This is a genomic window from Trinickia diaoshuihuensis, assembly GCF_003390925.1.
GTDB lineage: Bacteria > Pseudomonadota > Gammaproteobacteria > Burkholderiales > Burkholderiaceae > Trinickia > Trinickia diaoshuihuensis.
This window is the reverse complement of record NZ_QUBS01000085.1, coordinates 1-113,536: the sequence shown is the minus strand read 5'-3', so window position 1 is coordinate 113,536 and position 113,536 is coordinate 1. Positions and strand designations below refer to the sequence as shown.

Below are 113,536 nucleotides of genomic sequence, written 5' to 3'. Positions count from 1 at the left end.
ATCCAGCATCCGACTCAGCACCATTGGCTCAAAGAGCGCGATGCCGTCGAATGCAAGAAACTCTTCGTTCAAAACTATCCCGGCGATCCGCGAGATGCCGAAACGTTTCTGGCCGGCGACCGAGGCCCGGAGTCCCATTTGGGGTGGGTGTTCGATGCCGACCGGGGCGTATACGGCCCCGAGGAGTTTTGGCCCGAACACGCGCGGCGCTGGGTGCAGGAAACGGTTGAACTGACGTCGGCGCAACGCTGACCGAGAGGCCCGCGCTTGCGCCGTCCGGCCCTTTCGTCGAGCGGAGGCGGTCGCCCGATGCACGGGCGTCTAGCCGTCCTCTCCGACTTCCGCCGGATTCGGTAGGTCGGGGAGCGGCTTATCGCTTGGCTTGGCGGGCTCACCTCGCGAATCGTGCTCCGGGCGCGTGTCCGGCGAGGCGGGCTCCGCTTGCGACGCATCGCCGCCGTTTGGGGTTTCCTGTGCGCGGATCAGCGCTTGCTGCTCGCCGGAATACGTCGATAGCCTCGTCATCGGAGCATCCTCGTCGGGTGTGGTACGGATGTCCGAAGCGCCGCAAGCCGCGTGCCGCGTTATCGCCGACGCGCCGTTGCGTTGCGTTGCGGCGCGGCCGGCGACCGAGCAAGGGGTAGTGCCGGGCGCGGCTAGTCCCAGCAGTTACGGAAGGCGACAGCCACGATCACGGGCACGCACAAGACGAGTGGAATGGCGAAGTAGGGTACTTCGAGATCGGTTTTCCAGCTATAGACGAGCCAGCCGATACCGGCTGCCAGCGTGCCGACGCCGACGAGCGCCGTCAGTACGTTCAACGTGCGCTTCGATGGTCCCTTACGCCGCGGCTTTTCGGGGGAGGGGGTATTCATCGTCAATCCTGCGTCGTGGGGCCGGGCCGGTTAGTCTCACTGCCGAAATTTTACGCCTACGCCGCGCGTCCGTGAGATGCCCTCGATCTGCCGCGTGCCGCGTCTGCCATTAATCCCGGTCGGTGCCTCGGACTTTGTCGGGGAAATGCGCGATCAGCCAGTCGAGGAAGACGCGTAGACGATGCGTGACATAACGGTTGCGCGGGTAGACGACATGAAATGGATACGCCGGAGGGCGCCACTGCGCGAGGATTTCCACCAGCGCACCATCCCGCAGCGCGGATCGGGCCGAATGCGCGAACGTTTGAACGATCCCCAGCCCCGCGAGCGCAGCCGCAAAGTGGGCATTGCTTTCGTTGACGCCGATTCGATGTTCGACCTTGATCTCGATTTTCTCGCCGTCGCGCTGAAAGCGAAAAGGCATCGCCCGACCGTTCTGCGTGGAGACGTAGCTGACTAGCCTGTGTCCGTTCTTGAGTTCTTCGGGATACGCGGGCACGCCGAATTGGCGCAGATAGGCCGGGGTTGCGCATGTGACCATCTCGGCATGGCCGATAGTGCGAGCGACGAGCGATGAGTTGTCCAGCGGCCCGCCCCGGATCACGCAGTCGACGCTCTCGCTGATGAGATCGACCGAGCGGTCGGCAACGCCCAGATCGATCCGGATGTCCGGATAAATCGCCATGAAATCCGGAAGCAGCGGGATCAATACGTCCTTTGCCGTCAACCCGCCCACGTCGATCCGTAGATTGCCGCGCGGTTTGCCCCGCGCGGCATTGAAGGACGCATCGATGTCCTGAAGATCTTCGAGAATGCGGGTGGCTTTGGCGTAATAGTCCTGGCCCTCGGCCGTTACGGTCACCTTGCGCGTCGTGCGCTGCAAAAGGCGGATCCCCAAGTGCGCCTCGAGTTCCTGTACGAGCTTGCTCATCGTGGCGTTCGGCACGTTCAACGACTCGGCGGCCCGCGTGAAGCTGCCCGCTTCCACGACGCGGGCGAAGGCTCGCATCGCCAATAACTGATCCATGTCGACGACCGGAGGAAAGGTGCGTCGATTGTACATGCGTGTGGATAGTTATTTCGTCTTTTCGCCGTTTATCAATAAAAGAAGCGTCTCTAAAGTGGCTTGCATGCACCGCGAAGACAGGCAGCCGACCGTCCTAGTCTCTGTCGAAGCGGGGCGCCTTCACCGTTTTTTAATCACAGAAAGGGAGTTGGAAATGAGCAAGCAACTGAGCGGAAAGATCGCATTGGTCACGGGTGCAAGCAGCGGGATCGGCCTTGCCACGGCGAAGGAATTGGCGGACCAGGGCGCACGCGTTTTCATCACCGGCCGCCGTCAGCCCGAACTCGACGCCGCGCTCGAGCAGATCGGCTCGGGCGCGACGGCGATTCGAGCCGACGCGTCCGTCTTATCGGACCTGGATGAGGTTTATGCGCAGATCGCCAGAACGGCCGGCAAGCTCGATATCTTGTTCGCCAACGCGGGCGGTGGCGACATGATGCCGCTCGGTGCGATTACGGAAGAGCACTTCGACCGGATCTTCGGAACCAACGTGCGCGGCGTGCTGTTCACCGTTCAAAAGGCTTTACCGTTGTTGACCGACGGGGCGTCCGTGATCCTCGCTTCGTCCGTTACGTCCATCACGGGCACCGCCAATTTCAGCGTCTACAGCGCGAGCAAAGCCGCGGTGCGAAACTTCGCGCGCTCGTGGGCGCTCGATCTGAAAGACCGCCGGATTCGCGTGAATGCGGTCAGTCCGGGGCCGATCCGCACGCCGGGGCTCGGCGACCTCGTTCCCGGCGACGCACGCCAAGGATTGTTCGACGCGCTGTCTTCGCAAGTGCCGCTGGGCCGCCTTGGGGAACCCGAGGAAATCGGAAACGTCGTGGCCTTCCTTGCTTCGGACGCAGCCGCGTATATCAACGGCACCGAATTGTTCGTCGACGGCGGTATGGCGCAGGTGTAAGGACGCGGGCGCACCGCGGCTGCTATCTCGCCGCAAATGCGAACCAACCCGCGCTGGCCAACAGGCGGCGCGGCCTGCGGTTCGCCGTCGCGGCGGCGCGCTGGGCGTTGGCGAGTGCGGCGCGGCGTGCTTTCGTGTGACGCAGTAGCCCGCGCAACAACAGACGGCGCGCGCGCGTTTTGCTGCGCAGCAGCGAGAACACCGCGTGCAACCAGGCGCGCAGCGAGCCGCCGGTTTCCGGAGCATGCGCCGGTACGGGCCCGCGGCGCGACAGCGCGACGGTCCGCGCGGCATGGTGCCGCAGCGCACGCGCGGGCGCACGCCGCAGCGGGCGCGCCGGGCTCAGCGACGAACGGTTTCGGGCGGGACGGGAGGCGAGACGTTTTTGCATGATTCGAACAAACCGGGAGGATGGCCCTCGCTGTGAGCGCGAGGCCGCCGTAACGACGCAGCAACCGTGCCATGCGCGCGTTGGCGCGGCGCGGGCCGACGGTGACTGCGAGTGCAAGCTTCGGGGAAAGCGGCAGCGGGGCGCGACGTAAAACAGGGCCGCAAGAAGCCGGTGAAAAAAATCGACATGCGGGCCACAGTACACGCGAATCGTGACGTGCGTAAGTCGTGCTCACCCTCGCACTGGGCCGGTGCGAAATACGCACCGCTCGCGCGCGCTTTAGAATGAAACGTTTTCCGCCCCGGCGGTCCTTCAACAAGGAACGTTTCATGTCAGCGCAATCGAAAATAGAACAAGTGCGGGAGCTGCGCGAGCGCGGCTTCGTCGTGGTCAAGGGGCTCGTTCCGAGCGAACGGTGCGAGGCGATCAAGGAGCTGGCGGTGCGCCAATTGAACGAGGCCGCCCAGCCGCTCGAATACGAAGCGGACTTGCGCTACCCGGGCGCGCCCGAGTCCAAGCATGCGCCCGGCGGCCATACGGTGCGACGCTTGCTCGACGCGTATGCGCGCGACCCGCTGCTGCGCGAATGGGCGACGGCGCCCGAAATCAAGGGCTGGATGGAGCTGTATTTCGGCGAATCGCCGCGGCTTTCGCGTGCGCACCACAATTGCATGATGACCAAGCATCCGGCCTATGGCAGCCTGACGGGCTGGCACCGCGACGCGCGTTACTGGTCGTTCGAACGCGACGATCTCGTATCGACTTGGCTCGCGGTCGGTACCGAAACGGTTCGCAACGGGGGCTTGTGGTTCGTGCCCGGTTCGCACGCGATGACGTTCACCTCGGAACGATTCGACGCGCAAAAGTTTTTCCGGGCCGACTTACCCGAGAACGAAGCGTTGCTGCGCACGGCGGTGTCGCCCGAACTCGCGCCTGGCGACATCGTTTTCTTCCATTGCAATACGCTGCACTCCGCGGGTCAAAACCTCTCGGACGAGGTGAAGTTCTCGCTCGTCTTCACATATCACGGGGCGAGCAACGTGCCGCTGCCGGGTACGCGCTCCGCGTCCAAGCCCGAGGTCGCGGTGTGATCCGGGGCGCTCGCGCGCAGGCGGGCGTCTCAGCGTTTGCCGGCCGACGAGGCGGTCAAGCCGATCAAGCCGGCGAGCGTCGCCACGACCCCGCCGGCGATGAGCCAAATGGTTTTATTCGTGGGCGTGCCGGTTACGACGCGCGACACGTCGTTTGCCAGCGAATGGAACGATTGGCCGCCAAAATACAGCAGCACGATGCCACCCGCGATCAACGCCACGGAAATCGCTTTGATCATGACTTTCCCATCGATGGTTCGAGCAGGCGGCAGTGTATGAAACTTGCCGCGCAAGTGTCCATCGCTTTGCACCCCTCGTCGCCGGGCTTGCATGCCGCCGACGCATTTTTTCACGCACTCATCGAGGACTCTCATGGCCTATGAAGCTGCATCCGCCCGCTATGCCGACATGCAATTCCGTACTTGCGGCCGTTCGGGGCTGAAGCTGCCGGCGCTCTCGCTCGGCTTGTGGCACAACTTCGGCGATACGACGCCGCTTTCGACGCAGCGCGACATTTTGCGGACGGCATTCGATCTCGGCATTACGCACTTCGATCTGGCGAACAACTACGGGCCGCCGTACGGCACCGCCGAAACGAACTTCGGCCGGCTGTTCAAAGACGACTTCCGCCCTTATCGCGACGAATTGCTGATTTCGACCAAAGCGGGCTGGGACATGTGGCCGGGGCCATATGGGCAGGGCGGGGGTTCGCGCAAATACGTGTTGGCGAGTCTCGACCAGAGTTTGAAGCGCATGGGGCTCGATTACGTCGACATTTTTTACTCGCACCGCTTCGACGCCGACACGCCGCTCGAGGAAACGGCCGCCGCGCTTGCCACGGCCGTGCATCAAGGCAAGGCCCTCTATGTGGGCATCTCGTCGTACTCGGGGGCCAAGACGCGCGAGATGGCGGCCTTGCTGCGCGAGCACAAAGTTCCTCTGCTCATTCATCAGCCGTCGTACAACATGCTCAACCGCTGGATCGAGCGCGAGTTGCTCGACGCACTCGATGAAGTCGGTACCGGCTGCATCGCTTTCACGCCGCTCGCGCAAGGGTTGCTCACGTCGAAGTATCTGAACGGCGTGCCGGACGACGCACGGATCAACAAGCCGGGCGGCGGCTCGCTGCAGCAAAGTCACTTGAGCCCCGAAAACATCGAGCACGTCCGGAAGCTCAACGAGATCGCGAAGCGACGCGGCCAGTCGCTCGCGCAAATGGCGCTGGCATGGGTGCTGCGCGACGCGCGCGTGACTTCGGCGCTCATCGGTGCCAGCCGTGCGGAGCAGGTCCGCGAGAACGTGGGCGCGCTCGCCAACCTCGCATTCTCGAGCGATGAGATTGCCGAGATCGATCGCTACGCGACCGAAGGCGGGATCAACCTCTGGGAGAAGCCCTCCACCGATCAGCGCATCTGAGCGGTCGCGCGCTCGGGTTCGAGCTTTTCGCCGTTGGGTTGGGCTCGCCGAGCTACATCAGCGCCGGCAGCCCTTCCACGAGCACCACCGCGAACACGACGCCGATCAGCACGCCGAGCACGCGCAACAAGTTATGCACGAAGCGCGAGGACGTGGGCAGCGCGCCGAGAAATAGCGCGCCCGCGAGCGCCATCGGAATGACGAGGATGAAATCGCTAATGGTGAAGTCCGTCGGCATGCTCATCTCCTCCCTCTTTTGTTGCGGTGCATTTGCGGCAAACGTGCACACGCGTTGATCGAGTATAGGAGACGCGGGACGATTTGCCTTAGGCGCCGCCGGCGCGTTCACGCGACCCGAGCCAGAAGGCCGTGACGATGCCGAGCATGAGCAGCGCGCCGACGAGCGCGGTGACGCCGCTCCATCCATAGGCGCCGAACGTATGCCCGCCATACCAGCCGACGAGGCTCGAGCCCAGATAGTAGGCGAGCAGATATAACGCGGCCGCTTGGCCTTTCGCGCGCTGCGCGAGTCGCCCGACCCAGCCGCTCGCCACCGCGTGCCCCGCGAAAAAGCCGAACGTGACACAAGCGATGCCTGCGACGATCGCCGCGATCGCGGCCAGTTGAGTCAAGGCGACGCCCGCCAGCATGAGAAGAAGGCTCGCGATCAAGACGCGGGAGCGGCCCATGAGATCGGCCATGCGGCCCGACAACGGCGACGCGACGACACCCGCCAAGTAGACGACGAAAATCGCGCCGATCTGCGTTTGATTGAGGTTGTACGGCGCGGCGAGCAGCCGGTAGCCGACGTAGTTGTACAGCGTAACGAAGCAGCCCATCAAGACGAACGCCATCGCAAACAGCGCTCTAAGCGCCGGCGTCGCAAGGTGCGCGCGCAGCGCTTCGCGATGGTGCGCAAGCGCAAGCCCGCGCCGCGGCGCGAAGTGCCGCGACGGCGGCAGCAACATGCGGAACGCGAGCATCGCGACAAGTCCGAGCACGCCGATGACGCCGATCGAGATGCGCCATGAGAATGCGTCCGCGAGTATGCCGGCCACCACGCGGCCGGCCATGCCGCCGATGGCCGTGCCGCCGACATAGAGTCCCATCGCTAGGCCAAGCCCATCGGGGTGGACCTCTTCCGCGAGATAGGCCATCGCGACGGCCGGCACGCCGCCGAGGGCCGCGCCTTCGAGCGCGCGCAGCACGAGCACCTCCGGCCACCGGGGAACGACCGAAACGGCGATCGTGAGCAAAGCCGATACGATCAAGGAGGCCGTCATCAAACGATGCCGGCTCAATGCTTCCGATGCGAACCCGGCCGCGAAGATGGCGCAGGCGAGCACGCCTGTCGTCAGCGAGATGGCTAAGCTGCTTTGCGCGGGCGTCGTGCCGAACGTCGACGAAAATGCGGGCAGCAACGGCTGCACGCAGTAGAGCAGCGAAAAGGTCGCGTAGCCGGCGAACAACAGCGCGAGGCTGGCGCGCCAATACGCGCGCGAACCGCGTTCCAGATACGGGGCGGGTGCCGGCACGTCACTCCCGCGTGGGCGCCGGCGCGGTGGACGGCGCAGGCTGCGGCGCGCCGGCCTCGCCCGAATGGTAGGCCGTGGTGGCGGTGGGTTTGACGTCGTCCACACCGCTGCGCGCGCAGGCGCCCAGCGCGAGTGCGAGACCCGCTGCGGTTGTCGCTGCGCCGAGCCATCTCGGCCAAGTTGTGGGACGCGTGCCGCCTTGCGATAAAGCCATCATGTTCGTTCCCTCGTCCATTGCGACGCCGCGCGGCGACCGTATCTAACGGTCCGGCGGCGCAATCGATGTGCCGCGCCGCGCGAGCCTGGGCTTCGCTCAGTCGATCACCGCGGCCAAGCGCCGCACGTTATGCTTGGACTATACCGCCTGGTACGCGTAACGTATTGCGAAGCGCTCCGCATCGGAGTGACGGATCGCATGAGCGGCGCGCACAAATGGGCGAGCGTGCGGGACTCTTGCTATTTGGATGGTCAGCTTTTTGTAAGGACGATCGCTGGAAATAGCGGTTAATCGGCCTCTACATTCGGCTTTCCTCATAGGCCGGTTCCGTGAACAATCGAGTCATCGTTCAACGCCCCAGAGGGGAGACATCATGCAAATCGGTTCTATCGTCAGGTCAGTGCATATGGCCGTGCCTTCCGGCGCGCGCGGGATCGTCATGCGCATACTCGGCGATATGGCGATGGTCGTTTGGTTCGCCGGGGAGCCCGGTGCCTCGCTGCAATTGAACACCGAGCCGTTTTTCCTGGAGGACCTCATCGATACCGGTGAACTCGTCGCACGTCCGGCCGGATCGCTCGTTCATTGAAATCGAAGTTCGGATCACGCAATCGTCAGAGGTAGTCATCCGCCGGGCCGCGCGCCGATGCGGCACAATGCCGGCATGAACGAGCCATTCTCCGATTCCCCCGGCGTGCCGTCTTCAACGGCCACGCACCCTTTCACCCGGCTCACGCCGGAATGCGTGCTCGACGCGCTCGACAGCGTGCTGGCTCAAACCGGCGTACGCACCGACGGACGTCTGCTGCCGCTCAACAGCTACGAAAACCGCGTCTACCAGGTCGGCGTCGAGGACGGACCGCCGGTCGTCGCGAAATTCTATCGGCCCAATAGATGGTCGGACGCCGCGATTCTCGAAGAACACGCTTTCGTCGCCGAACTCGTGCAGAGCGAAATCCCGGCCGTGCCCGCACGCGAAATCGAGGGTCGCACGCTCCATACGTTCGACGATTTCAGATTCGCCGTGTTCGAGCGGCGCGGCGGACGTTCGCCCGATCTCGATCGCCGCGATACGCTCGAATGGATGGGGCGTTTCATCGGCCGAATTCATGCGGTCGGCAAACGAGTCCCGTACGTGGCGCGTCCGACACTCGATATCGCCGCGTTCGGCTATGAGCCGCGCGAATTCTTGCTGGCGCACGATTTCATACCGGTCGAATTGCGTGCCTCGTACGAGGCGGCGGCCACGCTCGCGCTCGAAGGCGTCGAACGCGCGTTCGAGGCGGCCGGCGATATTGCCTATCTGCGGCTGCATGGCGATTGTCACGCGAGCAATGTGCTGTGGACCGAAGCGGGCCCTCACTTCGTCGATTTCGACGACAGCCGGATGGGTCCCGCGATCCAGGATCTCTGGCTGCTGCTGCCGGGCGGACGGCTCGAAGCCGCGAGCGCATTGTCGGATCTGCTCGCTGGATACGAGGATTTTTGCGAATTCGAGCCACGCGAGTTGCACTTGATCGAGGCGCTGCGCACGCTACGGCTGATGCACTACGCGGCGTGGCTGGCTAGGCGTTGGGACGATCCGGCTTTTCCGGCCGCCTTTCCCTGGTTCAACACGCAGCGATACTGGGAAGAGCGCGTACTCGAATTGCGCGAGCAAATCGGTGCGATGCAGGAAGGACCGCTTTGGCCGGTCTAAGCCTCGATGGCGAGACAGGCGCGGGCGGTCGTCCATCGTCCGCGCTTAGAACCTGAACATGAGTCGCATCAGTGCGTGAAAGCGCCGTCCGTACGGGGGCAGCAGCAGCGCACGCGCATTCCAGCGCGGTTGCACGAGAACGGGCTTCATCTTCGAGAAGGTCGTGAAGCCTTCGTAACCGTGGTAGGCACCGATGCCGCTTGCCCCTACCCCTCCGAACGGCAGACCTTCGCACGCGATGTGCAGCAGCGTTTCATTGACCGCTACCCCGCCGGAAACCGTTTCGTGCAAAACGCGCTCGACGGTTCGGCGGTCGTCGTCGAATAGATAGAGCGCCAGGGGCCGGGGCCGGGCGTTGACGTAGCGCAGCGCGTCGTCTAGCGTGTCGTAGGGGACTAGAGGCAGCAATGGTCCGAAGATTTCCTCTTGCATCAGCGCACAGGCACCGGGTGCGTTCGTTACGACGCATGGCGGGAAGAGCCGGCGCGCCGCGTCGGGTTGCACATCGGCGAGCGGATGCAGTTCGGCCCCTTGGGCGCGCGCGTCGCTGGCTAGCGCGCTCATGCGCTCGAAGTGACGCGCCGAGACGAGCGTGGTGTAGTCGCGATTGCGTGCGAAATCCGGATAAAGCCGTGCCAGGCGCGCGCGGGCGCGCTCGACGAACGCTTGCTCCGTCCCGCGGGGTAACAGGACGTAGTCGGGCGCGATGCAGGTCTGGCCCGCATTGAGCGTCTTGCCCGCGACGATGCTGTCGACGGCGTAGTCGAAACGGGCATGCGGCCCGATGATGGCGGGCGATTTGCCGCCAAGTTCGAGCGTCACGGGCGTCAGATTGGCCGCGGCGGCGCGCATGACTTCGCGCCCGACGGCGGTCGAGCCCGTGAAGATCAGGTGATCGAACGGCAACGCGCAAAAGGCCGCGCCGATCGACGCATCGCCCATGACGACGGCGACTTGCTCTGGCGCGAATGTGCGCTCGATCAATTGCCGAAAGAGGTCGGCGGTACGCGGCGTATATTCCGACATTTTAATGAGCGCGCGATTGCCGGCCGCGAGCGCGCCAATCAACGGGCCGACGGCAAGCAAGACCGGATAATTCCAAGGCGCGACGATGCCCACCACGCCGAGCGGCTGAGGCACGACCCTCGCCGTCGCGGGCCGCAGCCAGATGCCGGTGGCGCGGCGCTGCGGTTTCATCCATCGCTTGCCGTGCTTGAGCGCGGAATCGATCTCGTTCTTGGCGAGCCAAAGCTCGGATAGCATGAGCTCGGCTTTGGCGCGCTGGCCGAAGTCGGCGTCGAGTGCTTGCGCGAGCGCGTCGCCGTTTTCGAGCAGCATCGCGCGCAGCGCTTTCAGGTGCGCCGCGCGCGTCTCCCATGAAGGATAGGGTTCGCGGGCATGCGCTTCGCGCTGTATCCGCAGCAACTGATCGAGCGCCGCCGCGCCGGGCAAATCGTTCTTCATTCGATGTCCTCAGATATTCACGGCCGGGCGCTTGTTGCGTTGCATTGCCGCGCGATATGGGCTCCACGCTCACATGCGCAACGCGTGCGCGACGATGCCCGCATGATCGAACGAGGTGGGCAGCGTACCGTAGACGCGGCCGCCGCCGAGCCCCGCTCCGGCATCGGCCAATCGCGTCGCGATGAATGCGTGCGCGCGTTCCTCGGGTGCCGCGCGCAGCAGCAAGATTGCTTGCGCGCAGAGCACCAGTTGCTGGGCGATGCGGCGCGCGGCGGCCTCGCGCGCTTCGGGCTCCGCGCTCAATGAGGCCTCGAGTGCATCGAGCGCGCGGGTCAGCGCGCTCTCGCCTTGCGCATCGGCGCGCCAGTGGGCAAGCAAGGCGTGAAAGCCCTGCGGGTCGCGTTCGAGCGCGCGCAGCACGTCCAGACACATCACGTTGCCCGAGCCTTCCCAGATCGAGTTGACCGGTGCCTCTCGATAAAAGCGCGCCATCGGCCCCTCCTCGACATAGCCGTTGCCGCCCCAGACTTCCATCGCCTCGCCCGTGAATTCGAGCGCGCGCTTGCAGATCCAGAACTTAGCGGCGGGCGTGACGATGCGCCGCCAGGCGCGTTCGACATCGCTTTCGGCGGCGCCCGTGCGCTCGGTCGCGAGGTGCGCATCGAAGGCCCGCGCGAGACGCATGAACAAGACGGTCGCCGCCTCGCTTTCGAGCGCGAGGTCGGCCAATACGTTGCGCATCAGCGGCTGATCGGCCAGCCGCCGCGCAAACGCCATGCGATGACGGGCATGATGGATGGCGTGCACGAGCGCGGCGCGCATGAGCGCGGCGCTTCCGATCACGCAATCGAGCCGCGTGTAATTCGCCATCTCGATGATGGTCGGCACGCCGCGCCCCTCATCGCCGATCATGATGCCGTAGGCACCGAAGAACTCCACTTCGCTGCTCGCGTTCGAGCGGTTGCCGAGCTTATCTTTCAAGCGCTGCACGCGGATCGGATTGCGCGCGCCGTCGGGCGTATAGCGCGGTACGTAAAAGCACGAGATCGGCGCATCGGCGCTCGTGCGCGCCAGCACGAGATGCGCATCGCATTGCGGCGCGGAAAAGAACCATTTATGGCCGACGAGCCGGTATTCGGCGCCGCGTCCCGATCCCGCACCGAGTGCCGAGGCGCGCGTTTGATTCGTGCGTACGTCGGAGCCGCCTTGCTTTTCCGTCATGCCCATGCCGACCATCATCGAGCGCTTGTTCGCGAGCGGCGCATCGCTCGGATCGTGTTCCCGTGCGTACAGCTTCTCGGCGATCTGGGCGAACAGCGCCTGCTCCCGGCGCAGTACGGGGATGCTCGCAAACGTCATCGTCAGCGGGCAGAGCGATCCCGATTCGAGCTGAGCGTGCAAAAAGTAGCCGGCGCAGCGAGCGGCCATCGCGCCGGCGCGTGGCGTGTCGAACGGCAACGCGTGCAGGCCTTGTTCACGCAGAAGGGCGAGCAGCCGATGCCAGCTCGGATGAAACTCGAGCGTGTCGACGCGCTCCCCGCGTGGATTGAACGTGGTGAGTTCGGGTCCGTGCCGGTTCGCCGCGGCGGCGAGCGCGAGCACTTCGGGCGTGCCCAGCTTGGCGCCGTCGCTTGCCAGTTCGCTCGCACGCCATGCCGCGCCCTCGCGTTCGACCGCCGCGGTCAGCGTCGCGTCCGTCTCATAGAGGTTGTAGTTCTCGAGCGGTGGGACTTGATTCGTGACTTCATGCGTGGCCGAAGGGGCCTGGGGTTCCATAAAGCGTGTCTCCTGCTGGGCGTCCGGTCGCAGCCGGCGCGCGGTGCGACGGCTATGCCGGACATTTGTCCGAGGTCTTGCCGGGGTGGCCTGTTTGATATTTTCCGCGCAAGCCTCGAATGCGCTCGCGAACCAAGAGGCGTTACCGTTCGACCCGTACGCGCGAGGGCTTCGTTCGCTTGCGCGTCTTGCCTAATGATAGGTTCGCGCGGCTCGCCCGGTTTAGAGGAATCGCTCTGCGCCGGCGATCGCGCAGCGCGCGTCATGGTCCCTACAATGCGCCAAAACACGAGAATGCCGGTTGCCGGGACATGCCGTACGTTCCGACCATGGAGTGACGGAGGGACGCATGCAATACGACTATGTCATCGTCGGCGGCGGTTCGGGCGGCGCGGCGCTCGCGGGCAGACTCGCGCGGCAATGTCCCGATGCGACTATCGCGTTGATCGAAGCCGGAACGCATACGAACCGCAATTGGCTCGTGAATACGCCCCTCGGTATCGCGGCACTCGTGCCGTACAAGCTCACGACCAATTACGGCTATCGCACGGCGCCGCAGCCGGGGCTCTCCGGCAGGCGAGGCTATCAGCCGCGCGGACGCGGGCTCGGCGGCTCCAGTGCGATCAACGCGATGGTCTATACGCGCGGCCATCCGCTCGATTACGACGAATGGGAGAGCCTCGGTTGCACGGGCTGGGGCTGGTCCGACGTTTTGCCGTACTTCCGGCGCGCGGAAGACAACGCGCGCGGTGCGAACGAGTGGCACGGCGCGGGCGGACCGCTCGCCGTGTCCGACCTGCGGTTTCGCAATCCGATTTCCACGCGTTTCGTCGCCGCGGCCATCGAGGCGGGCTATCGCCCGAACGACGACTTCAACGGCGCCGATCAGGAAGGCGTGGGGTTTTATCAAGTGACGCAGCGCGACGGGCGGCGCTGCAGCGTCGCGCGCGCTTATTTGTATGAAATGGGCGAGGCGGGAACCGCGCGCTCGGGTTCCCTTGCGAATATCGATACGATCGTCGATGCATGCGCGCTGCGCGTGCTGTTCGATGGAGCACGTCGCGCGACCGGCGTGGAAATCATGCGCGGCGGCCGTATTGCCACGCTAACGGCGCGTGCCGAAGTGATTCTCGCGGCTGGTGCGTTCGGATCGCCGCAATTGCTGATGTGCTCGGGGATCGGTCCGGCCGAAACGTTGCGCGCGTTCGGCGTGCCGCCCGTGCACGAGGCGCCCGAGGTGGGCCGCAATCTGATCGACCATGTCGATTTCACGTTGAACGTGCGTGTGGCGAGCACCGACCCGGTCGGTTATTCGCTGCGTGGTTTGGCCAAGATGGCCGCGCAACTGCCGGCGTTTTTGCGCCGCGGCGAGGGTATGTGGTCGAGCAACGTTGCGGAGGCCGGAGGCTTCATCAAGACGCAGGCCTCGCTCGATCGTCCCGACCTGCAACTGCATTTTTGCGCGGCGCTCGTCGACGATCATAGCCGGCGTTTGCATTGGGGCCACGGCTACTCGGTTCATGTCTGCGTGTTGCGACCGAAGAGCCGCGGCACCGTTTCGCTCGCGAGCGCCGATGCGCGCGTGGCGCCGCGCATCGATCCGCGCTTTCTCTCCGATGAGCAAGACAGACAGACGCTGCTCGCCGGCGTGCGCATCGCGCAGCGCATCGTGGCCGCTCCGGCGCTCGCGGCCTATGGCGGACGTACGCTCTATGTTCCGCCGCATGCGAGCGACGCGGAGCTAGCCGAGGTCATCGCCCGTCATGCCGATACGATCTATCACCCGGTCGGCACATGCCGGATGGGCGCCGATGCGCGCGCCGTCGTCGATCCGTGGCTACGCGTGCGCGGCGTCACGGGCTTGCGCGTCGTCGACGCGTCGATCATGCCGACGTTGATCGGCGGCAACACGAACGCGCCGACCGTGATGATCGCCGAGCGCGCGGCCGACTTCATCGTGGCGGAGCGCGGCGCGGTTCATTTGGCGGCGGGCGCGGCGCCTGAATTATCGGAACGGGTATAGACGAAGTCGTCGCCGGGTTGTCCCGGCAGCGTTTCGCGTGCGACGTCGAGCCACGCTCGAGCGGCATGCGAGAGGTAGCCGCTCTTGCGCCATGCAATCGCCATTTCCCAGCGGATTTCCGGCTCGACGACGGGCCGGCACGTGAAATACTTGGGATCCAGCCGGCGGCAGTATGGGGCCGGCAGCAGCGCAATCCCGACGCCGGCCCGCACGAGCGCGGCCATGAAGTCCCAATGGCTGCTGCGCGATACGATCTGGGGCGTGAAGCCCGCGTCGCGGCAAGCACCGGTGACGACGTCGTTCAGCGCCAGGCTTTCGCCGTAGTAGACGAACGGTTCCGCGGCGAGCTCCGCCAGCCGAACTTCACGCACGCCATCGAACCGCGAGCCGTGCGGCGCCACGACCCAGAGCAATTGCAGCGACATCGGCAAGACGTCGAATACCTGCGGGTCGACGGGCAACAGCACGCCGCCGAACTCGAGTTCGCCCTCGAGCAGCGCCGCCTCGATCGCGCGTGAACCCTGTTCGAACAGCTTGAGTTCGATCTTCGGATAACGGCGGCGGAAGGCGGCGATGATCGGCGTGAAGAGCGAGCCGCCCATCGGCGGAATGCCGATCGTCAGCGCGCCGCGGCCCAGAGTACCGACATCGTCGAGCTCCGCCTGTAGCTGCGCGTAAGCCGCCAGCACGTCCTGCCCCCTTTGATAGACGATGCGGCCCTCGTCGGTCAACACCATCTGGCGGCCCTCGCGCAGCAGTAGAGGCGCCCCGATCTCTTCCTCGAGCGCCTTGACCATCTTGCTGATGGTGGGTTGGGTCACGAACATGTGCTCGGCCGCAACCGTGAAACTTTGCTGCCGGACCACCTCGATGAAATAGCGCAGCGCACGCAGCTCCATGACGACCCCTCGGTAGTTCCAAATTGGAATGGTAGCGATGAGTTTAAGTCATTTTATTTATGACGCCAGGCTTCTTACAATTTGGTCGTGGAGTCAATAGGGGGTTTTGCCATGAGCACGAAAACGATCGAGCGTCTGAGCGCTGTGTGCCGCATCGCGGGTCAGAGCACGTTCCTGGCCGTGCTGTGGCTTGCGGCCGATTACGCGGCGCGCCGTCTCGGGTTGCCCGTGCCGGGCGGTGTCATCGGTTTGGCGGCTTTGCTCCTGCTCCTCTTCACGGGTTCGATTGCGCCGCGGTGGGTGAAAGCCGGTGCCGATTGGCTGCTTTCCGACATGCTGCTGTTTTTCGTTCCGGCGGCTGTCGCCGTCGTCCAATACGGCGGGCTGTTCAAGTCAGACGGCTGGCGGCTCGCGCTTGTCGTAGTGGGCGGCACGCTCGCGGTGATGGTCGCGGTGGCGTTCACGGTCGACCAGGCCGCGCGGCTGGAGCGCGTCATTGCGATGCGCCGCGCCCGCGCCTTGCGCGTCGCATCGGCCGCTTAAGCGGCCGGCGAGGAGTCATCGATGTCCCTTTCATCCGTCTTGTCTTGGCCGGTGACCGAAATGCGGCCGCAATGGATGGCCGCCGCTTGCTTCGTGTTGACGATCGTTTTCTACGCGATGGGCAAGCGCTTGTATGCGCGCTTCAAGCAGCCGTGGCTGACCCCGCTCGTGGTCGTGCCCGCGATGCTCGCCGCGCTCGTGCTGGCCATGCATATTCCTTATTCGGTGTATTTCGCCGATACGCGCTGGCTCATGTGGCTGCTCGGGCCGGCCACCGTCGCTTTCGCCGTGCCCATCTACGAGTATCGCGATCTGATGCGCCGTCATTGGATCTCGCTCGCGGCCGGCGTCACCGTGGGGATCGCCGTGGCCGTGATCGGCTCGTTCGCGCTCGCCAAACTGCTGCATCTCGAACCCGATGTCGCGCGCAGCTTGATCACGCGTTCCGTATCGACTCCGTTCGCGCTGGCCGTGTCCGACCAAATCCATGCGCCGCGTCAGTTGACCGCGTTGTTCGTCATCGCGACGGGCGTATGCGGCATGCTGCTCGGCGAACTCGTGTTGGCGTTCCTTCCGCTGCGCAGCCGTCTCGCGCGCGGCGCGATGTTCGGCGCGGCCGCGCATGGCGTGGGGACGGCCAAGGCACGCGAACTCGGCAGCGAGGAAGGCGTCGTGGCGAGTCTCACTATGATGATCGCGGGCGTCGCAATGGTCCTGCTCGCGCCACTATTGGGCGCAACCTTCGGTTAGTGTCATCGCCTCCCCGGCGATTTTTGCTACAATCCATGCGTTTCCGAGGAGCGTTGCGACGGATCACTCCGCCAGGCTCGGAAACTTCAATCGGACGGCAAGCTTTTGCGCACATGAAAACGCAGGCGGGCCGGCTCCATCGAACGGCGCTCACGTCTATATTTTCTAGAACTCATTAGAAAAGGAGGGCGTGATGAACGCCGCAGTTATCGATTCGAAAGACACTCAAGATTTCATCGTTGCCGACCTGTCGCTGGCCGATTGGGGGCGCAAGGAACTGACGATCGCCGAGACGGAAATGCCCGGCCTCATGCAGATCCGTGAGGAATTCAAAGCCGCGCAGCCGCTCAAGGGCGCACGCATCGCCGGCTCGCTGCACATGACGATTCAAACGGGCGTGCTGATCGAGACGCTCAAGGCGCTCGGCGCCGACGTGCGCTGGGCCTCGTGCAACATCTTCTCGACGCAAGACCACGCCGCGGCGGCCATCGCCAAGTCGGGCACGCCCGTGTTCGCATTCAAGGGCGAGTCGCTCGACGAATACTGGGAGTATTCGCACCGCATCTTCGAATGGCCGAACGGCGAGTTCGCGAACATGATCCTCGATGACGGCGGCGATGCGACGCTGCTGTTGATCTTGGGCTCGAAGGCCGAGAAGGATCGCTCGGTCATCGCCAAGCCGACGAACGAGGAAGAAGTCGCGCTGTTCAAGTCGATCGAACGGCATCTCGAGATCGACGGCTCGTGGTACTCGAAGCGCCTCTCGCAGATCAAGGGCGTGACCGAGGAAACGACGACGGGCGTGCATCGCCTGTATCAAATGGAGAAGGACGGGCGCCTGCCGTTCCCGGCCATCAACGTCAATGACTCGGTGACGAAGTCCAAGTTCGACAACCTCTACGGTTGCCGCGAATCGCTCGTGGACGGCATCAAGCGCGCGACCGACGTCATGATCGCGGGCAAGGTCGCCGTCGTGGCCGGTTACGGCGACGTGGGCAAGGGTTGCGCGCAGTCGCTGCGCGGGCTCGGCGCGACGGTGTGGGTCACGGAAATCGATCCGATCTGCGCGTTGCAAGCCGCGATGGAAGGCTACCGCGTCGTCACGATGGAATACGCGGCCGATAAGGCCGATATCTTCGTCACGGCCACCGGCAACTACCACGTGATCAACCACGATCATATGAAGGCGATGCGTCATAACGCGATCGTCTGCAACATCGGCCACTTCGATTCGGAAATCGACGTTGCCTCGACGCGCCAATACACGTGGGAAAACATCAAGCCGCAAGTCGATCACATCATCTTCCCGGACGGCAAGCGCGTGATTCTGCTGGCTGAAGGGCGCCTCGTGAACCTGGGCTGCGCCACGGGCCACCCCTCGTTCGTCATGTCGAACTCGTTCGCCAACCAAACGCTCGCGCAAATCGAGTTGTTCACGCGCGGCGGTCAATACGAGAACAAGGTGTATGTGCTGCCGAAGCATCTCGACGAGAAGGTCGCGCGCTTGCACTTGGCACGCATCGGCGCGAATCTGACCGAGTTGACGGATGCGCAGGCGAACTACATCGGCGTCGAGAAAAACGGTCCGTTCAAGCCGAACCATTACCGTTATTGATCGAGCAAACGGCCGGGTAAGGCTCGCCTGGAACGAGCCGCCCGTGCCCGCCGGCGGGTATAGAGGCGGCGTGGCGATTGCCATCGCCGCCTTGTTCAACTGAAATACCGAGCTGTGCGGCTCAGCGATATCCTCGCGCCGCCCATCGTCCGACCATAGATCGACCGCAAATCGACCACTACGCCGAAGGAAACCCGCTATGACCGTGCTGCTGACTTGGATCATCAACGCGCTTGCGCTCTTGATCATCACGTACCTCGTGCCGTCGATTCACATCCGTAGTTTCGGCACCGCGTTGATCATCGCACTCGTGCTCGGCCTCATCAACGCCGTGATCCGGCCTGTGTTGATCATCCTGACGCTGCCCGTCACGATCGTCACGCTGGGGGTGTTCATCCTCGTCGTCAACGCGTTGTGCTTCTGGCTCGCGGCTTCGCTGCTCAAGGGCTTCGAGGTGTCGGGTTTCTGGTCGGCGTTCTTCGGCTCGATTCTGTACAGCATCGTGTCGTGGCTGCTTTCGGCGCTGATCTTCGGCAATCGCAGTTTGGGCTGAAGGCGGCTCGGCCTTATCGCGGCTCGGTCCCATACCGGATCACCGGATCATGAATCCCATCGAAATCTCGTTCGAATTTTTTCCGCCGAAGACGCCCGACGGCGTCGAGAAGTTGCGCGCCACGCGTGCGCAACTGGCGCTGCTCAAGCCGAAGTTCGTTTCGGTGACGTTCGGCGCGGGTGGCTCCACGCAGCAGGGCACGCTCGATACGGTGCTCGACATGGCCAAGGACGGCCTCGAGGCCGCGCCTCATTTGTCGTGCATCGGTTCGTCGAAGGAAAGCTTGCGCGCGATCTTGGAACGCTATCGCGCAAACGGCATTCGCCATATCGTCGCCCTGCGCGGCGACCTGCCCTCCGGCATGGGCGAAGTGGGGGAGTTGCGCTACGCGTCGGAGCTCGTCGCCTTCATCCGCGCCGAGTACGGCGACTGGTTCCATATCGAAGTGGCCGCTTATCCGGAGTATCACCCGCAGGCGCGTTCGCCGAAGCACGATCTCGAGAACTTCGCGCGCAAGGTCAAAGCAGGCGCGAATGCGGCGATCACGCAGTACTTTTATAACGCCGATGCCTATTTCCGATTCGTCGACGATGCGCGCAAGCTCGGCGTCGATGTACCGATCGTGCCCGGCATCATGCCGATTACGAACTACTCGCAGTTGATGCGTTTCTCGGAGATGTGCGGGGCCGAAGTGCCGCGCTGGGTGGCCAAGCGGCTCGAAAGCTTCGGTGATGACAAGGAAGCGATTCGCGCCTTCGGGCTCGACGTCGTCACGCAGCTATGCGAGCGGCTTGTGAAGGAAGGCGCGCCTGGGTTGCATTTCTATACGCTCAATGCGGCCACCGCGACCAAGGCGATTTGCGAGCGGTTGGCTTGATATCAAGGTGCCGCTCGGTTCGCGGCACCTGAACGTATTTCTATCTTCGGGCGCGCATTGCGCCTAAACCGCAAACCCGGGATCACCTGGGCTACAGCGGCACGATCACCGCAACGACCAACGATCGCCAGGTTCGCTCAATGTCACAACGGTGAGCGAACGATCCGAGTACACCGGAGCGACCGGAGAGGTCGACCCGTCATGCCGGGGCAAAACGCCACGCGGCCTAGCTCAATACCCCAACGCTTCTCCCGCCGGCCGCCGTTCGTCATTGGCGCCGTAGAAATACCCGACGCGTACCTTACCGCCGACCGACGAATCGTTGCCTGAACTTTGCGACGGATCGACCGCCAAGCCGGGCAACCCGACTTCGATCAATTCAGCCGCGCCCCAAGGCGTTTGCTGAACCATCTTGTAACCCTCGCTCGCGAGGATCTTCAACGTATCGGCCGACAGCCCATACGGCTCGTAATAGACGACGTCCGGCAGCCATTGCTCGTGAACCCGCGCCGCATCCACGGCTTCTTGCGGCTCCATGCCGTAATCGATGATGTCGATCGCCGTTTCAAGCGTCGTCGTGATAATGCGCGAGCCGCCCGGGGAGCCGATCACGAGGAATACCTTGCCGTCCTTGGTCACGATCGTCGGCGCCATCGACGACAGCGGCCGCTTGCCCGGTGCGATCGCATTGTTCGGGCCCTGTACGAGACCGAACATGTTTTGCGCGCCCACTTTCGATGTGAAGTCGTCCATCTCGTCGTTCAGGAAGAAGCCCGTGCCCGGCGCCATGACGACGGCGCCGAAGCGGCCGTTGACCGTGTACGTCGTCGAAACCGCATTGCCGGCCTTATCGACGATCGAATAATGCGTCGTCTCTTTCTTTTCGGGCAGGGAAGCGGCGTCGGCCAGGTCCATCGAGGGCGTCGCCTTGTCGGGCTGAATCGAAGCGCGGATCTGCGCCGCATACGACTTGCTCAGCAGTTGATCGAGTGGATTGTCGACGAAGGCCGGATCGCCGAGCTTCGTGTTTCGATCGGCGTAAGCGTGGCGCATCGCCTCCGTCATGTAGTGCACGGCCTGCGCCGAATGCCAACCGAAACCCTTCAAGTCGTAGCCTTCTAGCGTATTCAAGATCTCGCACATCGTGACGCCGCCCGAACTCGGCGGCGGTGCCGAGATAAACGTGTAGCGCCGATAGTCGCAGGTGACGGGTGTCATCTCGGTGGCGCGATAGTTCGCAAAATCGGCCGCCGTCAGCAGGCCGCCGCCTGCCTTCGACGCCGTCTCGATCGCCGCGGGAATTTTGCCTTTGTAAAACGCATCGGGGCCATGTTTTGCGATCGCTTCGAGCGTGTTGGCCAAGTCCTTCTGCACGAGTCGGTCGCCCGGCTGCAGCGGCGTGCCGTCTTTGCGCAGGAAGATTCGGGCGATGCCGGGGTCCTGTTTGAACCGTTGGACCGTGGTGTCGAGGATGTCGGTGTCGGCGCGCGTCAGCACGAATCCTTCGCGCGCGAGGCGGATCGCGGGCGCCATGACTTGTGCTCGCGTGAGCCGCCCGTATTTGCGCTCGGCGAGGTCCATCCCCATCACCGTGCCCGGCACGCCCACGGCGCCATATCCGTAAAGACTCGCGCCTTGCTTCACGTTGCCTTGGGCGTCGAGGTACATGTTCGCGGTGGCGGCGGCCGGCGCCGTTTCCCGGAAGTTGATGAACGTATCGCGGCCGTCGGCGAGGTGGATCGTCATGAAACCGCCGCCGCCGATATTGCCGCAGCACGGATTGACCACGGCCTGCGCGTAGCCCACGGCCACCGCCGCATCGATGGCGTTGCCGCCCATCTTCAAGATATCGACGCCGGCCTGAGAGGCCAGGTTCTGCGACGTGACCACCATGCCGTTGCGCGCTTCGACGGCGGGGCGCGAGGCGGCCATGGCGCCGGTGGCTAGCGTGCTCGTCGCGACGAGTGCCGCGGCAAGCGCGGCGATCAATGTGCGGTCTGTTTTCATCGGTTGGGTCTGCTCTCGTGGCTGAGTCGGTGATGGGATAGAAGGCCGCTTACGCGCCCTGCGCGCCGGTGCCCTCGGCGATGCGCCCGGCTCTCAGGGCTTCGATTCGCTTCAGTCGGTCCATGGCTTCGGCGGGCATGCGCGCAACGAGTGCGGCGACGATCGATTCGGTTTGGGCGACGACCGGTACTTTGGTATCGAACGGCGACGCGCTTTGCACGTACGAGACGAGCACGGCATCGGCGAAGGCGGCGATCGGCGAACGCCATTCGTCGGTGAACAGCACGATGCGCGCGCCGAGGTCGTGCGCCTCGCGCGCAAACTGAACGACGCTTTCCTGATAGCGCCGGTAGTCGTAGACCACGACCACGTCGCCCGGCGCGAGATCGGCCAACGCTTCGGAGCCGCGCTCGAGCGAGGGCTCCACGTGGCGCGCGTGCGGTCTGACTTGACTGAGCAGCACGGCGAGCCATGCCGCGATGAACCCGCTTGCACGCCCCCCGCAACAGAGTACGGTGCGGCCGCAATCGGTCAGCCACGATACCGTGCGTTCGAAGTCGTCGCATGAGGCGTGCTCCGCCGTCTTGCCGATGGCGAGCGTGAGCGAGCCGAGCATGGCCTGTTGCACGTCTTGCTCATGGCGTTCATCGGCCGACGACTCCAGCCGCGACAGCGGCGAGTTCATGCGGGCATCGACCTCGGCAAGCAGCGCGCGTTGGAATTCCGGATATCCCTCGAACCCGAGCTTCAAGACAAGTCGATGGACCGTCGGATCGCTCACGCCCGCAGCGCCCGCGAGCTGCGAGATCGAGGTCAAAGCCGCGCTCGGGTAATTGGCGAGCAGCACCGCGACGACGCGCCGCTCCGATACCGTAAAAGTAGCGTCGCGCTGTTTGAGCAGCATCCTCACGGAAGGGGGTGTCACGGTGCCTCGTTCGATGAAACCTTCGACTACGGGAGCGGGCCGCGGCCCGCGATGTAACGTTCGTTACGTACGAAGCATGCTATCAAGCCAAAAACCGTCGTCAATGGCGGTATGACTCGGTGTTTACCCGCTTCTTCGAGGTGCGAGCGTGTCGATTGGCGATTGTCATCGTGACGTTCATTACATCGCGGTGGGAGGGCGCGCGAGGAATGCCGTGCTACGCTTGCCCGGCCTGTCATTGGAGGAGCATCCATGCCGCTATGTCGTCCCCTTCTAGCCGTTTGCTCGTTCAAGTTTGCCGCCCCGGTCGTCGTAGCGGCCGCGGCGGCCGCCGTCCTATGCGGTGCCGGTCGCAGCGCCGCCGCCGAACTACCTGCGAGAACGCTCGTTTTTTGCTCGGACGCGAGTCCCGCCGGTTTCGATCCGGCGCAATACACGACGAGCGTCGAGTTCTCGGCCGCCGGTTATACGGTTTATAACCGCCTAGTCGAGTTCGAACACGGCGGCACCACGATCGAGCCGGGTCTTGCGCGGTCGTGGGAGGTGTCGAACGACGGACGCATCTATACGTTTCATTTGCGCCCCGGCGTGAAGTTTCATACCACGCCGTATTTCAAGCCCACGCGCGAGTTCGACGCGGACGACGTCGTGCTCACGTTCGAGCGGATGCTCGATCCGAAGGCGCCTTTGCGCCAAGCGTATCAGGTGCAGTTTCCGTACTTCGCCGATCTCGGGCTGGCCACGAACCTTCAAAGCGTGGAGGCGCTCGATCCGCTGACTGTCCGCATGACGCTGCGCAAGCCCAGCGCGCCTTTTTTGTCGGAATTGGCGATGCCGTTCGCCTCGATCCTATCGGCCGAGTACGCCGATCAGTTGCTTAAGCAGGGCAAGGCCGCCGATATCAATCAAAAACCGGTGGGCACAGGTCCGTTCGTGTTCCATAGCTATACGAAAGACGCCACGATTCGCTACGACGGCAATCCCGATTACTGGAAGAGCGGTGTCGTGCGCATCGCCAAGCTCGTGTTTCAGATCACGCCCGATCCCGCCGTGCGCGAGCAGAAGCTGAAAGACGGCGAATGCCAAGTGATGAACTATCCGCGTCCGGCCGATATCGCTTCGCTCGCGAGCGACCCGAATCTGCAAATGCCGCATCAGGTCGGCTTCAATCTCGGCTTTCTCGCCTACAACACGACGCACAAGCCGCTCGATAACGTCGACGTGCGCCGGGCGCTCGATATGGCCATCGACAAGCAAGCCATCGTCAAATCGGTCTACCAAGGCGCGGGCCAGGCCGCGGTGGCGCCGATGCCGCCGACGCAATGGTCGTACGACAAGGCCCTCAAAGACGCACCTTACGATCCGGCGCAAGCGAAAGCGCTGCTCGCGAAGGCCGGCTTGACCGACGGCTTCTCGTTGACGCTCTGGGCGATGCCGGTACAGCGCCCCTACAATCCCAACGCGCGTTTGATGGCCGAGATGATCCAGGCCGATTGGGCCAAGATCGGCGTGCACGCGCAAATCACGACGTATGAATGGGGCGAATACGTGAGGCGCGCGCATGCGGGCGAACACGACGCGATGTTGATCGGCTTGACGGGCGACAACGGCGACCCCGACAACTGGCTCGGCGTGCTGCTCGGGTGCGCGGCCGTGAACGGCAGCAACTTTGCGAAATGGTGCTATAAGCCGTTCGACGATCTCGTGGTCAAGGCCCGCGAGACGAACGACGTCGCGGAGCGTACGCGGCTATACACGCGCGCGCAGGAAATCTTCAAGCAGCAAGTGCCGTTCACGCCGATTGCGCACTCGATGGTGTACCAGCCGCTGCGCAAGAACGTCGTGGGCTTCAAGATCGATCCGTTCGGTCCGACGCAGTTCTGGGGCGTCGGGCTCGAATAGCGCAGCGCATCTTTGCAAGGCGCGCGGGCCTAGACGCCCGCGCGCCTTGCGGGTAAGCCCTCGTTGAAACATCCGACGAATCGGTTAAACCACGCTTAGACCGCGGTTACACATCGCCGCCCGAGAAAGGTTGACATGGAATTTTAGTGGCACTAAACATGCGCGAAGCGCAAAGTCAACGCGCACTCGTGCCGAGCGTTGCCTTTTCCCGACCGCTTGTTCGGGTAATCAAAGCTCAGTAATATCCGCGTACGCTGGCTGCGGCCGGCCTCAGAACTGGAGGAAACATGAAGCAAAACAAACTGTTGCGCGCTGTGCGGTTGAGCGCGATCGCGGCCGCCACCGTAACGGTATCGCTCGCGGCGACGAGCTCGCACGCGGCCGACATTCCGAACAAGACGCTCGTCTATTGCTCCGAGGGCAGTCCCGCCGGTTTCGATCCCGCGCAATACACGACGGGCACGGATTTCACCGCCAATACGTTCACCGTCTATAACCGTCTCGTCGAATTCAAGCGCGGCAGCACCGAGATCGAGCCGGGCCTGGCCGAGTCGTGGGACGTCTCGTCCGACGGTAAGGTCTATACCTTCCACCTTCGTCACGGTGTGAAATTCCAAACGGCGGAATACTTCAAGCCCACGCGCGAGTTCAACGCGGACGACGTCGTGTTCACGTTCGAGCGGATGCTCGATACGAACGAGCCGTTCCGCAAGGCCTATCCGGTGCAATTCCCGTACTTCACCGATATGGGCCTCGATAAGCTCATCACGAAGATCGACAAGATCGATCTGTACACGGTGCGCTTTACCTTGAAGGAAGTGAATGCCCCCTTCCTGCAAAACATGGCGATGGAGTTTGCGTCGATTCTCTCGAAGGAATACGCCGATCAGCTCCTGAAGGAAGGCAAGGCGGCCGACATCAATCAAAAGCCGCTCGGAACGGGCCCGTTCATCTTCAAGAGCTATACGAAGGATGCGACGATCCGCTTTACCGGCAATCCCGACTATTGGAAGCCGGGCGCCGTGAAGCTGAAAAACCTGATCTTCTCGATCACCACCGATGCGAGCGTGCGCGCGCAAAAGCTCAAGCGCAACGAATGTCAGGTGATGAGCTATCCGAAGCCGGCCGATATCGCCGATCTGAAGAAGGACCCCGATATTTCGATGCCGTCGCAGGCGGGTTTCAACCTCGGGTACCTGTCGTACAACGTGACGCATAAGCCGCTCGACAACGTCGACGTGCGTCGCGCGCTCGACATGGCCGTCAACAAAAAGGCGATCGTCGAATCCGTCTATCAAGGCGCGGGCCAACCGGCAAAGGCGCCGATGCCGCCGACGCAATGGTCGTATGACGGCAATCTGCCGATGGCCGCGTACGATACGGCCAAGGCGAAGGCGCTGCTCGCAAAGGCCGGTTTCCCGAACGGATTCGAGATCACGCTGTGGGCGATGCCCGTGCAACGCCCGTACAACCCGAACGCGAAGCTGATGGCGGAAATGATCCAGTCCGACTGGGCGAAGATCGGCGTAAAGGCGAAGATCGTCACCTATGAGTGGGGCGAATACATCAAGCGCGCGCACGCGGGTGAAGACGATACGATGCTGATCGGCTGGAACGGCGACAACGGCGATCCGGACAATTGGCTCGGCACGCTGCTCGGCTGCGAAGCCGTGCACGGCAACAACTTCTCGGAATGGTGCTACAAGCCGTTCGACGAGCAGATCCAGAAGGGCCGCACGACGAACGGGCAAGACGCACGCACGAAGATCTACATGCAAGCGCAGCAGATCTTCGCCGAGCAACTGCCGTTCTCGCCGATCGCCCACTCCACGCTCTATCAACCGACGACCAAGAACGTCGTCGACATGCGCATCGACCCGCTCGGCTATGCCCGCTTCGACGGCGTCAGCCTGAAGTAACGGCGATGCGGTACGCTCTCCGGGTTGCCCGGGGAGCACCCGCACGTTCTCCGGCGACAGGGATGCGAAAGCGTCTCTCGTCGCCGGTCGCATTTATTCTCCTGCAAGATAAAGGGACGAACCATGTTCCGATTCGTTTTACGCCGCATCGGAATGGTGATACCGACGTTCATCGGCATCACGATTCTCGCTTTCGCGCTCATCCATTTGATTCCCGGCGATCCGATCGAAGTCATGATGGGCGAACGCGGCGTCGATCCGGCGATGCACGCCGCGGCGCTGCACCGGCTCGGGCTCGACGAGCCCCTGCCGATGCAGTACGTCCACTACGTTTGGCGCGCGCTGCACGGCAATCTCGGCGAATCCATCATCACGAATACGAGCGTGATGAACGAATTTCTCGCGCGCTTTCCGGCGACCGTCGAACTCTCGATCTGCGCGATGTTGTTCGCGCTCCTCATCGGGCTGCCGGCCGGCGTCGTGGCGGCGCTCAAGCGCGGCACCGTCGTCGACCACGGCGTAATGGGCACGGCGCTCGCCGGTTATTCGATGCCGATTTTTTGGTGGGGGCTGATCCTGATCATGCTGTTCTCGGTCACGCTCGGCTGGACGCCCGTGTCGGGACGGATCGCCGTCGAATACGACATTCCCCACGTGACCGGCTTCATGCTGATCGACGCGCTGCTCGCGCCCGATGAAGGTTCGTTCAAATCGGCCGTGAGTCATTTGATCTTGCCCGCCGTTGTGCTCGGCACGATCCCGCTCGCCGTCGTGGCGCGCATGACGCGCTCGTCGATGCTCGAAGTGCTGCGCGAGGACTACATTCGCACGGCGCGGGCCAAGGGGCTTTCCCCCGTTCGCGTGATCGTCGTGCACGCGCTGCGCAATGCGCTGATTCCCGTCGTGACTGTGATCGGTCTTCAAGTGGGCACGCTGCTCGCGGGAGCGGTGTTGACCGAGACGCTGTTTTCCTGGCCCGGCATCGGCAAATGGCTCATCGATGCGATCAGCCGGCGCGACTACCCCGTCGTGCAAGGCGGCATCTTGCTGATCGCGACGCTGGTGATCGTCGTGAACCTGGTCGTCGATTTGCTGTACGGCGTGCTCAATCCACGCATTCGCCATACGCGCTAAAGGAGCCCGCAACCATGGCAGATATTCAAAACACGGTTCCGGGAAGCGTCACGCCGCGCAGCGGACGGGCGCTCGCGCTGCGCGAGTTCTGGAGCAACTTCTCGCGCAACCGCGGCGCCGTCGCGGCCGGCATTATCGTCCTCGTGCTCGTCATCGTCGCGATATTCGCGCCGCTGCTTGCTCCGCACAGTCCCGTCGAGCAGTACCGCGACTACGTCAAGATCCCCCCGGCCTGGCTCGAAGGCGGCAATTGGAAATTCGTGCTCGGCACCGACGAGGCCGGTCGCGACATCCTGTCCCGGCTCATGTTCGGCGCGCGCATGTCGTTTTGGATCGGCTGCGTGTCGGTCGTGCTCGCGCTGATTCCCGGCGTCGTGCTGGGCTTGTGCGCGGCGTTCTTCGGCTGGGCCGATACGCCGATCATGCGCGCGATGGACGTGTTGCTCGCGTTGCCTTCGCTGTTGCTCGCCGTCGCCGTCGTCGCGATTATCGGACCGGGCCTCACGAATACGATGTTCGCGATCGCGATCGTGGCGCTGCCCGGGTACGTGCGGCTGACACGCGCTTCGGCGCAGGGCGAGTTGCAGAAGGAATACGTCACCGCATCGCGCGTGGCGGGCGCCGGCACGTTGCGTCTGATGTTCTCGCAAGTGCTGCCCAACTGCACGGCGCCGCTGATCGTGCAGGCGACGCTCGGGTTTTCGTCCGCGATTCTCGATGCCGCGGCGCTGGGCTTCCTAGGCCTGGGCGTGCAGCCGCCCGCGGCCGAATGGGGCGCCATGCTGGCCTCGGCGCGCGACTATATCGACAACGCGTGGTGGATCGTGACGATGCCCGGCATGGCGATTCTTATTTCGGTGCTCGCGATCAACCTGCTTGGCGACGGGCTGCGCGATGCGCTCGATCCGAAACTGAAACGGATGGCATGACCATGAATACTCTTTTGACCATCCGCAATTTGGCGGTGACCTTCGGCGGGGCGCCGGCCGTGGACGGCGTGAGCCTGACGGTCGCCCCGGGCGAAGTCGTCGGCGTCGTCGGCGAATCGGGCTCGGGCAAGAGCGTGACGATGATGGCGCTGATGGGACTCATCGACGCGCCCGGCGTCGTGACGGCCGATGAGATCACCTTCGACGGCAAGGATCTGTTGAAAGCGTCGGCGAAGGCGCGCCGCAAGATCATCGGCAAGGACATCGCGATGGTGTTCCAGGATGCGCTCACGAGCTTGAATCCGAGCTACACGGTCGGCTATCAAATCAAGGAAGTGCTCAAGCTGCACGAAGGGCTGCGTGGCGCGGCACTCGAGAAGCGCGCGCTCGAATTGCTCGATCAGGTCGGCATTCCCGACGCCAAAAGCCGTATCGCGGCATTCCCGCATCAGCTTTCGGGCGGCATGAACCAGCGCGTGATGATCGCGATGGCCGTGGCGTGCAATCCGAAGCTCTTGATCGCGGACGAGCCGACGACCGCGCTCGATGTCACGATCCAAGCGCAGATCATGGATCTGCTCGTCAGGCTGCAAAAGGAGCGCGGCATGGCGCTCGTGCTGATTTCCCATGATTTGGCGGTCGTGTCGCAAGTCGCCCAGCGCGTGGCGGTCATGTACGCGGGCGAAGTCATCGAGACGAACCGCGTACCGGACATCTTCGCGCGGCCGCATCATCCCTACACGGAAGCGCTGCTCGCCGCGATCCCCGAGCACAACCGCGGCGCGAAGCGCCTGTCGGCGCTGCCCGGGATGGTGCCGGGGCGCGACGATCGCCCGAGCGGCTGCTTGTTCGCACCGCGTTGCAAGTATGTCGTCGACGGTTGCCGCAAGGGACGCCCGGCGCTCGATCCGGTCGATCCGAACGTGCGCGAGGCTTGCGCCCGCTGCATCAAACCCTTGAACCTCGATGCGATCCGCTCGCACACGTCCCAGCACGGAGGCGCCCGATGAATGCAGTCCCGGAAGTTACGCGCGCGCCGCGGCATGACGACGATCTCGTTTTGGTCGCGGACGGCCTGACCAAGCACTACTCGGTGCGGCGCGGCATGTTCGGCCATGGCACGGTCAAGGCGCTGAACGGCGTATCGTTTTCGCTCGCGCGCGGCAAGACGCTGGCGGTGGTAGGCGAGTCGGGTTGCGGCAAATCGACGCTGGCACGGCAACTGACGATGATCGAGGCGCCCACCTCCGGGCGCTTGCTGGTCGAAGGCGAGGACGTGGCCGGGGCGAACGCGGACCGGTTGGCCGCGTTCCGGCGGCGCGTGCAGATGGTCTTCCAAAACCCGTTCGCCTCGCTCAATCCGCGCAAGACCGTGGAGCAGACGCTTGCCGAGCCGCTTCTCATCAACGCTCAAATGAGCGCGGACGAACGCGCCGCGCGCGTCGCCCAGATGATGCGCACGGTCGGGTTGCGTCCGGAACACGCCAAACGCTATCCGCATATGTTTTCCGGCGGACAAAGGCAGCGGATTGCGATCGCTCGTGCGATGATTCTGGATCCGCGCATCGTGGTGGCCGACGAGCCCGTTTCGGCGCTCGACGTCTCCATCCAGGCGCAGATCCTGAATCTGTTTATGGACTTGCAAGAACAGTTCAAGACGAGCTACGTCTTCATCTCGCACAACTTGGCCGTCGTCGAGCATATCGCCGACGACGTCATGGTCATGTACTTCGGCGGCGTGGCGGAGCTGGGCGATAAGAAAACGATTTTCGCCAAGCCTCGTCACCCGTACACGCGCTCGTTGATGTCGGCCACGCCGGCCATCTTCGAAGCCGATCGCCGCACGCAGATCAAGCTGCAAGGCGAAATGCCCTCGCCGCTGAACCCGCCTTCGGGCTGTACCTTTCATCAGCGCTGCCCGTATGCGATCGAACGCTGCAAGGTGGAAGAGCCGAAGCTGCGCGAAGTCGATGGGCGATGGGTATCGTGTCACCGCGCCGAGGAGGTAGGGGACGCGGATGGCTGAAGCAAGGGCGGCGCGGCGCCGCCCGCGCGAGGGCGCCTTCGCGGATGCCCTCGCGCGGCGGGCGCGCGCCTGCCTGCGGCGGATAGGTTCGCTCGTACTCACGTTCGTTTTCACGCTGGCAATCGATACCCGCTCCGGCGGGCCGGTCGCGCCGGCGTTCGCGGGGCCCGCGCCCATGCCCGCGGCTCAGGCGGTCCCTAGCGCGCCGGCCCCCACACCATCGCCGGCCGCGGCGATTCCGGGTTTCCACGGGCCGCCGCCCGGGTTCGACGGCACGAGCGCGAGCGGTCCCGTGCGGGCCGAACCGGCCCACATGCCGTTTTACGTCGCGACAAAGGGTGCGACGACGATCTACCTGCTGGGAACGCTGCACGTCGGCGACCCTTACGACTACCCCAAGAGCCAGCCGTTTCGCCGGCCGATTATGGCGGCGCTCGCCGCTTCCCCCACGCTCGCGCTCGAGATTTCGCCCGACGATTTGCTGAAATCGCAAGACGACGTGTCGAAGTACGGCGTGTGCAACTACGCGTGCTTGCCGCGCTTGCTGTCGGAACCCATCATGCGCAAGCTCGCCATGCGCTTGCGCGGCAATCCGACGGCGCTCGAGGAAATCAAAAAGACGCGCCCTTGGCTCGCCGCGCTGCTCGTCGAGACGTACGATTCGCTGGCCGCGGGCTTGCAAACGGAGTACGGCACGGAAGCCCAGCTCGAAAACGTCTACCTGCCCACGAAAGGCAAGATCGTGGGCCTCGAGACGCTCGCAGAACAGATGCGCGCGTTCACGAACCTCTCGTTTGCCGAGCAACGCGAGATGCTGGCGCAAGATCTCGCGCAGACGCCCGCGCAGAACATGGACGACGTCAAAACGTTGCATCGTCTGTGGCGAATCGGCGATGCGGATGCGATCGCTGCCTGGGCGACGGCCAAATCCGAGCGGCTCGCGCGCACCCCTGCCGCGGCTCGCGCGCTGGACAACCGGATCGTCTTCGAGCGGAACCGAAGGTTCGCGTTGCGCATGGTTGCCATCGCCGCGCCGAACCGGCCGGTTTTCGTCGCAATCGGCGCACTTCATCTGGGCGGGCCTAGGGGCGTGTTGACCTTGTTGCGTCAGCGCGGCTTTACCGTCGAAGCCGGCTGATCGGACAAACACGCTCAATCGACGAGTTCGATCGCGTTGATTGCGATCACCGCCCGATGCCGCAGGGCTATCTTGCCCGGCACGACGTGGGCGAGCGGGACATTGCGCGAGGCGGCGTAATTGCGCCGCGCGCGTTCCGTGAAGCGCCGCAAGTCCTGCTCCGACGGCTGCTTGCCGTCGTTGTGGCCGATATATTGGACCTCGGTCAATGGACCGCAAGACATCGTCTGCACCATGTAGAACGACATGAGGCTCCCGGGTCGAAAGCAGGCGTTTCCTTTTGCGCGCGGGCATCAAGGCTGCTCCTCGGATAGGTCGAGCCAGCCGGAGACGATCGAGACGAACAGCAGTTCGCACACGTTGGACGCATTGGCTTTTTTCAACAGATTGGCCCTGTGCTTGCGGGCGGTTAGGTCGCTGATGCCGAGGCGGCGCGCGATCTGCTTGTCGCTTTTGCCGTCGCTGAGCAAGGCGAGCACTTGGTGCTCGCGTGTGGAGAACGGCGCCGTACTCGGCTTTTTTTTATTGAGTTCGGACAGCTAACGAAATATCGACGCACGAGTTGCGCTGACTTCGTCGCGCCGAACTTAGCCAGCAGCGCTTCCCGATGCTTCCTGGCCGTCGAGATGGAAAAGGCCAGTCGCGCGGCGATCTCGCGGTCCGTCAGCCCTTCGGCGATCAAGGCGAGTACGGTGCCCTCTCGGGTCGTTGGCGTCATGCCGCTCTCCAAGATAAGTTTCAGATGCATTCGAGTGATGCGGGGCGCCGTCGCGGGCGCGCGAGCAAGGCGGCTCGTTTCGATACGGATCGGTCGTTATCGCTCTCGACGCAATACATTTCGTAAGCGGACGATGATCGAGGGATGCGGCACGCTCGCGCTTTTGGAGGACGCGGGGTAATTCGGTCTTGAAGCGCGTCGCAATAAACGATATTTCGTAGGCGATCGATTTCGATGTGAGTTGCGGCAGTGCTTCGATTTTGAGAAGTTATGTCGATTTACCCAATTGATGGGATTTTCGATGAAACGGCGCGGATAGCATCCTATGAGCTGTGACATGAGAGGCTCTAGCAAGGAAACGTGAGGTGTTGAAACGATTCTCTGCATCGGCGCGAAAGGCATCCATTAGGCAAATGATGTAGTGTCGCAAATCCTTAAAAAGTATGAATTACGGCTGCGCATGACACAGAATCGATGTTGATGGATAAAAAGTCTTCGTTTTCGCCGTATTCGATAAGCCGAATATTTTTATGAAAATACGAGTCGATAAATTCGCGCGGTTTTTTGCGTCGTTTGTTCATCGTGGCTACTCCATTTGCCGAATGGCGAGCGCCAAGTCGAGGACCGAGAATCCGTTCACCGCGTATCGACGAAGCCGGCCGCGTGCGTAGCCGGCCGCGTCGCGAGGACGCGGGACGTGCCGGCGGTCGCGATGGGGCCCCGGGCGTTGCGCGGCGAGGTTCTGCCGACCGCCATCGGACATGGGGAGAATGGCTATGGATGGATTGATGGAGCATGCTCAGGGCGCGCGCGAGCACGAATCGGACGAGACAGATGGAGACGTTCAGGCGAGCGGGCTCGGATCGCGGCGCGTGCTGGCGGGCAGCTTGCTCGACCGGCTCGTGCTGTTGAACAGCGCGCGACGAGCCCTGCGCGATATGGGGCTGCGCGTGGCGCGGGTCATTTGGTGCGACGCGCGTCCTTTCATCGAGATCGAGCGCGCGCCGAACATATCGCTCGCGCCCTTGCTCGATCGCATGGGACGCCGCGTGTTTCGCTGTGTGAACGGACGCACGCGGATCGCCGGCGAGTTCATGGGCGTGACCGTGTGCTGGTTCGAATGGGCAAGCGACGGGACAGCGGGCGGTGCGCGAGGCAACGCCGACGTGACGACGATGCAGGAGGGCATGGAGCGATGACGCCGCACCGCTTTTGTCCGCGCCGCGCGGCACGGTCTCGTGGGAAATGTGAGCTTTGCCCGGTTCGTTGTTTGTCCCGCGCGCCTGCGGTGCGGGCCCGCCGTGGGCCGGACCCGGAGCAGCCGGTGATATGGCCGTTGGCGATTTTTCGTCGCTCATCCGTGAGTGAATCGACCATCTTGCTGAGCATGCATGAACTGACCGCGCTGATGTTGCTGCAGCGCTCGCCCGGCAACTGCGAGCTCGATCGCGACGATCTTGAAAGCTTGTCGGTGCGGAACTTGGTGGCGTTCGACACGTTGCCGGGGGGCAAGCGGCGCCCCCGAATCACGGCGCACGGCGCCGATTGGCTTGCGCAGGTGATGCGTGGGCGCTGAGCGGCTGCGGCGTTTATGGTGCTCGCGGCGAGGTGGTCCGCCGCGAGGTTTTTACGGAGTTTTCCTAACTAACCGAATAAGTAGGAGTTAATATGAACTGGGTGTCTCCGAAGCAGGTAGTCGCGACTCAAAGAGCCGGCATTGATACGGTACTCGGTGTGACGCAGACGCTTCTCGACGGTTGCGAGCGGTTGACCGATCTGAATTGGCAAACGGCCGGGTCCTTGATCGGCGAGTCGCACGAGCGTGCATGGCGGGGGGCTTTGCCGAAGACGCCGCTCCAATGGATGATGCCGGCTTCGGCTTGGCCAATGCCGGTCGTGGAGAAAGCGCAGGGTTATTATCGGAAGGCGTACGAGATTGCCGTGTCGACGCAGGCGGATATCGCGGGCATTTCGCGGGAGGGGAGCGACGCGTATACGCGATTGTTCGCGGACGATGGCGCCAAGCCGGCCTCGTCGGAGTGGGATGCGGGTATGTCCGCTTGGGGGGCGGTTTTCGACGCGGCGTTTGCGCTGTACGAGACGTGGCAAAAGGCGAACCTGCAGGCGGTGCAGTTGACGGCGGGCAGTTTGGACCCGGCGATGATCGTGGCCGGCAAGAGCGCGAAGCGTACGTCGGAGCATGCGCGGCATTGAGGTGGCCAAACGTTGCTGGTTTAAGTGCGTGGCTGGATGGCGCCCGAAGGGGGGCATTGCGTCTTAATTTTTGAGGCCGATGCGGCGCGGGCTTTAGGTCTGGATATAGTCCGGTCAATTCATGCCCTGAGGGTCCCGAGCATGGATACCTGGCGGTGGCAAATAATTTTCATGCCGATTAGCTGCCGCTCTTCGCACCTTGCTGAAAATCTATCGACACAATGGAAGCCGGCGATATCACGGAAAATAGTGACCTTTTGCTTTGTATTCCCGCGGGATGGGACGCCTATATCTCGCGGGAGTTCTATGAGATACATCAGCGGCTCGCAACGCTGGGATGGAAGGTAATGGTAGTCGGCGAGGACGAGGATAACTGCATACTGGCAGCAGCTCGCGAGGCTCGCGTCGTGCTGTTATGGGAATGCTATGAAATCATGGAGCGTCACGCCGAGCGTTTTGCTGCGCTTCCGACGCAAGTGAAACGTATTGCGTTCTGCGACGATGTTCATTACTTCAGCGAGTATCGACGTGCGCAGCGCCAAAGAGCATTTCGCTGGGCCGACTTGATCCTAGCGACCTATCCACACAAACTTATTGAATGGTTTCCAGAAATAAAGAAAGACATTAGGTGGGTTCCACACTCGGCTGCATCGTATTTCAGTCCTATATTCGCACCGGCATCTGATCGTGTCTTGCTGTCGGGGGCGCGGACGTGGCCATACCCATTTCGGCAGTTTTGTGCAGAAAAACTGTCTTGTGATGTCTGTGATGTCGTAGACCATCCCGGCTACCCGGGGTACCCGGGCGATAAGAACAATAAGATGAAGGTCAATGCGAGCGCGTTTTCTACCGTCGGTGCAGAAAGGTATGCTTCCTTGCTGCGTCGTTATCCGGCGATGCTCGTTTGCGGCTCAGTCTTTAGCTATCTGGTAGCCAAGGTATTCGAGGGGATGGCTTCCGGCTGTTTGATAGTTGCAGATCGCACATCGCTCGGCGCACATCTCTCGGCACTCGGTTTGCAAGAAGGTCAGCACTATCTTGGGACAGACGTCCTTCATGTCGCGAAAGATGCTGCCGAGGTCCAGCAGATATATCGCAACGACAATGACCGTTGGGCCATGCTGACCATGAATGCCGCACATGAAGTGGCACGCCGACATACGACCACGATTCGAGCCCGCGAAATTCACGAGCTCTGCACCAGCGAGACGAGAAATTGAATACCGACTATTTGGTGAAAGCTTATCGAGAGACTGGTGCGCTCTACCCTCTTCCTGCGCTAACGAGTTCAGAAGTTAAGCAGGTGCAGGAAAATTACTATGCGATGTGCGGTCCAAGTATGACGGTGAAAGGAGAGCACCGATTATTCGGACATTTGTTGCATCCTTGGATTGCACATCTTGTCGCGCATCCGGCAGTGCTCAAGGTGGTACGCGCGTTGATAGGCCCAGATGTTCTCGTATGGGTAAGTGAGTTCAACGCCAAGCCTCCAAGGACAGACGGATTCTTTTCGTGGCACCAGGATCTTTATTACTGGAAGCATCGGTACGCAGATCTGTCGACCATCCCGATGGTGACAGTGTGGCTCGCGTTATCCGATGCTAATGCTTTGAATGGCGGAATGCGCATTTTGCCTGGCAGCCACTCGATGCTGGTCGAGCATGCAGAAAATCCTAATGCTGACAATATGCTGTCGAGGGCTCAGCATGTATGCCATCCGATTGACGAGAGCCGTGCGGTGCATATCGACCTCAACGCAGGCGACTTTTCGATCCATCACCCGCTCCTGTTCCACGCATCGGGACCGAATTCGAGCGATTCTTCCCGCATTGGTCTTGTGACACGATACGTTTCACCTCGCGTTGTACCTATCGTCAGGCCCGCGTATACGTGGCTCGTTAGCGGCGAAGACTCGCTAGGAAATTGGGATCACGTCGCGCCGCTGGATCCGTGCACAGGTACCGCGCTGAAAGAACGATGCATCAGGGCTGTGCAGGCCGCGACGGGCGCACGATTCAAGTGAGCGCGTGAGATCAAAGATATGGGTGGGCTGTCTTGGTGCGCTTTGCTCGATCGGCCCTATTTCGATCGACATGTATCTGCCTGCCGCCGCGACGTTGACGGTAGCCTTCGGATCAGCGCCGAGCCATATTGCTTTGTCGATTCCGAGCTATTTAGTGGGGGTCTTGATCGGACAGTTGACCCACGGTTTCGTGAGTGATCTATATGGTAGGAAGCGCCCGCTATATGCCGGGTTGGTCATCTATGCGGGTTCATCGTTTGCATGTAGTTGCACGCAGACCGTCGATTGGTTTATCGCACTACGCTTCCTGCAAGGTATCGGCGGAAGCGCGGGGATGGTGCTGGCGAGAGCGATGGTTCACGACCGGACTGACCTGCAAGAGAGGGCTCGGACATTTTCCACGTTGATGTTGGCCGCGAGCGTCGCACCGCTTGTCGCTCCACTAGTCGGTGCCGGGTTGCTCGAGGTGGGCGGATGGCGCGCGATATTTTGGTCGATGGGCACGGTTGGATTGGCTTTGCTCGCACTTAGCGTCGCCATGCCGGAGACGTTGCCCATTGACAGGCGGGCGCTGACTGGTAGCGATCGTGCGCCCTACGGATGGCGTGAAATCCTCTATGACCGCCAGTTCATTACTTGGGCATGCACCAGCGGATTTTTGCAAGGTGGGATGTTCGCCTACTTTGCCATGTCGGCGAGGGTCTTCGTTGACGCTTACGGTTTATCGTCCGGTCTGTTTAGCGCAACATTCGCAGCCAATTCGCTTGGGATGGTCATCGCAGCGCACGTCAATGGCTTATTGGTACTCCGACTCGCGTTGAAACGCGTCGCCAAATCGGCACTATGGGTTTCATTGGTTCCTGTCTTAGCGCTGCTTGCTCTTTACGAGAGACCGCCGACCTTTCTCTTGCTTGGCAGCGTCTTTGTCTACCTATCAATGATTGGATTCGTCGCCCCTAACTCCGCGGCGATTGCCCTAGCGCGGCACGCTGAGCGCGCCGGTTTCGCGTCGGCCCTATTAGGTACTCTGCTTTTCGGCATCGGGGCGGCGAGCGCCGCAATCGCCGCCCATGTTATGCCCTGGGCGCCGGAAAGGTCTTTGATGCTCGCGATGTTGGGTTGCAGTGCACTTGCAATACTCTGCACCTATATGACTCCGCGGTAGGCGTCCTGTACGGGGGGAGTGGCTTCTAATGCCGCCGCGTCGTTTGCTTGTTCGTGTGCGGGCGACCCACCCGCGACAAGCGGATGGGTCACCCGTCATTCACCGAAACATCAACGCATTGAGCAGCAAGATATTGACGACGAGCAGCAACGCGCCGGTCGGCGCTTGCGCCTTGATGACCGCGTTCTTATCGGGTAATTCCAGCAACGCGGCGGGCACCATGTTGAAGTTTGCCGCCATCGGCGTCATCAGCGTCCCGCAGTAGCCCGAGAACATGCCGATCGCCACCATCACGGCCGGGTTGCCATGAAACACGTTCACGAGGATCGGCACGCCGATACCGCCCGTCATCACAGGGAAGGCGGCGAAGCCGTTGCCCATCACCATCGTGAAGAGCGCCATGCCGACGCAGTAAACCGCCACCGCGACGAACCGGTAGTCGAGATTCACATAGGCGGTGGCCACGTGCGCGACGGCCTTGCCCACACCCGCGTCGGCGAAGACGAGCCCGAGCATGCCGAGCAATTGCGGCAGTACCGCGGCCCACGACAGCGCATCGATCAAGCGCCGAGCCTCCTTCGCCGATTGCCCGACGGAATCGCGCGTAACGAAGCACGCGACGGCCAACGCCACGACGCAGCCAATGCCGAAGCCGACGAGCGTCGCGTTCTTCGGCTCGATGAGCGGCGTGCCGCCAACCGTGAGCCGTCCGACGAGCAGCGTCACGGCCACCGTTACGACCGGAATCGTCAACGCGGGCACGAATAGAAGATTGCCGAGCCGCTTGGCGCTGGCCCGGCGCGCCGCGTCGCTAGGCATGTTCGGCTTGGCCCCCAACACCCCGCCGAACCCGGCGATCAGTGCCATCGCGATGACGAGCACGCCGACCAGTTCAGCCGGCAACCAGTCGCCGACGAGAAAAATCACCGCATAGATGATCCAAAAGCCGCCCGCCGCGAAACGCCGCGGATGGGCCTTGTCCGTGACGATCATCGCACCTACGACGAGCAGCACGAGACCGACGAGCCAGAACAAATGAACGAGCTTGAGCGTCATGGTTATTCTCCCGCGGCGCGAGCCGACGGTTGCGTGGGCATGCCCGCCGCAAGCGAGGCGCGTTGTTCGAGATCGCCGGCAGGCGCTTGCGCGGCTCGCTTCAGCTCCCGATCGAGACGCCGATCGAGCAAATACAACCGTACGCTGTGAATGACGAATGCGGCCAACGCGGTCGGCATGCCCCATACGGCCACTTGCATCGGCGCGACGACAATGCCCGCCTCCTTCAAGAACGTGACCATCAATACGATGGCGCCGAAGGCCACGAAGATGTCCTCGCCGAAAAACAAGCCGACGTTGTCGGTCGCGGCGGAAAACGCGCGCAGCTTGTAGCGCACCGCATCGGAAATCGTGCCGTAGCGCGCTTCGGTCGCGCCTTCGGCCATCGGCGCGAGCAACGGCCGCACCATCTGCGGATGCCCCCCGAGGCCGGTCAAGCCCACGGCGGCGGTCAACTCGCGTACGAGCAAATAGACGATCAACAGCCGCCCGGCGGTTGCCGCCTTGATACCGGCAATCCATATTTGCGCCCGCTCGCGCAATCCGTGCCGCTCCAATAGGCCGATGACGGCCAGCGGCAACAAAATAATGAGCGGGATATTACGGGTTTTCAAAAATCCGGTGCCGATAGCCGCGAGAATTTTGTCGGGCGGGAAATGCGCGCATATCGGTGTGACGATCGCCGCGCAAGCGACGATCAACATCGGATTGAATCGCAAGAGAAAGCCGACGACGATGACGGCTACCCCCAGCAAGGGCCATAGGTTGGTCTGCATCTATAAGTCTCCAAGTGACGAACGTCGAACCGTCATACGCACCGCGTCGCGCCGTTTTATTGATCGATTGCGTGCCGGCACGTCGCGGCAATACAGGCGAGCTTGTTATTTGTCTTCCTCGCCTTTTCCTTCTAAAACGCGGCTCTACGGCCGCTTTCAAAGCGCTATCGGCTGCTCTCTCAATGAGCCAGCGAAGACGCGGCCATTACGTCGACGCCCTGTTCATCGAGGGTGCGGCGCAGCTTTTGCGCGAACGCGAGCGCATGCGGGCCATCGCCGTGCAGGCATAGCGTGCGCACGTCGAGCGGGACCCAGTCGCCGGTCACCGTGCGCACGCGTTTGTCGCGCACCATCGAGAGCACGTGCGCGAGCATTTCGTCGTCGTCCTCGATCAGCGCACCGGGTTCGTTGCGCGGCACCAGCGAGCCGTCGGCACGATAGCCCCGATCGGCGAATCCTTCTTCGACGGCCACGAGCCCGGCCTCGCGCGCCATCGAGATAAAGCGGCTCCCGGCAAGGCCGAAAACCGCGACCGACGGATCGAAGTCGTGCACCGCCGAGATGATCGCCTTCGCAATGGACGAATCTCGCGCCGCCTGGTTATAGAGCGCGCCGTGCGGCTTCAAGTGGGCGACACGCACGCCTTCGGCCTGCGCGATCGCCGAGAGCGCGCCGAGTTGATAGAGTATCCCGGCATAAATATCGTCGGGCGGCAAATGCATTTCCTTGCGCCCGAAATTGTCAGGGTCGTGAAAACTCGGGTGCGCGCCGATCGCCACCCCTTGCTTGACGGCGAGCCGTACGCAGTCGCGCATCGCATTGGCGCCGCCGGCGTGCCAGCCGCAGGCGATATTCGCCGAACTGACGAGACCGAGCAGCGCTTCATCGGCGTCGCCGCCTTCGCCGAGATCGGCGTTCAAATCGATATTCATGACTACCTCGTTACAAAACCTTCAAGCGGCGCGCGAGACGCGTTGCAGCCGCTCTTCATGCATGGCGATCGCGGCGTCGATTTGCCGCAAGTACGCGTGTTCCTCCGCGAGTGCGTGGCGCGCCTCCTCGCGGGTCGTGCGCACGAAGCGCACGGCCGAGCCCAGCCGCACTTGGGCAAGCTTCCACAAGTCGGCGGCGATGACCACGCCGATTCGGGGGTAGCCGCCCGTCGTGTGGGCGTCGCCCATCAAAACGATCGGTTGGCCGTTGCCGGGGACTTGGATCGTGCCGGGCAACACGGCATGCGACAGCAGCTCGGATGCTTCGTCGCGGCTCAAGGCGCTGCCCTCGAGCCGGTAGCCCATCCGATTGCTGTTCGGCGTGACTCGCCAGCGGTCCGACCAGAACGCGGTGCGCGCCGCTTCGCCGAACGAATCATATTCGGGGCCGCGCAGCACGCGGATGACATCGCCGCGTTCCGTGCTCCCCACGTACTTGCCGTGCCGCGCCGGTTCCCGCGCGGCCTCGGCGAAGCGGCACCACTCGGGGGCCTTCACGCCGAACGCCGGAGCATCGACGCCCGTCGCTTTATCTTGCCGCCGTATGTTTTGCCCGATCGGCAGACGGTCGCCGTCGCGTAGCTTGCGTCCGCCCAGCCCGCCGAAACCGGCGGCCAAATCGGTGCTGCGCGAGCCGAGGACCGCGATGACGTCGATGCCGCCCCGCACGCAAATATAGCCGCGCATGCCGCGCACGGGTCCGTGCAAGACCAATTCTTGGCCGGCTCGCACCGGCAAGCTCCACCACGTGTGGACGCTCTTGCCGTCGAGCGTCGCGTTAAATTGCGCACCGGTCAGCGCGAGGCGAGTGGCTCGTGTGAAGCGCAGCACGACCGGGCCGACGGTCGCTTCGATCGCCGCGGCCTGCGGTTCGTTGCCCACGAGGCGATTGCCGACTTCGAGCGCAAGCGTATCGAGCGCGCCGGCTTTCGCGATTCCGAGGTGCCGATAGCCCGCCCGGCCTAGATCCTGCACCGAAGAGAGCATGCCGGCGCGCAGTACGTCGATCATTGCACGATCTCCAAAACGGTGAAACGGACGCGATCGCCGGGTTCGAGCAACGTCGGCCGCTCTCGGCTCGGATCGAACAGCGGCAATGGCGTACGTCCGATCAATTGCCAGCCGCCGGGCGAGGCGGCCGGATAAATGCCTGTTTGCGACCCGCCGATACCGACCGAACCGGCGGGTACCGCCACGCGCGGCACGGCTCGGCGGGGCATGTGCAGCGAGGGATCGAGGCCGCCGAGATAGGCGAAGCCGGGCTGAAAACCGACAAAAAAGACGACGTACTCGGCACTCGAGTGGCGCCGGACGACTTCTTCGACCGTCAGCCCGGCGTGTTCGGCCACCGCGCGCAGATCGGGCCCGTCCTCGCCGCCGTAGCGCACGCCGATCTCGATCTCGCGCGTGGGCGCTGCGACGCCGACGGCCCGCTCCCATGCCGCCGCGAGATCGACCGCGCGCGCCTCCAGATCGGCCGATAGCGGATCGAAAACGATCGTCAGATTGTTCATGCCCGGCACGATTTCGACGACGTCGGGCCAGGCGCGCACCGCTTGGGCCAGTGCCCAGATGCGCTGCTGGCATGCGAGCGTCGCCGGGGCGGGCGCCTCGCATACGAGGGCGCTGTCGCCGAACGGGTAGATCCGGGCTGCGATCGTCTCGGGCGGCGCCGCGTTTCCGGAACCGGCTCGAGCGAGCTCGTCGGAGCCAGCGGGCGCCGCTGGGCTTGAGGATGGTTTCATGTGGGCCTTGGCCGGCGCCGCGCCCTTTGCCGGTGGGCGCGCTCGCTCGGTCCTCTGGTTCTGGTCAAGTCGTATTATCGATAAATTGTCGATATTTTACCCATAAGCGTTTTTGCTAGTGCTGGCCCGATGAGGGGCGGCGTACACTTCGCACACTCCTTTTTCTACCCCAGCTTGTTAGCCGCCTCTATGTCGCGCCATCCGACCAAGATCGTGTCTTCGGAACATCTCGTCTCCGAGACGAGCGTCGAGCTCTCGGAATTCGAATACGGTCTGATCATGGCGAGCAATGCGTTCAACCGCTGGATGGTGCGATGCATGTCGGCGGCCGGAGCCAAGGACATGACGGCGATCGAAGTGTCGCTCCTGCACCACGTCAGTCATCGGGAACGCAAGAAAAAGCTCGCCGATATCTGTTTCGTTCTCAATATCGAGGACACCCACGTCGCCACGTATGCATTGAAGAAGCTCGTGAGTAGAGGGTATGTAAAAAGCGAAAAGACCGGCAAGGAAGTATTTTTTTCGGCGACGCCGGCCGGGCGCGAACTGTGCAACAAATACCGTGAAGTGAGGGAAAGCTGCCTGATCGCGGCACTCAAGGAAAGCGGCCTCGCCAATGAGCAGATCGGCGAGGCCGCGCAACTGATGCGCAACGCCTCGGGGTTGTACGACACGGCGGCGCGCGCCGCGGCGTCGCTGTGATGGATTGGCGTCCCGCGCTTGTTCGCCGTTCGTTACGCCGTTTGCGGCGCGCGGGGACGCCGGAACACGCCGGCGTTCGTGACGAGTGCGTCGAGCGGGATGTCGTGCGGCTCGCGCGGCAGCGTCGCGCGGCAGGCTTCGTAGCCGATCCCCACGGTCACCGGGCGCACAACGTCCGGCCAAGCGGCGAGCGTGCGGTCGTAATAGCCGCCGCCGTAGCCTAGCCGATAGCCGTCGTCATCGAAACCGACGCAGGGCACGAGCAGCAGGTCGGGCAACACCGCGAGCGTCTGCTCGGGCTCCGGGATGCGGTGCGCGCCGATGCGCATCGGGGTGGCCGGCGTCCACGCATGAAACCGAAGCGCGTGCCCCTTCATGGCGACGACCGGCAGCGCGGCCTGCCGCCGCGCGTCGCCTTCGAGCCATCTCTCGATAATCTCCCGCGCATCGAACTCCCCCTCGAGCGGCCAATAAAAGCCCACCGTGTGGGGCGCGAAGCTCGCCAGCGCCTCGTCCAAATGAGCGGCGAGCGAAGGGTCGGCACGCCCCTCCCGCTGCGTGGTCAAACGCGCTTGGAGCAAGCGTTTGCGCAACTCGGCTTTCGATTCCGCCGAGGGGTTGCGTGCTATGCTTTCGCTCAATTTTTGCTCCACAGACCACGATGTCAAAACGCTTTGCCCGAGTATATCGCGCGGCCGCTTGCGCACTCGCCGCCGCGGCGCTCGTCGCCTGCGGCACGGCTTCCGCGGGCCGCCACGCGCGACCCAGCGCCGCGCCTACCGACGACCAGATTTTCGTGCGTCTGCGCCAAGCCGCGCTCGGCAACGACCCGGCGCGCGCGGCGCAACTCGCCGCGATGATTCCGAACTACCCCGCGCCTTCGTACCTCGAGTACTACCAGTTGCGGCCGCAATTGTTCGACGGCGGCGGTCACGCGCGCATCGACGCGCCGGACGAGCCCGTCCTTTCGTTCTTGCAGCGCCACGACGGCGAAGCCATCGCCGACCGGCTGCGCAACGATTACCTCGTCGTATTGGGCGCCCGCCACGCCTGGAAGGATTTCGACGCGCAGTATGCGCGCTTCGTCCTGAACGACGATACGCAGGTGAAGTGCTACGCGCTCGAATCGCGCGCGGCCCATGGCGAGAATGTCGCCGAAGCCGCGCGGGCGCTGCTGGTGGAGCCGCGGTTCTACGGCGACGGGTGCGTCGATCTCGTCACCGCGCTCGCGTCGAGCCACCAATTCAACGATGACGACGTTTGGCAACAGATTCGCCTGGCCTACGAGCAGAACGCGACGAACGTGGGTAGCCGGCTGTTCGATGCGCTCGGCCCGCTGCGCCCCGATCAAAAGCTGATCGATCAAGCGACCAGTGCTCCGCCGCTCGTGCTCGCGCGCGGGGTGGGGCCCGATTCGGCGTCGCACGCCCTCGCGCTGCTCGCGATCACGGCGATGGCGCGCAACGACGTGGTCACGGCCGCGGCGACCTTCGCGACCGTCGCCCCCTCGCTCTCGCTCGCCGAGCGCGCGATCGGATGGGGCACGATCGGTTATCAAGGCGCGGTCCGGCAAGTGCCGGGGGCGGTGGATTGGTACCGGCTTTCATCGAACGCGCCGCTTTCCTATCCGGCATATATGTGGCGCACGCGCAGCGCGCTCGCCGCGGGCGATTGGACGATGGTGCGCTGGTCGATCGAACAAATGCCGAGCGCGCTTCGCAATCAACCGGCCTGGGTCTATTGGCACGCCCGCGCATTGCTGAAGGGCGGCAGCCCGGAAGATAAGGCGCTCGCGACGCAGGAGCTCGAACGCATTGCGACCGGCTTCGATTTCTATGGGCAGCTTGCCACCGAGGAGCTCGGCCGCAAGATCACGGTTCCGCCGAAGACGGCCGTGACCGATGCCGAAGTCGACGCCGCGAGCCGCACGCCGGGTTTCGAACTCGCGCGCCGCTTCTACGCGCTGAACTTACGGCTCGAAGGCAACCGCGAGTGGAATTGGCCGCTGCGCTCGATGAGCGATCGCCAACTGTTGGCCGCGGCCGAGTACGCGCGCCGCATCGAGTTATACGACCGCACGGTCAACTCGGCCGATCGCACCCAAAGCGAGCACGACTTTTCGCTGCGCTATCTTGCGCCGTTTCGGGACATCGTCGAGCGCGATTCGAAATCGACGGGCTTGGACGTCGAATGGGCTTATGGCCTGATTCGTCAGGAATCGCGCTTCATCATCAACGCGCGATCGGACGTGGGCGCCGGCGGCTTGATGCAATTGATGCCGGGTACGGCGCAGATGGTCGCGCGCAAAATCGGGCTCGGACCGCTTTCGCGTGAGCAAATGAACGACATGGATACGAACATCTTGCTCGGCACGACGTATCTGTCGATGATCTACAATCAATTCGACGGTTCGGCCGTACTGGCCACGGCAGGCTACAACGCCGGGCCCGGCCGCCCGCGTCAATGGCAGGCGGCGTTGCAGCGCCCCGTCGAAGGCGCGATTTTTGCGGAAACGATCCCGTTCAACGAAACGCGCGACTACGTCAAAAACGTGCTGTCGAACACGGTCTATTATGCGGCGCTATTCGAAGGCCGCCCGCAATCGCTGAAGGCGCGGCTCGGCGTGATCCTGCCTCAAACGCAATGAGGCGGCGCGTGTGCGCCGGTTGGCGCGCACGCGATGAGCGCGCGTCGGCGCAACCGTGGCGATGGCCGCCCGCAGGGAGTCGAAAATGCGACATCAATCCATTGCATTGATCGGCGGTTCCGGCTTTATCGGCACGCATTTGTCCAATGCGCTCGTCGCCGCCGGCAAGAATGTCCGCATCGCCACACGCAGGCGCAGTCATGCGGCCCACTTGACGTTGCTTCCGCTCGACGTCATCGAACTGGACGTTTTCGATGCGGTCGAGCTTGCGCGCTTCGTCGAGGGCGTCGATGCGGTCATCAATCTTGCCGGTACGTTGCATGGCGGGCGCGGTGACCCCTACGGCGCGGAATTTGCCAAATTGCATGTCGAGTTGCCTTCGAAGATCGTAGCGGCGTGCGAGGGCAAGGGCGTGCATCGGTTCATTCATTTGAGCGCATTGAATGCGGATTCAAACGGGCCCAGCATGTATCTGCGTTCGAAAGGCGACGGCGAGAAAGCCGCACTTGCGGGAGCCCAGCTTGCCACGACGGTCTTTCGGCCATCGGTCGTGTTCGGTCCGGAAGACAGGTTCCTGAATACGTTCGCGGCCCTGGCTCGAGTCTTTCCCGTGCTGCCGCTCGCCAAGCCCGACGCGAAGTTCCAACCGGTCTATATCGGCGACGTGGTTAAAGCGATCCTCGCCACGCTCGATCTCGACGCGGCCCACGGACGCACCTACGAGCTCGGTGGCCCCGCAACCTATACCCTCGAGGCGCTCGTGCGGATATGCGCCGAAATGATCGGCCGGCATCCGCGGATCGTCCGATTGCCCGATGCGCTCGCCTATATGCAGGCGCTGACGTTCGAGACATTGCCGGGCGAACCGTTGATCACGCGCGACAACCTCGATTCGATGTCGCGCGATGCAATCATGAGCGGGCCGCTCGCCCCGGAATTGAATCTCGAGCCGGTGGCCATCGAGGCGATCGCGCCCACGTATTTGAGCAACGCCTCGCTGCGTTCCCGCTTCAGCGCATTTCGGGCGACGGCGGGCCGCTAAAGCGCCGGTACGCGGCGGTGCGATGCGAGTGCCGATCGCTTGCTATGGCAACATTGAGTCGTCCCTATCCATCAACGCTTCTTTACGTCGCGCATGAAACTCGTCATCGGTGATAAGAACTACTCGTCCTGGTCGATGCGGCCTTGGGTCATGATGAAACATACGGGCATCCCATTCGACGAGGTGCTGATACACCTGCGGGCGCCCGACACGCAAGCGCGCATCCGCGAATACTCGCCTTCGGGCAGGATTCCGTGCCTCGTCACCGACGACGGGCAATCGATTTGGGAAACGCTGGCGATCCTAGAGACGCTGGCGGAGCGTTACCCCCAGCATGAGATCTGGCCGCGCGACGCGGCGGCACGCGCACACGCCCGGGCGATCTCGAGCGAGATGCATGCGGGATTCGTGGACTTGCGAACGAACATGTCGATGAACGTGCGCGCGCAACGGCCCGGCCAAGGCGCGACGCCGGGTACGCTTGCCGATATCGCCCGCATCGATGCGATCTGGTGCGAGTGCCTCGCGCGTTACGGTGGTCCATTCCTGTTCGGTCGAACATTCTGTGCGGCGGATGCGATGTATGCGCCGGTCGTGTCGCGCTTCATGACGTACGGGCCGGCCCTGTCCGATGCGGCGCGTGGTTACGTCGAGCATATGCAGACGGTACCCGCCGTGCGCCAATGGTTCGACGACGCGCGCGCCGAAACGCACCGTCTCGCCGAACTCGACGACGACGTATGAAGATCTACGCGGTAGGCGGGGCGATACGCGATGCGCTGCTCGGGGTGCCGGTATCCGATCGGGACTATGTCGTCGTCGGCGCCACGCCCGAGCAGATGGTCGCGCAAGGGTATCGCCCGGTCGGCAAGGACTTTCCTGTCTTCCTGCATCCCCAAACGCATGAGGAGTACGCGCTCGCGCGGACCGAGCGCAAGACGGCGGCGGGCTACCATGGGTTTCAGTTCTATTACGCGCCCGATGTAACGCTAGAAGAGGACTTGGCCCGGCGCGATCTGACGATCAACGCGATGGCGCGCGAGGTGCGGCCGGACGGCGAGTTGACGGGGCCTGTCATCGATCCGTTCGGCGGGCAGGGCGATCTCGTGGCGCGCTGCTTTCGCCACGTGAGCGAGGCGTTCGTCGAGGATCCTGTGCGAATCTTGCGCGTGGCGCGCTTCGCGGCGCGCTTTCACGACTTCTCGCTCGCGCCCGAAACGCTGGCGTTGATGCGCGCGATGACCGAGGCGGGGGAGGTCGACGCTCTCGTGCCCGAGCGCGTTTGGCAAGAACTTTCCCGGGGGCTCATGGAGCGCAAGCCGTCGCGAATGTTCGCGGCGCTGCGCGAGTGCGGCGCGCTCGTGCGCGTGCTGCCCGAAATCGAGGCGCTGTTCGGCGTGCCGCAGCGCGCCGATTATCACCCCGAGGTCGATACCGGCGTGCACGTGATGATGGTCGTCGATCATGCGGCGGCGCGCGGCTACGCGTTGCCGGTGCGGTTTGCGGCGCTTACGCACGATCTCGGCAAGGCGACGACGCCCGATGACGTATTGCCACGCCACATCGGGCACGAGATGCGCAGCGTCGATTTACTGCGGCCGCTGTGCGAGCGTTTGCGCGTGCCGAACGAGTGCCGCGACTTGGCGCTGCTGGTCGCCCGCGAGCACGGCAACATCCATCGCGTGATGGAGATGGGGGCGCAGGCGCTCGTGCGGTTGTTCGAGCGGTGCGATGCCTTACGCAAGCCGGCGCGCTTCGCCGAGGCCTTGCAGGCATGCGAAGCCGATGCGCGCGGGCGGCTCGGCTTCGAGACGCGCGAGTATCCGCAAGCCGACCGCCTGCGCGTCGCCCTGACGGCCGCTCGGGCCGTGGACGCCGGCGCGGTGGCCCAGGCACTGGCGGGCGAGCCTTCGAAAATCAAGGAAGCCGTGCACCGCGCGAGGGCCAAAGCGGTGGCCGAGGCGCTCGGTGGTCCGAACGGATAAGCGCAGGAACGTACGACGAGATGTTTGGGCGACAAGGAGACGAGGCGGGATCGAACGTACCGTCCAATAATAAACTGGGTATTCTTGTAATAATAAGATGGGCTACAATGTGGAATGTAGGCTTCCGCGGGAGACACTCACTTGACGACAGATACCATTGATCAGAAAACGCTCTCACAACTTGTGCGAAGCGGCGCGGTAAACGCAGCGCACGTTGAGGCGCATGGCAGCGGCTGGACTGTCGCGGCGAAATGCGGTCTCACGCAATTTCTGCTTTTGGCTAAGCGAGGTGATGTTCGGGTCTTCGCTAAGCTGGAAACGCTCGTCGGCTTCTTGCACGAGATCGGCATCGACCGATTCGATGTCGACGCATCGGCGTTCGACAGAGGTGCCGGGGTTACCCGCGCCAGGCCGGACCGCGCGGTGGCGCTCAAAGAGGCCCACGCGGCGCACGCTTACGACAAGTGGTTTCGCGACCAGGTACAAGAGTCGCTAGACGATCCGCGGCCCAACGTCTCGCAAGCGCGGGTTACTCAAGAGATGAGCGAGAAGAAAGCAGCGCTTCGAAGGAAGCGCGAGGCTCATTCCTGATGATCGAATGGAGGCCGAAAGCGTTCGAGGACCGAAACAAGATTTTTGACTACATCGCGCAAGACAACGCCGATGCGGCGCTCGAACTGGATGACCTTATCGAGGAGCGGACGCAGGCGTTGCCGAGTCATCCCGAACTCTATCGGGCCGGGCGCGTCCGCGGAACCCGAGAAATGGTCTTGTCCACGAATTACGTGCTCGTGTACAGGGTGAAGCAACGGACCGGCGTAATCGAAATCGTTCGTATCGTAGGAGCGCGGCAAAACTATCCGGGGGGTGGTCGACGGATAAGCGAGCGCACCGAACCGGTCGACAATTGAAACCGGCCAAGCCCGCGGCCCCACGGTTAGCCGCTCAAAGCGTATGCGACCGATCTCCGCGCGAGAAGGCGTCGAGGGTCCCCTCGATGCCGCGCGAGAACGCGATCACCTTGAATAGCTCCCCCATTTCCGCTTCGGACAACAGCTTTTGCACGGCGTTGGCCGCCGGCAGAAAGTTCGCGGCGTCGGACGGATCGATTTCGGACAAGACGTCCGTGATCCCCGCATTCATCAAGAAGCGGGCCTGCGACGTATAGCCGAGCAGATCCACCCCCGTTTCCACGCCCGCTTCGGCGATGCGGGTGAATTCCACGTGGGCCGTGATGTCCTGCAAGCCTGGGTAAAGAAACGGGTCGCCGTGAGCATGGTGCCGGTAGTGGCACATCAACGTGCCCTCGGTGCGTTGCGGATGGTAGTACTCGGCGCGCGGGAAACCATAGTCGATGAAAAACGCCGCCCCGCGCGTGAGCATCGAACACACGGTGCGCGTGAATCCCGCACCCGCGCCGTGCGTTTCGGCCACGTAATCGACGTCCGGATCGATTTCCGCGTCGAGCTGCGCGAGCACCGCCGCGTCCTCGTTCGACAACTGCACTCCGGGCGCCCCGAGCGCGCGCGCTTCGAAACGCAGCGCGCCCGCCTCGCTCAAACCCACGCCGCGCGCGCGCCAGACGCCGCCCGTGCGCGCGTACAGTTGAACCGGCATCGCGTCGAGCACCTCATTGCCGAGCACGACGCCCTCGAACTGCGCCGGCAGCGCATCGAGCCAGCGCACGCGGGAGGCCAGCGGGCCCCCGAACGCTTCGATCGTCTGCCGCTGACGTTCGCGCAGCTCGCCGGAAAGATCGACGATGGCGTAAGTGTCGATCGAGACGCCGAGCGCATCGAGGGCCGCCAAGATCCCGGCGGCAAGACGCCCCGTTCCGGCACCGAATTCCATCAACTGACACGTGCCGCTTGTCTCCAGCGCTTGGGCCAATGCGCGAGCGAGCGTGCGTGCAAAGAGCGGCGAGAGTTCGGGCGCCGTGATGAAATCGCTGCCGTCCTCGGCCCGGCGGCCGAATTTACGCGCCCCGCCGCTGTAGTACCCAAGCCCCGGCGTGTAAAGGGCAAGTTCCATGTAGCGGTCGAACGGGAGCCAACCTGCGCCGGCCGCGATCGCATCGCGGATGTGCGCGACGAGTTGGGCGCTGGCTTGCCGTGCATCGGCGGCCGGAACGGGTAAACTAGCGGGTTCGTGAGCGTTTTGATTCATCCCGGCATTGTAAATGACCGTCTCCGTCGATTCCCGTTCTGACGCCGGTGTACCGGCTTCGCCTTCGCGCGTCGTGCTCGTCACCGGGGCGGCGCGGCGTATCGGGCGTGCGCTCGCGCTCGGCTTCGCGGCGGACGGATGGGATGTCGCCGTCCACTACGGTACATCCCGGGCCGAGGCCGATACGCTGGTCGAGGAGATTCGCGCGCTCAACCGCCGCGCCGTCGCGCTGGCCGCCGATTTGGCGCTCGAGCACGAGGCCGCCGGACTCGTCGCGGCTTGCACGCATGCGCTCGGCAGGCCGCAGTGCATCGTCAACAACGCGTCGCGTTTTGTCGAAGACACCGCGCGCGACGCGGGCTATGCATCGCTGCTCGCGCATATGGCGGTGAACGTCGGCGCGCCGCTCCTGCTGGCGCGCGCGCTGTTCGAGGCGACGCCCGATGCCGCGAGGCAAGACGAGACGCTGCGCGGCGTTGTCATCAACGTGTTGGATCAGAAGCTGTACAACTTGAACCCCGACTATTTGTCGTACACGCTGTCGAAGGCCGCGCTGCAAACCGCCACGGTCACGCTGGCGCAGGCGCTGGCGCCGAAGGTGCGTGTCGTCGGGCTCGCGCCGGGCTTGACGTTGCGCTCGGCCGACCAAACGCCCGAGGAGTTCGTGCGCGCTCATCAAGTGACGCCGCTTCACCGGGCCTCGACATCGGACGATATCGTCGCAGCGGCTTGCTATTTGGCACGCGCGGGCGGGGTGACGGGTACGACGCTCGTCGTGGACGGCGGCCAGCATTTGGTGCCGCTTTCGCGTGATGTAATGTTTTTGACGCGTTAAGACGCGCCGGCCCCGGCCCGGGCCGCATCGGGCCCCTTGCGCCGTGGCGCATATTTTGATTGGAACGAACATGGTTGCCGCTCTTTTGCATCCCCGGCTCGCCGACTGCCGCAGGCTGTTCCTGCGCAATTACGAAGTCTTTATCAACATCGGCGTGCACGAGTTCGAAAAGCGCGGAGAGCAGCGCGTCGTGATCAATGTCGAACTGTTCGTGCCGCTGGCGCAAACGACGCCGGTCGAAGACAAACTGCACGAAGTGCTCGACTACGACTTTATGCGCGCGACGATCGCCGCGCGCGTCGGTCGCGGGCATATTCATCTGCAAGAGACGCTGTGCGACGACATCGCGGCGGCCATCCTCGAGCATCCGCGCGTGCGGGCCGTTTCCGTCTCGACGGAAAAGCCCGACGTCTATCCCGATTGCGACGCCGTGGGCGTCGAAGTATTTCGCATCAAAGAGGAATCCCGATGAACGCGCCCGAATCGATCGCGTCCGCCGCGCAAACGCGCCCCGAGGGGGCGGCCGAAACCGATCAAGACAGCGTGCGCCGCGCGCTGACCCGGCGCGAGCAGAAGGAAGCGTACGAAAACAACAAGCTGTTCAAGCGGCTTGCCCGCCTCGTGGGCCAGGCGATCGGCGACTTCAACATGATCGAGGATGGCGATAAGGTCATGGTGTGCATGTCGGGCGGCAAGGACAGCTATGCGATGCTCGACATCCTTTTGCGCTTGCGGGAGCGGGCGCCGATCCATTTCGATCTCGTCGCCGTCAACCTCGACCAAAAGCAACCAGGCTTTCCCGAGCACGTGCTGCCCGAGTACTTGAAGCAAGTGGGCGTGCCGTTTCATATCGAGAATCAGGACACCTACAGCATCGTCAAGCGCCTCGTGCCCGAGGGCAAGACCACCTGTTCGCTCTGTTCGCGGCTGCGGCGCGGCATTCTTTATCGCGTGGCGGGCGAACTCGGCGCGACGAAAATCGCGCTCGGCCATCACCGCGACGACATCTTGCAGACGATGCTGCTGAATCTGTTCTACGGCGGCAAGCTCAAGGGTATGCCACCCAAGCTGCAATCGGACGACGGCAAGAATATCGTGATCCGCCCGCTTGCCTATGTGAAGGAAGTCGATCTCGAAAAATACGCGCAATTGCGTGCGTTCCCGATCATTCCTTGCAATTTGTGCGGTAGTCAGCCCAACCTGAAACGTGCGGAAATGAAGGCGCTGATTCGCGATTGGGACAAGCGTTTTCCGGGGCGCGTCGACAATATGTTCAACGCGCTGTCGAACGTGGTGCCCTCGCATCTGATGGACGCGTCGCTGTTTCCGTTCGCGGGCCTGCGCGCGACGGGGCATGCCGATCCGCTCGGGGACATCGCCTTCGACGACGAACCGTGCGCGACCGATGGGAACGGCGCATCCGGCAACGGACAGGCTATTTCGTTCGTGCCGTTCGACGAACTTTGACGCGGGCCGGCACCGTGGGAGGCGGCGCTGGAGCCTTGTGTCGCGCAGCCTTTACGGGAAGGGCCGCATGCTAAAATCGTCCACTTTGTCTCTTTGTTTTTCGCCGATGCCATGAACATCGTCATATTGGCTGCAGGCACCGGCAAGCGCATGCGCTCCGCGCTGCCGAAGGTGCTTCACCGGCTGGCCGGCCGGCCGCTTCTCGCGCATGTCGTCGATACCGCGCGCACGCTTGCGCCTGCGCGGATCGTCGTGGTCGTCGGGCACGGCGCCGATGCGGTGCGCGAAGCCGTCGCGGCACCCGATATCGCGTTCGCGCTGCAAGCCGAACAGCTCGGTACGGGCCATGCCGTGCAGCAGGCGTTGCCGCTGCTCGATCCGGCGCTGCCCACGCTCGTGCTCTATGGCGACGTGCCGCTTACGAAAGCCTCGACGCTCAAGCGTTTGGCCGACGCGGCCGTCGAAGGGCGCTACGGCATCCTCACGGTCACGCTGGACGATCCGAGCGGCTATGGCCGCATCGTGCGCGACGCGGGCGGTTATGTGACGCGCATCGTCGAACAAAAGGACGCCACGGCCGACGAACTGCGCATCGCCGAAATCAACACGGGCATCGTCGTTACGCCCACGGCGCAGTTGGCGATGTGGCTCGGCGCGCTGCGCAACGACAACGCCCAGGGCGAGTTCTATTTGACCGACGTCGTCGAGCACGCGATCGAAGCGGGCTTCGATGTGGTGACGACGCAGCCGGACGAAATCTGGGAAACGCTCGGCGTGAACAGCAAAGCTCAGTTGGCGGAACTCGAACGGATCCATCAGCGCAATGTGGCGGACGCATTGCTCGACGGCGGCGTGACGGTGATCGATCCGGCACGCTTGGACGTGCGCGGCTCGCTGACATGCGGACGTGACGTCTCCATCGACGTGAACTGCGTGTTCGAGGGCAACGTCACGCTGGGCGACGGTGTGACCGTCGGCGCCAATTGCGTGTTGCGCGATGCGGCCATCGGCGCGAACACGCGTATCGAACCGTTCACGCATATCGAGGGTGCCCAGGTAGGCGCGAACGCCGTACTCGGACCGTATGCGCGGCTGCGTCCCGGCGCCGTGCTCGGCGATCAGTCGCATGTGGGCAATTTCGTCGAAGTGAAGAATGCGACGCTCGGCGAAGGGGCGAAAGCGAACCATCTGACCTATATCGGCGACGCCGACATCGGTGCGCGAGTCAACGTCGGCGCTGGGACGATCACCTGTAACTACGATGGCGCGAACAAGTTCCGCACCGTGATCGAGGACGACGTATTCGTCGGTTCCGACACGCAACTCGTGGCGCCCGTGCGCGTGGGTCGCGGCGTCACGATCGCGGCCGGCACGACGGTATGGAAAGACGTCCCCGAAGGCACGCTCGTGCTCAACGAGAAGACGCAGGTGACGCGCGACGGTTACGTGCGCCCCGTCAAGAAAAAGAGCTGAGCGCCGCGCGATTGTCACGACGCATGCGTTTGCGCACCGACGCGCGCGCCATTGCGCCGAATGATTAAAGAACCCAGCAAGATCGGTTTTTGCTAAAGGAATATCCCCATGTGTGGCATCGTCGGCGCTTGTGCGCAGCGTAATATCGTTCCGATCCTCGTCGAAGGGCTGCGCCGCCTCGAATATCGAGGCTACGATTCGTGCGGCGTGGCCGTGCTTGCAGGCGGCGAGCCGCGCCGCGCGCGCAGCGTGGCGCGCGTGGCCGACCTCGACGCACAGGTGCGCGACGGCCATCTCGAAGGCGTGACCGGCATTGCGCACACGCGTTGGGCGACGCATGGCGCACCCGTCACCAACAATGCGCATCCGATTTTTTCCCGCGATACCGTCGCGCTCGTCCATAACGGCATCATCGAGAACTTCGAATCGTTGCGCGAGATGCTGCGGGCCAAGGGATACGAATTCGTCTCGCAGACGGACACCGAAGTCATCGCCCACCTGATTCACAGTCTTTATCGCGGCAGCTTGTACGAGACCGTCTGCGAAGCAGTGAAGCAATTGCACGGCGCTTACGCGATCGCGGTCATGCACAAGGACGAGCCGCATACGGTAGTGGGCGCGCGCCAAGGCTCGCCGCTCGTCGTCGGCGTGGGGCAGGGCGAGAACTTCCTGGCATCGGATGCGTTGGCGCTGGCGGGCAGCACCGAGCGGTTCATGTTCCTCGAAGAAGGCGACGTGTGCCAACTCACGCTCGACGGCGTGCGCATCAGCGATCGCGACGGCAAGACCGTCGAGCGCGAGATCCGTACCGTGCAGGCCTATGGCGGCGCGGTGGAGCTCGGGCCGTATCGCCACTTCATGCAAAAGGAGATCTTCGAGCAACCGCGTGCGATCTCCGACACGATCCCGGCCGGAGAAGCGTTCGCTCCCGAACTGTTCGGCGAGAAGGCGGGAGCGGCCTTCGACGAGATCGACAGCATCTTGATTCTCGCCTGCGGCACGAGTTACTACTCGGGATCGACGGCGAAATACTGGCTCGAATCGATTGCCAAGATCCCGACCCAGGTCGAGATCGCGAGCGAGTATCGCTATCGCGAGTCGGTACCGAATCCGAAGGCGCTGGTCGTCGTCATTTCCCAATCGGGCGAGACGGCCGATACCCTGGCTGCGTTAAAGCACGCCCAGGAACTGGGTCATCGTCATACGCTGGCGGTGTGCAACGTCAGCACGAGTGCGATGGTGCGTTTGACCGAGATGCAATTTTTGACGCATGCGGGGCGTGAGATCGGCGTTGCGTCGACGAAGGCGTTTACGACGCAACTCGTGGGGCTGTTCACGCTAGCGGTTACGCTTGCGAAGATGCGCGGGTATGTGGATGCGGCGAAGGAAGCCGATTATTTGAAGCAACTGCGCCATCTGCCGGCCGCGTTGAATAGCGTGCTCGCGCTCGAGCCGCAGATCATCGCGTGGGCGGAGGAGTTTTCGCGCAAGGAAAACGCGCTGTTTTTGGGGCGTGGGCTGCATTACCCGATCGCGCTGGAAGGCGCGCTCAAGCTCAAGGAAATTTCGTACATCCATGCCGAGGCTTATCCTGCCGGCGAGTTGAAGCACGGGCCCCTCGCGCTCGTGACGGAAGCGATGCCGGTCGTAACGGTGGCGCCGAACGATGCGCTACTGGAGAAGCTCAAGTCGAACATGCAGGAAGTGCGCGCGCGGGGTGGCCAGCTTTATGTGTTCGCCGATGCCGATACGAAGATCGTCAACGAAGAAGGCATGCACGTGATTCGAATGCCGGAGCATTACGGCATGCTCTCGCCGATCCTGCACGTCGTGCCGCTGCAGTTGCTCGCTTATCACACGGCGTGCGCGCGTGGGACCGATGTCGATAAGCCGCGGAATTTGGCGAAGTCGGTGACGGTGGAGTGAGGAAGGGTTACAGCAACGACGGATCTGCGTAACGGAAGTAGAAGCGTTTAGACATAAACGCTTCTCACTGATTACGGAAAGTTTTTTGCGAGTACAGACGCCTCAACTCAATCGTCGTCATGACGATGGTGTTCCCATCCACGATGCCGACCGTGGTCATGCCATCGGTGCTCGTCGTCCTCGCCTTCATAGCGGTATCCGTAGCCATAGACCGGCGCCGGCGCGTAGACCACCTGAGGCGGCGCCTCGTACACCACCGGAGGTGGCGCGGCATAGACCGGACCGGGAACGCCTAGAAAAACGCCGATGTCCGTGTGAGCGAATGCAGCGCTGGACGCGCAGGCAGCGGAAATTCCCACTGCGAGAAAAAGGGTGGCGCGCTTCATACAATTCTCCAGTCCTGCCCGGTTCTGGCGGATGCCAGACTACGACGAACGACGCAGATTGTAGGAGGACGAAGTCGCGGCAGGTACGGTCGGAGTGTCACTTGTGTAACCGGCCGTAACCGCGAAAGCTCCGACGATTTCTACCTTGCCCCGCTATCACGTCGTTCGATCAAGACGATGAGTCGTTTCCGGAACTGCCGATCAGCTACGACGCCAACGCTTCCGTAATCGCCGCGCACAACTCCTGCGGCGCGAACTTGGCGACATACCCGTTCGCCCCCGCGTTGCGGACGTGCGCTTCGTTGGCCGAACCCGTCAGCGACGAATGAATGATGACGGGAATATGCTTGAGCCGCTCGTCCGCTTTGATCCGGCGCGTCAGCATGAAGCCGTCCATCTCCGGCATTTCCAAATCGGTGATGACGAGTGCGATCTTCTCGCGTGCCTGCACCTTTTCCTTCTCGGCCTCATCCGCGTAACGCAGCAGCATTTGCCACGCTTCCTCGCCCGTGTTGGCGATGACGTGCGGTGCCCCAATGGCGGTGAGCGCCTGATCGAGCAACGAACGCGCGAAAGCGGAGTCGTCGGCGGCCAGGATCTTGCCGCCGCCGGCCGCGTACTTCACCTCCGCGCTGAGCTCGGCCTTGTTCACGTCGCGATGCTGCTCGGGGAACACGTCGCGCATGACTTGCTCGACGTCGAGCACCTGGGCCAGGCGCAGCTCGCCCGAATCGCCGTTAAAGCGCGCCATGCTCGTGATGTACCCGGTGCCACCCGCGCATTCCGCGGGATGCACTTGGCTCCATTCGAGCCGCACGATGTCATCGACGTCTTCGACCGCGAACGCCTGCGTCGTGCGCGCGAATTCGGTAATCAGCAAGATGTTCGGCTCGCGCGACGGCGTGTTGCCCGTCAAGCGGCACAAGTCGATCACGGGAATGATCTGCCCGCGAATGTCGATCGCACCGCTCACGGCCTCCGGGGCCCCGGCGATCGGCGTGATCTCGCGGTTGGTGATGATTTCGCGAACCTTGAATACGTTGATGCCGTACAGCGCCGGCGCCATCCCGGGGCGTGCGGTGCCCAGACGGAATAGAAGAAGTTCGAACTTGTTCTTGCTCGTGAGCTGCGTACGCTCATCGTGCATGATGTCGTGGCTAGACATGCGTGCCCTCAATATGAAATCCGACCGGCATCCCCGAATGCGTGCAGCTAAGGATGCGCCATCAATCTGGTTGTCGGCGGCACGCGAGAAAAGCTAAGGGCTCGTTACATTTTTCGCGATGCGGGAAAAACAGGGTTGAATCCGCGGAAGATTTAGGCGGTGGGGTGTCGTAAGCGGGGGAGAGATCGACCTACAGGCCCGCTTATTGCGTCGGAGCTTAGGACCATCCAACGACCGTGGGGGCGAATATGAACCGCAATAGCAACGAAGCGCAACACATGGCCGACCAACCCAAGCCGGCTCATCATAGCGATGACGCACGCAGCCGCATGCCCGAGCGCGATGACAAGTCGCGCCGCCAATCCCCGGCCGACAAGCCGGGGCAGCGGCCCGGCGAAGGCGAGCCGAGCGTCGGTTAATCGCGTTCGGGTTCGGCCAAGGCGCCTTGGCGAACGCACCGCGTCGCCGCGAGGGCGGCGCCGGCGCGTTCGACACCCATAAGGGGTGTTCCCTTATTTAGCTGCGTCGGCCTCGCACTTCTTCACAAACGACGACTTAGCCGCGCCCGCGAGCGGCTTGCCGTTCGAGCCGACAGCTTTCGCTTCGCAACCGGCTTTGGCCGCTTTCATCGCATCGGCCTGGCACTTCTTGACAAACGACGACTTCGCGGCGCCGGCGAGCGGTTTGCCGTTCTTGCCGACCGCCTTGGCTTCGCAGCCGCCGCTCGGGGCCGATGCCGACGCAGCGGCAGGGGCCGCCGCCGTGCTCGCCGAAGCCTGGGCGTGCGCCACGCCCACCGCGAACATACCGGCAATCGCAGCCAAAACAAATTTATTCAACATAACCATCCCCTCCTGAAGTGGCGTGAAGCGAAGTGCTTCATCCCGTTAACGGTGCCCGAACGCGATGGTTGACGCGGTCGGCGGCGGTTCGGCGAAGATTCCCGGAGGGCATTCCACGGAAAGCGCCCGCAAAGCGCGCTCAGCGGTCCTGACTCGCGTCGCGCGCCTCCACCAGACGTTCGACGCGACGGTCCGGGATCAGCCAGAGCAGCGCCGTCCCCGCGAAGAAGGCGAGCCCGATGCTCGGATAGCCGATCCACGCGGCCGCGATGCCCGATAGGTATAAGAATGGCGAGACCTTGCTCTTGGCGCCTTTACCGATGGCCCGCGCGAGCAGGCTGTCGGGTCCGTGATGGCGGACGAGGCCGGTCTGCAACAACGTCCACGCCAATGCGCAAGTGAGCAGATTCAAGCCGTAGAGCACGGTGGGCCAGCGCGCGAAGTGGTTTTCGCCCATCCATCCCGTGCTGAACGGGAGCAACGACAGCCAGAACAGCAAATGCAAATTCCACCAGAGGATCGCGCCGTTCACACGCCGCGTGGCCTGCAACATGTGATGGTGGTTGTTCCAGTAGATGCCGACGTAAATAAAGCTCAGCACGTAACTCAGCGCAATCGGCCATAGCTGCGCAAGCGCCGCCAAGTCTTCGCCGTGCGGCACTTTCAAATCGAGCACCATGATCGTGATGATGACGGCCATTACGCCGTCGCTAAACGCTTCCAGCCGATTCTTTTCCATTGTTCCGTCGTTAAGGCAAAGGGCGCGCCCATTCTCGCGCCGATCCCGCGTGCATGGCAAAGGCTCGTCATGACGGCATCCGTGTGGCGTTGACTCCTCTTCAGTCGGGCGCATAGAATGGCGCGGCCCTATTTTTCGCGAGGCTCGCCTCTTGGACACCTGTAGTAGTCGCTCTTCGAGTTCGACCGCCTGAGGGCGGGACCTTCGCGCCAGCTTTGCCTGCCGCCGTCCCGCTTTCAGCGGGGCGGTGCGCGTCTTCGTCATATTCCACGTGCACCCTTTCAGCGTTTCGGCGCGTGCGCTCTTGCGCATGCGCCGAGGCTTCGTTGCGGGCCCCGGCTCGCATGGACGCATGCCGCCTCCGGTTCGTCGAGCCTGGACGCGCGCAACATCTCATTGAAGTGGTGCATATGATTTCCGATTTCGTTTGGCGGCTATTGGCCGCATTCGGCTGCGGCGTGGCCATCGGCTTGGAGCGTCAGATTCGTCAGCGTACGGCGGGGTTGCGCACGATTACGCTGGTCGCGAGCGGCGCGGCGCTATTCGTCACGCTTGGGATGCTCGCCGGCAACGGCGCGGACGGTGTGACTCGGATCGCGTCTTATGTCGTCTCGGGAGTGGGGTTTCTCGGCGGCGGCGTCATCATGCGCGAGAAGGGCTCCGTGCAAGGTATCAATACCGCTGCGACGCTCTGGTGTTCGGCCGCCGTCGGCGTGCTGTGCGGCTCGGGTTTTTACGCGCCCGCCGTGGCCGGAACGGTCATCGTGCTCATCACCAATACGGTGCTGCGCGAAGTCAGCCGGACGATCAACGCGACGCCCGTTTCGGCGGCCGACCTCGTGCGGCAATACGTGCTGACCGTGGTCTGCCGCGAGGAAGATGAGATCCACGTGCGCGCGATCCTGTGCAATCCGATGTCGTCAGCGCCGCTCTCGTTTCAGAGTCTCCTGAGTCGCGACGTGCCGGAGCAGCCGCACCGTATCGAGGTGACGGCGACCCTGCGCATCCATCCCAAAGACCAATCGAAGCTCGAACAGTTGGCCAGCCGGTTGAGCATGGAGAAAGGGGTCTCGAGCGTGAGCTGGGCAGGGCTCGAGACCGAGCCGGCGCTCGAGTGATAGAGTGCACGCTTTGCCGCCGTCCCGTGCTCACACGCCTTGCCCGGTGAGCGCCCCTGTCTAGCCATGCCGCAACTGTCGCCACTTGCCGCCAGCTTTCGCAAGACCTGCCGCACGCTCGCGGGATGGGGCCCCGGTTTGCTCGTCATGCTCGCGGACTGCGACGCCGGCAACGTCGTTGCCGCCGCCCAAAGCGGCGCGCAGTGGGGCATCCGCTTCTTGCCCTTGTTGCTTGTGCTGGCGGTTCCGCTCTACATGGTGCAAGCGCTGTGCGTGCGGCTCGGCATCGCAAGCGGCCGGGGATACGGCGCGCTCGTTCGTGAGCGCTTCGGACGGGGGTGGGCCGCCTTGGCGGCGATCGCGCTCGTCGTAGCCGTGCTGAGCTCGCTCGTGACGGAGTTCACGGGTATCGCCGGCATCGGCGAGATGTACGGCGTGCCGCGCGCGGCTTCGCTTTCCTTGGCCGCGGCATTGCTCTTGGCGCTCGTATGCACCGGATCGCACGAGCGCGTCGATCGCGTCGCCATGCTGATCGGCTTGGCCGAACTCGCCTTCTTCGCCGTTGCTTGGCACGCGCGGCCGGACTGGCCACGGCTTGCACGCGAAGCCCGCGACTGGCCGCTCGGTCATCCGCAACTCGTCTATCTCGCCGCGGCGCTGATCGGGGCCTCGTTCAATCCTTGGATGATCTTCTATCAGCAAGCGGCGATCGCCGACGAGCAGCGGACCTTGTCCGACGAGCGTTCCGCACGCATCGAAACCGCGCTTGGCGCCGTCTTGACCCAGGCCCTGACGGGCGCCGTTCTAGTCGCGGCGGCGTCGTCGTTGTCCGCGCGCGCCGGATCCCTAGGCTTGCGCAACGTCGGCGAAATCGCCGTCGCGTTTTTCGGCGTCGCGGGAGAGGAGGCCGGCCGGTTCATCTTCAGCGTCGGCGTACTCGGGGCTTCCCTGGTGGCGGCGATCGTCTGTTCGCTGGCGCTGGCGTGGGGCTTGAGCGAAGTGACCGGTCATCGGGCTTCGCTCCAAGCGCGGCCGCATCGCGCGCCGTGGTTTTACGGCGTCTACGCGGCGGCGGTCGCCGTCAGCGCCGGCCTCGTCTGGCTCGAACCCGATCTCGTATCGGTCAACGTGGCCGCGCAAGTCGTCAACGCGCTGCTCTTGCCTTTCGTCGTCGGTCCGCTGATCGTGCTGGCGATCGTCGCCCTGCCGGCCGCCTATCGTCTGCGCGGCGCCTATCGAGTGACGGTATGCCTGTGCGTGGCCTGCGTCTGCGTTGCGGGTGTTGCCGGTGCGGTCGCCGGGTGGTTCGCCTAGTCCCCGATCGCCGATCGAACGCGACAGGCCCCGGCGGGCGAGGGTCCGTCGCTGATTAAAAAAGACGCGTACGACACTAAGGCAAACCGGCAATGTAGCCGATAAGAAGTCCGTGAAGCACTTGTTTCACGTCAATACACGCGGACTTTTTGGATCTATGAACGCTCTTTCTCAGGTGTCTGTAGCACGCAAGCTGCAGATCGTGCTCGCCGTCGCATTGGCCAGCCTATTGCTGGTCGGCGCTTTCGGCGCCGCGCAGATCGCGCGCATTGCCTCGCAAAGCGGTGCGATCAGCGGCAAGTGGATGCCCACGGCCGTGCAGGCGCAACGGATGGCGCAACTCGCGGCCACCGTGCGCAACGAAGAATTCGCCTACATCCTCGTGCGCTGGGACCAACGCGACCAAGTCGCGCCCGGGCTCAAGCGCAGCATCGAAGCGATGTCGGCGCAGCTCAAGGCCTTTGGCGAGCTGCAACTCGGCGACGCCGACCGCGCGACCTATGAACACGCAAGCGCCGAGTGGCGCAATTACCTGTCGCTCGATGCGAACCTGCAAAACGAGGTCGACAATGCTTCGCCCAATGCGGCGCGCGCGATCATCATGCAAGACAGCGCGAAGAGCTTCGAGCGGTTCACGGCCGATCTGTCGCAACTCGCCAACGCGAGCCAGGACGCGGCAACGCAAGCGGGCAACGATGCTACCGGTGCCGCGCACCGATCGCTCGTATTGATCGCAATCGCGGTGATGGTGGCCGTGGCGATCGCGGCGCTGCTGATGACGCTCGTCGCGCGCGCGATCAGCGTGCCGCTGCATGCGGCCGTGAAGTTCGCGCAGACGGTCGCGGGCGGCGACCTGACGGTCAACATTCGGCCTCAAGGCAACGATGAAGTCGCGCTCGTCATTCGTTCGTTGTCCGAAATGTCGGATCGGTTGCGCAAGCTGATCGCCGAAGTGCGCGACGGCGTCGAATCGGTGAATACCGCATCGAGCGAGATCGCGGCCGGTAATCTGGACTTGAGCTCGCGTACCGAAAAGGTCGCGCTCAGCGTGCAGCAAACGGCTACGTATATGGATCAACTGGGCAGCTCGGCCTCGCAATCGACCGAGACCGCGCTGCAAGTCAACGAGTTGGCGCAGCAAGCGTTCAACGCGGCGGAGCGCGGCGGCAATATCGTGTCGGGCGTCGTGACGAGCATGAACGAAATCACGGCTTCCTCGAGCAAGATCAACGACATCATCGGCGTGATCGACGGCATCGCGTTCCAAACGAACATCCTCGCGCTGAACGCCGCGGTCGAGGCGGCACGCGCGGGCGAGCAGGGCCGCGGCTTCGCCGTGGTGGCGAGCGAAGTGCGCGCCCTGGCGCAACGTTCGGCCGCCGCGGCCAAGGAAATCAAGGAGTTGATCGAATCGTCGGTCGGCATCGTCGATGCGGGCGGTCAGCTCGTGAGCGAGGCGGGCGGGGCGATGAACGACATCATCGAAGCGGTACGGCACGTGAGCGCGCTGATCGGCGAGATCGCCGACGCGTCGCAAGCGCAGCAACGCGACCTCGTGCAAGTGCGCGAAGCGGTCGTCCATATCGACGAAACGACGCAGCAAAATGCCGCGCTCGTGGAAGAGTCGGCCTCGGCTGCCTCGTCGCTGCGCGATCAAGCCGACCGCCTCGCTTCGCTGGTCGCGGTGTTCCGGGTGAATGCAGCATGAAATCGATCCGCCGCCTTAGCGCGGGCATGATGGCGCTTACCGTCTGGGCCGCTTGCGGGGCCCTCCCCGTCCGGGCCGAGACGAACGAAAGCGCGAAGCCGAGAATCGGCATCGCGATGGCCGAATTCGACGACAACTTTCCCACGCTGCTACGCGAGGCGATGTCGAAAGAGGCGCGCAAACAAGGTTGGAAGCCGGTTTTCGCAGACGGTCATTCGGACCAGAAGCGGCAAGATAGCGAAGTCGCCTCGATGATCGCGAACGAGCATCTCGATGCGATCGTGATCTTGCCCGTGGATTCGAAGGCCACGGCGACGATGACCAAGACCGTGCGCGATGCCGGCGTGCCGCTGGTCTACGTCAACCGGAAGCCGGGCGAGCCGCTGACCGACAACATGGGTTACGTGGGGTCGCAGGACATCTTGGCGGGCCGTATCGAGGGCGACTACGCGGCGCAACAATTGAACGGCAAAGGCGATGTGGCCGTGCTGGTCGGACAGTTGAGCACCGACGCGGCCGTGGCCCGTACCGCTGGGGTGAAGGAAGTCCTCGCGCGCAATCCGGGCATGCATCTCGTCGCCGAGGAAGTGGGTGATTGGTCGCGCGAGAAGGCCATCGCGATTACGTCGGGTTGGCTCGCGCAGGGCAAAAAGTTCGATGCGATCATCTCCAATAACGACGAGATGGCGATCGGCGCGGTCATCGCGCTGCAAAAGGCGGGGCGCGCGGCGAACAGTATCTTCATCATGGGCGTGGATGCCACACCCGATGCGCTCGCACAGATGGACCGCGGTGCGATGAAGGCAACCGTCTATCAGGATGCCAAGGGCCAAGGCATCGCCGCCGTGGATCTCGCGATCTCGATGAAGAAGGGGCAACCCAATGCCCCCCGCTCGGTCGATATCCCGTTCAAGCTCATCACGCCGCAAAACTACAAAGACCTGATGGCGTATTGATTCCGAAGCCGGCGCGCAATGCGCCGGCCGCGCGCATCGGCATCCAACTTGCTGCACGGCTGCATCGAGGCGGCCGCGGGCGCGCATGCTGCCCGCACCGCTCGTTCTTCACTGTGTTGGCTCAGAAGGAGGAATGTCGCATGTATCGCGCAAGCAAGATCGGATCTTCATTGGCCGTCATGGCCGTTGCCGCGCTGATCGCGGTGCCGCTGCCGGCCTCGGCCCAGCAAGCGGCGTCGATGGCCCGCCCGAGCAGCATGGCCGAGGCGCAGTCGGCGCCGGCAGGCAGTCAAGGCGCCGCCGGCGATTCCACGGCCGCCTTCAAGGCCGCCGACGAGCGCATGATGAAATCGATGCAGGGCCAAGCCTACACAGGCAACGCGGACGAGGACTTCGTCTCGCACATGATTCCTCACCATCAAGGCGCCGTCGATATGGCCGAGGTCGAGGCGAAGTACGGCAAAGATCCTCAACTGAAACGCCTGGCCGCGCGCATCGTCGCGAGCCAGCGTCGCGAGATCGAATTCATGAAAGACTGGCAAGCCAAGCACGGGCAACGTTAAGCGATAGCCGCGCCCGCACCCTTGCGGGCGCCATCGGCCGGCGCGCCGAATTTCGCGCTGCCCCATCTCCCATGCCGGACCGGACGATCGTTCCGCTTCGCGCTTCTTCCGAATATCCGACCGCCTCCCCATCTCATTGCCTGTGCGCAAGCTAGCAGGCTCGATGGGTTCGCCGCATCCACCGGCTCGATTAAATTATCTCGGACAAGATAAATCTCTCTTTTTGGGAGCGGGGCGCGAATTCTTCGTCTCGTTCCCGTTACCGCTTTCGCGGCTGTAACGCTCGCTGCCGCGTAACCGAATGCCGGCGTTCGTGCCTGCATCCCGCAGGAGGTTTCCTGCACCTCGACAATTAGGACTCCAAATGGAAGACATCTTGGTCTACTTCGAAGCTCCCGCCACCGCGCTCCTACCGGTCAAAATGGGCGGCTGGTAATCCGATCGATCAGCGTAGATAAGAAGAAGGGGGGCAACCCCCTTCGAAACGGAGAACCGCATGCAACTGCTGTCAGGCCGGTCGCTTGTCAAATTCGATCGCCAATTTCCGATCTACAACTTCTTTTTTCCGAACCAAGGCAAGGCGCGCGCGCACGATACGGTGCCGCGCGTTTGGGCCGAGGCGGCGCGCCACGTGCGCTCGCGTGCCCTGTATTTCCACATTCCGTTTTGCGACACCATTTGCAACTTTTGTCCCTTCACGCGGGGGCGTTATACGAACCGGGCAGTCATCGACGAATACGTCGAGACGCTGCTCGCCGAAATTCGCCTGAAAGCGGATTTGATCGATCTGAAGCAAGTGCCCGTGGCGGCGATTTTCTTCGGCGGCGGCACGCCGAGCTTGCTCGATCCCGAGCAGATCGCGCGCATCGGCGCGTCGATTCGGGAAACGTTCGACCTGTCGCGTCTGCGCGAATTTTCATTCGAGGTGGAGGTGAAGAGTCTGACGGCGGAACGCGCCGACGCCATGCGCGAGATCGGCGTCACGCATCCGCGCTTCGGCCTGCAGACCTTCTCCCCGAAATGGCGCGATATGTTCGATCTGACGGCCACGCTCGATCAAATCGGCGCCGCCGCCGCGCTGCTCAAGCAGCGTTTCCCGTATCAAACGTTCGACATCCTCTACGGCATGAGCGGGCAGGACGAAGACGAACTGATGGCCGACTTGCAAGCGGCCATCGCCCTCGAAACGACGAACGTGGACATCTATCCGATCGACAACGTCGTCACGCAAGTCGGGCTGCACGAAAAGCTCGCCCGGGCCGGCGCCGCACCCACCTCCGCGATGCGCAAGTTCGCCATGAACCTTCTCGTCGATCAAACCATGCGTCACGCGGGCTTCGCACCGCACAACGGTCATGGGTATTTCCGGACCGGCGAAAGAGAGCAAGTCGTCAGCGAGGCGTATTCCTTCGTCTACCACGAGCATGTCTACGGCTATCACGACTACGACCTGATGGGCTTCGGCGTCAATGCGATCAGCTCGACGATGGGCCACGTCATGACCCAGACCCACAGCAAGAAGGTCTACCGCGACGCAATCTCGCAAGGCCGCATTCCGTGCGAAACGAGCATGCACGAGCGCGCCCTCGACTATGCCCGCCCGCTCGTGCTGCGCTTGCCCTATCACGGCCGCGTCGAAAAGCGGCACGTGCGATGGGACGAGGTGCATCCTGAGGTATTGGAAAAATTGGAACGCGTCAAGCAAGAGGCGCTCGTGGTCGAGGACGAGACGAGTCTGTCGCTCACCAAGCTCGGCTGGTACTGGTACGTCAACCTGATGTATTTCTTGATGCCGCACGCCGACCAACTGCTGATGAACGGCATGGTCATCGACAAACTCAAAGATCGCGGGCGCCGTTTCTCGAAGCGCGAGCTTCTGTTTCCGATCGTCCCCGTTGCCGCGGCCTAGGAGTGACGATGCTCGCCATGCTGCGCAAGGAGCACCGGTTTTCCGTCTTGTTGACAGGCCATTTCCTGTCGCAAGCCGGCGACGGCATTCACGAGTTCGTCTTCATCATCACGGTTCTGCACGTCACGCACGCGAACGTGGCCGCGTCGGGGGCGATCTATTTCTTTCGATTCATCCCCTATGTGGTTCTAGGACCTCTCGGCGGGGCATTATCGGACCGCTGGCCGCGTCGATCGCTCATGGTCTTCGCCGATCTCGCGCGGATGGCCATAACGTTAGGGTTGTGCTGGCTACTGTCGGCCGGGCGCTTGGGGCCTGTCTCGCTCGCGCTCATCGGCATGGCGATGACCGCGCTCCGTACGGTATTCCAACCCGCGTTTCAAGGGGCGATCCCGTCGCTCGTGCGCGCCGAGCATTTGCCGGCGGCCAACGCGGCCACGCAAACCGTGGTCGAAGCAGGCGGATTTCTCGGACCGGCGCTCGGCGGCACGTTGCTTTACGTCGTGGCCGGTCCCGGCAACATCCTCGTCATCGATGCGGCGACGTATCTGATATCCGCGTTCTGTATCCGGCATGCGATCGATGCGCCGCCAAACAGTGGAGCCGCCGTTTCGGCAGGCGGTATGGGCTCGATCGCGTTGCGCGCGTTGTATCGCGACTTCGCGGCTAACCTCAGGGCGGCGCTGACTCGGCGCGATCTGTTCGTGACGATCGGTTACTCCGCGCTTTGCATTTTGTTCGTCGGCGCTGCGCTCCGAGTGCTCATTCCGACGATGCTCAAAGCCGAGGGTTTCGCGGATAGCGTGATCGGCTATGCGATGAGCTTTCTCGCGCTCGGCGCGGTGGCCGGCGCGTTCCTCTGCGGTGCGCTCTCGCGCGATTTCAGCACGTCGAGCTTGATGAACTATTGGCGCTGCTACGGGTTCGTGCTGGCGCTTTTGCCGCTATGCGCCGTGAGCGCCGTTGCAACGCTCGCGGGATGCTTCGCACTCGGCGCGATCGGCGCGTTCGTCGACGTTGTCTTGCCGACGAACATCCAGCGCCTCTCCACGCAAGAGAACGTCGGCAAAAACTTCAGCCTCTTTTCGACGCTCGCCAATACCGGCGAAGCGATGTCGGGCGCGTTCGCCGGCGCGCTTTCGGTCGTCGCGCCCGTTGGCATCGGCATCTCGGTGATCGGCGTCATCGTCGTCGCGGTGGGCTACCTCGGATCAGCGAATACGGCGGTCAAGCATGGATGACCTCGAATCGGTCCATCTCGCGTATGGGCGTCATGTGCTCGTCGACATTGCCGATACGAGGGCAGATGTGCTGAACGACGCCAGCGCGCTGGTTCGCGCCTTGACGCGGGCTGCGCGCGCCGAGGGCACGACGGTGCTGGGCACGATCCAGCACGCGTTCGAGCCAATGGGTGTAACGGTATTGCTGCTGCTGTCGGAGTCGCATGTGTCGCTGCATACCTATCCACGCGAAGGCCGCGCGTTCTTCGACGCATTCACATGCGGGGTGCGGTGCGAGCCCATGAACATCTTCCGGCGATTCGCCGACGAAAGCGAGATTGGCCGCTATCGCGTCATCCGGTGCGAACGGGGCGAATGGGGCGCGCCGTACCGCGACGGTAGGGCCATTGGGTATGACCCTTAGTCCCATGCGTCCGTTTATCCGGACTTCGGCCGCGGTGCGCCTCTCTCTAGTGTTGGACAGGCTTGTCACCGCTTATTGCCCTCCTTAAACTCGCGCGTGATTCCAATGCGCCGCCCGAATGAGGCGGTGCGATATTTCCACCCCGCGAGAAGGAGCCCAACCAGCATGGCCGAATCCTACTTTCCGCGCTGGCGCGTCGCGCCGCGCGCCGCCGAGGGACGCGTCGTCGCGCCCGACGAGCGCTTGCCGTGGCCGCAGACGTTCGCCATGGGCGTGCAGCACGTCGTCGCGATGTTCGGTTCGACCGTGCTTGCTCCGCTGCTCATGGGTTTCGATCCGAACCTGTGCATCTTGATGTCCGGCATCGGCACGCTGCTGTTCTTCGTCCTGGTGGGCGGGCGCGTACCGAGCTATCTCGGCTCAAGCTTCTCGTTCATCGGGCTCGTGATCGCCGTGACCGGCTATGCGGGACATGGCGTCAACGCGAACATCCCGGTCGCGCTCGGGGGCATCGTCGCGTGCGGCGTCGTCTACGCCGTCATCGGTCTCATCGTGGCCGCAGTCGGCACGAAATGGATCGAGGCGCTCATGCCGCCGGCCGTCACCGGTTCGATCGTCGCCGTCATCGGCCTAAACCTCGCGCCGATCGCGGTCAAAAGCGTGAGCGGTTCGACCTTCGACTCGTGGATGGCGGTCGTCACGGTGCTGTGCGTCGGCATCGTCGCGGTGTTCGCGCGCGGGATGATGCAGCGCCTGCTGATTCTGGTCGGCCTCGTCATCGCCTACGCGATCTACGCCGTCGCCAGCAACGGCATGGGCCTCGGCAAGCCGATCGATTTTTCGATCGTCGCCAATGCCGCCTGGTTCGGTCTGCCGCGTTTTTCGGCGCCGGTGTTCGATCCGCACGCCATGTTGTTGCTGGCTCCCGTGTCCGTGATTCTCGTCGCCGAAAACCTCGGGCACATCAAAGCCGTCAGCGCGATGACGGGGCAAAACCTCGATCGGTATATCGGCCGGGCGTTCGTCGGCGACGGTCTCGCCACGATCGTTTCGGGTTTTGCGGGCGGCACCGGCGTGACGACCTACGCCGAGAACATCGGCGTGATGGCGGTGACCAAAATCTATTCGACCCTGGTGTTCGTGGTCGCTGCCGTCATTGCGCTCGTGCTCGGGTTCTCCCCCAAGTTCGGAGCACTGATTCAAACGATCCCGGGCCCTGTTCTGGGCGGCGTATCGATCGTCGTCTTCGGTCTGATCGCCGTGACGGGCGCGCGCATTTGGGTTGTCAACAAAGTCGACTTCTCCGACAACCGCAATCTGATCGTCGCGGCAGTCACGCTCGTGATCGGTGCGGGCAATTTCTCGTTGCAGATCGGCGGCTTCGCGCTTGGCGGCATCGGCACCGCCACCTTCGGCGCGATCATCCTCTATGCCCTGCTGCGGCGCGAACTCGCGCGCGGTCCCGTGCTCTGATGCTCGCGCGCCGCGGGCACCGTGCGGTGCGATGCACCGCGCTGGTGCGCGCTGCCCTGCGTGGCGGCGCGCCCGCCCCGCGGTGTCCGAACGAACGGTCCGGCCTGGCGCACCATCGCCCGCTCAGCCGCTTGGATACTGGGATCGCGCCCAAGCATGGAGCTTGCTTTAGTGACGGCTGCCACTACTCTGATAAAGAAAACGAGGGAGCCGTCGATCATGCCTTTTGCCTTTCGCACTTGGAGCCGCTTCAGCAGTCGTTTGGATAGAGACGTTCGCGACGTTCTCAACGGTTGTACCGGGAGGTCGCCATGGTGACCCCCGTTCGCGAGGAGTCCGTCGCCGGGCTGGCCCTCGAATCGGACGTGACATCGGGCCAGCAGCGCTACGCGCTGCGCCATCGCGACCTCACGCTCACGAGTGTCTTTCAGCCTATTTTCAGTTTGTCGCACCTGCGGGCCGTGGGCTACGAAGGTTTGCTGCGCGCGCACGATATCTTCGATCGGCCGGTGCCGCCGCTCGACGTATTCGGCGATGCCGCCCGGCAAGGCGAGTTGCACTATGTCGATCGCCTCGCGCAGTCCCTGCACTTGGAGAACTTCAAGTCGCTCAAAGCCGAGCGCGAGTGGCTGTTCCTGAACGTCCATTCCGGCGCATTGGCGGACTCGTATCACGCGGCGGCATTTCGGGCGCATCTCGAGCGCTTGAACTTGTCGCCGCGGCGCATCGTGATCGAGTTGCAGGCCGTGCGCGCCGAAGAGTTCGATAAGCTGGCCGAGGAGGCGCGGCTCTTTCGGGAGCAAGGCTTTTTGATCGCGCTCGACGATTTCGGCGCGGGCGATTCGAACCTCGAGCGCATTTGGCAGCTCGATCCCGATATCGTCAAAGTCGATCGCATGATGCTGTCGCAAGCGGCGCATCGCACGCAGGCGGCCGCGATTCTGCCCGGGTTCGTATCGATGCTGCACGAAGCGGGCAAGCTCGTGCTCGTCGAAGGCGTCGAGACGGAGTACGAGGCGCAGCTCGCGTTTTCGTGCGACACCGATTTCGTCCAGGGCTTTTACTTCGGACGTCCGAGTCCCGGCCCGGCGGATAGCGCGTATGCGGGCGACCGGATCGCGGCCCTCGCGCAGCGGCACCGCGATGAGAGCGCGGCGCGCGAGCGGGGACGCGCAAATCGGCTCGCGCCGTACCTGCATGCGTTCGGGCGGGCGGGTGAGCGCCTCGCGCAAGGCGAGCCGCTCGAGGAGGTCTGTTGGAATTTCCTCGCCCTCGATCATGCGGCGCGCTGCTTCTTGCTCGACGAGAACGGGCGGCAAGCGGGCCGCAACGTCGTCTTGCGCGCCGACAGGGCGGGCCATGAAGCGCGCTTTGCACCGGTGGCCGACGCGCAAGGGGCCAACTGGATGCGCCGGCCGTATTTCAACGCGGCCATCGAGGCACCCGATCGCATTCATGCCACGAAGCCGTACCTGTCGATCAACGAAGCGCTACCTTGCGTGACGCTGTCGATGGCCGTGCGGATCGGCGAACGCCTTTGCGTGCTCTGCGGCGATATCGACTGGCTCGACGACTCCGTGCGCTGAACGCGTTCCTGGTTTTCCGACCGCCGCCGCGCTCGCGCGAACGGCGGCTTGATCTGTCCGTTGCGCCGCCTATCATCTGGGTAGGCGCGACCGGCGCAATCGTCTTTCGGTGCCTGCGGCGCGCGTATTGCTACCGGCTATGGCTTGGGTAGCTGCGATACGCGCGCCGCGACCACATCTTCATATTCGCTGCAACGCTGGCCGAGTGCGCGCTCTCATTTATAAGAAGCAAAAGGAGCTCAGAACATGAAGGTTCGGCATCCGCCGCTGGCGGCGGTCATTCTTGCCGTATCGACGGCGGTCGTACCGGGCGCGGCGCACGCTCAAACGCAAGACACCATCAAGATCGGGGTGCCCGTGCCGCTGTCGGGCAGCTATTCCCGAGCCGGCAAGGACATCTTGAACGGCGCTCAACTCGCGGCTGACGATATCAATGCGAAAGGCGGCGTGCTCGGCAAGAAGATCGAACTCGTGAGCGAAGACGATAAATGCGATGCCGATGCCGCCGCCACGGCCGCGCAGGCGCTCGTTCAGAAGGGCGTCGTGGCGGTGGCGGGCGGCTACTGTTCGAGCGCCGCGCTACCCGAGTTGCGGGTGTTCCACGGAGCGGGTCTGGCCTTCGTGATGGATGCCTCGACCAATCCGGAACTCACCGAGAAAGGCTGGAGCGAGGCGTTCAGAACGATCGGCAGGGACGACGAGCAAGGCCCGTTCGCGGCGAAGTTCATGAAGGAGGTCTTGCATGCCAAGTCCGTGGCCGTCGTCAACGACAACACCACCTACTCGAAGGGTTTGGCCGAGAATACCGTTCAGGCGTTGAAGAAGGAAGGCCTCGAAGTGGTTTATGACGACGCGGTGACGCCGGGCCAAATGGATTACGCCGAGGTCGCGAAGAACGTCGGCGCGCTCAAACCCGACGTCGTCTACTACACGGGCTATTACCCCGAGGCCGCGCTGATCGCGCGAGACGTACGGCAATTGAAATTGCCCGTCAAATACATGATGGGCGGCGACGGGACGACGGACCTCACGTTGATCCGGTCGGCCGGCGCGGCAGCCAAGGGCATGATTTGCACGACGGCGCCGCTGCCTCAATTCTTGACGAGCGCGAAAGCGCGGCGCTTCATTGCCGATTACAAGAAGGCCTTCGGCTCGGATCCCGGACCCTACTCGATCTACGAATACGACGCGGTGGCGGTGACGGCCAAGGCGATCGCCGCGGCGGGCTCGACCAAGCGCGCGGACATCGTCGCGGCCTTGCACAAGGTGTCGGATTTCAAGGGCGCGACGGGGGATATCGCGTTCAACGAGAAGGGCGACCGCAGCAAGGCAGTGTATATGGCGGTGATCGCCGAGGGTGACAACTTCAAGGCTTATCGCCAACTCGACGCCAACGGAAACTGGGTCGCGCCGAAATAGTTCGCGGCAAGTTGCGTGGGTCGCGCCATACCGGCACGACCCGTACTCGATGGCGAGCCCCTGACCCGCTTACTTCGCGAGGACCACGGGAATGCCTCGCAGTGAACCGGCGCCTTTCATTTCGTCGAGCGCTTGCTGCACGGCTGCGCTCGTGCTCGCTTCCAAGCCCAGGCGAGCGGCCAACTCGCGCTCGGCGCGTTTGACGCTTGCGAGATTGCGTAGTTTGACGTGCCCGTAGCCGCGAACCTTCTCGTGCAGGGCCGCGAGCGCGGCGACGTCGCCGGCATTGACGGCATCGAGCATGGCGAAGGCGCGCCGCATCGTCGTCTCGTAGTCGTTCGCGAGGGCGCGCTCCATGCGGCGCTCGACGGTGCGGCCAAACGGATCGAGCGCCGTGCCGCGCAGGCGGCGCCATTTCGCAAGCTGGCCGAGGACCGGCCACATCCACGTGCCGAACGTCTTCTTGCTCGGGACTTGCCCCGGTTTGGCTTTCGAAAGCGAGGGCGGAGCGAGGTTGAACTTCACGGCGAAGTCCTTCCCGGCCGTACCTTCGAACTGCGCCTCCAATGCCGCGCGCAAGGTGCCGTCCGTATGCAGCCGCGCCACCTCGTATTCGTCCTTGACGGCCAGTAACCGATAGAAGGTCGTCGCCACGGCGCGCGCGATACGGGCGCCGGGCACGCGGTGCTCCGCCTCGCGCGCCGCGGTGACGAGCGCGCGATAGCGCTCGACATAGCTTGAACCGCCGTATGCCGCGAGGCGCTTCTCGCGATCGGCAATCAACGCGTCGAGATCGAGGGCGGCGTCCGCGCGCTCGCCCGCGGCTTGCGGGGCGCGCGCGGCATGGCGCTCGGCCCACAACGCTTCGAGCGCCTCCGGGGCGCCGGCCGCGAGACGCCCCACGGCGAAGGCCAGCTTGTTCATCGGTACGGCCACGTTGTTCAGTTCGATCGCGCGCATGAGCGCTGCGTGCGAAACGGGTACGAGGCCGAGTTGCCAAGCGAAACCGAGCATGAGAATGTTGGCGCCGATAGTGTCGCCGAGGAACTTGGCGGCCAGCGCTTGCGCGTCGCAACTCGACATACGTTCGGCGCCCGCGGCATGGCGCATCTTGTCGACGAGCGCATCGGCGTGCAGGTCGGCGTCGGGGTTGCCGACGAACGAGGCATTCGGAATGGGATGCGTGTTGACGACGATGCGCGTGCGCCCATGGCGTACGGTTTGCAGCGCATCGGCGCTCGCGCCGACGACCATGTCGCATGCGAGCAGAACGTCGGCTTGCTGCGTGTCGATACGCACTTGGTTGAGCCACTCGTCGCGCGCGGCGAACCGCACGAAGGAGAGCACCGAGCCGCCCTTTTGCGCGAAGCCCATGAAGTCGAGCACCGAGGCGCTCTTGCCTTCCAGATGCGCGGCCATGCTGATCAAGGCGCCCACCGTGACCACGCCCGTGCCGCCCACGCCCGTGACTAGGATGTCGTACGGGGCGGCGTCCAGGCCCGTTTGCGGCAGCGGCAAGGCCCCGACGCGCGCATCGAGCGCGGCTTCGTCGAAGGCCGCGCCGGCCGCCTTCTTCAGCTTGCCGCCTTCGATCGTGACGAAGCTCGGGCAAAAGCCGTTGACGCAGGAGAAGTCCTTGTTGCACGACGATTGGTCGATGCGGCGCTTGCGTCCGAGTGCCGTTTCGATCGGCTCCACGGAGAGGCAGTTCGATTGCACGCCGCAATCGCCGCAGCCTTCGCAGACTTCCTCGTTGATGAAAAGATGCTTGTCGGGATCGGGGAATTCGCCTTTCTTGCGGCGGCGGCGTTTCTCGGCGGCGCAGGTCTGATCGTAAATGAGCACCGTCACGCCCGGCGTTTCGCGCAACTCGCGCTGCACCGCGTCGAGTTCGCGCCGGTGATGGAACGTCGTGCCGGCCGGGAACAGCCCATGATGGCCGTCGTACTTCTCCGGTTCGTCCGAGACGACGACGAAGCGCGAGACGCCTTCGGCTTCGACCTGCCTCGCGATTTGCGGCACGGAGATGCTGCCGTCGACAGGTTGGCCGCCTGTCATCGCAACGGCATCGTTATAAAGGATCTTGTAGGTGATGTTCGTTTTTGCGGCTACGGCTTGGCGGATCGCGAGGATGCCCGAGTGGAAGTAGGTGCCGTCGCCGAGGTTTTGGAAAACGTGCTTCGTCTTCGTAAACATCGAATGCGATGCCCAGTCCACGCCTTCGCCGCCCATTTGAATGAGGCCCGTCGTGTCCCGCTCCATCCAAGACGCCATGAAGTGGCAGCCGATGCCGGCGTGCGCGATCGAGCCTTCGGGCACCTTCGTGGAAGTGTTGTGCGGGCAGCCCGAGCAGAAGTAGGGCGTGCGGCGCACGCTGTCGGCCGCGTTCGAGAGAATCTTCGGGGCGACGAGATCGACGACGCGCTCGCGCCGGTCGAGCGTGCTCTTGTGCCGCGCGAGCCAATCGGCGAACACGGGCAAGACGCGCGAGGGGCGCAGCTCGCCGAGCGCGGACAGGAGCGGGGCGCCTTGCGCATCGTGCTTGCCGATCACGGCCGGGCGCGCTTGTGCGGAGCGGTTATACAAATGGTCCTTGATCTGCTGCTCGATCACGGGGCCCTTTTCCTCGATGACGAGCACCTCTTTGAGGCCGTCGACGAAGGTATCGAGGCGCGTCGTCTCGAGCGGGAACGAGAGCCCGACCTTATAGATGCGGATGCCGGCCGCGTCGAGATCGGCGACGGTGAGGTCGAGCCGCCGCAACGCTTCCATCAGATCGAGGTGGGCCTTGCCGCACGTGACGATGCCGACGTCGGCTTGCGGGCTGGGCGCAATCCATTTATCGATGCTGTTGGTACGCGCGAAGGCGCGCACGGCGTCGAGCTTGGCCGCGAGCCGAGCTTCGATCGTGAGGCTCGGCAGATCGGGCCAGCGGTTGTGCAGGCCACCGGCCGGCGGCGTGAAATCGGCCGGGGCGGGCCAGTGCGTCGTCAGTGCGTCGAGATCGACGGTGGATCCCGATTCCACCGTCTCCGAGATTGCCTTGAAACCGACCCAAGCGCCCGAAAAGCGCGAGAGCGCGTAGCCGTAGGCGCCGAACTCGAGCATATCGGCGATATGCGACGGGTTCACGATCGGCATATGCCAGGCCATCATCGCGAAATCGCTTTGATGGGGCATCGACGAGGACACGCAACCGTGGTCGTCGCCGGCTACGACGAGGACGCCGCCATGGGGCGACGAGCCATAGGCGTTGCCGTGTTTAAGGGCATCGCCGGCTCGATCGACGCCCGGGCCTTTGCCGTACCACATGGCGAAGACGCCATCGACGGTCCTTTCCGGATCGGATTCGACGCGCTGCGTGCCGAGCACGGCGGTTCCGCCGAGTTCCTCGTTGATCGCCGGGAGAAAGCGCACGTCGGCCGCGTCGAGCAGCTTTTTCGCTTTCCACATTTGTTGATCGACCATGCCGAGCGGTGAACCGCGGTATCCGCTGACGAAGCCGGCCGTGTTCAGCCCTTGGTCCCGATCGAGCTGGCGTTGCGTGAGCAAGATGCGCACGAGCGCTTGCGTGCCCGTGAGAAAAATGCGGCCGCGCGTGGCGCTGAGGTTGTCGGTGAGCTTGTACTCGGATAGAGCGGGCGTGCCGTCGATCGGCAGGCGGGCGGTCATGGTCGTGTCTCCTTCATCCCTTTTGTGCCCCGTGCGCTATCGACGGCGGGCCGATAACGAAATGACGCGGGTTTGGCTCGGGGCTGCGAAGGATCTATTCTTTCGCGGCAAAAGGGGAGGATTTTTGCTATCTCGCCTGCGCGGGCGCTTTGATGAGGTGATTTGTGCGCGGAAGGGCGGGGATTGGAGGGAAACGTTTCGGGGGGCGGGGGAGATCCTTAGCGAACCGGTGCCGAGGATATTCGATCCATACGCATTGCAAAGCTAGCTTCGGCGAATTTCCAATCACTCCATGTTGTATGCACTCTAGTGAGGTTGACCAGCCACGCTTCCACGGGCCCGTGAATCCAGGACACTAGTTTGAGGCCGTCCTCATAGACAGTTCCGACGTCCGGTGACAGCCAAAGGACCGGTTCGTGGTGGAACGCCCGGTTACGCATGTCTCGGAGCGTGTTCACCAAGGCCGCAACGGTCTTTCGCTGCCGTTGTAGTTTGGGGCAATTGGGAAATGCCTTGCGAAGCGGCGACCACAGCGTGTGTTGGAATTCGACGTTGAACAGCGTCGCCCAAAAGCCGAACGTTAGTTCTGCGACGACCTTGTCAGGCGTGGTCGGCTCTCGGCGGCGCAGCAGCTTCGAGTAGGCTGCCTGAATGCGATCGACTTGTCCTCGATAGGCTCGGTTCCCGGCCCAGGTCTCCCACCAATCGATGCGTCCGAAGTAAGCGCCGAGTTGCTTGTGCATCGAATTTCTCAGCGCAATTTCGACTGTCGAAAAAAAGGGTGTCAAAGACTCGCTGATGCGTAGGTTGTGGAGATACGCAGTCATGGCTTGCACCTCGTTACCGTGATACCTGGACTTATAGCGGCCTACACGGGCCTGCGAAAACACGGTCTCGAAATCATTCCAGTTCATACTCATTGTCGCCGCGTGGGTAGCTCGCCGAAGGAATCCGATCTTATCGGTCGATAACCGCATCGAGCGCTTTGGCGCGTGTTTTTCAGCTATACTGCCCCCGCAGCCCTACCTGTCCCTCTCCCGGACCGCCGTGCCGGTGTATGGAAGTAGGTCAGTTTGTGGCCCGGCTTTCGCGGGCCACGCATATCTCGAAAAGGACGCCGCTCAGTCGCGCGCGTCCTTTTCTTTTTGTGTCCTAAGCTTCGCTCTTGCCTGCCGATCCAATTCCTGCGAACAATGGCGGCAATTTACCGCGGAGGATCCGAATGGAACGCCCAAGCTTCATCCGGCACTGGACCGAACTCGAGGGCGAGGACAACGCCCATTACAGGAACGACACCGAATTGATGGCGATCGGCGCGCCGCTCGCGGCCAAGCTCGGCCTCACGCGGATCGGTATTCACCACGTTCGGCTGCCGCCGGGACGGCGCACCTCGTATCCTCACGCCGAAAGCGCGGAAGAAGAGTTCGTCTTCGTGCTCGAAGGTGCGCCCGACGCTTGGATCGACGGGCACCTGCACCGCCTGGCCCCCGGCGACGCCGTCGGCTTCCCCGCCGGGACGGGGATCTGCCATACGTTCATCAACAATACGGACACGGAGGTGCGGCTCATCGTCGTGGGCGAGCCCCCAAAAGCCGAAAACCGCATTCGTTACCCGCGCAACGAGGCCCACGAGGCGACGCGGCCCGATCGCTGGGTCGATTGGCCGCAGCGCGAGCTAGGCTCGCACGACGGCTTGCCCGATCTCGTGCGGCGGGCGCGCTCGGCGCGCAGCGACGGGGAGTAGCCGCAGCCGCCGCGCGCGGGGAAGGCTAGCCCGGCTAACCCAGATCGCTCGACGCGCCGCCGCGTTCGTCGAGCGGTTGCAGCGTGTCGAACTTCGAATAGTCGATGTGCGTCACGCCCTCGTCATCGTCGCGCAGCAGATCGGCGAACCGATGCCGCCAGCGGATGTCTTCATGTCCCCACGTGTGGCGCCCGTACATGGTTTGCGTCGTCCATTCGTCCGCACCCTCGATCATCAGCATCAGCGACGCTTCGCAGGCGGCGAGGCTTTCGGGCGTTTCGCCGAATAGCGGGCTCGATTCGTCGATCACGTGCATGAGGTTCCAGCCGAGCATGAAGATCGGGTGCTGCTCGCGCACGAGCTTCAAATCGATGATGCGCCATAGTGCGTAGCCTTCGGGCTTCGTCTCGTGGCGCATGAGCCGCAGTCGCGCTTTGGCTTCGACGATGACGTTTTGCCGCGCATTGGCAGCGCGCAGCATCAGCGTCGGCCGGCCGTCGAGCGGACATACCACGGCGTTGCGCGAGAAGATGATGCGCGCCCGCGGCCGCGAGAAGCGCACGAAGATTAGCCCCGTCGCCAACGCGATGCTCGACATGCCGGTAAAGATCTCGAGCGAGGCGACCGCATGCGCGTAGACGGTCTGCGGATGCATGTCCCCGTAGCCGACCGTAGCCAGCGTTTCAACGCTGAAAAAGAACGCGCCGAGAAAGCCCTCGGGCGATTGATTCGCAATGGATCCATGACCCAGCGAATACAGCGCGGCAAAGAAACCGTTCAGCAAGACGAAGAAGGCGGCCAGGGAGGCGAAGAACGTCGGCCAACGCGCCGTCAGCGCACGATGGTAAAGATCGAGCCGGGTGCGATCGGGCATCCCATGCGTGACGATCGTGCCCGAGCCCGTGCGCAGCAAACGCCCGCCCTTGCCCCCGGGCGCGCGGCGCTTCGGGGCAAGCCGCCGATGCGGCGAACGGGGGACGCGCGGAGCCGCGTCGCTCGTCGCGGCGGCGTCGTCTAGATCCGGCAGGTCGGAAAATGGAGGCGTCTTGGTCTGCATGGGGGCGGCGCATCGTCATGAACGGCGCAGCGTAGCACGCACCGACGCGACACGCAGCTACGGGAACGCTTTGGGCTTCGGCACGCCCGCGCCGCGCTCCAAGTCGGCCACGGCTTGCCGATGCGCACGCTCCACCGCCTCGGCGGCGTCCGCGTAACCGGTATCGCCGCCTACGGTGGTCCAGCGTTGTACGGCCTTGTCCTGCTGGCGTATCTCATACTCGGCATCCCAGCGCGAACCTTCGAGTTCGATTGGCCGCACATGGATCGAATAGACGCCGTAGACGAATTGCTCTTCGGCCATCTTGAACCTCCCTCGGAGAGCGTTGTTCCGAATGGGCTTGGAGGGCGCCGTCAGGCTATAGCTCGATTTCGCCGAGGATCTGGTGTGCGAGCGCTTTCGCTTCCTCCAAGGCTTCCGTCACGGTGGCACTGACGCCTTTGACTTCGTAGACCATCGTTTCGGGCTCGGTTGCATCGTCGCGCGCAAGCTGGACGACGCCCTGAAACCGGCCGTCGTCGAGCGCTTGCACGCCGGGCTTGGCCGTATAGATCCCTTTGGTGTAAGTGACCTCTTCCATGTTGCCGCTCCCGTTCGGACGCATGATTTCATGCTAGCACGCCGTTGGCTCGCAAGCGGCGGCCATTCGCGCCCCCGGGCGATTTGGCGCACCAAGGGACACTCACGGAGCATGAACCGCGTCTATGGCAACAGTGCGACGACCTCGTCGAGCGTCGGCGAATGGGCACCCGCGTGACGGCAAGCCGCCGCGCCCGCCGCCAGCGCGAACGTCAAATGGTCGCGCCAGGCACGTTCGGGCCGCTGCATGAGGCTAAAGAGCAGGCCGCCGATCGACGCGTCTCCCGCGCCCACGGTATCGACGACCTCGATCCGCGGCGGCATCGCCGCAATCGTCTCGCCGGGCGCGATCAACGTGGCGGGCCCCGCGCCGCGCGTCACGAGCACCGTGGCGTCGCGGTTCATGGCGCGCAATTGCTCGAGCGCCGTGTCTTCGTCGGTACCGAACAGGCACCGCAGATCCTCGTCCGATACCTTGATCAAATGCGCGAGCGCGGCCATCGTTTCGAGCATCGGCCGGTAGCCGTTTTGCATCAAATTGCGGTAATTCGGATCGAAGCTGATCCGCACGCCTTGGGCGCGCAAATCGGCCGCCAAAGTGGCGAGCGTCGAGCTGAGCGGGGCGCGGGCGAGACTGATACCGCCGAAATGCGCCCAACGCGCGGCGCCCATCCAGCCCTCGGGCAGCGATTCGGGATCGAAGGCCAGATCGGCGCTCGCGTTGCCGATGAAAAAGTAGGCGGGTGGATGCGTTTCGTGAACGATCGCCAGCAAGGGTGCGCGGTCCACGCGCTGCAAGAACCGCAGGTCCAAACCCGCGGCTTCGCTCGCGCGCCATAGCTCGTCGGAAAAACAATCGGTGCCGATGGAGCCGGCAAAGGCGGTGGGCAAGCCCAAGCGCGCCACGGCGCGCGCGACGTTCCAGCCGGCGCCGCCGGGATGCGCGATCCAGTGAGCGCCATCCGTGCGCACGAGATCGGTCAAGATGTCGCCGGCGCTGACGAATTGCGGAAAGGCTACTTGCGCCGTGCGCGCGGCGCCGCCGGCGGCTAAGTCCTGGGGCAATGGGGTTCTTGTTTGCATAGGTGATCCGTTCAAGCGCGGTGCGGGAGATGGCCGCCGTTGCCGTTCGCTCGCGTGCCGTTGCCGTTGCCCGCGGTGCCGGCCGCCGGTGGCGCCGCCGAAGCCTTGGCCGAGTCCCCGGCGCCGGGCGATGCGCTCGCGTCCCCGTTTCGCTCGGTCAGCGCGTTGAGCACTTCGTAACAGGCGCCCATCGTGTGATAGTCGGTCTTGCCGGCGGGGCTCTTCTCGTCGCTGTACTTGCGATTGTCGCAGGTGAGGATCCGGTACCAGGCGCCGTAGCGATGATCGACGAAATGGGTCCAGCTATAGCTCCAGATCTCGTCGTACCAGTCCCAGAAACGTTCGCTGCCGGTACGGTGACCGAGCAGCGCGGCCGTGGCCAGCGTTTCCGCCTGCACCCAAAAGTATTTGTCGTGGTCGCAGATCTTGCCGTCCGGGCCGAAGCCGTAGCAAAGGCCGCCGTGTTCGTCGTCCCAGGCGTGCGTGAGCGCCGCGTCGAACAGTTCGACGGCGCGCGGCAACAGCCACGGCAGCGGCCGATGCCGCTCCAAGATCAAGAGCAGCTTGGCCCACTCCGTTTGATGGCCCGGCTGGAAGCCCCACGGACGGAAGATGTTCGAGCTGTCTTCCTCGTTGTAGTGCCAATCGACGGACCAGTCGGCGTGGAAGTGCTCCCAGACGAGCCCGTGCGAGAGTTTCGCCTGACGCTCGGTGATATTGGTCGCCACGCGCTCGGCGCGGTCGAGGTAGACGAGATGCCCAGTCGCCTCGTAGGCGGCGAGCAGCGCCTCCGTCGTATGCATGTTTGCGTTCTGCCCGCGATAGGTCGAGACATGCCAGTCGGGCGTCGCTTCATCGGCATACAGGCCCGCGGCGGGATCCCAGAAACGGCGCTCCATGAGCTCGAACGTTTCGGCGATCTGCAGCCGCGCCTCTTCGATCCCCGCCATTGCCGCATGCGCCTGGGCGAGCAGAACGAACGCCAGGCCGTAGCAATGGCGCGTGCCGTCGGTCGTGCGCTTCTCGCCGCCCCGCCATTCGATCTCCCAGTCGTACCCGCGATGCTCCGGATCCCAATGGCCGTCGCGCAGGAACGCGAGCCCATGGCGGGCGTACTCCAGGTATTGGGGATCGCGGAAGTGGCGATACGCCATCGCATAGTTGAAGACGAAACGGCAACTGCTGACGAGGTGGCGCGAGGTGCGGTTATAGACGCTGCCGTCGTCCTTGAAGTAGTGGAAGAAACCGCCCGACGGATCGTGCACCGTGGGCGCGTAGAAGGCCAACGTATCGGCCACGTGCTCGAGCAGGAACGCGCGATCGCGGAAGTCGTCGACAGGCGGCACCATCGCATTCGTGTGAACGGTGCCGGGAGCCGGTTTGGCGCTTCGAGAGGCGTTGGGGAGCTTCGTCATGATGTGGTTTCCGATTCAATACTGGCCGTGCCGAGCGAGTCATGGGCGCCCGCGGTGCTGGCGCGCACGACGAGCCGAACGGGCAGGCGCACCGTCAATTCTCCGGGCGTGTCGTCGAGCAGCATTTGAACCCCGCGCGCGCCCAGTGCCTCTTTATCGATCGCGATCGTCGTGAGCGCCGGAGTGGCATGCGAGGCGGCGGGGATGTCGTCGAAGCCGACGAAAGCGATGTCCTCGGGCACGCGCAAGCCGCGTGCGAGCGCGACGCGCATGGCGGCCAGCGCCGCGACGTCGTTATAGGCGAATACGGCATTGGGCATGTGCTCGGGCCCCTGTGCGTCGAGCAGCCGCTGCATCGCGAGCGCCGCGCCGTCGTCTGGCGGCAAATGCGCATCGATCGACGTCTCGAGCGAGGGATCGAACAGCAGGCCCGCCTCGAAAAAGGCGCGCCGGTAGCCGAGCGCGCGCTGCGCGATGCTGTAGTGCGCGAGCGACCCGCCGATGAACGCGACGCGCCGGCGGCCCAGCGCGAAAAGGTGCCGCATCGCGAGCGCCGCTCCCTCGGCATTGTCTAGGTTGACCGAGCGCATGTTCGGCGCCCACAGATCGATGAGCACGAGCGGGCGTTGCATCGCGGCGACGGCGGCGAGCGTTTCCGGCTCGACGAAGCCCGCCACCGCGATCGCATCGGGGGCATGCAGTCGCAATTGCTCCGTGACGTCCTCGGTGGGGCCCGCCGTGAGCAGCGACGGCACAATGCCGTGCGCGCGGCAAGCGTCCTCGACGCCGTGCAGGACGTGCGAGAAGAACGGACTCGCGCCGAAGTTGTTGTGCTGGCGGTGCAGCAAGAACGTAAGGCGGCGAATGCGCGGACGCAATTGCGCCGCGTCATAGCCGAGCCGTTGCGCCGTTTCCACGACCCGCAGCCGCGTGGCTTCGGACAATCCCGGCTGATTTTTCAGCGCGCGCGACACCGTGCCGATCGACACGTTCGCCGCTCGGGCAATGTCTCGAATCGTGGTCGCCATCGTCGCTCGCATTCAAGGGAAAGAATGCGGCCAATTGTATAGTAAAAATGGCACACGACCGCTCGAGCAACGCCTAGGAATTCACCTTAAGCGTTGAAGCGGCAAGGGATGCCGAACGAATATATGTTTAGTAAAAAATACTAAACGCGTTTTCCATCCCCGCGTCAGCCGAGCAGGCTTACCGGCTGCAGCCTGGCCGCGCCGGTGGCCTCGTGCAGATGTAGCTGCGCCGCACCCTCGTCGAGGTCGATCACGAAAAAGCCGCTCGGCTGTTGTTTGGCGCGATGTTTGGCGAGCGCGGCCACCGACGCGATTTCCTCGCTGCCGTAATGCACCGCGTTGCGCGCGTGAGGCGTCACGCGCACGCAGCCGATCGCCATCGTGACGAAGCCGAAGAAGGTCGGGTTGCCGCGCCGGTCCTCGCCGTGGATCCCGCCCGCGGCGCGATCGTCGTCGGCATAAAAGCGCAGTGCGCCCGTATTGAAGTCGTGCACCGCCCGCGCCGCGCGCTCGGCCCAATCGTCGCTCTGAAAGAGGACGAGGAAGTCGTCGCCGCCCACGTGGCCCAGGAAGTCGCGTGTGGGATCGCAGACGTCGGCGAGCACGGCGGCCGCGAATTTGAGTACTTCGTCGCCTTGCCAGTAGCCGTAGCGATCGTTGAACGGTTTGAAGTGGTTCAGATCGACATAGCAGGCATAGAACTCGGCGCGATGTTCGACGAGCCGTGCGATATGCGAGCTGATCGGAATATTGCCGGGCAAGAAGGTGAGCGGATTCGCGTAGCGAGCCGCCTCGATACGCACCTCGGTGACGGCGCGCACGAGCGATTCGCCCGTGCCGAGGCCCACGTAGCGATCTTCGTCGGTGATGACGAAGCCGTCGGCCAGGTAGCGCTGGTCGTCGCTCGCGAGCAATTTGGCCATTTGCTCGACGGTCATCGATTTTTCGATGACGACGGGCGAGGCGTTGGCGAACAGCATGCAAGGGCGCTTGCCGAACAGCTCTCGGTGATAGGGCAGCGCGTAGCGGTCCATGAAACTGCGCCGGTTGATCAGCGCGACGGGGCGCTCGTTCTCCACCACGGCAACCGCGTGCAGGGCCGGCAGACGATTGAACAGTTCGAGCACGTCGTTGTTGGTCGCGCTCATCGGCAGGGCCGGCGCGGTCACGATCATCTTCGCGGCCGCCATGCCGCCCGAGGGGGACGCGGCCACCGGCGTGCGCGTCGCGCCGGGGAAGACGGCGATATGACCCGCGCCGAGCGCCTCGCGCGCCCCTTGCGCGAATTCGCGCGGCGCCTGCGCGGCGGGGCGGCCGATAAAGAAGCCCTGGCCCAGCGCGATGCCCATGTCGCGCACGACGATCAGATCGGCCGCGTTCTCGATGCCCTCGGCGACGAGCCGCGCGCCGCTCGAGCCGGCGAAATGCTGCATGGCGCGCACGGCCTCGAACTTGAGCGGATCGTTCGCGATGTCGTGGATGAAAAAACGGTCGATTTTGACGACGTCGGGCTGCAAGCGCACCCACAAGTTCATGCTTGCGTTGGCCGTACCGTAATCGTCGAGCGCGAATTGGACGCCCGTCTCGCGCAACGCGTGAACGGCGGGCACAAAGGTCGCCACGTCGGCGATCGCGCATTGCTCGGTCAACTCCAGCACGATCCGATCGACGCCGAGCCCGCGCCGCTGCAGCCAGGCGAGCGTCCGCTCGCGGGTCCGCACGAGCGCGACCAGCGCTTCCGCGCTGAAATTCAAGAAGAGTTTGCCCTCGCACCCGAGGCCCGCGAACGCGTCGATGCATCGACGGGCGGCCGCATGCTCGAGCGCCACCGATAAACCCTCGCTAGCGGCGCGAGCGAACAGGGCGCCGGGCGATTCGAGCCCCGAACCGGCGGGGCCGCGGATAAGCCCCTCGTAGCCCAGGATGGTGCCGCCGTCGAAATCGACGATCGGCTGGAAAACGGCATCGAGCGTGCGCCGGGCGATCAACTGGGCAACGGACGGCTGGCCGGGTTGCGATGAGTGACTCAAAGACATGACGGGACAACGAGCCGAAATGGTTGGACATTCGGCTTATCGACCGCGATGCTTGAGAATTGAATGAATTTTCGGTGAAGCGATGCACCGGCATGGTGCGTTCGCGGCCCGGCGGCCGTGTCCTCAATCGGCCACCGGCTCGCGGCCGGGCTTGGCCAACGAATCGTTGGCCGCATCGGTCCGCGCGTGCTCGCGTACGCGCTCGGCCATGCCCATGGTCTGCCCGTCCTGACGCGGCGTCAGCGCGTCCAGCGGACGCTGGGCGATGACCACGCGATTGCGGCCGCTGCCTTTTGCGTCGAGCAGCGCGGTGTCGGCGCGCCGGATCACGCGTTCGATCGCTTCGCCGCGCACATGCTGCGCGACCCCCACGCTGATCGTCAACGCCACCTCGAACTGACGCCAGTCTTCGATCCGGCGCCGCAAGCGTTCGGCGACGCGAGCAGCATCTTGCTCATCGGTGCCGGGCAACAGCACGACGAACTCCTCCCCGCCGAAGCGCCCCGCAACGTCGCTCGGCCTCATGCTGTGCTGGATGTGCTGCGCGATCAACTGCAATGCGCGATCACCGGCGTCGTGCCCGAAACGGTCGTTGACGGCCTTGAAATGGTCGGCGTCGATATAGAGCACCGAAAATGGCTGTGAGACGCGTTCGGCCCGCAGCAAGATACGGCGCCCGAGTTCGAACACGCGGCGGCGGCGCGGGAGTTGCGTGAGTTCGTCGATGTCGGCGAACGCGCGCAGTTGACGCTCCAGCCGGAAGCTCTTTTTCTGCGAACGCAGCGCGAACAGGTTCGTGACGAGGCTCGTGGAGATGGCGATGAACATCGAAAGCACGACGCCGAATTGTTCGACCGCGGCCGGCCGGCCGATGGCCACGAGCGTGAGCGGGCCCGCCAACGCGAGCGCTGCCGCGGCCGGGAAATCCCATCCGCGCAGCAGCACCGGACTAAACGTGAGCGGAATCAAGACGAAGGCCGGCAGCACGATGAGCAGGCCGTCGCCCCATTGCAGCGCGTGCAGGACGATGCCGGCTTCGAGCGAAGCGATAAAGGCGAGTGCCGCCAGGCTCGCGCGCAATCCGCTGCCCTTGCTCCAGGCGACGACGAGCGAGAGCGTCATCGGCAGCGCCGGCAGGGCGCTTGCGAGCGCGGCTGGGGCCATGCGCTGCTTGTCGAGCCAGGCGTCGCCGGCGACGAGCACGATGTAGCCGACGAGCGCCGTGGCGAGTTGCGCACACAGGAACGACCAGAGGCGATGCGCGGCATAGTCTTCGAACGAGTGCGTGTCTTCGGGCGCCTCGATGGTCTTGGCGCGCCGTCCCCGGATGCGCCGCATGCGGCGCGACACGCCCTCCTGGCGAACATCGTTTGGTCTATCCTCGCTGTTCATTATTGTCTCGCTTGGACGTGCTATTTCGGCATTCACGGAAAAAGCTCGTGGCACCCCGTTTGGTCGCGCCATTCTAATAGCGCTAAAAGCCCAGTGGGTTGATTTTAAGAAGATTTATGAGTGATGGACGGACGCCTGCGGGCTGTTGGCGTTTTTTGCCGCGTCGAACCAGGGTGGGACGGATGTCGAGGAGTGTGTCGGACCGTTTTTGCGAACCGCGGGCATGCGCTATTTTCGGCCATTTATTGCATGCAAACGTTTGCGCTTTTCCTTTCGGATTTCTAGATCGGAAAATGCCCGGTCGGTAATTGATTTTCTATGCTCGTCGCAAAGTTTTCGATGCGGTGCAATCAGCCGGCGGCGACCGAGGCGACGCCGCCGGGCTCGCTCAGTGCCGCTGGGCGGCGGCGGTCTGCGAGCGCTCGGCGTGCGTCTCGCGGGTGGCCCAGCGCTGGGCGAGGGCCGCGCAAACCATCAACTGCATCTGGTGAAACAGCATGAGCGGCAGGACGACGGCGCCCACCGCATGGGATGCGAAAATCACCTTGGCCATGGGGATGCCCGATGCGAGGCTCTTCTTCGATCCGCAAAAGATGATGGTGATTTGATCTTCGCGATTGAATCCGAGGCGCTTGCTCGCGAACGCCGTGATGCCGAGCGCGAGCGCAAGCAGCAGCGCATTGACGAAGACGAGGCCGGCGAGCGCGGCGGGCGGCAGGTGGCGCCACAGCCCTTCGTTGACGGCCTCGCTGAACGCGGTGTACACGACGAGTAGGATCGAGCCCTGATCGACGAAGCGCAATACCGCCCGGTTGCGATCGATCCACGGGCCGATCACGGGCCGCAGCAATTGACCGGCGACGAACGGGACGAGCAGTTGCATGACGATGGCGCCGACCGTGTGCCAGCCCGAGCCGGTCGTGGCCGCGTGGTTCGTGACCACCACACTCACGAGCGCCGGGGTCAGGAAGATGCCCAGCAGGCTCGATGCCGACGCACTGCAAACGGCGGCCGGCACGTTGCCCCGTGCGATCGAGGTGAAGGCGATCGACGATTGCACGGTCGAGGGCAAGGTGCACAGAAATAAAATGCCCGTGTAGAGCGCGGGCGTGACGATAGGCGCGACGAGCGGCTTCATCGCCAGCCCAAGCAGCGGGAACATGACGAAGGTGCTGATCAGTACGACGCCATGCAGCCGCCAATGCGTCGCGCCCGCCACGACCGCCTCGCGCGAGAGCTTGGCGCCGTGCAGGAAGAACAACAGCCCGATCGCGATATTGGTGACCCAATCGACGGCGACCGCCGTCTCGCCTTTGCAGGGTAAGAGGCTCGCGAGCACAACCGTCCCAACGAGCGCGAGCGTGAAATTGTCGGGAACCAGAAAGGGAGGACGACGCATGAGCTACTTCTCGTTATCGCGAAACGAATGCGCGCCGGGCGCGCGAATATAAAAAGGGAAAATGGGAAGCAAATCGAAATTTGCGGCACTGCGCAATAGTCGCATGAATGCGGGCAACCAGCCAAAAGCGCCACGGTAACACCGAGTTACAACGGCGTCGCTCGCCTAACACTTTTTGCCTCGACACCTCGTGGGGCGGCCCATAAATTACACCTCAAGATCCCCCGGAGCCCGCTTTGATCTGACGAGCGCTCGGTAAAGAAGGCGCATCGTGCCCGGGCAGCATTCCGTGGGGGCCAGGCGAGTGCATCGAAAATGACGGATTGCGCGTTGAAATTCATTGGGCGGTGGGTGGCGGTCGTGCTTTGCACGTTCGCGGCTTCGCTCGCCCTCGCGCAGCCTCCGCACGGGCATGAGGGATGGTTCGCGCCCTCGCGCGGCGCCTCGCTGTGGCGGGCACCGAGTCGTGCCGCGGGGCCCGTTATCCGGCCCTCCGCCCGTCGCGCCTTCATGATGTCGGGCAACCCTTACGGGCATGGCGCCGCACGAATGGTACCCGCGCCCGTCGCCCTGCCCGCGGCGATGCCGTTGCGGCCGGTCAGCGACGAAGCGCGCACGCTCGCGCGCGAGGGCGGTGCCGCGTATCTGCGTGCAGGATCGATTCGTGCCGACATCGCCCGCTACAACGAGGAGCGCGAAGCCACGCGGCCGCCGCCCCCGCCGAACGGCCATGTGCCGCGACCGCCGCAGCCGCCGTCGGCCTACCGCAACTGACGCCTCACCTTCGTGGGGCATCGCACCGCCTCATCGTCCCGCCTCCGCGGCGCCGGCCAATGATGCAAATTCGCCACACTTTCAAGCCCTAAACCCCGCTTCCACTCGTCTACGAGGCACTCCTCGGACGAAAACATTTTGTCGTCCGCCACTCGTGCGTCATATTCCCTCCTGTTTCCGAATTTACGGCTGAGAGCGAGCGCCCGTGCGCCTGTCCGGCCATTCGCGACGCGCTATTCGCGTGCACCGGTTCACCCCGGCGCACCGGGTATGGGCAAGCGCGCCTTCGCATGCGGCACGATTAAGCGAATCGCTATACCGGCCATAAGAGGACGTAATTTTGTCCGCAAATATGGTCCGTAAAGATGGGCTCGCCCCGAAACAAAATAAGGCGACCCACAGCGCCAGGAGCGGTTCACACGTATCACTTTTCTGACAAATGACAGGAGAACCTATGAAAGCCACCGTCAGCCGCGCGCTGAAAACGAGTCTTCGCATGGCCGCCGTCGCCGCCTTCGCTTGTGCGGCGGGTACAGCCGTCCATGCCCAATCGAGCGTGCAGCTCTACGGACAGGTCGACACGTGGGTGGGGATGCAGCAATTCCCGGGTGGGCAGCGCTCATGGGTCGTCGGTGGCGGCGGCATGTCGACGTCGTACTGGGGGATGAAGGGCTCGGAAGATCTCGGCGGCGGATATAAGGCCGTCTTCACGTTGGAAGACTTTTTCCTGCCCCAAAACGGCAACTACGGCCGCTTCACGGGCGACAGCTTCTTCTCGCGCAACGCCTACGTCGGCATCGAATCGCCCTACGGCACGGTAACGGCCGGCCGTTTGACGACGCACCTGTTCGTCTCGACGATTCTGTTCAACCCGTTCATCGACTCGTACACATTCTCGCCGATGGTCTATCACGTCTTCCTCGGCAATACGGCGACGCCGACGGGTGCGACGTATGGCACGGACATGGGCGTGGTCGGCGATTCGGGCTGGAACAACGCGATTCAGTATTCCACGCCCGATTACAACGGGCTGTCGGCCAGCGTCATGTACGGCCTCGGCAACCAAGCCGGCAACAACGGCGCGAAAAAATGGAGCGCGCAGTTCCTGTACTTCCATGGTCCGTTCGCGGCGACCGGTGTCTATCAGTACGTGAACTTCAACAACAGCCCTGGCGATCTCGTGAACGTGCCGCCGTTTGGGACGATCGTTCCGTTCAAGAGCCAGAGCGTCGCTCAGCTCGGCGCGAGCTACGACCTGAAAGTTGCCAAGTTCTACGGCCAGTATATGTACACGAAGAACGACAACCTGACGGGCGGCAGTTGGCACGTGAATACGGGGCAAGGCGGCGTGACGGTGCCCGTCGGCCCGGGCTCGGTCATGGCTTCGTTCGCTTACTCGCGCGATGCGGGCGGACTCGACCAGACGCGCCGCACTTGGGCGCTCGGCTACGACTATCCGCTCTCCAAGCGTACCGATCTGTACGCCGCGTATATGAACGACAAGCTGAGCAGCCTTTCGACGGGGCAAACGATCGGCGCGGGCATGCGCGCGAAGTTCTAAGCACCGCGTTTCGATTCGCTGGGAGCGCGCAAGGCCGGGAGGCGCCCGGCCTTGCATCACGCGTGAGGGCGCGCGCACGGAGCCTCGCCGCCCGTTGCCTATACTGCAAGCATCGGCTTCGCAGCCGGCAAGCGTGCAACGGGCTCAGTCATGACCGATCTTTCCGCGCCGCAACAGCGCCGCGCCCCCGGTCCGGCGCCGGCTCGACGCTTGCGTTTCGTCACGGCCGCCGCGCTGTTCGACGGCCACGACGCAACGATCAATATCATTCGCCGCATCTTGCAGGCCAACGGCGTCGAAGTCGTCCATCTCGGTCATAACCGGTCCGTCGCGGAGGTCGCGCGCGCGGCCCTGGACGAGGATGCCGATGCCGTGGCTGTCTCCAGCTACCAAGGCGGACACCTCGAATACTTCACCTATCTCGTCGATGCGCTGCGCGAGGGCGGCGGCGAGCATATCGCCGTGTTCGGCGGCGGGGGCGGCGTCATTCTTCCCGACGAAATCGACGCGTTGATGCGCTACGGCGTGCGATGTCTGTACTCGCCGCAGGCGGGGCAGCGGCTTGGCCTGCAAGGCATGATCGACGATATGATCGCCCGCTGCCGACAGGTGCGGGAGCGAGCCGATCCCTCCAGCGAGCCCGATGCGGCGGCATGGCTGGCGGCCGTCGCCGGCGATGGACCGGCGGCTCGGCGCGCGCTGGCGAGGCTCATCAGCGCGCTCGAAAACGGGCACGCGGACGCCGCGATGCTCGCGGCCTTGGCCGAACGCGCCGACGCCCGAACGCCAGTGCCCGTGCTTGGCGTGACGGGGACGGGCGGCGCAGGCAAGTCATCGTTGACGGACGAGCTCGTGCGGCGGTTTCGCCTCGATTACGGCGATGCGCTGTCGATCGCGATCCTAGCCGTCGATCCGTCGCGCCGCAAATCGGGCGGCGCGCTGCTGGGCGACCGTATTCGCATGAACGCGATCGCACAGTGGAGTCATGGGCCGCGCGTTTTCATGCGCTCGCTTGCCACGCGCGCGGCGGCCAGCGAATTGCCCGACGTCATCCCCGATGCGATCGCCGCCTGCAAAGCGGCCGGCTTCGATCTCGTGATCGTCGAAACATCGGGCATCGGGCAGGGTGATGCCGCGATCGCCCAAGTCGCCGATCGCTCGCTTTATGTGATGACCCCTGAGTTCGGCGCCGCGAGTCAGCTCGAAAAGATCGACATGCTCGACTTCGCCGATTTCGTTGCGATCAATAAGTTCGATCGCGCCGGTGCGCTCGATGCGTTGCGCGACGTGGCCAAACAGATGCAGCGCAACCGCGGCGCGTTCGGCGAGGCACCCGATGAAATGCCGGTCGTCGGCACGATCGCCTCGCGTTTCAACGACGATGGCGTGACCGCGCTATACGGCCGCATTGCCGATGCGCTGCGCGAATTCGGCTTGCCGGCGCCTGCTCCTAGCGCTCGTTTGCCTCGCGTAGCGACTCGCCATTCGCATGCGGACGGCGCCATCGTGCCCATCGCACGCACGCGCTATCTATCCGAAATCGCCGATACGATCCGGGCCTATCGCACGAGGGCAACGGAGCAGGCGCGGTATGCGCGCGAGCGTTGGCAGCTTGCCGAGGCTAGACGCATGGCCATGGAAGAAGCGGGGGCCGCCATGGCGAGCGACGCCGCCACCGCGGCCTCGCTAGTCGCGCGGCTCGATAGTTTGACGGCGGCGCGCGAGGCCTGTCTTGGCCCGCGCGAGCGCGCGTTGCTCGATGCGTGGCCGCGCACGGTCGCCGACTATTCGGGCGACGAACGCGTCGTGACGATTCGTGGCCGGGAGCTTCGCATACAACTTTCGGCGACGACGCTCGCGGGCACCTCGATCCGCAAGGTGGCCTTACCGGCATTCGCCGATCCCGGCGAAACGCTACGCTGGCTCATGCTCGAAAACTTGCCCGGTTGTTTTCCCTTCACGGCGGGCGTGTTCCCGTTCAAACGAGAGAACGAAGACCCGACACGCATGTTCGCGGGCGAGGGCGATCCGGCGCGCACGAATCGCCGCTTCAAATTGCTCTCCGAAGGTATGCCGGCGCGGCGTCTTTCGACGGCCTTCGACTCGGTGACGCTTTATGGCGAAGACCCCGGCGAACGGCCGGACGTATACGGCAAGATCGGCAATTCGGGCGTCTCGGTCGCCACGCTCGACGATATGAAGACGCTCTACCACGGATTCGACTTGTGCGATCCGGCGACGTCGGTCTCGATGACGATCAACGGTCCGGCGCCGACCCTATTGGCGATGTTCTTCAACGCCGCGATCGATCAGCAACTCGAACGATTGCGCGCGCGGTGCGCGGCGCAAGGGCGCGAGCCTAGCGCGGCCGAGATGGCGGAGACGCGCGCACAGGCGTTGAGCGCGGTACGCGGGACCGTGCAAGCCGACATCTTGAAGGAGGACCAGGGCCAAAACACCTGCATCTTCTCGACGGAGTTCAGCCTAAAGGTGATGGGAGACATACAGGCCTATTTCATCGAACACGACATACGCAACTTCTATTCGGTGTCGATCTCGGGCTATCACATCGCGGAGGCGGGCGCGAATCCGATCACGCAGCTCGCCTATACGCTCGCGAACGGCTTCACTTATGTGGAGGCCTACTTGGCGCGCGGCATGCCGATCGACGATTTCGCGCCGAACCTATCGTTCTTCTTTTCGAACGGCATGGAGGCCGAGTACGCGGTGCTCGGCCGCGTGGCGCGCCGCATTTGGGCGGTGGCGATGCGCGAGAGGTACGGTGCGAACGAGCGCAGCCAAAAGCTCAAGTATCACGTGCAGACGTCGGGCCGCAGCCTGCACGCGCAAGAGGTCGCGTTCAACGATATCCGCACGACGCTGCAAGCGCTGATCGCCGTCTACGACAATTGCAATTCGCTGCATACGAATGCATTCGACGAAGCGATTACGACGCCGACGGAGTCGTCCGTGCGACGAGCGATGGCCATCCAGCTCATCATCAATCGCGAATGGGGTTTGGCGAAGAACGAGAACTCGAATCAAGGCAGCTTCGTCATCGAGCAATTGACCGATCTCGTCGAAGCGGCCGTGCTCGACGAATTCGATCGCCTCACCGCGCGCGGCGGCGTGCTCGGCGCGATGGAAACCGGCTACCAGCGCGGACGTATCCAGGACGAATCGATGCGCTACGAGCAACGCAAGCACGACGGCTCGTATCCGATCGTCGGCGTGAATACGTTCGTCGACGAATCCGCCCCGCAAACACTCGGGCCGCTCGCGCTGGCGCGCTCGACCCTCGAGGAAAAGCGCAATCAAATCGAACGGCTGCGCGCGTTTCAGGCATGCCATGCGGAACAATCCGCACCGATGCTCGATCGGCTGCGGCGTGCCGTGATGCAGGGCGAGAACGTATTCGCGGTACTGATGGATGCGGTGCGCGTCTGCTCGCTCGGGCAGATCACGCACGCGCTGTTCGAGGTCGGCGGGCAGTATCGCCGCAACGCGTGACCACGTGGGCCATGGGTGTCACGCGGTAATCTCGGCGGATAACAATGCGCTGATGTCGTCGACGATCGAAGGGGCCGCGAGCGCTTCGCCGGGGCGATTGCCGAAGGCGACGACCGCGCCGCGGAACGTCATGTGAAGGTACTGGGCCGTGAGCCGCAGCGAGTCGATCAACGGCTCGGCCACGCGGCGATTCTCGTCGCTGACCGTGGTGACGACCGAGAGCTGTTTGCCCGCCATGCGCCGCTGAAAATCGGCGCCGGGCACCCGCATCCACGCGCTCCAGTAATCGAGGTAGCGCTTCGCGTCGGCCGGCAGGCTATACCAGTAGAGCGGCATCGCGAAGACGAGGTGCGACGCGGCCAAGGTCCGTTCGAGCAAGAGCGCCTCGTTGCCTGTGGGCGCTTCGTAGACCGGCGCATCCTCGTGACGGATATCGACGAAAGGCGGCAGCGGATAATCGCCTAGATGCAGCCACTGTACGGCTTGTTCAGTCGATAACCGGGCGGCGGCGCGCCGCATGAGTTGCTCCGTGTTGCCCTCGCGGCGCGCGCTGCCGAGCAAGACCAGAACCGATTCGTGGGCATTCATTCGCGCTCCTGAGCATATTGGTGGATCGAAGCGCCAGCATAGGCGGACGGTGGTCACGACGACAAACGAGTTTTTCCGTCGTCGAATTAGTTTGGCTAAACTGACGCGATGCCGAACGTCATCGCGATCCACAACCTTCCGCTGAGCGCACTGCGTGCGTTTGAAGCCGCCGCGCGTCTGGGCAGCTTCAAAGCGGCCGCCACGGAGTTATTCGTCACACCCGCCGCGATCAGTCAGCAAGTGACGACGCTCGAATCGTATCTCGGGGCACCGCTCTTCGAACGGCTCAATCGCGCGGTGCGTTTGACCCCGGCGGGCTCGGTCCTCGCGAACGATATCTCGGGTGCATTCGCGCAGATCCACGCCGCACTGATCGCGGCGTCCCCTTCGCACGCGCCGCCACGCAATACGCTCGTCATCAGCGCGGTGCCTTCGTTCGCTTCGCGTTGGCTGGCGCCTCGCCTCGATGATTTCTATCGGCGCCACGCAGGTATCGATTTGCAGCTCCTGGTGTCGGAAACGCTCGTCGATTTGGCCAACGATGGGCGCATCGACCTCGCATTGCGCTACGGGCCCGGGCCGTACGGCGAGCTCGACGCGCAGCGGCTTGCATTCGTCGATGAGGTCGTGCCGGTATGCAGCCCGGCGTTGCGGGCCACGCTGCCGGCGGAACTGTCGCTCATCGAGCGGCCCGTCCCGGCTCCATTGCTGCGGGTTGCATTGCCGCCATCATCGGCGGCGGGGTTAAGCAGGGGGCGGCCCGACAATGTTTGGACCGGATGGCTTGCCGCGACAGGGTTGCACTCGCCGGCCTGGCTCGCCGCGGCGGAGTCGGGGCCTCTTTACAGCGTGATGCACCTGGCGATCGAAGCGGCGATTGCCGGGCGCGGGATCGCGCTGGCTCCGTTCGCACTCGTCGCCGACGATTTGGCCGCCGGCCGGCTCGAGCGCGTCGGCACGGTGGCGGTGCCCGACGCCAATGCCTTTTGGCTGCTCAGCCGCAAAACGGGCACCGTGAAGCCCGGTGCGCAAGCTTTCGCCGATTGGTTAACGAGCGAGGTCGCCGCCTGCGACCGAAGACCATTAACTTAGCGACAGCCGCTCGCGTGCTTCGTTATATTCGCGCTTGAGCCGCTCGACGAGTTCGGCCACGCTCGGCACGTCGTCCATCAAACCGACGCCTTGCCCCGCGCCCCAGATGTCTTTCCATGCTTTTGCTTTGTCGCTCGCGAAGTTCATGGCGGTTTTGTCCGAGACAGGCAGCGCCTCGGGATCGAGTCCCGCGTTGACGATGCTCTCGCGGATGTAATTGCCGTGCACGCCCGTGAACAGGTTCGTGTAGACGATATCCGACGCGCTCGCGTTGACGATCGCGCGCTTGTAGTCGTCGACGGCGTGCGCCTCGCGTGTGGCGATGAAGCGGGTCCCCATGTAGGCGAGATCGGCGCCCATCGCCTGCGCGGCGAGGATCGAGCCGCCGTTGGCGATTGCGCCGGACAGCACGATCGGCCCGTCGAAAATCCGCCGCACTTCGCCGACGAGCGCGAACGGCGAGGTCGTGCCGGCATGGCCGCCCGCGCCGGCCGCCACGAGAATCAGGCCGTCCACGCCGGCTTCGAGCGCTTTTTGCGCGTGGCGCAAATTGATGACGTCGTGCAGCACGATGCCGCCGTAGCTATGGACCGCATCGATGATCTCTTTCGCGGGCGCGCGCAAGCTCGTAATGAAGATGGGTACCTTGTGATCGACGCACACGCGCACGTCGTGTTCGAGCCGCGCGTTCGACTGATGCACGATCTGATTGACGGCGACGGGCCCGACCGTCGCGCCCGGATGCGCGGCGCGGTGCGCGGCCAGTGCCTCGTCCATCTGCGTGAGCCATTCGTCGAGCAATTCGGCGGGCCGCGCGTTCAATGCAGGAAACGAACCGACGATCCCGGCCTTGCATTGGGCAAGCACGAGCTCGGGGTAGCTCACGATGAACATCGGCGACGCGACGATAGGCAGCGTCAGATTCTTTAGGACGGCGGGCAGGGCCATGACGCGTGTCTCCTCTTCATTAAAAGAACGAACGTTCGAATTATAGGCGATTAAAACGTCGGTCCCGGGCCGCTTTGCATTCGAGTGAGTGCTCTGGTTCTACGTTTCGTGGCGCTTCGAACAAGCAGACGCCAGCCACACACCTAGAATACGAATGGTTCGAACAACGATAAGAGGCAGGAGCGAGCGCTATGAGTTTCGCCGACTTTACTCCGTTTAGCGTCGATGCCGACGGCGTCGAAATTTTTGGATGGAAGGGCGGCGACGGTCCCCCTTTGCTGCTATTGCATGGACATCCGCAAACCCATCGCATCTGGGACCGATGCGCCGCGCGCCTTGCCGAGCATTTCACCGTCGTCGCCACCGATCTGCGCGGATACGGTCGATCGGCCAAGCCCGCGAGCGATCCGAGTCACGCGCCCTATTCGAAACGCGCAATGGCTGCGGATCAAGTGGCCGTCATGCGTCATTTCGGGTTCGATCGGTTTCTGTTGTGCGCGCATGATCGCGGCGCTCGCGTTGCGCATCGCATGGCGCTCGATTATCCGGACGCCGTCGAGCGCATGATGCTCCTCGATATCGCGCCGACACTCGCGATGTACGAAGCGACCGATCGCACGTTCGCGACCGCCTACTTCCATTGGTTCTTTTTGATCCAACCAGAGCCGCTTCCCGAAACGCTGATCGGCGCGGACCCGGAGACCTATGTGAAGTCGGTCATGGGCGGCCGCCATGCTGGGCTCGAACCGTTCGAGCCCGACGCATTGCGCGCCTATTGCGATGCATTGCGCGCACCCGGTGCGGTGCACGCGATGTGCGAGGATTATCGTGCTTCGGCCACGATCGATCTCGAGCACGATCGCGCCGATCTCGAGCGCGGCCGTAAAATCGGTTGCCCGCTGCGCGTGCTGTGGGGTGCCGAAGGTGTCGTCGCTCGCTGCTTCGATCCGCTGCGCGAATGGCAACGCGTGGCGCGCGATGTGAGCGGCCGCGCATTGCCGTGCGGACATTACATCCCCGAGGAAGCGCCCGACGCGTTGATCGCGGAGATCCACGACTTCTTCGAAGCGGACGAATCGGGCGAACGCATGGTCCGCAGCGAAAGGCGCGTCAACGAACACCGCGCTTGAGCTCGCGCGGCTTAGCGCTCGGCTGCGCGTCCTCGCGCGCGCGGCCGGCGGTATGTGCCGCGCGAGGCTCGGCTGGTCCGAGCGGGGGGAGGCGCCGGGCCACCGGCGTCGCCTTCACGATGGCGGTGCTCGTCTCGGCGCGCTCGCCGACTTTGTTCAGAATGTCGTCTAATTCCTCGATGTTGCGCAAGAAGAGCCGGCAGATGAAGCAATCGTCGCCCGTCACCTTGTCGCATTCGACGAATTCGGGGATGCGGCGAATCTCGTCTTCCACCAGATGCAGTTGCCCCGGCAACGGCTTCACGCGCACGATCGCCTGCAACGTGTAGCCGAGCGCGCGCGGATCGAGTTGCACGGTATAGCGTTCGATGACGCCCTGTGCCTCGAGGCGCCGCAGCCGCTCGGCCGTGCTCGGCGCCGAAAGCCCGATCTCGCGCGCCAGATCGGCGACCGCGGTGCGCGCGTCGTCGGCTAGCAGACGCAGCAGGGCGCGGTCGGTCGAGTCCAAATCGGGGATATTCGAACCATCGGAAAGGCGTTTTGGCATATCGGCCTTCGTTTCGAAGAGAAAATTCCGTTTCCGCCTAAGTTTATCGCTGTTTTCAACGGCTTCAAATCGTTAGACTCGTTTGCATCGATCTTCGGTTTCCGGCGCTTTACGCGCGACTCAAGACAGGTGCATTCATGGTGAATCAATCAGGCAAGGAAATCCGGCGCGGCGCGCTCGAGATGATCGCCGCGATGTCGATCTCGGGCACGATCGGCTGGCTCGTCGTCGCCTCGGGCCAGTCCCCGCAAAACGTCGTGTTCGTGCGCTGCGCGTTGGGCGCTCCGACGCTCTTGGCGATTTGCGCCGCGCTCGGGCTCATTCGCAAAGAGATGCTCACGTGGCGCACGCTCGCGCTTGCCGCGGCGGGCGGCGCGGCCATCGTCGCCAATTGGGTCTTGCTGTTCGCCGCCTACTCGCGGGCCTCGATTTCGATGGCGACGGTGGCCTACAACACGCAGCCGTTCATGCTGGTCGCGCTCGGCGCGGTCGTATTCCGCGAACGCATCACGGTCTCGACGGCCGCGTGGCTCGGCGTGGCGTTTATCGGACTGCTGCTCGTCGTCAAAGTGCAGCCCGCGGTGCTGGCGGTGCCGGGGCAATATCTCGTAGGGATCGGGTATTCGCTCGGTGCGGCCTTCTTCTATGCCGTGTCGTCGATCATCACGAAGCGGCTCAAGGGCACGCCGCCGCAATTGATCGCGTTGATCCAGGTCACGCTCGGCGTGTTCCTGCTCGCGCCGTTCGTCGACTACGGGGCCCTCCCGCATACGTCCTTGCCTTGGGCCGACCTGGCCACGATCGGCGTCGTGCACACGGGGCTCGTCTATGTTCTGCTCTATGGCGCGATTCAAAAGCTGCCGACGTCGATGACCGCGGCGCTCTCGTTCATCTACCCGATCGTCGCGATCGTCTGCGACCGGTTTGCATTCGGGCAGACGCTTGCCTGGGTGCAACTGGCCGGTGCGGCGCTGATTCTCCTGGCGGCCGCCGGCGTGAACTTCGGCTGGCGCATCGTGCCGTCGCGTCGCGGCGCTCGGGTAGGCGCGGCTGGTGGTGCGGCGCTACGCGCGCGCGGCAGTGCTCAATGCAAGTGACGGCAGGCGGCGCCGATCTGCAGGGAAATCACCGATGCGTGGCCCGAGCGCGCATCGGTATCATGACAACTGACGCTGATCACGTCGAACATTGTGCCGTTCGTCCTCGATGATGAACGGCTTTCTTTTTTGTCCGCGCGGAACCGATCGCGCCCCGATGCTCGGGGGCGCATGGTCCCTAACCGCGCAATGCGACGTCCACCACGGGCGCACCCGTCATCGCGATCAATTCCTGCGGCGATAGATTGAACACCGCGTGCGGATGGCCGGCCGCGGCCCACAAGCTGTCGAGCTGCAGCAAATCCGAATCGATCAGAGTGACGGGCGGGGTCAAATGCCCGATCGGACAAACGCCGCCGATCGCATAGCCCGTTTTTTCTCGGACGAATTTCGCATCGGCACGCGCGATTCCGCCTACGTGCTGCGCGACCTTTTCCTCATCGACACGATTCGCGCCGCTCGCGACGACGAGCACGGGGGCATCGTCCTCGCGCCGGCGAAACAGAATGGACTTCGCGATCTGCGCGACGGAACAACCGAGCCCGGCCGCGGCCTCGGCCGATGTCTTGCCGGTCTGCGGCAGCATGACGACAGGTTTTTCGTGGCCGCATTCGCGCAGCAACAGCGCGACGCGCTGGGCCGATTCCGGCAGTGCGGCGAGCGGCTCCGATGCGTCGGGCGCATCGGGCAGATTCGTCAACCTCAACTGAGCATCCTCCATCTCGTGTAGTTTCCGCGTGATTCGATTTATCGATTTAGGAGGCGCATGCGGCGTTTGCTGCTTTGGCGAGCAACGCGCGGCCGGCGCGCGAGACGTTCGCGCGCCCGATCGCCTTCGAAATGAAATCGCCGATGCCGACGACGGCATCCAAGTCGATGCCCGTTTCGATGCCTAGCCCATTCATGAGGTAGAGCACGTCCTCGGTCGCCACGTTGCCCGTTGCTCCCTTCGCATACGGACAGCCGCCGAGACCGGCGACCGACGCGTGGAAGATCTCGATGCCTTCGAGCAGGGCCGCGTAAATGTTGGCGAGCGCTTGCCCGTAGGTGTCGTGGAAGTGCCCCGAGAGCTGTTCGCGCGGGAACACTTTCGTGACGGCCGCGAAGACTTCGCGCGTGCGTCCGGGCGTGCCGACGCCGATCGTATCGGCGATATCGATCTCATCGCAGCCGAGCGCGGCCATGCGCTGCACGACATCGACGACGGCCGGGACGGGCACGTCGCCCTGGTAGGGGCACCCGAGCGCGCACGAAATGCTGCCGCGCACGCGCAGGCCGCTTTCCTTCGCGGCGCGCGCGACGGGCTCGAAGCGCGCAATGCTTTCGGCGATGCTGCAGTTGATGTTCTTCTGCGAGAACGCTTCGCTGGCCGCGCCGAAGATCACGATCTCGTCGGCACGCGCGGCCAGTGCGCCGTCGAAGCCTTTCATATTCGGCGTCAGCACGGAGTAGATCGTGCCTGGCCGCCGCTCGATTCCCTCCATCACCTGTGTGCCGTCGGCCATCTGCGGCACCCACTTCGGCGACACGAACGATGCCGCTTCGATGTTGCGAAAACCCGCCGCCGAGAGCCGGTTCACGAGATCGATCTTCACCTCGGTCGGCACGAACTCCTTCTCGTTTTGCAGGCCGTCGCGCGGGCCGACTTCGACGATCTTCACTGCGTGGGGCAAAGACATGGAATGTCTCCTCCATTCTGTTCGTTTGGAATGCTAAACAAAACGAATCGGCTCCGGCGCCGAGCGCATTCGCGCGGCGTCGGGAGCCGTCGGGTTGCGTTTTTCAGTAGCCGCGGCGAATGTCGACGATGCCGCCGATCGCCTCGCCGCGTTCAAGTGCTTCAATCTTACGCGCAATTTGCCGGGCCGCCGGATCGCGCAGCGTGAGCGCGGAGATATGCGGGGTGATCGTCACGCGCGGCATGCGCCAAAACGGATGCTCGGGCGGCAGCGGTTCTTGCGCGAACACGTCGAGCGTCGCCGCGGCCAGGCGGCCCGCGTCGAGCGCATCGATGAGATCCGCTTCGACGAGGTGGGCGCCGCGGGCGAGGTTCACCAGATACGCGCCATGCGCCAGCCGCGCGAACAGATCGCGGTTGAGTATGCCGTCGGTATCGGGCGTGCTCGGCAAGAGGTTGACGACGAGCTTCAGGCCGTCGAGGAACGCGGGCAATTGGCTAGCGCCGGCGAAGGTATCGACACCCTCGATCGTCTTCATGCCGCGGCTATAGCCGCGCACGGAAAAACCGAGGGACGCGAGCGATTTGGCCACATGCGCGCCGAGCATTCCGAGGCCTAACACGCCGATATGGAAAGATTCGCGCGGATGCGGTTCCAGCGTGCGCCACGGCGCGTCGCCGCCGTGCTCGCGCCGGACCAGATCGTATTCGTCGAACCGTCGCAGGTAGCGCAGCGCGGCATGGATCGCGTATTGCGCCATTTGCTCGGCCATGCCGGCGTCCTCGAGGCGCACGAGCGGCACGCCGGCGGGCAAGGTTCCCGGCTCGCGCCGCTCGAGCGCGAGCAGCGCATCCACGCCCGCGCCGAGCACGAACATGGCGCGTAGCTTTCCCCGTCTAGCGAACAGTTCGGCGGGCGGGCGCCACAGCACGGCGTAGTCGGCATCCGCCGTATCGCCGGGCGACCACAGGCGTACGTGCGCGGACGGCTGCGCGCTTTGAAGGGAGGCGACCCAGGCGGGCGCATCCTCGGCATGCGGGGTGTGCAAGAGAATCTTCATGCAACGGCGGCCGCGCCAGCGGGCGTGGCTATGGTCGATTGACGATGGGCGCTATTTTACGGCCGCCGTCGCGACAGCGGCGGTCGCTACGGCGCCCGTCGCGCTTGACGGGCCGCCGTCGGACTCGCCGATTACGCGAACGCCGTGACCGGTGCCACCGCAGCCGGATCCGTGAAGCTCGCGCGTCCCGTTTCGATATGGCCCGCGATGCGCCGCACGAACGCGCCCGTCTCGCCGGTCTTGACCGTGAGGTCGTACCAATGATGGCTTTCGGCCAAGCTCCAGCACGCTTCGTGTTCGCCGCGCGGGGGCAACTCGATGTGCCGCGCGGACGCGCCGTATGCGTTGTCGATGACGGATAGGCGCGCGTGCTCGCGGCCGTGATTGACGAAGCGCAAATACAAGTGCCCGTTCGCCACGTCGTAGCCGGTCTTCACTTCGATATCGACCGCGTCGTGCTCACGGCGAGCGTCCTGCGCGCCGAGCGCGCCGTCGAATTCGCGGACGAAGCCGTTGGGGCCATGAACGATAAACGCATATGCGCCCTTCGTTACGCTGAGATCGAACGTCTCGCGCAGCGACTTATGCGCTTCGACCGTATAGCGCCAGGGACCGTCCTGACGGTTTTTCGCATAGACGTAAAAGTGCGCGCCTTGCTCGCCGGTGTTGATGAAATCGAGCGCGAACTTCCCTTCGTCCACATGCAAATGACCGTTGACGTGCAACTCGTAAGGCAGCGCGCGAGCGCGGCGCACACCGGGCTCTTGCGGGTCGATCGTGCCGGGCGTGGCAGGCACGCTGGGGGCCGGCAGCGTCGAGCATTGGTTGTCGGCGATCGACTTGTAGTTGCTCGTATCGGGCAACGGCGGCATCGACGCGTCGGGGCGGCGGAAATCGAACGCCGAGGTCAGATCGCCGCACACGGCTCGGCGCCACGGCGTGATGTTCGATTCATGCACACCGAAGCGCGCCTCGATGAAGCGAATCACCGACGTGTGATCGAACACCTGCGAGCAGACGAAGCCGCCTTTCGTCCACGGCGAGACGATCGTCATCGGTACGCGCGGTCCCAGGCCGTAGGGCAGGTTGTCGGCGGTGAAGTGCCCGCCGCGGCCCGGGTTCACGACGTTGTGGATTTCGCCGTCCGTCGTGACGGTCGAGAGCCCTTGCGCCCGCGAGGTGGGCGGCTGCGGCGGCACGATATGGTCGAAATAGCCGTCGTTCTCGTCGTACATGATGAACAGGACGGTCTTGCTCCACACCTCGGGGTTCGCCGTCAGCGCGTCGAGGATCTGCGAGGTGTACTCCGCGCCGTAGGCGGGCGTGTACTTCGGATGCTCGGAGTATGCGGCCGGCGGCAGCAGCCACGAGACTTGCGGCAAATTGTTCGCGAGCACGTCGGCCTTGAGCTGATCGAGCGAGCGTACCGTCATCGCGCGCTGTTGCAGCGGCGAGCCTTCCGGCGCATTGATGTACTGGGCGAAGTTCATCAAGATGTTCGTGCCGTAGTTGCCGTTGAGCGGATCCTTCCAGGTCAGCCCTTGCTGATAGACCTGCCACGAAATGCCGGCCGCCTGCAGACGCTCGGGAAAGGTCGTCCACGACAGCAGTTGATAGGCGGGCGGCAGGTCGCCGTCCACATAGTCGTTGTTGTCGAGCAGGGGCCCGCCCATGGTGCCCGTCGGGTCGATCGTGCCCGTCATCAAATACGACCGGTTCGGGTGCGTCGCGCAAGGGATCGAGCAGAAGTAGTTGTCGCAGACGGTGAACGCATCGGCCAGCGCGTAGTGGAACGGAATGTCGCCGCGCAGGTAGTAGCCCATCGTCAGGTCGGTCTTGTTGGCCGGCCATTGATCGTAGCGGCCCGCATCGATCGCGGCTTGCGTGGCGTACCAGGAGTGATCGAGCGCCCCGACGCATTGGGCGCTCGTCGTTTGCGTATTTAGATGGAACGGCGGCACCGGCTGCGTGGGGTTTTCCTTCGACGGCTGCTGCCAAACGGGCGCGCCGTTCGGCAGCGGGATCGGGAAGCGATCGTTGTAGCCGCGCACGCCGGCGAGGTGTCCGAAGTAATGATCGAACGAGCGGTTTTCTTGCATGAACACGACGATGTGCTCGACGTCGCGGATCGTACCTGTGCGCGACGCGGCGGGAATGGCCAGCGCGCGGCGGATCGAGTCGGGGACGAGCGTCATCGCGGCGGCGGCGCCGGCCGACTGAGCCATCGATTGCAGAAAACGGCGGCGGCTATTCGAAGTCATCGGGTTGCTCTCCTAGTTCTTGGCGGCTGGTTCGTTCGAGGGGCTGCGGGGCGTTTGACCGCGATCGACGGACGCGCTTTCGTACGAGCTCGCATGAGCGCGCTGAAGCCACGCGCGATGCGCGGCAATGCGCCGGACAGTGTGACTAAACGATAAGAAGAATTTGTGAATCGCGGCGCCTGTGAGGCGCACCGGCGAGGCTGATGTGCGAGGGAGAAAAACGCGCGATGGTCCGAAATTGAGCGGAGCTGCGAATAGACCGATGCGTACATGGCATAAAGCAAGCCACGGGCCCGAGCGCAAGAAACGGGCCCGGCCCGGCTGGACGAGGCACGGCCCCCGGCGTCGCTCACCTTTAATAGAGATTCAGCTTATGACTATCGAGACGGTTTATTTGATGACCGAGAACGGACGCTTCGTCTGCCACAACGGATGGGGCGACATGACGATCAAGAAGGACACAGCCGATGCGACTTGCAAGCATCAGGCGGGGTGGGGCTTGGTTGCCGACAAGGTGATCTTGTACAACCCGGATTCGGATCGGTACTGGGCCGTTGCGCCCGATCCGGCCACTCCGCATGTGGATGGCTTGATTACCGCGCGCAAGAACGAATGGACGGCCTTCGACTACCAGTTCGACGATAAGGACCCGACGCTGATGACGCTTAGGGCCGAAGACGGCCGGTACGTTTCGCGGGCGGACATCGGGCGGCCGCACGAACACCTCGCCGCGGATCGTACCAACGCCGAGGAGGCGAGCCGGCTCCGCGTGATTCGCTTCGCCGCAGAAGGCGCGTAGACGCGCGATCGAAGCGAAGCGATGGACGGTTCAGGGCCGCACTCGGCGGCCCCGCTATGACAAGTCGCGTATTGCCTCAATGACTGCCGCATCCCCCGGAGCACGACGCCGTCGATTCTCTCGATTCAGTCGCGTCGCGCGGCTCCGGACTTCCGGCGCGGATACCCAACCGTTCGAGCAGCTTGCGATCGGCGTCGGCTTGCGGGTTCCCCGTTGTCAGCAATTGATCGCCGTAGAACATCGAGTTGGCGCCGGCAAGGAAGCAAAGCGCCTGCAAGCCGTCGTCGAGCTGCTGGCGTCCCGCGGAGAGGCGCACCACGGCGCGCGGCATCGTGATGCGGGCCACGGCGATCGTGCGCACGAACTCGAACGGATCGATGGGCTCCACATCGCCGAGCGGTGTGCCTTCGATCGCGACGAGATTGTTGATCGGTACCGATTCCGGATACGGATCCATGTTCGCGAGTTGCGCGATGAGTCCCGCGCGCTCGCGGCGCGATTCGCCCATGCCGATGATGCCGCCGCAGCACACGTTGATGCCCGCATCGCGTACGCGCTCGAGCGTATCGAGGCGTTCCTGGTAACTGCGCGTCGAGATGATTTGCCCGTAGAACTCGGGCGACGTGTCGAGGTTATGGTTGTAGTAATCGAGCCCGGCTTCGCGCAACGCCTTGGCTTGATCGTCCTCGAGCATGCCCAGCGTCATGCACGTTTCGAGACCCATCGCCTTCACACCGCGGATCATGTCCTTGATCGGCTCGATGTGGCGTTCCTTCGGGCTGCGCCAGGCGGCGCCCATGCAAAAGCGCGTGGCGCCGCTTTGCTTGGCGAGGCGGGCCGCGTCGAGCACCGCGTCTACATCCATCAGTTTCTCGGCTTTCAAGCCGGTGTCGTAATGCGAGGACTGCGAGCAGTACTTGCAGTCTTCCTCGCAGCCGCCCGTCTTGATCGAAAGCAACGTCGAGAGTTGGATTTCGTTCGCGCTGAAATGCTCGCGGTGCACCTGCTGCGCGCGATAGAGCAAATCGTTGAACGGCAGTTCGTAGAGCGCGACGACGTCGGCGACGCGCCAGCGTTGGGCGTTGCTCGCGTTCGCGTCGGTTGCGCGTGAAGGGGGTTGCACGGCGTTTTGAGCTTCAGTCATATCGTTGGTCCGGTTGGGCATCGATTGAGTCTTGGAAGGGCTGGCCGGGACGGCCGGTCACAGCGTGTTCGAGCGAAGCGCATGCAGCAGCGCATCGATATTCAAGTGCTCCGCCGCGACCTGGGCCGAGGGCGGTGCAAGGTGCGGCACGGTACCGAGGAGCGGGGCGCCATGCTCGCGCGCGAGCCATTCGCGGATGGTCTGCACGTTTTCGTCGGCGAAGCGCATGGCCGGATCGACGATGTTCGCGACCCAACCCGCCAGGCGCAGCCCGCGCGCGGCGACCGCATCGGCCGTCAGCAGCGCGTGATTGATGCAGCCCAGCCGCACGCCGACGACGAGGACGACCGGCAGCCCCAGCGCGACCGCGAGGTCGGCCGTGTCGCGCGTACCGTCGAGCGGCACGCGAAAGCCGCCGACGCCTTCGACGACGACCACGTCCGCGCGTTGCATCGCTTCGCGATGGCACTGCACGATCGGCGCGATCTCGAGCGTCCGGCCTTCTTGCGCGGCCACGATATGCGGCGCGGCGGGCGCTTGGAGCAAATAGGGTGTCCGCACCTCGGGCGGGAGCAGTACGCCGGCCGCTGCGTCGAGCTGGTCGGCGTCCTCGTTGTGCCACATACCGTCTTCGGCATTGAATTCGGCGCCCGCCGCGACCGGCTTCATCGCCGCCGCCGCTAAGCCGGCGTTGGCGAAGCCGCGCAGCAGCGCGCACGAGACGAGCGTTTTACCGATCTCGGTATCGGTGCCCGTGACGAACAGCGAAAGCGGTGAACTCATACAACGTCTCCCATCTGAAGCAGCGCCGCGCGCAGCCGCTCTAGATCGGCGAACGTATGGCCCGCCGACAGCGAGATGCGCAAACGCGACGTATCGACCGGTACGGTCGGCGGGCGAATGGCGGGCACCCACAAGCCTTGTTCGTCGAGCCGCGCGGCGAGCGCCAGCGTTTGCTCGTTGCCGCCGATAACGAGCGGCTGCACGGCCGTAGGCGAATCGATCGGACGCCAGCGCGTGAGACGCAACGTTTCGCGCGTGTGCTCGATCAGCGCTTGCAAATGCTGGCGGCGGGCGTGCCCTTCTTCCCCGGCGATCAGCGCGAGGCTGGCCGACACCGCGTGGGCCTCGGCCGGCGACGCGGCCGTGGTGAAGATGTATGGCCGGGCGCGCTGCAACAGCCATTCGATGACGGTTTCCTGCGCGATCACGGCGGCGCCCGCGACGCCGGCGGCCTTGCCGAACGTGCAGACATAGACGAGGTGGGGCGAGCGCAATGCCGCTTGCGCCACCGCGCCGCGACCCTCCGGCCCGAGCACGCCGAACCCGTGCGCATCGTCGACGATGAGCCATGCGCCGTGGCGCTCCGCCAATTCGAGCAGCCGCGCGAGCGGTGCGATGCTGCCGTCCATGCTGAATACGGTATCGGTGACGATGACTTTCACCGCGGCGTCCGAGGCTTCGAGCATGGCCGCGAGTGCCTCTGTATCGGCATGCGGATAGACCTGCACCTCGGCGCGCGAGAGGCGCGCGCCGTCGATGAGCGAGGCGTGGTTCAGCGCGTCGGAGAAGAGTGTCGTGCCGCGGCCGGCGAGCGCGGTCACCGTGGCGAGGTTCGCCATGTAGCCGGTGGAAAACGTCAGCGCGCGCGGCGCATCGACGAAACCGCCCGCGAAGGCCGCGAGTTCGTCTTCGAGCACGGCATGCGCGCGCGAATGGCCGCCGAGCAGATGCGAGCCGCCGCTGCCCGCGCCATAGCGCCGCGCGCCTTCCGCGACGGCGTGAGCGAGGCGCGGATGAGCGGCGAGGCCGAGGTAGTCGTTGCTGGCGAAGCCGACGATCTCCCGGCCGTCCACGGTCATGTGCGCGGCGCACGGCGTGTCGGCGATGCGGCGCCGGCGTTTGAGCCCGCGGGCGTCGATATCGGCGAGTCCGGCGCGCAGGGTATCGAGCAGGAACATCAGTGCACCCCCACGCCGAGCGTGGCTTCAAGCGTCTCGCAGGTGCGTGCGCCGAGCAGTGCAATCGTTTCGTTATCCAAAATATAAGGCGGCATCAGATAGACGGTGCGGCCGATCGGACGCAACAGCAACTCGCGCGAAAGCGCTTGTTCGAAGAAGCGGCGCGAGAATGTGCGCGCTTCGTCGCCGTCGATCGCGACGTCGAAGGCGACGATCGTGCCGGTGCGCCGGACGTGCCGCACTGCTTCGAGCGAGCGTATGGGCGAAAGCGCGTCCATGAGTTGCGCCGTCTTGCGTTCGTTTTGCGCAAGCACGTCGTCGCGTGCGAACAGATCGAGCGTGGCGAGCGCGGCCCGGCATGCCAGCGGATTGCCGGTGTACGAGTGCGAGTGCAGAAAGCCGCGCGCCGTGTCGTCGTCATAGAAGGCCGCATAGATTTCGTCGCGCGAGAGCACGAGCGAAAGCGGCAAGTAGCCACCGCTGATGCCTTTCGACAGACAGAGAAAATCCGGCCACACCCCTGCCTGCTCGCAAGCGAAGAAAGTACCCGTGCGGCCGCAGCCGACGGCGATTTCATCGGCGATGAGATGCACTTCGTATTGATCGCATAGTGCGCGCAGGCCGCTGATATAGGCGCTATCGTGCATGGCCATGCCGGCCGCGCATTGCACGAGCGGCTCGACGATCAATGCGGCGATGCGCGAACCATGCGCTTCGAATAGGGCTCGCACGTTTTCCAATGCGCGTTGCGCGAACGCGTGCGCGCTTTCGCCGGGTTCGGCCAGGCGTGCGTCCGGTGAGGCGACGATATGCGCGCCGCGAATCAGCGGATCGTAAGCATCCCTAAACAATGCGACGTCCGTCACGCCGAGCGCGCCGATCGTTTCGCCGTGGTAGCCGTTCGCCACGCAGACGAATTCGCGTTTGTCCGCGCGGCCACGGTTGCGCCAGTAGTGGAAGCTCATCTTCAGCGCGATCTCGACGGCGCATGCGCCGTCCGATGCGAAGAACGCATGGCCGAGCGTGCCCTCGGTGAGCGATGACAACCGCTCGGCCAGTTCCACTGCGGCTTCGTGCGTGCAGCCCGCGAGCATCGCGTGCTCGAGCGTATCGAGCTGGGTCTTGAGGGCTGCGTTGATGTCCTCGTTCGCGTGACCGAACAAGTTGACCCACCACGAGCTGATTGCATCGAGATAGCGATGGTCCGCCCGATCGTAAAGCCATGGGCCTTTGCCGCGGGCAACGGGGATGAGCGGCAGACGTTCGTGATGCTTCATCTGCGTGCAGGGGTGCCAAACGGCCTTCAGGCTGCGAGCTACCCAATCGTGCTCGGCTGGTTCTGTGTTCAAGCTGCACTCCGTGACATGAAGCGAGCGCAAGTGCGCTCCTCGCATGCGGAAAACGCGCGGGACAGGTCAGTCGATTCGTGAGTTCGACGCGTGCCGCGCGGACAAAAACGGCGTGAGATTAGCGCGTTCGGCGAGCGATTGCACCTGGCCGCGCGCGCTTCGGGAAAGCGCTGTTCGCGACGGTTCGGGGCATCTGGCGACGGTTTTTACGAGATCCCTCGAAATCGCTTCAGATAGCGACGGCAGAGTGACGTGCTACGTGCAAAAAAATTGAGATTTTGTGTGTGGAACCGTTTTCGGCGTGGCGTGGGGCGAGTCCAGGGACGCACCGAAGGGGCGCGTTTGGAGCATATAAGTCGGAGGGAAAAAGGGGACGCGGGTAGTAAGAAAATCGCCCCATGCAAGTCGTGGGGTCACCCGAACGGGTATGTGCGAACCGGGCTGTCGATCGTTCCCTCAGCGGTGACCCCGGCAGTCGCGAAAGGCCGGGCGGCCGTTGCCTCGCTAACGATGAGCGGGAGACGTCCTTGAATCTTCCTCCTTGAGTCGTCTTGACCAGCCGACAAGACTATCCGGATCGGCAATAAGATAGGCTGAGACTGAAGTCTTTCCACAGAACTGATCAAACATACTGAAGCCGGTTGCCCGAGGGTCGGTGTTCCGGATTCGGATCGTCGGCGTTCGCCCGGAGGGCGAGTAATCAATTGCCGACACGTCTCGCCAACGTAGCCGATGTCCGGCGAACTCAATGCCGTCAGAATCAAGGATGAAGGAAGGGCCTTTCAAGGAAAAGCGCAAATATCCATACACGTAATATGCTGATACGATGAATGCAAATAAGCCTGGCAATGCAATTGACACCACGGCACCGACGGAAAAAACAAGGAGCATGGAAAATGCAAGGGCAAAACAGGGAACTGCCATGAGTAGGACGATTCCCCACCAATTCCATGTAAAGGAAAGCGGGAGATGTGGCAAAGGAGCGGCTGCAATCGCATCGAGCGTTGCTTTGCGAGTGCGACTCCGCTTGGCGTCGTAAAGGCCGCAGATCAAAAGTAACAACACGAATGCTGATATAAGAAAAATTTTGTTCATACCACTTCAGCTCCGGCGACACTACATTTTTATTGCGTGTGCGGTTCACTTATGATCGAAATCATTCTTTGGCTAAGGGGTAGTCGTTTCTCGAATCTCATTTGCATATCGGCGGTAAAGCCAGGCGGAAGAGGATACGTTGACCGTACACCATACGGCTACGCTGACTCCGGAAATGATTCCGAAGAACCAGGTGGTCGAATTCCCACCGAGTGTCCGCAGCACAGGAGGCGCAAGTATGTAACAGACGATCGGGACCACTGAGAGCGGTAGCGCCACGACGAACTGAGTGCCCCAAATACGCCAGAATTGACCACGGGTATCGCGCCACGCCGCCCTCCAACGCGCACTGCCTCCGATTGCTACGTGACAAAGCAGCAGGCACATCCGGGCACTAACGTAGATAAGTAAGGCTGCCGCGAATAAGGCGGCGACCACAATCACGAGCAGCAAGGAAGTGCGATCGAGTTGGTGCCCAAGGCCACGGGCGACCAAATATAGGCTAAGTGCACCAGCCAGCCCAACTGCGCCAACCGCCAGACCAATCACAAGACATACTCGCCAATAGCGCCAGAATCCACGATCGAAAAATCGACTTGCCCTTGCCTGGGAAGGACCGAGCAGTACATATCGCGCAGCCTGCACGGGTAGGCCGATCCATGTCGCAGCCTGAACGAGCGAGCACATCAACCGGATCGGAGCGTGTCCCATGATGGATGTGCCTGCAGCCTCGTCAAGCTGCATTTGAACCCGGATGCACATTGATAGAGCGTACCCGATCAGTAGAACGAACAGGCCAGGCCTGTTGAGAACCGAGCGCCCCGCATCTCTCCAGGCGCCGTTGAAGCATTCTTTCAGCGTGAACTGTTCCATTTGCTCAGGCTCGGTCATATTGTTAGTTTTGGTACGTTGGCACGCCACTCAGCACAGACACAATCGTCACGGAGCGCACAGCGCGGTTGGCCGGTCGCAAGCGTTTCCTGAAAGTCCGACGCGCATTGTCGGTGATTTTAACCAGCGACGTCGAACGTTATAGCCTGGCCGGACTACGCTATGCGATCCTGTCACGCCGCGCCGGTGAGCCGGCGACATCAGGGGCGGCGCATCTGGACCCATAGGAGGCAGCGATCCTGGGACAAAGCGGCCATTAGACTCGTCGACTTTTGCGGCTCAAAGCAGGGACAGCAGCGCACCGAATATAAACAGGAAAAATCCGGCAACGAACTGAGATTGGAGAATGCTGCGCCATCCCGGGTAGCCGTATTGCACCGGTGGGGGAAATCGAGTCGTGACAGGTAGGCGCAACAGCCAAGTGCGCCATGCGTTCGTTACCGAGAGCAAGCCGCCAGCAAGAAGAAAGAAACCATCCGAATTGTATTGAACTGGATCGAGATGCCAAATACATGCGCGGCAATGGGCACAAGCGCGCCTAGTACCAAAAGTCCGCAAAGTGAGCGATAGAGCAACGTAAGGCCTGTCTTGGGCCACGTTGGCACATGGCTCTTGCCTTGAGGTGCAGGCGTCCAGTTCATCTTCTTTCGTTGATGGGGGCAGTGTATGGAGGCAAATCCGGCCGCCATGCGAAATTACGCCCGTCTAATGGCGCGTCGGCAGCTTGCTTACGATTCCGGCGGACCTATCCGGGAAGCCGTGTCCCGCTATCCGCCCCTGACTTCACCGTCCGACCGACTCCTCCGTGCATCCTAGCTCATGCGAGTCTTCTGCTAGAGCATCACTTATGCAACGGCGCACTGTCGCGCTTCGTGCGTTCAGTTTGACGTCGAGCCGGGAAAGAAAATAGTTGCTTATGGATGGACAACTGAAGTTTAGATTGGCGTCTTGACGGGTAATGAGGTTCTTTCCGCCCGCAGCGATCCCGGCGATGTAGACCGACCCCGAACCCCTGCATTCCCCATTGCTCGGTGGCAGCACTCGAATCGTGGCTCGAATAACGCCATGCTTCGTAGCGCAGCGAAGTACATGGCTTCCGATCGGAAGAATCTTGTAAGCCGGCATCCGTGCGGTGTTTGTCAACGTAGTTGTCGCGTCGCTTCACGCGCACTGCTTTAATTCGGCTCGGGGCATACGCTCCGGATTGAGCCAGACTT

At 63.7% G+C, this 113,536-nt stretch carries 105 protein-coding genes, 2 pseudogenes and 1 riboswitch (1 of these 108 cut by a window edge); of the genes and pseudogenes, 57 read left to right on the top strand and 50 right to left on the bottom strand.

Annotated elements, in window-relative coordinates; genetic code table 11:
- Window positions 1-252, top strand: partial view of a hypothetical protein gene (locus DXT59_RS23780; RefSeq protein WP_162878221.1) — the end only. Its footprint begins 573 nt before the window's first position; 252 of the gene's 825 nt are visible here — the last part of the coding sequence; its start codon lies beyond the left edge, outside the window; it ends in the stop codon at window positions 250-252.
- Window positions 253-321: 69 nt separating this feature from the next.
- Here DXT59_RS23780 and DXT59_RS23775 read toward each other — a convergent pair whose 3' ends face one another.
- From DXT59_RS23775 to DXT59_RS23765, 3 genes are all read right to left on the bottom strand, one after another.
- Window positions 322-525, bottom strand: a complete 204-nt coding sequence (locus DXT59_RS23775) for a hypothetical protein (RefSeq protein WP_116139793.1) — start codon at window positions 523-525, stop codon at window positions 322-324.
- Window positions 526-656: 131 nt separating this feature from the next.
- The gene (locus DXT59_RS23770; protein ID WP_116139791.1) at window positions 657-875 is read right to left on the bottom strand and encodes a hypothetical protein; all 219 of its coding nucleotides are present in this window, start codon (window positions 873-875) and stop codon (window positions 657-659) included.
- Window positions 876-984: 109 nt separating this feature from the next.
- On the bottom strand, window positions 985-1,902 hold the full coding sequence (locus DXT59_RS23765; protein WP_116139888.1) for a LysR family transcriptional regulator: 918 nt from the start codon (window positions 1,900-1,902) through the stop codon (window positions 985-987).
- Window positions 1,903-2,095: 193 nt separating this feature from the next.
- Here DXT59_RS23765 and DXT59_RS23760 point away from each other — a divergent pair, with 193 nt between their 5' ends.
- Window positions 2,096-2,845: an SDR family NAD(P)-dependent oxidoreductase gene (locus DXT59_RS23760; RefSeq protein ID WP_116139789.1), complete on the top strand. Its 750-nt coding sequence runs from the start codon at window positions 2,096-2,098 to the stop codon at window positions 2,843-2,845.
- Window positions 2,846-2,867: 22 nt separating this feature from the next.
- On the opposite strand, the gene DXT59_RS23755 is transcribed toward DXT59_RS23760, so the two are convergent.
- A complete protein-coding gene (locus DXT59_RS23755) occupies window positions 2,868-3,236 on the bottom strand; it encodes a hypothetical protein (RefSeq protein WP_116139787.1) in 369 nt (122 codons plus the stop codon).
- A gap of 329 nt (window positions 3,237-3,565) precedes the next feature.
- Here DXT59_RS23755 and DXT59_RS23750 point away from each other — a divergent pair, with 329 nt between their 5' ends.
- Complete coding sequence (locus tag DXT59_RS23750; protein WP_116139886.1) at window positions 3,566-4,327, top strand: phytanoyl-CoA dioxygenase family protein; 762 nt, start codon at window positions 3,566-3,568, stop codon at window positions 4,325-4,327.
- A gap of 29 nt (window positions 4,328-4,356) precedes the next feature.
- Here DXT59_RS23750 and DXT59_RS23745 read toward each other — a convergent pair whose 3' ends face one another.
- Window positions 4,357-4,566 carry a DUF3185 family protein gene (locus DXT59_RS23745; protein WP_116139785.1) on the bottom strand — a complete coding sequence of 70 codons (210 nt, stop codon included), beginning with the start codon at window positions 4,564-4,566 and terminating at the stop codon, window positions 4,357-4,359.
- A 133-nt stretch (window positions 4,567-4,699) separates the two neighbouring features.
- Between DXT59_RS23745 and mgrA the strand changes: the two genes are divergently transcribed.
- A complete protein-coding gene (mgrA, locus tag DXT59_RS23740; RefSeq protein WP_116139783.1) occupies window positions 4,700-5,743 on the top strand; it encodes an L-glyceraldehyde 3-phosphate reductase in 1,044 nt (347 codons plus the stop codon).
- Between the two features lie 52 nt (window positions 5,744-5,795).
- On the opposite strand, the gene DXT59_RS23735 is transcribed toward mgrA, so the two are convergent.
- From DXT59_RS23735 to DXT59_RS30790, 3 genes are all read right to left on the bottom strand, one after another.
- Window positions 5,796-5,981, bottom strand: a complete 186-nt coding sequence (locus DXT59_RS23735; protein ID WP_116139884.1) for a hypothetical protein — start codon at window positions 5,979-5,981, stop codon at window positions 5,796-5,798.
- A gap of 88 nt (window positions 5,982-6,069) precedes the next feature.
- A complete protein-coding gene (locus tag DXT59_RS23730) occupies window positions 6,070-7,317 on the bottom strand; it encodes an MFS transporter (RefSeq protein WP_240324645.1) in 1,248 nt (415 codons plus the stop codon).
- Window positions 7,280-7,495 carry a hypothetical protein gene (locus tag DXT59_RS30790; protein ID WP_162878212.1) on the bottom strand — a complete coding sequence of 72 codons (216 nt, stop codon included), beginning with the start codon at window positions 7,493-7,495 and terminating at the stop codon, window positions 7,280-7,282. The genes DXT59_RS23730 and DXT59_RS30790 overlap by 38 nt, the downstream gene beginning before the upstream one ends.
- Before the next feature lie 373 nt (window positions 7,496-7,868).
- On the opposite strand from DXT59_RS30790, the gene DXT59_RS23725 reads away from it, so the two are divergent.
- On the top strand, window positions 7,869-8,084 hold the full coding sequence (locus tag DXT59_RS23725; RefSeq protein ID WP_102645611.1) for a hypothetical protein: 216 nt from the start codon (window positions 7,869-7,871) through the stop codon (window positions 8,082-8,084).
- Window positions 8,085-8,159: 75 nt separating this feature from the next.
- Window positions 8,160-9,194 (top strand): serine/threonine protein kinase, encoded by a 1,035-nt coding sequence (locus DXT59_RS23720; RefSeq protein ID WP_116139880.1) that lies wholly within the window; start codon window positions 8,160-8,162, stop codon window positions 9,192-9,194.
- 45 nt (window positions 9,195-9,239) lie between these two features.
- On the opposite strand, the gene DXT59_RS23715 is transcribed toward DXT59_RS23720, so the two are convergent.
- Together DXT59_RS23715 and DXT59_RS23710 are read right to left on the bottom strand one after the other, a co-directional pair.
- On the bottom strand, window positions 9,240-10,658 hold the full coding sequence (locus DXT59_RS23715; protein ID WP_116139781.1) for a coniferyl aldehyde dehydrogenase: 1,419 nt from the start codon (window positions 10,656-10,658) through the stop codon (window positions 9,240-9,242).
- 69 nt (window positions 10,659-10,727) lie between these two features.
- On the bottom strand, window positions 10,728-12,434 hold the full coding sequence (locus tag DXT59_RS23710) for an isovaleryl-CoA dehydrogenase (RefSeq protein ID WP_116139779.1): 1,707 nt from the start codon (window positions 12,432-12,434) through the stop codon (window positions 10,728-10,730).
- Between the two features lie 349 nt (window positions 12,435-12,783).
- On the opposite strand from DXT59_RS23710, the gene DXT59_RS23705 reads away from it, so the two are divergent.
- Window positions 12,784-14,457 carry a GMC family oxidoreductase gene (locus DXT59_RS23705; protein ID WP_116139777.1) on the top strand — a complete coding sequence of 558 codons (1,674 nt, stop codon included), beginning with the start codon at window positions 12,784-12,786 and terminating at the stop codon, window positions 14,455-14,457.
- Here DXT59_RS23705 and DXT59_RS23700 read toward each other — a convergent pair.
- Complete coding sequence (locus tag DXT59_RS23700; protein WP_116139775.1) at window positions 14,412-15,356, bottom strand: LysR family transcriptional regulator; 945 nt, start codon at window positions 15,354-15,356, stop codon at window positions 14,412-14,414. The genes DXT59_RS23705 and DXT59_RS23700 overlap by 46 nt on opposite strands.
- Window positions 15,357-15,467: 111 nt before the next feature.
- On the opposite strand from DXT59_RS23700, the gene DXT59_RS23695 reads away from it, so the two are divergent.
- From DXT59_RS23695 to metF, 5 genes are all read left to right on the top strand, one after another.
- Window positions 15,468-15,899, top strand: coding sequence for a CidA/LrgA family protein (locus DXT59_RS23695; RefSeq protein ID WP_116139773.1), 432 nt, complete (start codon window positions 15,468-15,470; stop codon window positions 15,897-15,899).
- Window positions 15,900-15,920: 21 nt separating this feature from the next.
- Window positions 15,921-16,649 (top strand): LrgB family protein, encoded by a 729-nt coding sequence (locus DXT59_RS23690; protein WP_240324638.1) that lies wholly within the window; start codon window positions 15,921-15,923, stop codon window positions 16,647-16,649.
- A gap of 39 nt (window positions 16,650-16,688) precedes the next feature.
- Window positions 16,689-16,808: riboswitch (S-adenosyl-L-homocysteine riboswitch) on the top strand.
- A gap of 34 nt (window positions 16,809-16,842) precedes the next feature.
- Window positions 16,843-18,264 (top strand): adenosylhomocysteinase, encoded by a 1,422-nt coding sequence (gene ahcY / locus DXT59_RS23685; protein ID WP_116139771.1) that lies wholly within the window; start codon window positions 16,843-16,845, stop codon window positions 18,262-18,264.
- A 199-nt stretch (window positions 18,265-18,463) separates the two neighbouring features.
- Window positions 18,464-18,817: a phage holin family protein gene (locus DXT59_RS23680; protein WP_116139769.1), complete on the top strand. Its 354-nt coding sequence runs from the start codon at window positions 18,464-18,466 to the stop codon at window positions 18,815-18,817.
- A 49-nt stretch (window positions 18,818-18,866) separates the two neighbouring features.
- Entirely contained in the window at window positions 18,867-19,694 is an 828-nt protein-coding gene (metF, locus tag DXT59_RS23675) for a methylenetetrahydrofolate reductase [NAD(P)H] (RefSeq protein WP_116139767.1), read from the top strand.
- Between the two features lie 231 nt (window positions 19,695-19,925).
- On the opposite strand, the gene ggt is transcribed toward metF, so the two are convergent.
- Together ggt and DXT59_RS23665 are read right to left on the bottom strand one after the other, a co-directional pair.
- Window positions 19,926-21,626 carry a gamma-glutamyltransferase gene (gene ggt / locus DXT59_RS23670; RefSeq protein WP_240324644.1) on the bottom strand — a complete coding sequence of 567 codons (1,701 nt, stop codon included), beginning with the start codon at window positions 21,624-21,626 and terminating at the stop codon, window positions 19,926-19,928.
- A 124-nt stretch (window positions 21,627-21,750) separates the two neighbouring features.
- Window positions 21,751-22,626, bottom strand: a complete 876-nt coding sequence (locus tag DXT59_RS23665; RefSeq protein WP_162878220.1) for a MurR/RpiR family transcriptional regulator — start codon at window positions 22,624-22,626, stop codon at window positions 21,751-21,753.
- Between the two features lie 252 nt (window positions 22,627-22,878).
- Between DXT59_RS23665 and DXT59_RS23660 the strand changes: the two genes are divergently transcribed.
- The 7 genes from DXT59_RS23660 (at window position 22,879) to DXT59_RS23630 (ending at window position 31,674) form a co-directional block, all read left to right on the top strand.
- Window positions 22,879-24,528, top strand: coding sequence for an ABC transporter substrate-binding protein (locus DXT59_RS23660; protein WP_116139761.1), 1,650 nt, complete (start codon window positions 22,879-22,881; stop codon window positions 24,526-24,528).
- Between the two features lie 287 nt (window positions 24,529-24,815).
- Complete coding sequence (locus DXT59_RS23655) at window positions 24,816-26,447, top strand: ABC transporter substrate-binding protein (RefSeq protein WP_116139759.1); 1,632 nt, start codon at window positions 24,816-24,818, stop codon at window positions 26,445-26,447.
- Window positions 26,448-26,570: 123 nt separating this feature from the next.
- The gene (locus DXT59_RS23650) at window positions 26,571-27,581 is read left to right on the top strand and encodes an ABC transporter permease subunit (RefSeq protein WP_116139757.1); all 1,011 of its coding nucleotides are present in this window, start codon (window positions 26,571-26,573) and stop codon (window positions 27,579-27,581) included.
- Between the two features lie 14 nt (window positions 27,582-27,595).
- The gene (locus DXT59_RS23645; protein WP_116139755.1) at window positions 27,596-28,510 is read left to right on the top strand and encodes an ABC transporter permease subunit; all 915 of its coding nucleotides are present in this window, start codon (window positions 27,596-27,598) and stop codon (window positions 28,508-28,510) included.
- Window positions 28,507-29,520 carry an ABC transporter ATP-binding protein gene (locus DXT59_RS23640; RefSeq protein WP_116139753.1) on the top strand — a complete coding sequence of 338 codons (1,014 nt, stop codon included), beginning with the start codon at window positions 28,507-28,509 and terminating at the stop codon, window positions 29,518-29,520. Before DXT59_RS23645 ends, DXT59_RS23640 begins: the two co-directional genes overlap by 4 nt.
- Entirely contained in the window at window positions 29,517-30,536 is a 1,020-nt protein-coding gene (locus DXT59_RS23635; RefSeq protein WP_116139751.1) for a peptide ABC transporter ATP-binding protein, read from the top strand. The genes DXT59_RS23640 and DXT59_RS23635 overlap by 4 nt, the downstream gene beginning before the upstream one ends.
- Window positions 30,529-31,674, top strand: a complete 1,146-nt coding sequence (locus DXT59_RS23630) for a TraB/GumN family protein (RefSeq protein ID WP_116139749.1) — start codon at window positions 30,529-30,531, stop codon at window positions 31,672-31,674. Before DXT59_RS23635 ends, DXT59_RS23630 begins: the two co-directional genes overlap by 8 nt.
- Before the next feature lie 14 nt (window positions 31,675-31,688).
- On the opposite strand, the gene DXT59_RS23625 is transcribed toward DXT59_RS23630, so the two are convergent.
- The 3 genes and pseudogenes from DXT59_RS23625 to DXT59_RS31625 form a co-directional block, all read right to left on the bottom strand.
- Complete coding sequence (locus DXT59_RS23625) at window positions 31,689-31,922, bottom strand: hypothetical protein (RefSeq protein ID WP_116139748.1); 234 nt, start codon at window positions 31,920-31,922, stop codon at window positions 31,689-31,691.
- 45 nt (window positions 31,923-31,967) lie between these two features.
- Window positions 31,968-32,213 (bottom strand): response regulator transcription factor, encoded by a 246-nt coding sequence (locus DXT59_RS23620; protein WP_116139746.1) that lies wholly within the window; start codon window positions 32,211-32,213, stop codon window positions 31,968-31,970.
- Window positions 32,214-32,239: 26 nt separating this feature from the next.
- Window positions 32,240-32,392, bottom strand: a pseudogene (locus tag DXT59_RS31625) (response regulator transcription factor); the annotation flags it as partial.
- 776 nt (window positions 32,393-33,168) lie between these two features.
- Here DXT59_RS31625 and DXT59_RS23610 point away from each other — a divergent pair.
- The 6 genes from DXT59_RS23610 to DXT59_RS23585 all read left to right on the top strand — a co-directional run bounded on the left by DXT59_RS23610 (window position 33,169) and on the right by DXT59_RS23585 (window position 37,794).
- A complete protein-coding gene (locus tag DXT59_RS23610) occupies window positions 33,169-33,591 on the top strand; it encodes a hypothetical protein (protein WP_116139742.1) in 423 nt (140 codons plus the stop codon).
- Window positions 33,592-33,752: 161 nt separating this feature from the next.
- On the top strand, window positions 33,753-33,968 hold the full coding sequence (locus DXT59_RS23605; protein WP_162878218.1) for a hypothetical protein: 216 nt from the start codon (window positions 33,753-33,755) through the stop codon (window positions 33,966-33,968).
- Between the two features lie 92 nt (window positions 33,969-34,060).
- Window positions 34,061-34,606, top strand: a complete 546-nt coding sequence (phaP, locus tag DXT59_RS23600) for a TIGR01841 family phasin (RefSeq protein ID WP_116139738.1) — start codon at window positions 34,061-34,063, stop codon at window positions 34,604-34,606.
- A 221-nt stretch (window positions 34,607-34,827) separates the two neighbouring features.
- A complete protein-coding gene (locus tag DXT59_RS23595; protein WP_116139736.1) occupies window positions 34,828-35,826 on the top strand; it encodes a glycosyltransferase in 999 nt (332 codons plus the stop codon).
- Window positions 35,823-36,629, top strand: a complete 807-nt coding sequence (locus tag DXT59_RS23590) for a phytanoyl-CoA dioxygenase family protein (RefSeq protein ID WP_116139733.1) — start codon at window positions 35,823-35,825, stop codon at window positions 36,627-36,629. Before DXT59_RS23595 ends, DXT59_RS23590 begins: the two co-directional genes overlap by 4 nt.
- Before the next feature lie 4 nt (window positions 36,630-36,633).
- Window positions 36,634-37,794: a Bcr/CflA family efflux MFS transporter gene (locus DXT59_RS23585; RefSeq protein WP_162878217.1), complete on the top strand. Its 1,161-nt coding sequence runs from the start codon at window positions 36,634-36,636 to the stop codon at window positions 37,792-37,794.
- Between the two features lie 99 nt (window positions 37,795-37,893).
- Here DXT59_RS23585 and DXT59_RS23580 read toward each other — a convergent pair whose 3' ends face one another.
- The 5 genes from DXT59_RS23580 to pxpB all read right to left on the bottom strand — a co-directional run bounded on the left by DXT59_RS23580 (window position 37,894) and on the right by pxpB (window position 42,363).
- Window positions 37,894-38,850: a DUF979 domain-containing protein gene (locus DXT59_RS23580; RefSeq protein ID WP_116139729.1), complete on the bottom strand. Its 957-nt coding sequence runs from the start codon at window positions 38,848-38,850 to the stop codon at window positions 37,894-37,896.
- 2 nt (window positions 38,851-38,852) lie between these two features.
- Window positions 38,853-39,626: a DUF969 domain-containing protein gene (locus tag DXT59_RS23575; protein WP_116139727.1), complete on the bottom strand. Its 774-nt coding sequence runs from the start codon at window positions 39,624-39,626 to the stop codon at window positions 38,853-38,855.
- 179 nt (window positions 39,627-39,805) lie between these two features.
- Window positions 39,806-40,558, bottom strand: a complete 753-nt coding sequence (gene pxpA / locus DXT59_RS23570; protein WP_116139725.1) for a 5-oxoprolinase subunit PxpA — start codon at window positions 40,556-40,558, stop codon at window positions 39,806-39,808.
- 21 nt (window positions 40,559-40,579) lie between these two features.
- On the bottom strand, window positions 40,580-41,629 hold the full coding sequence (locus DXT59_RS23565) for a 5-oxoprolinase subunit C family protein (protein ID WP_116139722.1): 1,050 nt from the start codon (window positions 41,627-41,629) through the stop codon (window positions 40,580-40,582).
- Window positions 41,626-42,363 carry a 5-oxoprolinase subunit PxpB gene (gene pxpB, locus DXT59_RS23560; RefSeq protein ID WP_116139720.1) on the bottom strand — a complete coding sequence of 246 codons (738 nt, stop codon included), beginning with the start codon at window positions 42,361-42,363 and terminating at the stop codon, window positions 41,626-41,628. Before pxpB ends, DXT59_RS23565 begins: the two co-directional genes overlap by 4 nt.
- A gap of 189 nt (window positions 42,364-42,552) precedes the next feature.
- On the opposite strand from pxpB, the gene DXT59_RS23555 reads away from it, so the two are divergent.
- Complete coding sequence (locus tag DXT59_RS23555) at window positions 42,553-43,065, top strand: winged helix DNA-binding protein (RefSeq protein WP_116139718.1); 513 nt, start codon at window positions 42,553-42,555, stop codon at window positions 43,063-43,065.
- Window positions 43,066-43,097: 32 nt separating this feature from the next.
- On the opposite strand, the gene DXT59_RS23550 is transcribed toward DXT59_RS23555, so the two are convergent.
- Window positions 43,098-43,706: a 5-formyltetrahydrofolate cyclo-ligase gene (locus tag DXT59_RS23550; RefSeq protein ID WP_116139876.1), complete on the bottom strand. Its 609-nt coding sequence runs from the start codon at window positions 43,704-43,706 to the stop codon at window positions 43,098-43,100.
- A 20-nt stretch (window positions 43,707-43,726) separates the two neighbouring features.
- Between DXT59_RS23550 and DXT59_RS23545 the strand changes: the two genes are divergently transcribed.
- From DXT59_RS23545 to DXT59_RS23520, 6 genes are all read left to right on the top strand, one after another.
- Complete coding sequence (locus DXT59_RS23545) at window positions 43,727-45,712, top strand: lytic transglycosylase domain-containing protein (RefSeq protein WP_116139716.1); 1,986 nt, start codon at window positions 43,727-43,729, stop codon at window positions 45,710-45,712.
- Window positions 45,713-45,797: 85 nt separating this feature from the next.
- A complete protein-coding gene (locus DXT59_RS23540; protein ID WP_116139714.1) occupies window positions 45,798-46,754 on the top strand; it encodes a complex I NDUFA9 subunit family protein in 957 nt (318 codons plus the stop codon).
- A 93-nt stretch (window positions 46,755-46,847) separates the two neighbouring features.
- On the top strand, window positions 46,848-47,498 hold the full coding sequence (locus DXT59_RS23535) for a glutathione S-transferase family protein (RefSeq protein WP_116139712.1): 651 nt from the start codon (window positions 46,848-46,850) through the stop codon (window positions 47,496-47,498).
- Window positions 47,495-48,739 (top strand): multifunctional CCA addition/repair protein, encoded by a 1,245-nt coding sequence (locus DXT59_RS23530; RefSeq protein WP_116139710.1) that lies wholly within the window; start codon window positions 47,495-47,497, stop codon window positions 48,737-48,739. The genes DXT59_RS23535 and DXT59_RS23530 overlap by 4 nt, the downstream gene beginning before the upstream one ends.
- A 141-nt stretch (window positions 48,740-48,880) precedes the next feature.
- Window positions 48,881-49,330, top strand: coding sequence for an antitoxin PaaA2 family protein (locus DXT59_RS23525; protein WP_116139707.1), 450 nt, complete (start codon window positions 48,881-48,883; stop codon window positions 49,328-49,330).
- On the top strand, window positions 49,330-49,650 hold the full coding sequence (locus tag DXT59_RS23520) for a type II toxin-antitoxin system RelE/ParE family toxin (RefSeq protein WP_162878216.1): 321 nt from the start codon (window positions 49,330-49,332) through the stop codon (window positions 49,648-49,650). Before DXT59_RS23525 ends, DXT59_RS23520 begins: the two co-directional genes overlap by 1 nt.
- Window positions 49,651-49,684: 34 nt before the next feature.
- On the opposite strand, the gene DXT59_RS23515 is transcribed toward DXT59_RS23520, so the two are convergent.
- Window positions 49,685-50,905 carry a class I SAM-dependent methyltransferase gene (locus DXT59_RS23515; protein WP_116139705.1) on the bottom strand — a complete coding sequence of 407 codons (1,221 nt, stop codon included), beginning with the start codon at window positions 50,903-50,905 and terminating at the stop codon, window positions 49,685-49,687.
- A gap of 13 nt (window positions 50,906-50,918) precedes the next feature.
- On the opposite strand from DXT59_RS23515, the gene DXT59_RS23510 reads away from it, so the two are divergent.
- From DXT59_RS23510 to glmS, 5 genes are all read left to right on the top strand, one after another.
- Window positions 50,919-51,740 carry an SDR family oxidoreductase gene (locus DXT59_RS23510; protein ID WP_116139703.1) on the top strand — a complete coding sequence of 274 codons (822 nt, stop codon included), beginning with the start codon at window positions 50,919-50,921 and terminating at the stop codon, window positions 51,738-51,740.
- Window positions 51,741-51,810: 70 nt separating this feature from the next.
- Window positions 51,811-52,212: a dihydroneopterin aldolase gene (locus tag DXT59_RS23505; RefSeq protein WP_116139701.1), complete on the top strand. Its 402-nt coding sequence runs from the start codon at window positions 51,811-51,813 to the stop codon at window positions 52,210-52,212.
- Window positions 52,209-53,207: a tRNA 2-thiocytidine(32) synthetase TtcA gene (ttcA, locus tag DXT59_RS23500; RefSeq protein WP_116139699.1), complete on the top strand. Its 999-nt coding sequence runs from the start codon at window positions 52,209-52,211 to the stop codon at window positions 53,205-53,207. Before DXT59_RS23505 ends, ttcA begins: the two co-directional genes overlap by 4 nt.
- Window positions 53,208-53,318: 111 nt before the next feature.
- Window positions 53,319-54,680 carry a bifunctional UDP-N-acetylglucosamine diphosphorylase/glucosamine-1-phosphate N-acetyltransferase GlmU gene (glmU, locus tag DXT59_RS23495; RefSeq protein WP_116139872.1) on the top strand — a complete coding sequence of 454 codons (1,362 nt, stop codon included), beginning with the start codon at window positions 53,319-53,321 and terminating at the stop codon, window positions 54,678-54,680.
- Between the two features lie 108 nt (window positions 54,681-54,788).
- The gene (glmS, locus tag DXT59_RS23490; RefSeq protein WP_116139697.1) at window positions 54,789-56,606 is read left to right on the top strand and encodes a glutamine--fructose-6-phosphate transaminase (isomerizing); all 1,818 of its coding nucleotides are present in this window, start codon (window positions 54,789-54,791) and stop codon (window positions 56,604-56,606) included.
- A gap of 107 nt (window positions 56,607-56,713) precedes the next feature.
- Here glmS and DXT59_RS23485 read toward each other — a convergent pair whose 3' ends face one another.
- Complete coding sequence (locus DXT59_RS23485) at window positions 56,714-56,992, bottom strand: hypothetical protein (RefSeq protein WP_116139695.1); 279 nt, start codon at window positions 56,990-56,992, stop codon at window positions 56,714-56,716.
- 205 nt (window positions 56,993-57,197) lie between these two features.
- Window positions 57,198-58,157 (bottom strand): chemotaxis protein CheV, encoded by a 960-nt coding sequence (locus DXT59_RS23480; RefSeq protein ID WP_116139693.1) that lies wholly within the window; start codon window positions 58,155-58,157, stop codon window positions 57,198-57,200.
- A gap of 248 nt (window positions 58,158-58,405) precedes the next feature.
- Here DXT59_RS23480 and DXT59_RS30785 point away from each other — a divergent pair, with 248 nt between their 5' ends.
- The gene (locus tag DXT59_RS30785) at window positions 58,406-58,576 is read left to right on the top strand and encodes a hypothetical protein (RefSeq protein WP_162878215.1); all 171 of its coding nucleotides are present in this window, start codon (window positions 58,406-58,408) and stop codon (window positions 58,574-58,576) included.
- Between the two features lie 93 nt (window positions 58,577-58,669).
- On the opposite strand, the gene DXT59_RS23475 is transcribed toward DXT59_RS30785, so the two are convergent.
- Entirely contained in the window at window positions 58,670-58,999 is a 330-nt protein-coding gene (locus DXT59_RS23475) for a hypothetical protein (protein ID WP_116139691.1), read from the bottom strand.
- 139 nt (window positions 59,000-59,138) lie between these two features.
- A complete protein-coding gene (locus DXT59_RS23470; protein WP_116139688.1) occupies window positions 59,139-59,738 on the bottom strand; it encodes a TMEM175 family protein in 600 nt (199 codons plus the stop codon).
- Between the two features lie 410 nt (window positions 59,739-60,148).
- Here DXT59_RS23470 and DXT59_RS23465 point away from each other — a divergent pair, with 410 nt between their 5' ends.
- From DXT59_RS23465 to DXT59_RS23415, 11 genes are all read left to right on the top strand, one after another.
- Entirely contained in the window at window positions 60,149-60,856 is a 708-nt protein-coding gene (locus tag DXT59_RS23465) for an MgtC/SapB family protein (RefSeq protein WP_116139870.1), read from the top strand.
- Window positions 60,857-60,922: 66 nt separating this feature from the next.
- Window positions 60,923-62,170 (top strand): NRAMP family divalent metal transporter, encoded by a 1,248-nt coding sequence (locus DXT59_RS23460; RefSeq protein WP_116139686.1) that lies wholly within the window; start codon window positions 60,923-60,925, stop codon window positions 62,168-62,170.
- Between the two features lie 157 nt (window positions 62,171-62,327).
- A complete protein-coding gene (locus DXT59_RS23455; RefSeq protein WP_116139683.1) occupies window positions 62,328-63,878 on the top strand; it encodes a methyl-accepting chemotaxis protein in 1,551 nt (516 codons plus the stop codon).
- Window positions 63,875-64,834 carry a sugar ABC transporter substrate-binding protein gene (locus tag DXT59_RS23450; RefSeq protein WP_116139681.1) on the top strand — a complete coding sequence of 320 codons (960 nt, stop codon included), beginning with the start codon at window positions 63,875-63,877 and terminating at the stop codon, window positions 64,832-64,834. Before DXT59_RS23455 ends, DXT59_RS23450 begins: the two co-directional genes overlap by 4 nt.
- Before the next feature lie 140 nt (window positions 64,835-64,974).
- Window positions 64,975-65,397: a CopM family metallochaperone gene (copM, locus tag DXT59_RS23445; protein WP_116139868.1), complete on the top strand. Its 423-nt coding sequence runs from the start codon at window positions 64,975-64,977 to the stop codon at window positions 65,395-65,397.
- A gap of 496 nt (window positions 65,398-65,893) precedes the next feature.
- Complete coding sequence (locus DXT59_RS23440) at window positions 65,894-67,306, top strand: coproporphyrinogen-III oxidase family protein (RefSeq protein ID WP_116139679.1); 1,413 nt, start codon at window positions 65,894-65,896, stop codon at window positions 67,304-67,306.
- Window positions 67,307-67,314: 8 nt separating this feature from the next.
- The gene (locus DXT59_RS23435; RefSeq protein ID WP_116139866.1) at window positions 67,315-68,547 is read left to right on the top strand and encodes an MFS transporter; all 1,233 of its coding nucleotides are present in this window, start codon (window positions 67,315-67,317) and stop codon (window positions 68,545-68,547) included.
- Window positions 68,540-68,950, top strand: a complete 411-nt coding sequence (gene speD / locus DXT59_RS23430) for an adenosylmethionine decarboxylase (RefSeq protein WP_116139677.1) — start codon at window positions 68,540-68,542, stop codon at window positions 68,948-68,950. Before DXT59_RS23435 ends, speD begins: the two co-directional genes overlap by 8 nt.
- Window positions 68,951-69,115: 165 nt before the next feature.
- The gene (locus DXT59_RS23425; protein ID WP_116139674.1) at window positions 69,116-70,423 is read left to right on the top strand and encodes a solute carrier family 23 protein; all 1,308 of its coding nucleotides are present in this window, start codon (window positions 69,116-69,118) and stop codon (window positions 70,421-70,423) included.
- Window positions 70,424-70,734: 311 nt separating this feature from the next.
- Complete coding sequence (locus DXT59_RS23420) at window positions 70,735-72,009, top strand: EAL domain-containing protein (protein ID WP_116139672.1); 1,275 nt, start codon at window positions 70,735-70,737, stop codon at window positions 72,007-72,009.
- A gap of 246 nt (window positions 72,010-72,255) precedes the next feature.
- A complete protein-coding gene (locus DXT59_RS23415) occupies window positions 72,256-73,428 on the top strand; it encodes a branched-chain amino acid ABC transporter substrate-binding protein (protein WP_116139670.1) in 1,173 nt (390 codons plus the stop codon).
- Window positions 73,429-73,497: 69 nt separating this feature from the next.
- On the opposite strand, the gene DXT59_RS23410 is transcribed toward DXT59_RS23415, so the two are convergent.
- Window positions 73,498-77,100, bottom strand: a complete 3,603-nt coding sequence (locus tag DXT59_RS23410; RefSeq protein ID WP_116139668.1) for an indolepyruvate ferredoxin oxidoreductase family protein — start codon at window positions 77,098-77,100, stop codon at window positions 73,498-73,500.
- 218 nt (window positions 77,101-77,318) lie between these two features.
- Window positions 77,319-78,020, bottom strand: coding sequence for a hypothetical protein (locus tag DXT59_RS23405; protein ID WP_116139666.1), 702 nt, complete (start codon window positions 78,018-78,020; stop codon window positions 77,319-77,321).
- 302 nt (window positions 78,021-78,322) lie between these two features.
- Between DXT59_RS23405 and DXT59_RS23400 the strand changes: the two genes are divergently transcribed.
- On the top strand, window positions 78,323-78,844 hold the full coding sequence (locus tag DXT59_RS23400; RefSeq protein ID WP_116139664.1) for a cupin domain-containing protein: 522 nt from the start codon (window positions 78,323-78,325) through the stop codon (window positions 78,842-78,844).
- A gap of 34 nt (window positions 78,845-78,878) precedes the next feature.
- Here DXT59_RS23400 and DXT59_RS23395 read toward each other — a convergent pair whose 3' ends face one another.
- The 9 genes from DXT59_RS23395 to DXT59_RS23355 form a co-directional block, all read right to left on the bottom strand.
- Window positions 78,879-79,901 carry an ion channel gene (locus tag DXT59_RS23395; protein ID WP_116139662.1) on the bottom strand — a complete coding sequence of 341 codons (1,023 nt, stop codon included), beginning with the start codon at window positions 79,899-79,901 and terminating at the stop codon, window positions 78,879-78,881.
- A 57-nt stretch (window positions 79,902-79,958) separates the two neighbouring features.
- Window positions 79,959-80,204, bottom strand: coding sequence for a hypothetical protein (locus DXT59_RS23390; RefSeq protein WP_116139660.1), 246 nt, complete (start codon window positions 80,202-80,204; stop codon window positions 79,959-79,961).
- 55 nt (window positions 80,205-80,259) lie between these two features.
- Window positions 80,260-80,481, bottom strand: a complete 222-nt coding sequence (locus tag DXT59_RS23385) for a hypothetical protein (protein WP_116139864.1) — start codon at window positions 80,479-80,481, stop codon at window positions 80,260-80,262.
- A 122-nt stretch (window positions 80,482-80,603) separates the two neighbouring features.
- Window positions 80,604-81,563: a carbohydrate kinase family protein gene (locus tag DXT59_RS23380; protein ID WP_116139658.1), complete on the bottom strand. Its 960-nt coding sequence runs from the start codon at window positions 81,561-81,563 to the stop codon at window positions 80,604-80,606.
- 11 nt (window positions 81,564-81,574) lie between these two features.
- The gene (locus DXT59_RS23375) at window positions 81,575-82,912 is read right to left on the bottom strand and encodes an AGE family epimerase/isomerase (RefSeq protein WP_240324642.1); all 1,338 of its coding nucleotides are present in this window, start codon (window positions 82,910-82,912) and stop codon (window positions 81,575-81,577) included.
- Between the two features lie 62 nt (window positions 82,913-82,974).
- Window positions 82,975-84,006: a LacI family DNA-binding transcriptional regulator gene (locus DXT59_RS23370; RefSeq protein ID WP_116139862.1), complete on the bottom strand. Its 1,032-nt coding sequence runs from the start codon at window positions 84,004-84,006 to the stop codon at window positions 82,975-82,977.
- A gap of 164 nt (window positions 84,007-84,170) precedes the next feature.
- Window positions 84,171-86,042 carry an EAL domain-containing protein gene (locus tag DXT59_RS23365; RefSeq protein ID WP_116139654.1) on the bottom strand — a complete coding sequence of 624 codons (1,872 nt, stop codon included), beginning with the start codon at window positions 86,040-86,042 and terminating at the stop codon, window positions 84,171-84,173.
- A gap of 123 nt (window positions 86,043-86,165) precedes the next feature.
- A complete protein-coding gene (locus tag DXT59_RS23360; RefSeq protein WP_162878214.1) occupies window positions 86,166-87,434 on the bottom strand; it encodes a GGDEF domain-containing protein in 1,269 nt (422 codons plus the stop codon).
- Window positions 87,435-87,822: 388 nt separating this feature from the next.
- Complete coding sequence (locus DXT59_RS23355; RefSeq protein WP_116139650.1) at window positions 87,823-88,833, bottom strand: bile acid:sodium symporter family protein; 1,011 nt, start codon at window positions 88,831-88,833, stop codon at window positions 87,823-87,825.
- Window positions 88,834-89,163: 330 nt separating this feature from the next.
- Here DXT59_RS23355 and DXT59_RS23350 point away from each other — a divergent pair, with 330 nt between their 5' ends.
- From DXT59_RS23350 to icmF, 3 genes are all read left to right on the top strand, one after another.
- On the top strand, window positions 89,164-89,607 hold the full coding sequence (locus DXT59_RS23350) for a peptide-binding protein (protein ID WP_240324636.1): 444 nt from the start codon (window positions 89,164-89,166) through the stop codon (window positions 89,605-89,607).
- 454 nt (window positions 89,608-90,061) lie between these two features.
- On the top strand, window positions 90,062-91,168 hold the full coding sequence (locus tag DXT59_RS23345) for a porin (protein WP_116139645.1): 1,107 nt from the start codon (window positions 90,062-90,064) through the stop codon (window positions 91,166-91,168).
- A 150-nt stretch (window positions 91,169-91,318) separates the two neighbouring features.
- On the top strand, window positions 91,319-94,678 hold the full coding sequence (gene icmF, locus DXT59_RS23340) for a fused isobutyryl-CoA mutase/GTPase IcmF (RefSeq protein WP_116139643.1): 3,360 nt from the start codon (window positions 91,319-91,321) through the stop codon (window positions 94,676-94,678).
- Between the two features lie 18 nt (window positions 94,679-94,696).
- Here icmF and DXT59_RS23335 read toward each other — a convergent pair whose 3' ends face one another.
- The gene (locus DXT59_RS23335) at window positions 94,697-95,266 is read right to left on the bottom strand and encodes a flavodoxin family protein (RefSeq protein ID WP_116139641.1); all 570 of its coding nucleotides are present in this window, start codon (window positions 95,264-95,266) and stop codon (window positions 94,697-94,699) included.
- 108 nt (window positions 95,267-95,374) lie between these two features.
- Between DXT59_RS23335 and DXT59_RS23330 the strand changes: the two genes are divergently transcribed.
- Window positions 95,375-96,358, top strand: a complete 984-nt coding sequence (locus DXT59_RS23330; protein ID WP_116139639.1) for a LysR substrate-binding domain-containing protein — start codon at window positions 95,375-95,377, stop codon at window positions 96,356-96,358.
- Here the strand turns inward: DXT59_RS23330 and DXT59_RS23325 are convergent.
- A complete protein-coding gene (locus tag DXT59_RS23325) occupies window positions 96,350-97,306 on the bottom strand; it encodes an NAD(P)H-dependent flavin oxidoreductase (RefSeq protein WP_116139637.1) in 957 nt (318 codons plus the stop codon). The genes DXT59_RS23330 and DXT59_RS23325 overlap by 9 nt on opposite strands.
- Window positions 97,307-97,497: 191 nt before the next feature.
- Here DXT59_RS23325 and DXT59_RS23320 point away from each other — a divergent pair, with 191 nt between their 5' ends.
- Window positions 97,498-98,436 (top strand): alpha/beta fold hydrolase, encoded by a 939-nt coding sequence (locus DXT59_RS23320; RefSeq protein ID WP_116139635.1) that lies wholly within the window; start codon window positions 97,498-97,500, stop codon window positions 98,434-98,436.
- A 79-nt stretch (window positions 98,437-98,515) separates the two neighbouring features.
- Here the strand turns inward: DXT59_RS23320 and DXT59_RS23315 are convergent.
- Window positions 98,516-98,983, bottom strand: a pseudogene (locus tag DXT59_RS23315) (Lrp/AsnC family transcriptional regulator); the annotation flags it as partial.
- A 137-nt stretch (window positions 98,984-99,120) separates the two neighbouring features.
- Here DXT59_RS23315 and DXT59_RS23310 point away from each other — a divergent pair.
- Window positions 99,121-100,080: a DMT family transporter gene (locus DXT59_RS23310; protein ID WP_116139631.1), complete on the top strand. Its 960-nt coding sequence runs from the start codon at window positions 99,121-99,123 to the stop codon at window positions 100,078-100,080.
- Window positions 100,081-100,258: 178 nt separating this feature from the next.
- On the opposite strand, the gene DXT59_RS23305 is transcribed toward DXT59_RS23310, so the two are convergent.
- The 4 genes from DXT59_RS23305 to DXT59_RS23290 form a co-directional block, all read right to left on the bottom strand.
- Entirely contained in the window at window positions 100,259-100,801 is a 543-nt protein-coding gene (locus DXT59_RS23305; RefSeq protein WP_116139629.1) for a YbaK/EbsC family protein, read from the bottom strand.
- A 34-nt stretch (window positions 100,802-100,835) separates the two neighbouring features.
- Window positions 100,836-101,759, bottom strand: coding sequence for a hydroxymethylglutaryl-CoA lyase (locus DXT59_RS23300; RefSeq protein ID WP_116139627.1), 924 nt, complete (start codon window positions 101,757-101,759; stop codon window positions 100,836-100,838).
- A gap of 103 nt (window positions 101,760-101,862) precedes the next feature.
- Window positions 101,863-102,819 carry a 2-hydroxyacid dehydrogenase gene (locus DXT59_RS23295; protein WP_116139625.1) on the bottom strand — a complete coding sequence of 319 codons (957 nt, stop codon included), beginning with the start codon at window positions 102,817-102,819 and terminating at the stop codon, window positions 101,863-101,865.
- A gap of 131 nt (window positions 102,820-102,950) precedes the next feature.
- Complete coding sequence (locus tag DXT59_RS23290; protein ID WP_116139622.1) at window positions 102,951-105,080, bottom strand: phosphocholine-specific phospholipase C; 2,130 nt, start codon at window positions 105,078-105,080, stop codon at window positions 102,951-102,953.
- A 373-nt stretch (window positions 105,081-105,453) separates the two neighbouring features.
- Between DXT59_RS23290 and DXT59_RS23280 the strand changes: the two genes are divergently transcribed.
- Window positions 105,454-105,879 (top strand): hypothetical protein, encoded by a 426-nt coding sequence (locus DXT59_RS23280; RefSeq protein WP_116139618.1) that lies wholly within the window; start codon window positions 105,454-105,456, stop codon window positions 105,877-105,879.
- Between the two features lie 76 nt (window positions 105,880-105,955).
- On the opposite strand, the gene bioB is transcribed toward DXT59_RS23280, so the two are convergent.
- From bioB to DXT59_RS30780, 5 genes are all read right to left on the bottom strand, one after another.
- Window positions 105,956-107,023 (bottom strand): biotin synthase BioB, encoded by a 1,068-nt coding sequence (gene bioB, locus DXT59_RS23275; protein ID WP_116139616.1) that lies wholly within the window; start codon window positions 107,021-107,023, stop codon window positions 105,956-105,958.
- Window positions 107,024-107,080: 57 nt separating this feature from the next.
- The gene (gene bioD / locus DXT59_RS23270; RefSeq protein WP_116139614.1) at window positions 107,081-107,806 is read right to left on the bottom strand and encodes a dethiobiotin synthase; all 726 of its coding nucleotides are present in this window, start codon (window positions 107,804-107,806) and stop codon (window positions 107,081-107,083) included.
- Window positions 107,803-108,984 (bottom strand): 8-amino-7-oxononanoate synthase, encoded by a 1,182-nt coding sequence (gene bioF, locus DXT59_RS23265; RefSeq protein WP_116139612.1) that lies wholly within the window; start codon window positions 108,982-108,984, stop codon window positions 107,803-107,805. Before bioF ends, bioD begins: the two co-directional genes overlap by 4 nt.
- Window positions 108,984-110,333, bottom strand: coding sequence for an adenosylmethionine--8-amino-7-oxononanoate transaminase (gene bioA, locus DXT59_RS23260; protein ID WP_240324635.1), 1,350 nt, complete (start codon window positions 110,331-110,333; stop codon window positions 108,984-108,986). The genes bioF and bioA overlap by 1 nt, the downstream gene beginning before the upstream one ends.
- Window positions 110,334-110,837: 504 nt before the next feature.
- A complete protein-coding gene (locus tag DXT59_RS30780; RefSeq protein WP_162878213.1) occupies window positions 110,838-111,428 on the bottom strand; it encodes a hypothetical protein in 591 nt (196 codons plus the stop codon).
- Between the last annotated feature and the right edge of the window lie 2,108 nt (window positions 111,429-113,536).

Bases quoted from the DNA above. Each gene is read 5' to 3' on its own strand.
- DXT59_RS23720 (WP_116139880.1), top strand. From the start codon at position 8,160: ATGAACGAGCCATTCTCCGATTCCCCCGGCGTGCCGTCTTCAACGGCC.
- speD (WP_116139677.1), top strand. From the start codon at position 68,540: ATGGATGACCTCGAATCGGTCCATCTCGCGTATGGGCGTCATGTGCTC.
- DXT59_RS23655 (WP_116139759.1), top strand. From the start codon at position 24,816: ATGAAGCAAAACAAACTGTTGCGCGCTGTGCGGTTGAGCGCGATCGCG.
- DXT59_RS23370 (WP_116139862.1), bottom strand. From the start codon at position 84,006: ATGGCGACCACGATTCGAGACATTGCCCGAGCGGCGAACGTGTCGATC.
- DXT59_RS23765 (WP_116139888.1), bottom strand. From the start codon at position 1,902: ATGGATCAGTTATTGGCGATGCGAGCCTTCGCCCGCGTCGTGGAAGCG.
- DXT59_RS23455 (WP_116139683.1), top strand. From the start codon at position 62,328: ATGAACGCTCTTTCTCAGGTGTCTGTAGCACGCAAGCTGCAGATCGTG.
- DXT59_RS23330 (WP_116139639.1), top strand. From the start codon at position 95,375: ATGCCGAACGTCATCGCGATCCACAACCTTCCGCTGAGCGCACTGCGT.
- DXT59_RS23290 (WP_116139622.1), bottom strand. From the start codon at position 105,080: ATGACTTCGAATAGCCGCCGCCGTTTTCTGCAATCGATGGCTCAGTCG.
- DXT59_RS23520 (WP_162878216.1), top strand. From the start codon at position 49,330: ATGATCGAATGGAGGCCGAAAGCGTTCGAGGACCGAAACAAGATTTTT.
- DXT59_RS23760 (WP_116139789.1), top strand. From the start codon at position 2,096: ATGAGCAAGCAACTGAGCGGAAAGATCGCATTGGTCACGGGTGCAAGC.
- DXT59_RS23380 (WP_116139658.1), bottom strand. From the start codon at position 81,563: ATGCAAACAAGAACCCCATTGCCCCAGGACTTAGCCGCCGGCGGCGCC.
- DXT59_RS23480 (WP_116139693.1), bottom strand. From the start codon at position 58,157: ATGTCTAGCCACGACATCATGCACGATGAGCGTACGCAGCTCACGAGC.
- DXT59_RS23580 (WP_116139729.1), bottom strand. From the start codon at position 38,850: ATGACGCTCAAGCTCGTTCATTTGTTCTGGCTCGTCGGTCTCGTGCTG.
- DXT59_RS23715 (WP_116139781.1), bottom strand. From the start codon at position 10,658: ATGAAGAACGATTTGCCCGGCGCGGCGGCGCTCGATCAGTTGCTGCGG.
- glmU (WP_116139872.1), top strand. From the start codon at position 53,319: ATGAACATCGTCATATTGGCTGCAGGCACCGGCAAGCGCATGCGCTCC.
- DXT59_RS30790 (WP_162878212.1), bottom strand. From the start codon at position 7,495: ATGATGGCTTTATCGCAAGGCGGCACGCGTCCCACAACTTGGCCGAGA.
- bioB (WP_116139616.1), bottom strand. From the start codon at position 107,023: ATGACTGAAGCTCAAAACGCCGTGCAACCCCCTTCACGCGCAACCGAC.
- DXT59_RS23565 (WP_116139722.1), bottom strand. From the start codon at position 41,629: ATGATCGACGTACTGCGCGCCGGCATGCTCTCTTCGGTGCAGGATCTA.
- DXT59_RS23345 (WP_116139645.1), top strand. From the start codon at position 90,062: ATGAAAGCCACCGTCAGCCGCGCGCTGAAAACGAGTCTTCGCATGGCC.
- bioF (WP_116139612.1), bottom strand. From the start codon at position 108,984: ATGTTCCTGCTCGATACCCTGCGCGCCGGACTCGCCGATATCGACGCC.
- DXT59_RS23385 (WP_116139864.1), bottom strand. From the start codon at position 80,481: ATGGAAGAGGTCACTTACACCAAAGGGATCTATACGGCCAAGCCCGGC.
- copM (WP_116139868.1), top strand. From the start codon at position 64,975: ATGTATCGCGCAAGCAAGATCGGATCTTCATTGGCCGTCATGGCCGTT.
- DXT59_RS23530 (WP_116139710.1), top strand. From the start codon at position 47,495: ATGAAGATCTACGCGGTAGGCGGGGCGATACGCGATGCGCTGCTCGGG.
- mgrA (WP_116139783.1), top strand. From the start codon at position 4,700: ATGGCCTATGAAGCTGCATCCGCCCGCTATGCCGACATGCAATTCCGT.
- DXT59_RS23735 (WP_116139884.1), bottom strand. From the start codon at position 5,981: ATGCCGACGGACTTCACCATTAGCGATTTCATCCTCGTCATTCCGATG.
- DXT59_RS23745 (WP_116139785.1), bottom strand. From the start codon at position 4,566: ATGATCAAAGCGATTTCCGTGGCGTTGATCGCGGGTGGCATCGTGCTG.
- DXT59_RS30785 (WP_162878215.1), top strand. From the start codon at position 58,406: ATGAACCGCAATAGCAACGAAGCGCAACACATGGCCGACCAACCCAAG.
- ahcY (WP_116139771.1), top strand. From the start codon at position 16,843: ATGAACGCCGCAGTTATCGATTCGAAAGACACTCAAGATTTCATCGTT.
- ttcA (WP_116139699.1), top strand. From the start codon at position 52,209: ATGAACGCGCCCGAATCGATCGCGTCCGCCGCGCAAACGCGCCCCGAG.
- DXT59_RS23515 (WP_116139705.1), bottom strand. From the start codon at position 50,905: ATGAATCAAAACGCTCACGAACCCGCTAGTTTACCCGTTCCGGCCGCC.
- glmS (WP_116139697.1), top strand. From the start codon at position 54,789: ATGTGTGGCATCGTCGGCGCTTGTGCGCAGCGTAATATCGTTCCGATC.
- icmF (WP_116139643.1), top strand. From the start codon at position 91,319: ATGACCGATCTTTCCGCGCCGCAACAGCGCCGCGCCCCCGGTCCGGCG.
- DXT59_RS23390 (WP_116139660.1), bottom strand. From the start codon at position 80,204: ATGGCCGAAGAGCAATTCGTCTACGGCGTCTATTCGATCCATGTGCGG.
- DXT59_RS23695 (WP_116139773.1), top strand. From the start codon at position 15,468: ATGAGCACGAAAACGATCGAGCGTCTGAGCGCTGTGTGCCGCATCGCG.
- DXT59_RS23405 (WP_116139666.1), bottom strand. From the start codon at position 78,020: ATGAGTATGAACTGGAATGATTTCGAGACCGTGTTTTCGCAGGCCCGT.
- pxpA (WP_116139725.1), bottom strand. From the start codon at position 40,558: ATGAATATCGATTTGAACGCCGATCTCGGCGAAGGCGGCGACGCCGAT.
- DXT59_RS23410 (WP_116139668.1), bottom strand. From the start codon at position 77,100: ATGACCGCCCGCCTGCCGATCGACGGCACGCCCGCTCTATCCGAGTAC.
- DXT59_RS23375 (WP_240324642.1), bottom strand. From the start codon at position 82,912: ATGGTGCCGCCTGTCGACGACTTCCGCGATCGCGCGTTCCTGCTCGAG.
- DXT59_RS23710 (WP_116139779.1), bottom strand. From the start codon at position 12,434: ATGGAACCCCAGGCCCCTTCGGCCACGCATGAAGTCACGAATCAAGTC.
- DXT59_RS23440 (WP_116139679.1), top strand. From the start codon at position 65,894: ATGCAACTGCTGTCAGGCCGGTCGCTTGTCAAATTCGATCGCCAATTT.
- DXT59_RS23510 (WP_116139703.1), top strand. From the start codon at position 50,919: ATGACCGTCTCCGTCGATTCCCGTTCTGACGCCGGTGTACCGGCTTCG.
- DXT59_RS23360 (WP_162878214.1), bottom strand. From the start codon at position 87,434: ATGAACAGCGAGGATAGACCAAACGATGTTCGCCAGGAGGGCGTGTCG.
- DXT59_RS23295 (WP_116139625.1), bottom strand. From the start codon at position 102,819: ATGAAGATTCTCTTGCACACCCCGCATGCCGAGGATGCGCCCGCCTGG.
- metF (WP_116139767.1), top strand. From the start codon at position 18,867: ATGAATCCCATCGAAATCTCGTTCGAATTTTTTCCGCCGAAGACGCCC.
- DXT59_RS23725 (WP_102645611.1), top strand. From the start codon at position 7,869: ATGCAAATCGGTTCTATCGTCAGGTCAGTGCATATGGCCGTGCCTTCC.
- DXT59_RS23505 (WP_116139701.1), top strand. From the start codon at position 51,811: ATGGTTGCCGCTCTTTTGCATCCCCGGCTCGCCGACTGCCGCAGGCTG.
- DXT59_RS23310 (WP_116139631.1), top strand. From the start codon at position 99,121: ATGGTGAATCAATCAGGCAAGGAAATCCGGCGCGGCGCGCTCGAGATG.
- DXT59_RS23705 (WP_116139777.1), top strand. From the start codon at position 12,784: ATGCAATACGACTATGTCATCGTCGGCGGCGGTTCGGGCGGCGCGGCG.
- DXT59_RS23355 (WP_116139650.1), bottom strand. From the start codon at position 88,833: ATGCGTCGTCCTCCCTTTCTGGTTCCCGACAATTTCACGCTCGCGCTC.
- DXT59_RS23400 (WP_116139664.1), top strand. From the start codon at position 78,323: ATGGAACGCCCAAGCTTCATCCGGCACTGGACCGAACTCGAGGGCGAG.
- DXT59_RS23635 (WP_116139751.1), top strand. From the start codon at position 29,517: ATGAATGCAGTCCCGGAAGTTACGCGCGCGCCGCGGCATGACGACGAT.
- DXT59_RS23320 (WP_116139635.1), top strand. From the start codon at position 97,498: ATGAGTTTCGCCGACTTTACTCCGTTTAGCGTCGATGCCGACGGCGTC.
- DXT59_RS23645 (WP_116139755.1), top strand. From the start codon at position 27,596: ATGGCAGATATTCAAAACACGGTTCCGGGAAGCGTCACGCCGCGCAGC.
- DXT59_RS23625 (WP_116139748.1), bottom strand. From the start codon at position 31,922: ATGTCGTTCTACATGGTGCAGACGATGTCTTGCGGTCCATTGACCGAG.
- DXT59_RS23750 (WP_116139886.1), top strand. From the start codon at position 3,566: ATGTCAGCGCAATCGAAAATAGAACAAGTGCGGGAGCTGCGCGAGCGC.
- DXT59_RS23395 (WP_116139662.1), bottom strand. From the start codon at position 79,901: ATGCAGACCAAGACGCCTCCATTTTCCGACCTGCCGGATCTAGACGAC.
- DXT59_RS23540 (WP_116139714.1), top strand. From the start codon at position 45,798: ATGCGACATCAATCCATTGCATTGATCGGCGGTTCCGGCTTTATCGGC.
- DXT59_RS23545 (WP_116139716.1), top strand. From the start codon at position 43,727: ATGTCAAAACGCTTTGCCCGAGTATATCGCGCGGCCGCTTGCGCACTC.
- DXT59_RS23460 (WP_116139686.1), top strand. From the start codon at position 60,923: ATGCCGCAACTGTCGCCACTTGCCGCCAGCTTTCGCAAGACCTGCCGC.
- pxpB (WP_116139720.1), bottom strand. From the start codon at position 42,363: ATGAAACCATCCTCAAGCCCAGCGGCGCCCGCTGGCTCCGACGAGCTC.
- DXT59_RS23770 (WP_116139791.1), bottom strand. From the start codon at position 875: ATGAATACCCCCTCCCCCGAAAAGCCGCGGCGTAAGGGACCATCGAAG.
- DXT59_RS23325 (WP_116139637.1), bottom strand. From the start codon at position 97,306: ATGGCCCTGCCCGCCGTCCTAAAGAATCTGACGCTGCCTATCGTCGCG.
- DXT59_RS23365 (WP_116139654.1), bottom strand. From the start codon at position 86,042: ATGTCTTTGAGTCACTCATCGCAACCCGGCCAGCCGTCCGTTGCCCAG.
- DXT59_RS23775 (WP_116139793.1), bottom strand. From the start codon at position 525: ATGACGAGGCTATCGACGTATTCCGGCGAGCAGCAAGCGCTGATCCGC.
- DXT59_RS23335 (WP_116139641.1), bottom strand. From the start codon at position 95,266: ATGAATGCCCACGAATCGGTTCTGGTCTTGCTCGGCAGCGCGCGCCGC.
- DXT59_RS23435 (WP_116139866.1), top strand. From the start codon at position 67,315: ATGCTCGCCATGCTGCGCAAGGAGCACCGGTTTTCCGTCTTGTTGACA.
- DXT59_RS30780 (WP_162878213.1), bottom strand. From the start codon at position 111,428: ATGAACAAAATTTTTCTTATATCAGCATTCGTGTTGTTACTTTTGATC.
- DXT59_RS23640 (WP_116139753.1), top strand. From the start codon at position 28,507: ATGACCATGAATACTCTTTTGACCATCCGCAATTTGGCGGTGACCTTC.
- DXT59_RS23305 (WP_116139629.1), bottom strand. From the start codon at position 100,801: ATGGAGGATGCTCAGTTGAGGTTGACGAATCTGCCCGATGCGCCCGAC.
- DXT59_RS23680 (WP_116139769.1), top strand. From the start codon at position 18,464: ATGACCGTGCTGCTGACTTGGATCATCAACGCGCTTGCGCTCTTGATC.
- DXT59_RS23650 (WP_116139757.1), top strand. From the start codon at position 26,571: ATGTTCCGATTCGTTTTACGCCGCATCGGAATGGTGATACCGACGTTC.
- bioD (WP_116139614.1), bottom strand. From the start codon at position 107,806: ATGAGTTCACCGCTTTCGCTGTTCGTCACGGGCACCGATACCGAGATC.
- DXT59_RS23610 (WP_116139742.1), top strand. From the start codon at position 33,169: ATGGATGGATTGATGGAGCATGCTCAGGGCGCGCGCGAGCACGAATCG.
- DXT59_RS23555 (WP_116139718.1), top strand. From the start codon at position 42,553: ATGTCGCGCCATCCGACCAAGATCGTGTCTTCGGAACATCTCGTCTCC.
- DXT59_RS23470 (WP_116139688.1), bottom strand. From the start codon at position 59,738: ATGGAAAAGAATCGGCTGGAAGCGTTTAGCGACGGCGTAATGGCCGTC.
- DXT59_RS23425 (WP_116139674.1), top strand. From the start codon at position 69,116: ATGGCCGAATCCTACTTTCCGCGCTGGCGCGTCGCGCCGCGCGCCGCC.
- DXT59_RS23575 (WP_116139727.1), bottom strand. From the start codon at position 39,626: ATGCAGACCAACCTATGGCCCTTGCTGGGGGTAGCCGTCATCGTCGTC.
- DXT59_RS23660 (WP_116139761.1), top strand. From the start codon at position 22,879: ATGCCGCTATGTCGTCCCCTTCTAGCCGTTTGCTCGTTCAAGTTTGCC.
- DXT59_RS23485 (WP_116139695.1), bottom strand. From the start codon at position 56,992: ATGAAGCGCGCCACCCTTTTTCTCGCAGTGGGAATTTCCGCTGCCTGC.
- DXT59_RS23280 (WP_116139618.1), top strand. From the start codon at position 105,454: ATGACTATCGAGACGGTTTATTTGATGACCGAGAACGGACGCTTCGTC.
- DXT59_RS23630 (WP_116139749.1), top strand. From the start codon at position 30,529: ATGGCTGAAGCAAGGGCGGCGCGGCGCCGCCCGCGCGAGGGCGCCTTC.
- ggt (WP_240324644.1), bottom strand. From the start codon at position 21,626: ATGGCCGCCTCGCGCCCCGCCGTCGAAGCGCGCAACGGCATGGTGGTC.
- DXT59_RS23300 (WP_116139627.1), bottom strand. From the start codon at position 101,759: ATGTCTTTGCCCCACGCAGTGAAGATCGTCGAAGTCGGCCCGCGCGAC.
- DXT59_RS23700 (WP_116139775.1), bottom strand. From the start codon at position 15,356: ATGGAGCTGCGTGCGCTGCGCTATTTCATCGAGGTGGTCCGGCAGCAA.
- DXT59_RS23595 (WP_116139736.1), top strand. From the start codon at position 34,828: ATGGAAGCCGGCGATATCACGGAAAATAGTGACCTTTTGCTTTGTATT.
- DXT59_RS23535 (WP_116139712.1), top strand. From the start codon at position 46,848: ATGAAACTCGTCATCGGTGATAAGAACTACTCGTCCTGGTCGATGCGG.
- DXT59_RS23420 (WP_116139672.1), top strand. From the start codon at position 70,735: ATGGTGACCCCCGTTCGCGAGGAGTCCGTCGCCGGGCTGGCCCTCGAA.
- DXT59_RS23415 (WP_116139670.1), top strand. From the start codon at position 72,256: ATGAAGGTTCGGCATCCGCCGCTGGCGGCGGTCATTCTTGCCGTATCG.
- phaP (WP_116139738.1), top strand. From the start codon at position 34,061: ATGAACTGGGTGTCTCCGAAGCAGGTAGTCGCGACTCAAAGAGCCGGC.
- DXT59_RS23450 (WP_116139681.1), top strand. From the start codon at position 63,875: ATGAAATCGATCCGCCGCCTTAGCGCGGGCATGATGGCGCTTACCGTC.
- DXT59_RS23690 (WP_240324638.1), top strand. From the start codon at position 15,921: ATGTCCCTTTCATCCGTCTTGTCTTGGCCGGTGACCGAAATGCGGCCG.
- DXT59_RS23755 (WP_116139787.1), bottom strand. From the start codon at position 3,236: ATGCAAAAACGTCTCGCCTCCCGTCCCGCCCGAAACCGTTCGTCGCTG.
- DXT59_RS23465 (WP_116139870.1), top strand. From the start codon at position 60,149: ATGATTTCCGATTTCGTTTGGCGGCTATTGGCCGCATTCGGCTGCGGC.
- DXT59_RS23475 (WP_116139691.1), bottom strand. From the start codon at position 58,999: ATGTTGAATAAATTTGTTTTGGCTGCGATTGCCGGTATGTTCGCGGTG.